The organism is Undibacterium sp. FT79W, from assembly GCF_014284215.1.
Lineage (GTDB): Bacteria > Pseudomonadota > Gammaproteobacteria > Burkholderiales > Burkholderiaceae_D > Undibacterium > Undibacterium aquatile.
The window spans coordinates 57,672-173,014 of the sequence record NZ_JACOGB010000008.1; the positions used below are offsets into that span (position 1 = coordinate 57,672).

The 115,343-nt window shown below is 51.1% G+C and carries 95 protein-coding genes and 2 tRNA genes (2 of these 97 cut by a window edge); 78 read left to right on the plus strand and 19 right to left on the minus strand.

Annotated elements, in window-relative coordinates:
- From H8K38_RS15135 to H8K38_RS15145, 3 genes are all read right to left on the minus strand, one after another.
- On the minus strand, window positions 1-108 hold the beginning of the coding sequence (locus H8K38_RS15135; RefSeq protein ID WP_186885685.1) for an OmpP1/FadL family transporter. Its footprint begins 1,149 nt before the window's first position; the window shows 108 of its 1,257 coding nt (coding positions 1-108); the start codon lies at window positions 106-108; its stop codon lies off the left edge, out of view.
- Window positions 109-375: 267 nt separating this feature from the next.
- Entirely contained in the window at window positions 376-1,674 is a 1,299-nt protein-coding gene (locus tag H8K38_RS15140) for an LLM class flavin-dependent oxidoreductase (protein ID WP_186885686.1), read from the minus strand.
- A gap of 4 nt (window positions 1,675-1,678) precedes the next feature.
- Complete coding sequence (locus H8K38_RS15145; RefSeq protein WP_186885687.1) at window positions 1,679-3,931, minus strand: TonB-dependent receptor; 2,253 nt, start codon at window positions 3,929-3,931, stop codon at window positions 1,679-1,681.
- A gap of 284 nt (window positions 3,932-4,215) precedes the next feature.
- Between H8K38_RS15145 and H8K38_RS15150 the strand changes: the two genes are divergently transcribed.
- The 3 genes from H8K38_RS15150 to H8K38_RS15160 all read left to right on the plus strand — a co-directional run bounded on the left by H8K38_RS15150 (window position 4,216) and on the right by H8K38_RS15160 (window position 7,276).
- Window positions 4,216-5,259, plus strand: a complete 1,044-nt coding sequence (locus H8K38_RS15150; RefSeq protein ID WP_186885688.1) for a LacI family DNA-binding transcriptional regulator — start codon at window positions 4,216-4,218, stop codon at window positions 5,257-5,259.
- Window positions 5,260-5,316: 57 nt separating this feature from the next.
- Complete coding sequence (locus tag H8K38_RS15155; RefSeq protein ID WP_186885689.1) at window positions 5,317-6,258, plus strand: aliphatic sulfonate ABC transporter substrate-binding protein; 942 nt, start codon at window positions 5,317-5,319, stop codon at window positions 6,256-6,258.
- Window positions 6,259-6,346: 88 nt separating this feature from the next.
- Window positions 6,347-7,276: a peptidylprolyl isomerase gene (locus H8K38_RS15160; RefSeq protein ID WP_186885690.1), complete on the plus strand. Its 930-nt coding sequence runs from the start codon at window positions 6,347-6,349 to the stop codon at window positions 7,274-7,276.
- Window positions 7,277-7,385: 109 nt separating this feature from the next.
- Here H8K38_RS15160 and H8K38_RS15165 read toward each other — a convergent pair whose 3' ends face one another.
- The 7 genes from H8K38_RS15165 to aat form a co-directional block, all read right to left on the minus strand.
- Window positions 7,386-7,706 (minus strand): hypothetical protein, encoded by a 321-nt coding sequence (locus tag H8K38_RS15165; RefSeq protein ID WP_186885691.1) that lies wholly within the window; start codon window positions 7,704-7,706, stop codon window positions 7,386-7,388.
- Between the two features lie 30 nt (window positions 7,707-7,736).
- Window positions 7,737-7,991, minus strand: a complete 255-nt coding sequence (locus H8K38_RS15170; RefSeq protein WP_186885692.1) for a hypothetical protein — start codon at window positions 7,989-7,991, stop codon at window positions 7,737-7,739.
- Window positions 7,992-8,054: 63 nt separating this feature from the next.
- Complete coding sequence (locus tag H8K38_RS15175) at window positions 8,055-8,840, minus strand: ABC transporter substrate-binding protein (protein WP_186885693.1); 786 nt, start codon at window positions 8,838-8,840, stop codon at window positions 8,055-8,057.
- A gap of 230 nt (window positions 8,841-9,070) precedes the next feature.
- Complete coding sequence (locus tag H8K38_RS15180) at window positions 9,071-10,114, minus strand: aldo/keto reductase (protein WP_186885694.1); 1,044 nt, start codon at window positions 10,112-10,114, stop codon at window positions 9,071-9,073.
- 48 nt (window positions 10,115-10,162) lie between these two features.
- Window positions 10,163-11,212 (minus strand): quinone-dependent dihydroorotate dehydrogenase, encoded by a 1,050-nt coding sequence (locus tag H8K38_RS15185; RefSeq protein WP_186885695.1) that lies wholly within the window; start codon window positions 11,210-11,212, stop codon window positions 10,163-10,165.
- Between the two features lie 140 nt (window positions 11,213-11,352).
- Window positions 11,353-12,081, minus strand: coding sequence for an arginyltransferase (locus H8K38_RS15190; RefSeq protein ID WP_186885696.1), 729 nt, complete (start codon window positions 12,079-12,081; stop codon window positions 11,353-11,355).
- A 17-nt stretch (window positions 12,082-12,098) separates the two neighbouring features.
- On the minus strand, window positions 12,099-12,815 hold the full coding sequence (gene aat / locus H8K38_RS15195; protein WP_186885697.1) for a leucyl/phenylalanyl-tRNA--protein transferase: 717 nt from the start codon (window positions 12,813-12,815) through the stop codon (window positions 12,099-12,101).
- A gap of 189 nt (window positions 12,816-13,004) precedes the next feature.
- Between aat and H8K38_RS15200 the strand changes: the two genes are divergently transcribed.
- On the plus strand, window positions 13,005-14,207 hold the full coding sequence (locus H8K38_RS15200) for an ammonium transporter (RefSeq protein WP_186885698.1): 1,203 nt from the start codon (window positions 13,005-13,007) through the stop codon (window positions 14,205-14,207).
- A gap of 123 nt (window positions 14,208-14,330) precedes the next feature.
- On the opposite strand, the gene H8K38_RS15205 is transcribed toward H8K38_RS15200, so the two are convergent.
- A complete protein-coding gene (locus tag H8K38_RS15205) occupies window positions 14,331-14,903 on the minus strand; it encodes an NUDIX hydrolase (RefSeq protein WP_186885699.1) in 573 nt (190 codons plus the stop codon).
- 139 nt (window positions 14,904-15,042) lie between these two features.
- On the opposite strand from H8K38_RS15205, the gene H8K38_RS15210 reads away from it, so the two are divergent.
- From H8K38_RS15210 to hemN, 42 genes are all read left to right on the plus strand, one after another.
- A tRNA-Met gene (locus tag H8K38_RS15210) sits at window positions 15,043-15,119 on the plus strand.
- 286 nt (window positions 15,120-15,405) lie between these two features.
- Complete coding sequence (gene scpB / locus H8K38_RS15215) at window positions 15,406-16,227, plus strand: SMC-Scp complex subunit ScpB (RefSeq protein WP_186885700.1); 822 nt, start codon at window positions 15,406-15,408, stop codon at window positions 16,225-16,227.
- Window positions 16,217-17,785 carry a pseudouridine synthase gene (locus H8K38_RS15220; RefSeq protein ID WP_370587109.1) on the plus strand — a complete coding sequence of 523 codons (1,569 nt, stop codon included), beginning with the start codon at window positions 16,217-16,219 and terminating at the stop codon, window positions 17,783-17,785. The genes scpB and H8K38_RS15220 overlap by 11 nt, the downstream gene beginning before the upstream one ends.
- A gap of 215 nt (window positions 17,786-18,000) precedes the next feature.
- Complete coding sequence (rimP, locus tag H8K38_RS15225; RefSeq protein WP_186885702.1) at window positions 18,001-18,486, plus strand: ribosome maturation factor RimP; 486 nt, start codon at window positions 18,001-18,003, stop codon at window positions 18,484-18,486.
- The gene (gene nusA / locus H8K38_RS15230) at window positions 18,483-20,042 is read left to right on the plus strand and encodes a transcription termination factor NusA (RefSeq protein WP_186885703.1); all 1,560 of its coding nucleotides are present in this window, start codon (window positions 18,483-18,485) and stop codon (window positions 20,040-20,042) included. The genes rimP and nusA overlap by 4 nt, the downstream gene beginning before the upstream one ends.
- 47 nt (window positions 20,043-20,089) lie before the next feature.
- Window positions 20,090-22,936: a translation initiation factor IF-2 gene (gene infB, locus H8K38_RS15235; RefSeq protein ID WP_186885704.1), complete on the plus strand. Its 2,847-nt coding sequence runs from the start codon at window positions 20,090-20,092 to the stop codon at window positions 22,934-22,936.
- A gap of 58 nt (window positions 22,937-22,994) precedes the next feature.
- On the plus strand, window positions 22,995-23,384 hold the full coding sequence (gene rbfA, locus H8K38_RS15240; RefSeq protein WP_186885705.1) for a 30S ribosome-binding factor RbfA: 390 nt from the start codon (window positions 22,995-22,997) through the stop codon (window positions 23,382-23,384).
- A gap of 35 nt (window positions 23,385-23,419) precedes the next feature.
- Window positions 23,420-24,352, plus strand: coding sequence for a tRNA pseudouridine(55) synthase TruB (gene truB, locus H8K38_RS15245; protein ID WP_186885706.1), 933 nt, complete (start codon window positions 23,420-23,422; stop codon window positions 24,350-24,352).
- Window positions 24,353-24,540: 188 nt separating this feature from the next.
- Entirely contained in the window at window positions 24,541-26,376 is a 1,836-nt protein-coding gene (gene typA, locus H8K38_RS15250; RefSeq protein WP_186885707.1) for a translational GTPase TypA, read from the plus strand.
- Between the two features lie 180 nt (window positions 26,377-26,556).
- On the plus strand, window positions 26,557-27,438 hold the full coding sequence (locus tag H8K38_RS15255; RefSeq protein WP_186885708.1) for a DMT family transporter: 882 nt from the start codon (window positions 26,557-26,559) through the stop codon (window positions 27,436-27,438).
- A 149-nt stretch (window positions 27,439-27,587) separates the two neighbouring features.
- A complete protein-coding gene (yegQ, locus tag H8K38_RS15260; RefSeq protein ID WP_186885709.1) occupies window positions 27,588-28,952 on the plus strand; it encodes a tRNA 5-hydroxyuridine modification protein YegQ in 1,365 nt (454 codons plus the stop codon).
- 180 nt (window positions 28,953-29,132) lie between these two features.
- A complete protein-coding gene (locus tag H8K38_RS15265; protein ID WP_186885710.1) occupies window positions 29,133-29,438 on the plus strand; it encodes a DUF1294 domain-containing protein in 306 nt (101 codons plus the stop codon).
- A gap of 74 nt (window positions 29,439-29,512) precedes the next feature.
- Window positions 29,513-33,640 (plus strand): DEAD/DEAH box helicase, encoded by a 4,128-nt coding sequence (locus H8K38_RS15270; protein ID WP_222610880.1) that lies wholly within the window; start codon window positions 29,513-29,515, stop codon window positions 33,638-33,640.
- A gap of 179 nt (window positions 33,641-33,819) precedes the next feature.
- A complete protein-coding gene (locus H8K38_RS15275; protein WP_186885711.1) occupies window positions 33,820-34,644 on the plus strand; it encodes an ABC transporter substrate-binding protein in 825 nt (274 codons plus the stop codon).
- Between the two features lie 20 nt (window positions 34,645-34,664).
- Entirely contained in the window at window positions 34,665-35,435 is a 771-nt protein-coding gene (locus H8K38_RS15280; RefSeq protein ID WP_186885712.1) for an amino acid ABC transporter ATP-binding protein, read from the plus strand.
- The gene (locus H8K38_RS15285) at window positions 35,432-36,223 is read left to right on the plus strand and encodes an amino acid ABC transporter permease (protein WP_186885713.1); all 792 of its coding nucleotides are present in this window, start codon (window positions 35,432-35,434) and stop codon (window positions 36,221-36,223) included. The genes H8K38_RS15280 and H8K38_RS15285 overlap by 4 nt, the downstream gene beginning before the upstream one ends.
- Window positions 36,223-36,921, plus strand: coding sequence for an amino acid ABC transporter permease (locus tag H8K38_RS15290; RefSeq protein WP_186885714.1), 699 nt, complete (start codon window positions 36,223-36,225; stop codon window positions 36,919-36,921). The genes H8K38_RS15285 and H8K38_RS15290 overlap by 1 nt, the downstream gene beginning before the upstream one ends.
- 123 nt (window positions 36,922-37,044) lie before the next feature.
- Entirely contained in the window at window positions 37,045-38,082 is a 1,038-nt protein-coding gene (dusA, locus tag H8K38_RS15295) for a tRNA dihydrouridine(20/20a) synthase DusA (RefSeq protein WP_370587104.1), read from the plus strand.
- 12 nt (window positions 38,083-38,094) lie between these two features.
- Entirely contained in the window at window positions 38,095-38,547 is a 453-nt protein-coding gene (locus H8K38_RS15300; protein ID WP_255423012.1) for a copper chaperone PCu(A)C, read from the plus strand.
- A 240-nt stretch (window positions 38,548-38,787) separates the two neighbouring features.
- Window positions 38,788-39,303, plus strand: coding sequence for a hypothetical protein (locus tag H8K38_RS15305; protein WP_222610881.1), 516 nt, complete (start codon window positions 38,788-38,790; stop codon window positions 39,301-39,303).
- Between the two features lie 84 nt (window positions 39,304-39,387).
- Window positions 39,388-39,463: transfer RNA gene (locus H8K38_RS15310), tRNA-His, on the plus strand.
- 340 nt (window positions 39,464-39,803) lie between these two features.
- Window positions 39,804-41,048: a nitrate/nitrite transporter gene (locus H8K38_RS15315; protein WP_186885716.1), complete on the plus strand. Its 1,245-nt coding sequence runs from the start codon at window positions 39,804-39,806 to the stop codon at window positions 41,046-41,048.
- Window positions 41,049-41,107: 59 nt separating this feature from the next.
- Window positions 41,108-42,490 carry a NarK family nitrate/nitrite MFS transporter gene (locus H8K38_RS15320; protein ID WP_186885717.1) on the plus strand — a complete coding sequence of 461 codons (1,383 nt, stop codon included), beginning with the start codon at window positions 41,108-41,110 and terminating at the stop codon, window positions 42,488-42,490.
- Window positions 42,491-42,771: 281 nt separating this feature from the next.
- The gene (locus H8K38_RS15325; protein ID WP_186885718.1) at window positions 42,772-46,500 is read left to right on the plus strand and encodes a nitrate reductase subunit alpha; all 3,729 of its coding nucleotides are present in this window, start codon (window positions 42,772-42,774) and stop codon (window positions 46,498-46,500) included.
- Window positions 46,497-48,050 carry a nitrate reductase subunit beta gene (narH, locus tag H8K38_RS15330; RefSeq protein WP_186885719.1) on the plus strand — a complete coding sequence of 518 codons (1,554 nt, stop codon included), beginning with the start codon at window positions 46,497-46,499 and terminating at the stop codon, window positions 48,048-48,050. Before H8K38_RS15325 ends, narH begins: the two co-directional genes overlap by 4 nt.
- Window positions 48,051-48,099: 49 nt before the next feature.
- A complete protein-coding gene (narJ, locus tag H8K38_RS15335; protein WP_186885720.1) occupies window positions 48,100-48,762 on the plus strand; it encodes a nitrate reductase molybdenum cofactor assembly chaperone in 663 nt (220 codons plus the stop codon).
- A gap of 12 nt (window positions 48,763-48,774) precedes the next feature.
- Entirely contained in the window at window positions 48,775-49,458 is a 684-nt protein-coding gene (gene narI / locus H8K38_RS15340) for a respiratory nitrate reductase subunit gamma (RefSeq protein WP_186885721.1), read from the plus strand.
- Between the two features lie 13 nt (window positions 49,459-49,471).
- Complete coding sequence (locus H8K38_RS15345; protein WP_186885722.1) at window positions 49,472-50,218, plus strand: peptidylprolyl isomerase; 747 nt, start codon at window positions 49,472-49,474, stop codon at window positions 50,216-50,218.
- An 89-nt stretch (window positions 50,219-50,307) separates the two neighbouring features.
- Window positions 50,308-50,760, plus strand: coding sequence for a hemerythrin domain-containing protein (locus H8K38_RS15350; RefSeq protein ID WP_186885723.1), 453 nt, complete (start codon window positions 50,308-50,310; stop codon window positions 50,758-50,760).
- Between the two features lie 76 nt (window positions 50,761-50,836).
- On the plus strand, window positions 50,837-52,165 hold the full coding sequence (locus H8K38_RS15355) for a hypothetical protein (protein WP_186885724.1): 1,329 nt from the start codon (window positions 50,837-50,839) through the stop codon (window positions 52,163-52,165).
- Window positions 52,166-52,222: 57 nt separating this feature from the next.
- Window positions 52,223-53,239 carry a GTP 3',8-cyclase MoaA gene (gene moaA, locus H8K38_RS15360; protein ID WP_186885725.1) on the plus strand — a complete coding sequence of 339 codons (1,017 nt, stop codon included), beginning with the start codon at window positions 52,223-52,225 and terminating at the stop codon, window positions 53,237-53,239.
- Window positions 53,240-53,256: 17 nt separating this feature from the next.
- Complete coding sequence (locus H8K38_RS15365; RefSeq protein ID WP_186885726.1) at window positions 53,257-53,943, plus strand: carbonic anhydrase; 687 nt, start codon at window positions 53,257-53,259, stop codon at window positions 53,941-53,943.
- Between the two features lie 63 nt (window positions 53,944-54,006).
- The gene (locus H8K38_RS15370; protein ID WP_255423013.1) at window positions 54,007-55,944 is read left to right on the plus strand and encodes a type IV pili methyl-accepting chemotaxis transducer N-terminal domain-containing protein; all 1,938 of its coding nucleotides are present in this window, start codon (window positions 54,007-54,009) and stop codon (window positions 55,942-55,944) included.
- 38 nt (window positions 55,945-55,982) lie between these two features.
- Window positions 55,983-56,630, plus strand: a complete 648-nt coding sequence (locus tag H8K38_RS15375; protein ID WP_186885728.1) for a response regulator transcription factor — start codon at window positions 55,983-55,985, stop codon at window positions 56,628-56,630.
- Window positions 56,631-56,930: 300 nt separating this feature from the next.
- Entirely contained in the window at window positions 56,931-57,623 is a 693-nt protein-coding gene (locus H8K38_RS15380) for a Crp/Fnr family transcriptional regulator (protein ID WP_186885729.1), read from the plus strand.
- 114 nt (window positions 57,624-57,737) lie between these two features.
- Complete coding sequence (locus tag H8K38_RS15385; protein ID WP_186885730.1) at window positions 57,738-58,742, plus strand: peptidase U32 family protein; 1,005 nt, start codon at window positions 57,738-57,740, stop codon at window positions 58,740-58,742.
- A 13-nt stretch (window positions 58,743-58,755) separates the two neighbouring features.
- Window positions 58,756-59,658 carry a U32 family peptidase gene (locus H8K38_RS15390; protein ID WP_186885731.1) on the plus strand — a complete coding sequence of 301 codons (903 nt, stop codon included), beginning with the start codon at window positions 58,756-58,758 and terminating at the stop codon, window positions 59,656-59,658.
- A 29-nt stretch (window positions 59,659-59,687) separates the two neighbouring features.
- On the plus strand, window positions 59,688-60,152 hold the full coding sequence (locus H8K38_RS15395; RefSeq protein WP_223827061.1) for an SCP2 domain-containing protein: 465 nt from the start codon (window positions 59,688-59,690) through the stop codon (window positions 60,150-60,152).
- A complete protein-coding gene (locus H8K38_RS15400; protein ID WP_186885732.1) occupies window positions 60,152-60,547 on the plus strand; it encodes a putative zinc-binding protein in 396 nt (131 codons plus the stop codon). The genes H8K38_RS15395 and H8K38_RS15400 overlap by 1 nt, the downstream gene beginning before the upstream one ends.
- A gap of 288 nt (window positions 60,548-60,835) precedes the next feature.
- Window positions 60,836-61,978, plus strand: a complete 1,143-nt coding sequence (locus tag H8K38_RS15405) for an NnrS family protein (protein WP_186885733.1) — start codon at window positions 60,836-60,838, stop codon at window positions 61,976-61,978.
- 214 nt (window positions 61,979-62,192) lie between these two features.
- Window positions 62,193-64,520 carry a TonB-dependent hemoglobin/transferrin/lactoferrin family receptor gene (locus H8K38_RS15410; RefSeq protein ID WP_186885734.1) on the plus strand — a complete coding sequence of 776 codons (2,328 nt, stop codon included), beginning with the start codon at window positions 62,193-62,195 and terminating at the stop codon, window positions 64,518-64,520.
- A 108-nt stretch (window positions 64,521-64,628) separates the two neighbouring features.
- Window positions 64,629-66,020, plus strand: a complete 1,392-nt coding sequence (gene hemN, locus H8K38_RS15415) for an oxygen-independent coproporphyrinogen III oxidase (RefSeq protein ID WP_186885735.1) — start codon at window positions 64,629-64,631, stop codon at window positions 66,018-66,020.
- Window positions 66,021-66,099: 79 nt separating this feature from the next.
- Here the strand turns inward: hemN and H8K38_RS15420 are convergent, their stop codons facing one another.
- The 4 genes from H8K38_RS15420 to H8K38_RS15435 form a co-directional block, all read right to left on the minus strand.
- Window positions 66,100-66,447, minus strand: a complete 348-nt coding sequence (locus H8K38_RS15420; protein ID WP_186885736.1) for a cupin domain-containing protein — start codon at window positions 66,445-66,447, stop codon at window positions 66,100-66,102.
- Between the two features lie 47 nt (window positions 66,448-66,494).
- Window positions 66,495-66,875, minus strand: a complete 381-nt coding sequence (locus tag H8K38_RS15425; RefSeq protein WP_186885737.1) for a SirB2 family protein — start codon at window positions 66,873-66,875, stop codon at window positions 66,495-66,497.
- Between the two features lie 10 nt (window positions 66,876-66,885).
- Entirely contained in the window at window positions 66,886-67,149 is a 264-nt protein-coding gene (locus H8K38_RS15430; protein WP_186885738.1) for a DUF2249 domain-containing protein, read from the minus strand.
- A 97-nt stretch (window positions 67,150-67,246) separates the two neighbouring features.
- Window positions 67,247-69,535 carry a nitric-oxide reductase large subunit gene (locus H8K38_RS15435; RefSeq protein WP_186885739.1) on the minus strand — a complete coding sequence of 763 codons (2,289 nt, stop codon included), beginning with the start codon at window positions 69,533-69,535 and terminating at the stop codon, window positions 67,247-67,249.
- A gap of 268 nt (window positions 69,536-69,803) precedes the next feature.
- Here H8K38_RS15435 and H8K38_RS15440 point away from each other — a divergent pair, with 268 nt between their 5' ends.
- Window positions 69,804-70,262, plus strand: a complete 459-nt coding sequence (locus tag H8K38_RS15440; RefSeq protein WP_186885740.1) for an Rrf2 family transcriptional regulator — start codon at window positions 69,804-69,806, stop codon at window positions 70,260-70,262.
- A gap of 62 nt (window positions 70,263-70,324) precedes the next feature.
- Here H8K38_RS15440 and H8K38_RS15445 read toward each other — a convergent pair whose 3' ends face one another.
- Entirely contained in the window at window positions 70,325-70,660 is a 336-nt protein-coding gene (locus tag H8K38_RS15445) for a c-type cytochrome (protein ID WP_186885741.1), read from the minus strand.
- A gap of 10 nt (window positions 70,661-70,670) precedes the next feature.
- Entirely contained in the window at window positions 70,671-72,242 is a 1,572-nt protein-coding gene (locus tag H8K38_RS15450; RefSeq protein WP_370527205.1) for a cytochrome D1 domain-containing protein, read from the minus strand.
- 443 nt (window positions 72,243-72,685) lie between these two features.
- Between H8K38_RS15450 and H8K38_RS15455 the strand changes: the two genes are divergently transcribed.
- Window positions 72,686-73,891, plus strand: a complete 1,206-nt coding sequence (locus H8K38_RS15455) for an MFS transporter (RefSeq protein WP_186885743.1) — start codon at window positions 72,686-72,688, stop codon at window positions 73,889-73,891.
- A 130-nt stretch (window positions 73,892-74,021) separates the two neighbouring features.
- Window positions 74,022-75,773, plus strand: coding sequence for a hypothetical protein (locus H8K38_RS15460; RefSeq protein WP_186885744.1), 1,752 nt, complete (start codon window positions 74,022-74,024; stop codon window positions 75,771-75,773).
- 119 nt (window positions 75,774-75,892) lie between these two features.
- Here the strand turns inward: H8K38_RS15460 and H8K38_RS15465 are convergent, their stop codons facing one another.
- Window positions 75,893-77,242 (minus strand): MFS transporter, encoded by a 1,350-nt coding sequence (locus H8K38_RS15465; RefSeq protein WP_186885745.1) that lies wholly within the window; start codon window positions 77,240-77,242, stop codon window positions 75,893-75,895.
- 149 nt (window positions 77,243-77,391) lie between these two features.
- Here H8K38_RS15465 and cyoA point away from each other — a divergent pair, with 149 nt between their 5' ends.
- From cyoA to H8K38_RS15590, 25 genes are all read left to right on the plus strand, one after another.
- A complete protein-coding gene (cyoA, locus tag H8K38_RS15470; protein WP_186885746.1) occupies window positions 77,392-78,414 on the plus strand; it encodes a ubiquinol oxidase subunit II in 1,023 nt (340 codons plus the stop codon).
- Window positions 78,415-78,416: 2 nt separating this feature from the next.
- Window positions 78,417-80,420 carry a cytochrome o ubiquinol oxidase subunit I gene (cyoB, locus tag H8K38_RS15475; protein ID WP_186885747.1) on the plus strand — a complete coding sequence of 668 codons (2,004 nt, stop codon included), beginning with the start codon at window positions 78,417-78,419 and terminating at the stop codon, window positions 80,418-80,420.
- Window positions 80,413-81,048, plus strand: coding sequence for a cytochrome o ubiquinol oxidase subunit III (gene cyoC / locus H8K38_RS15480; RefSeq protein ID WP_186885748.1), 636 nt, complete (start codon window positions 80,413-80,415; stop codon window positions 81,046-81,048). Before cyoB ends, cyoC begins: the two co-directional genes overlap by 8 nt.
- Window positions 81,045-81,503, plus strand: coding sequence for a cytochrome o ubiquinol oxidase subunit IV (gene cyoD, locus H8K38_RS15485; protein WP_186885749.1), 459 nt, complete (start codon window positions 81,045-81,047; stop codon window positions 81,501-81,503). Before cyoC ends, cyoD begins: the two co-directional genes overlap by 4 nt.
- Window positions 81,500-82,354, plus strand: coding sequence for an SURF1 family protein (locus H8K38_RS15490; RefSeq protein WP_186885750.1), 855 nt, complete (start codon window positions 81,500-81,502; stop codon window positions 82,352-82,354). Before cyoD ends, H8K38_RS15490 begins: the two co-directional genes overlap by 4 nt.
- Complete coding sequence (locus H8K38_RS15495) at window positions 82,338-83,648, plus strand: ATP-binding protein (RefSeq protein ID WP_186885751.1); 1,311 nt, start codon at window positions 82,338-82,340, stop codon at window positions 83,646-83,648. Before H8K38_RS15490 ends, H8K38_RS15495 begins: the two co-directional genes overlap by 17 nt.
- 13 nt (window positions 83,649-83,661) lie before the next feature.
- A complete protein-coding gene (locus H8K38_RS15500) occupies window positions 83,662-84,198 on the plus strand; it encodes a response regulator transcription factor (RefSeq protein ID WP_186885752.1) in 537 nt (178 codons plus the stop codon).
- Between the two features lie 274 nt (window positions 84,199-84,472).
- Entirely contained in the window at window positions 84,473-87,907 is a 3,435-nt protein-coding gene (gene recC / locus H8K38_RS15505) for an exodeoxyribonuclease V subunit gamma (protein ID WP_186885753.1), read from the plus strand.
- Window positions 87,904-91,605 carry an exodeoxyribonuclease V subunit beta gene (gene recB / locus H8K38_RS15510; protein ID WP_186885754.1) on the plus strand — a complete coding sequence of 1,234 codons (3,702 nt, stop codon included), beginning with the start codon at window positions 87,904-87,906 and terminating at the stop codon, window positions 91,603-91,605. The genes recC and recB overlap by 4 nt, the downstream gene beginning before the upstream one ends.
- Entirely contained in the window at window positions 91,602-93,557 is a 1,956-nt protein-coding gene (gene recD, locus H8K38_RS15515) for an exodeoxyribonuclease V subunit alpha (RefSeq protein WP_186885755.1), read from the plus strand. Before recB ends, recD begins: the two co-directional genes overlap by 4 nt.
- A gap of 203 nt (window positions 93,558-93,760) precedes the next feature.
- Window positions 93,761-94,513: an isoprenyl transferase gene (locus H8K38_RS15520; RefSeq protein ID WP_186885756.1), complete on the plus strand. Its 753-nt coding sequence runs from the start codon at window positions 93,761-93,763 to the stop codon at window positions 94,511-94,513.
- A gap of 48 nt (window positions 94,514-94,561) precedes the next feature.
- A complete protein-coding gene (locus H8K38_RS15525) occupies window positions 94,562-96,007 on the plus strand; it encodes a mannose-1-phosphate guanylyltransferase/mannose-6-phosphate isomerase (RefSeq protein WP_186885757.1) in 1,446 nt (481 codons plus the stop codon).
- A gap of 670 nt (window positions 96,008-96,677) precedes the next feature.
- Entirely contained in the window at window positions 96,678-97,931 is a 1,254-nt protein-coding gene (urtA, locus tag H8K38_RS15530) for an urea ABC transporter substrate-binding protein (RefSeq protein WP_186885758.1), read from the plus strand.
- Between the two features lie 236 nt (window positions 97,932-98,167).
- A complete protein-coding gene (urtB, locus tag H8K38_RS15535) occupies window positions 98,168-99,799 on the plus strand; it encodes an urea ABC transporter permease subunit UrtB (protein ID WP_186885883.1) in 1,632 nt (543 codons plus the stop codon).
- The gene (gene urtC, locus H8K38_RS15540) at window positions 99,799-100,881 is read left to right on the plus strand and encodes an urea ABC transporter permease subunit UrtC (protein WP_186885759.1); all 1,083 of its coding nucleotides are present in this window, start codon (window positions 99,799-99,801) and stop codon (window positions 100,879-100,881) included. Before urtB ends, urtC begins: the two co-directional genes overlap by 1 nt.
- Entirely contained in the window at window positions 100,878-101,732 is an 855-nt protein-coding gene (urtD, locus tag H8K38_RS15545; RefSeq protein WP_370587105.1) for an urea ABC transporter ATP-binding protein UrtD, read from the plus strand. Before urtC ends, urtD begins: the two co-directional genes overlap by 4 nt.
- A 51-nt stretch (window positions 101,733-101,783) precedes the next feature.
- Window positions 101,784-102,482 (plus strand): urea ABC transporter ATP-binding subunit UrtE, encoded by a 699-nt coding sequence (urtE, locus tag H8K38_RS15550; RefSeq protein ID WP_186885760.1) that lies wholly within the window; start codon window positions 101,784-101,786, stop codon window positions 102,480-102,482.
- A 30-nt stretch (window positions 102,483-102,512) separates the two neighbouring features.
- Entirely contained in the window at window positions 102,513-103,424 is a 912-nt protein-coding gene (locus H8K38_RS15555; RefSeq protein ID WP_186885761.1) for an urease accessory protein UreD, read from the plus strand.
- A 300-nt stretch (window positions 103,425-103,724) separates the two neighbouring features.
- Entirely contained in the window at window positions 103,725-104,027 is a 303-nt protein-coding gene (locus H8K38_RS15560) for an urease subunit gamma (RefSeq protein WP_186885762.1), read from the plus strand.
- A gap of 8 nt (window positions 104,028-104,035) precedes the next feature.
- Window positions 104,036-104,362 carry an urease subunit beta gene (locus H8K38_RS15565; RefSeq protein ID WP_186885763.1) on the plus strand — a complete coding sequence of 109 codons (327 nt, stop codon included), beginning with the start codon at window positions 104,036-104,038 and terminating at the stop codon, window positions 104,360-104,362.
- Window positions 104,359-106,056, plus strand: coding sequence for an urease subunit alpha (gene ureC, locus H8K38_RS15570; RefSeq protein WP_186885764.1), 1,698 nt, complete (start codon window positions 104,359-104,361; stop codon window positions 106,054-106,056). Before H8K38_RS15565 ends, ureC begins: the two co-directional genes overlap by 4 nt.
- 4 nt (window positions 106,057-106,060) lie before the next feature.
- The gene (gene ureE, locus H8K38_RS15575) at window positions 106,061-106,585 is read left to right on the plus strand and encodes an urease accessory protein UreE (protein ID WP_186885885.1); all 525 of its coding nucleotides are present in this window, start codon (window positions 106,061-106,063) and stop codon (window positions 106,583-106,585) included.
- A 21-nt stretch (window positions 106,586-106,606) separates the two neighbouring features.
- Window positions 106,607-107,287, plus strand: coding sequence for an urease accessory protein UreF (locus H8K38_RS15580; RefSeq protein ID WP_186885765.1), 681 nt, complete (start codon window positions 106,607-106,609; stop codon window positions 107,285-107,287).
- A gap of 65 nt (window positions 107,288-107,352) precedes the next feature.
- The gene (gene ureG, locus H8K38_RS15585; RefSeq protein WP_370587106.1) at window positions 107,353-108,060 is read left to right on the plus strand and encodes an urease accessory protein UreG; all 708 of its coding nucleotides are present in this window, start codon (window positions 107,353-107,355) and stop codon (window positions 108,058-108,060) included.
- A gap of 117 nt (window positions 108,061-108,177) precedes the next feature.
- Window positions 108,178-108,813 (plus strand): HupE/UreJ family protein, encoded by a 636-nt coding sequence (locus H8K38_RS15590; RefSeq protein WP_186885766.1) that lies wholly within the window; start codon window positions 108,178-108,180, stop codon window positions 108,811-108,813.
- Window positions 108,814-108,836: 23 nt separating this feature from the next.
- Here H8K38_RS15590 and H8K38_RS15595 read toward each other — a convergent pair whose 3' ends face one another.
- Window positions 108,837-109,472 (minus strand): TetR/AcrR family transcriptional regulator, encoded by a 636-nt coding sequence (locus H8K38_RS15595; protein ID WP_186885767.1) that lies wholly within the window; start codon window positions 109,470-109,472, stop codon window positions 108,837-108,839.
- Between the two features lie 252 nt (window positions 109,473-109,724).
- Here H8K38_RS15595 and H8K38_RS15600 point away from each other — a divergent pair, with 252 nt between their 5' ends.
- The 4 genes from H8K38_RS15600 to H8K38_RS15615 all read left to right on the plus strand — a co-directional run.
- Complete coding sequence (locus H8K38_RS15600) at window positions 109,725-110,909, plus strand: lipid-transfer protein (RefSeq protein WP_186885768.1); 1,185 nt, start codon at window positions 109,725-109,727, stop codon at window positions 110,907-110,909.
- 18 nt (window positions 110,910-110,927) lie between these two features.
- On the plus strand, window positions 110,928-112,070 hold the full coding sequence (locus H8K38_RS15605; protein ID WP_255423015.1) for an acyl-CoA dehydrogenase family protein: 1,143 nt from the start codon (window positions 110,928-110,930) through the stop codon (window positions 112,068-112,070).
- Between the two features lie 133 nt (window positions 112,071-112,203).
- Window positions 112,204-113,343 (plus strand): CaiB/BaiF CoA-transferase family protein, encoded by a 1,140-nt coding sequence (locus H8K38_RS15610; RefSeq protein ID WP_186885769.1) that lies wholly within the window; start codon window positions 112,204-112,206, stop codon window positions 113,341-113,343.
- 488 nt (window positions 113,344-113,831) lie between these two features.
- Window positions 113,832-115,343: the 5' portion of an amidohydrolase family protein gene (locus H8K38_RS15615; protein WP_186885770.1), read on the plus strand. Its footprint extends 1,806 nt past the window's final position; 1,512 of the gene's 3,318 nt are visible here — the first part of the coding sequence; its start codon is at window positions 113,832-113,834; its stop codon lies off the right edge, out of view.

The window sequence follows — 115,343 nt, forward strand, 5'->3', positions numbered from 1 at the left end:
TGTTTTGATACCGTAGCCATGAGAAAAATAGCCATCGGTAGCGAAGGCCGTGGACGCCGTCAGCAGGCTCAATGCCAATACGTTGAATTGTAATTTTGCGTGTTTCATAAAAATCTCGTTAATGTGGAGCCGACAGATTTCAGTCTGACCGCGCTCCTGGTTGCATGCGGTTTGATGTTCAAATGAGATTTAATCTTCGAAAGGAAAAGCGAGGAACGATTATTTTTAAATTTGTATATATGATTAAGCGTCAGTTGATTTCTACGACGACTTCGTCACAGGTAAAACTGAGCAGCGCAATTTTCAGAAGAAAAAATGCGACAAAAATATCTGGAATTTTTGTCGCATAAAAAATACAAGATGTGTTGAACTCAGTTATTTCGTATACCGGTTTTTCGGAAACGCCAGACCAAGGTGTTCGCGTAAAGTGGTTCCGGCATAACTGGTACGGAATAAGCCGCGTCTTTGCAATTCGGGAACAACCAACTCTGTGAAATCTTCCAGGCCGCCGGGCAGATATGGCGACATGATGTTGAATCCATCTGCTGCATCATTTTCAAACCAGAGCTGTATCTGGTCAGCGATGTGTTCCGGTGTGCCTATCAGTGTGAAGTGACCGCGCCCGCCAGCGATGCGCAAATACAGTTCACGTATCGTCAGATTTTCACCCTGAGCGAGCTGTGTCAGTAATTTCTGGCGGCTTTGCTGACCATTATCTGTGAGCGGTAATTCCGGCAATGGTTCATCGACAGGATAAGGTGTCAGGTCGAAATTACCTATCATTCTTCCCAGCAGGGTGATGCCATCTTTCGGCGTGACCAGATCTTGCAGCAGCTGAAATTTCCGTTGTGCTTCTTCCTGTGTTTTTGCAACGACAGGAAACAGACCTGGCATGATTTTCAAGTCATCACGATGACGTCCGGCTTTTTCCACTCGTGCTTTCAGATCCTGATAAAAGGCTTGCGCAGAGGCGAGTGTGGGATGCGCAGTGAAAACCACGTCGGCAGTTTCAGCGGCCAGATTCTTTCCGGTTTCCGAGCCGCCCGCTTGCACGGTAATCGGCTTTCCCTGCGGACTGCGGCTGACATTGAGCGGCCCTGCGACAGAAAAGTGTTTGCCGTGATGCTGCAAGGTATGTAGTTTTTGCGGATCAAACTGGATAGCATTTTGCTTATCGTTCAGAATCGCATCATCTTCCCAGCTATCCCATAAACCTTGTACTACCTGATGAAATTCCTTTGCCCGTTCATAGCGCTCTGCATGCCCTACATGTTCTGTGCGGCCAAAATTAGCTGCTTCGGCTGCATTATCCGAGGTCACCAGATTCCAGCCAGCGCGACCTCTGGAAATTCTGTCCAGTGAAGCGAATTTGCGCGCAACATGATAGGGCTCATTGTATGTTGTAGTGGCGGTGCCTATCAGTCCTATGCGATCGGTAACGGCGGCAATCGCAGAGAGCAAGGTCAATGGCTCCAGTCCGCCGACGCCGCTGGTCAGCGCAACGCTGTCGGCGAAAAAGACGGCGTCAAAGCAAGCACGTTCCGCAGTTTTTGCCAGATGCTGGTACAGTCTGAGCGGGTCTGCGCCGGTATCGGCCTGCGGATGCCGCCAGGCGGCAACATGATGTCCGTTATGAAGTAAAAAAGCGCCGAGTTTCAGTTCGCGTTTTGTCATGATCTCAGAAATCCTTTCTGGCCGTGATGCCGAAATAGCGTTGATCGTCGCGGGGGGCTGCACGGGTGACGTAGCCGCTGCTGTTGACCAGATTCGTCGCGTAACTCTTATCGCCCAGATTTTTTCCTATCAATGCAATTCGCCAGCCATTGTCGGAAGAGGATAAGGCGATGCTCGCATTAATCAAACCGACGCTACCCTGTATCGTGTTAACCGACTGGAATAAGTCATACTGCACTTTGCTTTGCCAGGCGTAGTCGGCAGACAGCTCCAGATGCAATCCATTGGCCAGTGGAATGCCATAGCTGGCACGGCTGAAGCTTTTCCATTTAGGTGAGAACGGTAAGGGCTGACCATTCAGCGTGCAGGAGGCCGCGGCTGCCGCAGGGCAGTTGAACTGATCAATTCTGGCGTCGATATAGGCCAGTGATGTGCTCAGATTTAGACGGGAAACAGGGCGCGCTTCAACGTCAATTTCCACACCACGCGTCGATACTTCGCCCGCATTGATCAGACGGGTGACAACTGCACCGGCGACGGTGTCATAAAAATTCGCCTGATAGTTTTTATAGTTGGTCTGGAATGCGGCCAGATTCACACTCAGCTTTTTATCGAAACCGATGGCCTTGATGCCGATTTCATAGGAGTCAGATGTTTCCGGTTTCAGCGCGAGCGTGTCGCGATTGAGCATGTTGAAGAATACATTGTAAGCAGGGCCTTTGTAGCCACGCGACACGGTTGCATACGTGCTGATGTCTTTGCTCAGATCATATTGCAAGCCTGCGCGCCCGGACCATGCACTTTCGGACGTTGATCCGGTATTGTTGGTGGCCGGTTGTACGCCGGAAAATGCGGTTGTCTGCGTTGATATGCGGGCATGGTTGTAAGAAAGTTCGTCACGTGTCCAGCGCGCGCCGGCTATCGCTTTCAATCCATCGCTGATCAGGTAGTTGCCTTCGCCGAACAGGGAATAGCTATCACTCGTAACACTATACGGTGCAAAGCCGGAATTGATCGACGTTGCTGACGTCGTGACGATGCGTTGATAAGTTTCCTCATCTTTGCCATGCAGATAATAAGCACCGAGAACGTAATCGACGACGCTGTCTTTAGGTGAGGCCAGCCGTAATTCCTGTGAAAACTGGCGATAGTGCAGCGTGCCGATATCACGGGTCGCCGGAAAAGCAGCGCTGATACGACTGAGATCCGCGCTATTGCCTATGGCCGATGTGGTCGTGTGTTGTTCATTATCCCACTGGCGTGCTGCTGTGATGGAGGTGAGTGTATAACCCTGGTTGCGCCAGTCAATCTGCGCGGAAATCCCTTTGTTGAAATCGCTGATATCACTTGGAATATCGGTGCGGATCTGGCGATTTTCAGTGCTTGCGATCACCGGTGCAATCGCTTGTGAAAATGGTGCGCTGGTGGATTTGTAAGCGACAAATGTCGGTGAACTGTTTGAACGCAGATAGTCGGCAACCAGCGTGATATCAAGGTCGCTGTTCGGCGTTACCAGTACTTTCGCACGTAAGCCCTGACGGTCGAATCCATTCACCTTATTACCGCTGGTGACGTTATCGACATTACCGTCATATTTCGTGTCCAGCGCAGTCAGCGAGGCGCGTACTGTTTCCGGTACCAGCGTGCCGGAAACACCTGCCCGTAAGCGCCTTTCATTACCTTCAAAATACGAGGCGTCAATGAAACCGGCAGTGTCTTTTCCAGGTTTTCGGCTGACGACATTGAGCACACCCGACGACGCATTTTTGCCAAACAAGGTGCCCTGCGGTCCACGCAATATTTCGATGCGGTCGATGTCGAGTAAGTCCAGCGTTGCCTGCCCAGGGCGAGCAAAGACGACACCATCCACGACGGTGGAAACAGTCGGTTCGACGCCGGGTGATGTGGAAATAGTGCCTATCCCACGGACGAAGATAGTGCTGTCTTTATTGCCGCCTTGCTGACGGAAATTCACACTCGGTAATTCTGCAGCAATACTGTCGATGCTGTTGCGATTCGCTTGTTCAAGCAGGTCGCCGTTGAGTACCGATACAGCGACAGGCACCGAACGTAAACTCGCTTCCCTGCGTGTGGCTGTCACTGTGACTGATGGCAGACCCGCCTGATCGTCACTTGCCGGAGGTGCCGCATTTTCAGCAGCAGCGGTACTGATGGAAATTGCGGCAACGCTCAGCAAGCTGCCTAGTTGCTGAGCACGGCGACGCTGCAATAATTTGTTTTTTGTATTGATCTTCATGGTAGTCCTTTAATCCCTCAATCTTGGTAAATGCCATTCTGCAAAGCGCTGCTGCGTTGATGGTCTGCGTGCTCATCCTTTTCGTGTGTGATAACAGCAGTCTTACTGTGCAACGGCCTCTTAGTTGAATCGGTAATAAGCAACGAAGGAAATGCGACTTCGCTGCTGCCATCGGTGCTGTTAGAATTTGCATGGTACCGATACCATTTTTAGTTTCTTTGATGGCGATATCCAAGTCAAAGAATTAAAACAAGCATCTAAATGTCTTTTGAGAATATGCAGAAATGACGCAGGAAAACGGAACCCGAAAACGACGTGGCTCAGGCCGCGCGACCATACACGATGTCGCTAAAGCTGCTGGCGTCGGCTCAATTACCGTGTCACGCTATTTCAAGCAACCCGACACGGTATCGGAGGCATTGCGAGAGCGCATCCGCAGTGCAGTCAGCGCTTTGAACTACGTGCCGAATCTGGTGGCGGGAGGTCTGGCTTCGACCCACGGGCGGATTATCGGCATGGTGATACCGAATATTTCCGGCCCGATTTTTGCCAATACCATACAGAGTTTCAGTGATGTGCTGACTGCGCATGGCTATCAGCTGTTGCTGGCATCGAGCTATTTTTCTGAAGCACAGGAAGAAAGCGCAGTACGTACTTTTCTGGGATGGTCGCCAGCGGCGCTGGCGGTCACCAGTCAGTATCACAGCAAGGCAACCGGGCAATTACTGGCATCAGCCAATATCCCCGTAGTTGAAACCTGGGATTACGCACCGCGGCGCAAACATATACAAGTCGGTTTTTCGCATACAGAAGTAGGGCGTCAGGCTGCCCGTTATTTGCTGGGCAAAGGATATCGCCGGATTGCGTTCGTACAAAACAGCGTGGCGAGCGATGAAAGTGCAATCGACCGGCGCGATGGATACGCTGAAGTGATGCGTGAACAGGGCTTGAAGCCATGGATGTTTATACCAACTGCCGCCACACCATTTGAGGCAGGAAAACAGGCAATGGAAGCGCTGGCTTTACGTCAGCGCGGGGCGGCAGAAGCGATTATTTTTGCTAACGACAATCTGGCGGCGTCAGCGATTCTTGCCGGGCAACGCGCTGGTATACGCATGCCGGAACAATGTGCGATCGTTGGTTTTGGTGACTATGCCATGTCCTCCATGTTGCTGCCGAGTCTGACGACGATACGGCCACCGGCGAAAGAAATTGGTGAGATTGCCGCCCTCAGAATTCTGGAAAGTCTGGGCGAACTTCCTTTATCCGGGCGTTTACAAAGATTGAATTTGCTGGCTTGTGAATTAGTGGAACGCGAAAGCGCCTGAGCGATAGGCTTACAACTGAGTGGCACAAGCAAGTGTCACAAATGAGAAAGAGACATCATGAAAAAATTAGTGAAGCTGAGTCTGTTTTTATACAGCCTGCTCCTCACCGTTACTGCTGTCGCGGACGATAAAGTGATAGGCATCGGCTTTCAGAAGGGCAGCGGTTTGCTGTCTGTGTTGAAAGCGCAGGGAACATTGGAAAAATCACTGAGTGCACAGCAGCTCAAGGTGAAATGGATAGAGTTTCCAGCCGGGCCGCAATTGCTGGAGGCTTTACACGCGGGGAATGTGGATTTTGGTCTGACTGGCGCCCCACCGCCGATTTTTGCACAAGCGGCCGGGGTCGATTTGCTCTATGTCGGTGCTGAACCCGAATCGCCATCTGCGGAAGCGATAGTGGTCGCTAAGGATTCTCCATTAAAAACGGTGGCTCAGCTAAGAGGAAAAAAAGTCGCCTTTCAAAAAGGCTCCAGTTCAAATTTGCTGGTGTTAGCGGCACTGCGCAAAGCGGGTCTGAGCATGCAGGATATTCAGCCCGTCTATCTTGCACCGGCAGATGCGAGAGCGGCGTTTGTGAGTGGCAGTATCGATGCGTGGGTCATCTGGGACCCTTATCTGGCAGCGGTTCAGCATAGTTTGCCAGTCCGGGTGCTGGCTGACCATCAAGGCTTGTTGCCGGCGAATAGTTTTTATGAAGCCTCCCGTCGCCTTGCGGAAAAATCGCCAGCCGCGCTGAATATCATTCTGAACCAGTTGGCGCAGACCGGTGCGTGGGCGCGAGCGAATCCACAATTATTGGCTGGTATCATCGCGTCGCAATTAGGGTTGCCGCCCGCCGTTATCGAAACCTGGCAGGCGCGCAGTCGCTATGGGGTTGTGCCTGTCAGTGCAGATATTGTTGCGCGTCAGCAGGAAATCGCTGATCTGTTTTATCAAAATAAGCTCGTCCCCAAACCTGTCAATATCCGCCAGCAGGTGTGGCTGTGGAATCCCAAATAATCAGGCGTGTTTTTGTATTTCTTTTATATTTTTTGTATTAACATCAGGCGGGTTTAGTCGTTTTTTTAATTTCTTCCGGAGCCTGTCTATGTCTTCACGTCGTACTGTTGTTGCCTCCTGCATTTTTATCGGAACCACGCTTGCCACGCTGAGCTTTGCGTTTCCGGCGCTGGCTAAAGATGCCGTGTTGAAATCGGCAAAGACCATGCCCGAGTTGATCAAGGCGTCATCGCCTGCAGACTGGCGTGCGCTGAATCCGGAAAACACCTTGTATCTGGAATTGGAAAAAGGCCGTGTCGTGATCGAGCTGGCACCGGATTTCGCTCCGCAACATGCGGCGAATATCAAGACGCTGATACGCGAAGGCTATTTCGATGGTTTAGCCATTGTGCGTTCACAGGAAAATTATGTCGTGCAATGGGCGGACCCGGATGAAAAGCGCGAACTGAAGACCGCGAAAAAAAATCTGGAGCCGGAATTTACAGTACCTTATTCCTCACGATTGCCATTCACCCGCTTGCCGGATGCAGATGGTTATGCGCCGCAGGTGGGACATGTGAATGGCTTTGCCGCAGGCAGAGATCCTAAGACGGGCAAAGCGTGGCTGGCACATTGTTATGCCAGCGTTGGTGTCGCACGCGGGAATGAATCGAATAGCGGCAGCGGCACATCTTTGTATGTGGTGACCGGTCATGCGCCACGTCAGTTAGACAGAAATATCACGGTAGTCGGGCGCGTCATGCAGGGCATGGAATTGCTGACCACGCTGCCACGCGGCACAGGTACTCTGGGCTTTTATGAAAAGCCGGAACAGCGCACACCGATCGTCGCGATGAAAGTGGCTGCTGATGTGCCGGAAGCAGAACGCAGCAAACTGGAAATCATTCGTACTGAATCTGCGACGTTTAAAGCGATTGTCGCAGCGCAGAGAAATCGCGGCGGTGAATGGTATAAAGTCCCTGCCGGATATATAGATTTATGCAATGTGCCTTTACCGGTAAGGCAGCAAAAAAACTGAAAAAGTACTGAAGTTTTTCTTGCTGTTGAACTGTTTCAGTCAGTATCCACAAATAAAAAAAGCACATTCAATGTGCTTTTTTTATTGAGAGGAAAAATTCACTCTGGCATTACTGAATTTTTTCTGTCTTATTTTCTGTCACCGCACCCGCCGGTTTTCTGAGTGCATCCAGACCTGGCGGGTTGGCATTGAACCACAGCCACCCAGTATCGATTGCACGATGTCTGAGGCTCCATTGATTGAAACTGGCACGTACAAGTATCACAGACAATAAGCAGATAGACAGCGCGCAGACAAGTCCGAAGGCGTATAACAGGACTTTCCAGTACGGCACACCAGGTACTGCACTTTGCACAAACATCAGAATAATGCCTGTGAGTGCGAACAGACAAATCAGGGACTTGCTCAGGGTAGATTGCAATCGCAGCACGTTGATACTCCTTACGTTAGTTGAACAAACTTAGTTCTCAATTCCCGGGAAAAATTTAACGATCAACAGAGGCATCAATTTACCCAAGATGAGAAAAAAACCTGAGCTTGCGCCCATCAATAAAATACTTAAAGCCATTTGCGCGCCGCCAGCCGAAGGGGGAATATACGAACGTATCACGAACCAGCATATTCCAGACATCGACAGACTAAGAATGCCGATTGTTAGTTGAAACCATTTGCGAAGTTCGATTGGCATTGATTTTTCCATGGTGGGAATTTTCATTTGAAATGCAGCTAAGTCAGCTTATATCAGTAGTATCAATAAAACAAGTGCAAAAAGTCCTGACTATTTCATATATTGATCATTCATCGCATCCAGAGTTTTATCCTTTTTCATTTCTTCCATAGCTTTGTTGAAGGCGACGATGATCCTGGAATAATCCTTTTTCTTATTGAATGCCAGATAGCTAGGGACAGATTCAACACTGGGACTCAGTTCTCTGACTTTGTCCGCTACGCCCGCTTTTTTGGCGGCGCTCAGAAATACATCCCGATAACTCGGTGCCAGGTCAAAGCGTTCTGCTGCCAGCATCTTGACTAAGGAATCTATGCTGATCGTTTTGCTGACCTTATTCCACGCACCTGTATTGATCATGCCATCAATTTTTTCGCCGTAACTGGTGCTCTGAATGACGCCGATTTTTACCGGTGCTAATTTTGATAAGTCGCCGTCAAACTGGATCGTGGAATTTGTGCGAACGAACAGCGCTTCAACCTGGGTCATGACGGGTATGGCGGTGAAACTTAGAAATGCTTCCCGCTCGGGGGATTTGAATGAAGAAAATACGCCATCAACGGTGCCATCGCGCGCTTCTGAAAGGCAACGCGCCCACGGCTTTAATTCTATTCTGATTGGATAGCCAGCACGGCGGAACGCCTCGGTCACGATATCAACCAATAGCCCCGCAGGTTTGCCATTTTCCATGTAGGCCGTTGGCCTGCTATCTGCCGCGGCCAGAACCAGCGTCTCGGCCTTTGCTGTGCGGATTGCGGAAACAGCGAGCAAGGAAATAAAAAAAATCGCCAGAAGCCGGTGCGTCCATTTTGCATTGGTATCAGTTTTCTGATGCATCTGACGGCGCTCCTCAGTGGCTAAGGATCTGGTTTGGTCTGACAAAAAAATGCGCAGGCATCTATCAAACCACAGAGACAGACAGCATTTGTCGACGGTTTTTAATATAACTTTTGAAACATCCTACCTCAAAAAAAAGCTTGATCGATTTTATTGATGGAACGGAACGGGCAGGCGTATCGGCGTCAGTACGTCTGCCCGCAAGAGCGTTTGCATTGATGTGTGTAGTATCACTGCGCCGGATTATGGCTCTCCGCGTGGATTTTTTCTATCGCGGCAATCAGCTCATCGCTGAGTTCGACTTCGTAAGCATCAATATTTTCTTTGAGTTGTTTCAGGCTGGTCGCACCGATAATGGTGCTGGCGACGAACCAACGTGAATAACACCAGGCGAGCGCGAGCTGGGTTGGCGTCAGGCCATTCGCGCGTGCCAGATCGGCGTAGCGTTTTGCCGTTTCTAATACCAACGGACGGGTGTAACGCGGGCTCCAGCTGGGCGGGAACAAGGTTAGCCGACCATGCGCATTCAGGTCATCGGCATATTTGCCAGTCAGTTGACCGAATGCCAGCGGGCTGTAGGCGAGCAGGCCGATATTTTCGCGGAAGCAGGTTTCATCCAGCCCCTGTTCATAGGCGCGGTTCATCAGGTGATAAGCATTCTGTATCGAAGCGATGCGTGGGGCATTTTGTTTTTCTGCCTGATGGATAAATTCGCTGACACCCCAGGAGGTTTCATTCGAGACGCCGATGGCGCGGATTTTTCCTGCTTTGACCAGTTCATCCAATACGCTCAGTGTCTCTGCAATCGCGGTATGCGGGCGTTCCAGCGCCGGGTCAAATTGTTTTTGTCCGAAGATAGGCGCGTTACGACTCGGCCAGTGCAATTGATATAAATCGATGTAATCGGTCTGCAGTCGCTTGAGGCTGGCATCAACTGCGGCGCGGATATTGGCTGCATTCAGATCATTGTGGCCGTTACGTATCCAAGGCATGCCACGGGCAGGCCCCGCGACTTTGGTGGCGAGAATAATATCGCGGCGTTTGCCGGATTTTTTGAGCCAGCTGCCGATGTATTGTTCAGTTTTTCCTTGCGTTTCGGCGCGCGGCATGACCGGATACATTTCTGCGGTATCGATAAAATTGATGCCACGTCCGATGGCGTAATCGAGCTGGCTGTGCGCCTCGGCTTCGGTGTTTTGTTCACCGAATGTCATGGTGCCGAGGCAGATTTTGGATACTTTTAAATCACTGTTGCCGAGGTGTGTTGTTTGCATTTTTTCTCTCAACGATCATTCATCAAACATTGTTCCTGCATTTTTAAATTAATACGAGCGTACGTTGTGCAACGCTGCGGCGCATTCCCTGATCAGCGACGGGCCTTGATAAATCAGGCCGGAATACAGTTGTACAAGTGACGCGCCTGCCTGTATTTTTGTCACTGCATCCTCGCCGGAGAAAATGCCGCCGACGCCGATGATGGGCAATTCTTCACCGAGTTCTGCTTTCAGTGCGCGGATTACGCGATTCGATAATTCAAACACGGGTTTGCCAGATAAACCGCCAGCTTCTTCTGCATGGGGCAGACCTTGCACCGCATCGCGGGTGATCGTGGTATTGGTGGCGATGACGCCATCCATCTTGTGACGCAACAGCGCATCGGCGATGGTTTTGATTTGCTCGGCATCGATATCCGGTGCAATTTTCAGCGCCACCGGCACATAGCGTTTGTGCAGATCGGCCAGGCGTTGCTGCGCATCCTTGAGTTGCGACAGCAGACTATCTAACTCACCGGCACCTTGCAACTGGCGTAGATTTTTGGTGTTTGGTGAAGAAATATTCACCGTCACATAACTCGCGTACGGATACACTTTTTGCAGGCAGTGCAGATAATCTTCGGCGGCACGTTCTATCGGCGTGTCGGCGTTTTTGCCGATGTTCAGGCCGAGCACGCCTTGCTTTTCCTGATAAAAGCGCGATGACTGCACATTGTTGACGAATGCATCAACGCCGCCGTTGTTGAATCCCATACGGTTGATGATCGCTTCTGCTTTTGGCAGGCGGAACATGCGTGGCTGCGGGTTACCCGGTTGCGCACGCGGCGTGACGGTGCCGATTTCTATCGAGCCAAAACCGAGCGCGGCGAGGCCGTCGATGTAGGCTCCGTCTTTATCCAACCCCGCCGCCAGCCCGACAGGATTCGGGAAATGCACCCCCATGACAGTACGCACATCGGCGGCGGGTTTGCTGATTAAGCCGCCAAGACCGAGATGGCAGAGTCCGCGCAGTGCAGGCAAGGCAAAGTGGTGGGCGGCTTCCGGTTCCATTGCGAACAGTAGCGGACGTGCCAGCGAGTAAAGTAAGTTATTTGCCATGATATTTATAAAAAATGGGGGGTATATAAGAAAAAAGCCGAATTGTCAGCGTAAATAGTGGGCTTTAAAAAATACTGGGGGGAGTATATTTGAGCTGTTTTTCCGCATTTTGATGTGTTTTCAGATGATTCTCAGACTGATTACGCCGCCAGCGTTTGCCATTGTCCATGCATCAGCGCGTCAAGCGGCCTGAAATTGGTTTTGTAAGCCATCTTGGCGCTGGCGGCAATCCAGTAGCCAAGGTAAACATAGGGCAGTTTTAATTCTTTGCTCTGCCGTATTTGCCACAAGACGTTGTAGGTGCCATACGAGGCGGCTGCTTCATCCGGCTCAAAAAACGTGTAGACAGATGACAAGCCGTCGCTCAGTACATCGATGATGCTGACCATTTTCAGTACATGGTGTTCATCGCGGAATTCAACCAGTCGTGTATTGACCCGGCTTTGCAACAAAAACTGCGCGTACTGTTCACGGCTGTCCGTATCCATGCCGCCGCCAGCATGACGCTGATTCTGGTAGCGCTGATACAGTTCATAGTGCTCGTGCGAATACGCGAGTGTCGTGACGCGCGGTACCAGGTTGGCGTGTTTTTTCCACGCCCGGCGCTGGCTGCGGTTTTCGTTGAACTCATCGACCCGCACTCTGACTGGGGTACAGGCATTGCAGGTATCGCAATACGGCCGGTAAATAAAAATACCGCTACGCCGGAAACCTTTTCTGACCAGTTCTGAATACGTGTCTGCATTGATCAGATGCGCCGGCGTTGCTACTTGCGAACGCGCCTCCAGTCCTTCCAGATAGCTGCAAGGGTAGGGCGCGGTTGCATAAAACTGTATGCTGGCAAAAGGAAGTTCGTTGAGTTGCGTCACGGTGATTTACTTTGCTGTCATTGATATAGCGCCCTCAGCGGTTGCCATTCCTCGATCATCGGTTGTGTGGTTGCCTGTGCTATCCATCGGATAAAGTCGGCACGGGCGATAGGTTTCGCGCCCAGTGAAGCCAGGTGCGCTGTCTCTTGCTGGCAGTCTATCATTTTCACCCCGTGTTCACGTAAGAAAAATACCAGATGACTCAGCGCAATTTTGGAGGCATTCGATACCCGCGCAAACATCGATTCACCATAAAACATGCGACCGATGCAAACGCCGTAAGCACCGCCGACTAGCTCGCCATCGAGCCAGACTTCGGATGAATGTGCATAGCCTAGCTGATGCAGGCCGCAGTAGCCCGCCACGATGTCTTCGGAAATCCAGGTGCCGTTGCCATCTTTGCGCGGTGCCGCACAGGCGCGCATGACTTGTTCAAAGGCTGAGTCAAAACGAATTTCCCAGCGGGTATCGGTACGGATTTTTTTTAAGCTCTTTTTCAGACTGTCTGAAATCCTGAAGTCAGACGTTTGCAGCACCATGCGCGGGTCGGTGGACCACCATAATATGGGCTGGCCTTCAGAAAACCACGGGAAAATACCTTGTTTGTATGCCAATAAAAGGCGTTGCGGCGACAGATCGGCACCTGCCGCGAGCAGACCCGCAGCACCATCGCGATCAGTGAGTGCCGTTGCAGCATCTGGAAAGGGCGATTCCGCTTCTAACCAGGGAATCATTGTGATCCTTTCTGGTGTTGCACTAAATCAGCGCTTTTTATGAGTGCAAAATGCCTGTGCATGGTGCGTGTTAAATTGATATTATCCATAAAATTCAATAACTTAATGTGTTTGCACCAAATTGGAATATTTATTGCTTTATCTGTGTGAAACTAATTAAGAAGTGCACACTTAAGGGGAGGTATCAGCATGAACGTACAAATAGATGGCGCCAATGCTTTGTTTATTTTGCTTGGTGCAATCATGATTCTAGCAATGCATGCGGGATTTGCGTTTCTGGAGTTAGGTACCGTGCGTAAAAAAAACCAGGTCAATGCGCTGGTGAAGATTATTGTCGATTTTGCGGTATCGACGATTGCTTATTTCTTTGTCGGTTACAGCATTGCTTATGGTATCCAGTTTTATTCTGGCGCCGAAGTGCTGGTGGCAAAAAATGGTTTTGAGTTGGTGAAATTTTTCTTTTTACTGACCTTTGCGGCGGCGATACCGGCGATTATTTCCGGTGGTATCGCTGAACGCGCCAAGTTTTATCCGCAATTGATTGCGACTGCGGTACTGGTTGGTGTTTTATATCCTCTGTTTGAAGGCATTGCCTGGAATCATCGCTTTGGCATCCAAGACTGGCTGAAAGCGGCTTTTTCTGAAGAGTTCCATGATTTTGCCGGTTCTGTGGTGGTGCATGCTTTTGGCGGATGGGTCGCGTTGCCTGCTGTGTTGCTGCTTGGCGCGCGTCGTGGCCGGTATATGAAAAATGGTGCGATTGCCGCGCATCCGCCTTCCAGTATTCCGTTTCTGGCGCTGGGCGCGTGGATATTAACGGTGGGCTGGTTCGGCTTCAACGTCATGAGCGCACAGACGCTGGATAAGATGAATGGCCTGGTGGCGATTAATTCCCTGATGGCGATGGTGGGCGGTACGCTGGTCGCTTTGCTGATGGGGAAAAATGATCCCGGCTTTGTGTATAACGGCCCACTGGCTGGGCTGGTCGCAGTTTGCGCAGGCTCTGATCTGATGCATCCTTTGGGGGCGTTGATCACTGGCGGTGTGGCCGGTGCGATTTTTGTCTGGATGTTTACCTGGACGCAAAATAAGTGGAAGGTGGATGATGTGCTCGGCGTCTGGCCTTTGCATGGCTTGTGCGGCGCGTGGGGCGGAATTGCTGCCGGAATTTTTGGTCAGAAAATGCTGGGTGGGCTGGGCGGCGTCAGTTTATTGTCGCAAGTCTTTGGTACCGTGCTCGGCATTGTGATTGCGTTTTCCGGTGGTTATGCGATTTACGGTTTGCTGAAAAAAACTATGGGCATACGTCTGGATCCTGAGCAGGAATTTGAAGGTGCCGATTTGTCGATCCATAAAATTTCATCGACGGCAGAGCGCGAATCCAGTTGGTGATTTCGGTTAAAACTCATTCAGAAAACTGCTGAACGTCGATAAGCATCATGGTGTGCAGTCAATAAAAAAGGGTGGAAATTCCACCCTTTTTTATTCCGTTTCATTTTTATCCCGGTTTATTGTTCAGCCTTCTTGCTGCATAGGTTTAAAGATGTCATGAGCGTAGAGTCGATAACATTCGCCCTTCTGCGTACGGCGATAGTTTTCAAAGAAAAATTTCAGGGTGTAACTGATGGTGGGGAAGGCAATATCATCCCAGGGAATTTCTTTTTCGGAAAACAGTTGCACGGCTAGACTTTCAACTCCAGCCGCATAATTCAGATCGAGTAAAGTGGCACGATAAAACAGGTGCACTTGATGCACGTGTGGCACATTCAGAATAGAAAATAAGTCATGCAACTGGATATTGGCACCGGCCTCTTCCTCGGTTTCTCTTTGTGCGGCCTGAGCAGTGGTTTCATTGTTTTCCATGAATCCGGCCGGTAAGGTCCAGTAGCCATAGCGCGGCGCAATCGCCCGTTTGCACAGCAGAATTTTTAATTCACCGTTCTCTTCCCATACCGGAATTGAGCCAACGACCATCTTGGGGTTTTGATAGTGAATAGCGCCGCAAGACGTGCAGACGAAACGTTCACGGGTATCGTCAGCGGGTATCTTCAGCTCGACGGGGGCCGCGCAGTCGGAACAGAATTTCATGGTGAATGGCGAAAAAATTAAGCAATCTCAGCAGTGTATCAATTCATCGTGCGTTTGGCGTGCTTTGGCCGGTAATTGAAATCGCATGGCGAAAGATTTGCGCAAAGCAGCAAAAACGTGTATAGTCTATCTCTTCAGACGCGGGGTGGAGCAGTCTGGCAGCTCGTCGGGCTCATAACCCGAAGGTCGTAGGTTCAAATCCTGCCCCCGCAACCAGAATTACAAAAAAGCCGCGTTATTACGTGGCTTTTTTTACTTTGAACGATGATTTATTTTTGATTGTCTTCCTGAATCTGGACTACAATCTAGCATCTACTAATTTGATGGGTTGGACGTGCAGATTTGCGTCCTGAAAATACACCCTGATCTGGCCCGCTTGATGGGCGTCGACACCTGAATGGGTTGCGACAAAATTAAATGCATAAAGGTGTGGGTTGAAGCTGGTTAGTTCATGCTTCGTCCTACTGTATGACATCTATTAAACCCGTGTAATTATATTTGCATGAATACTGCTGAGGCAAAGCGAGTCCTCGAAACAGCCTTGTTATGCGCGCTTGAGCCGCTGACGGTGAATTCTATGAAGAAGCTGTTTCAGGAAACTGACGATCAAGGTGATGTGGTTGGTGTTGATACCATCAAGTCGATGCTGGAAGATTTGCGTCTCGATTGGTCGGATAAAGGCATAGAGCTGGTCGGTCTGTCGAATGGCTGGCGTTTTCAGAGTCGTCCTGAAATGCGCGCCTATATCGATCGGCTGAATCCTGAGAAACCGCCCAAATACTCAAGAGCAACGATGGAAACCCTGGCCATTATCGCTTATCGCCAACCTGTGACGAGGGGGGATATCGAGGAAATTCGCGGTGTGACTGTTGCGTCGCAAATGATCAAGGCACTGGAAGATCGTTGTTGGATTGAGGTGATTGGTCATCGCGACGTTCCGGGGCGACCAGCATTGTTCGCAACGACCAAGCAGTTTTTAAGTGATCTTGGTCTGGCCTCGCTGGATCAGTTGCCACCTTTGCAGCAAATTACCAAGGATGCGTCGGAGGACTCTGTTGAGTTATCCGTGGCTGAGCCTGTATTGAGTGGTCTTGCGGAGCAGTTGAGCGCAGGTGTGCAAGAGAGTCTAAGTTTGATGCAGTCCTCTTCTGATGAGATTGCGTCTGAGTGGGAAGTTGGCGGCGACGTCGTTGATGTTGAGCTTTCTGCTGTTGGAAAATTAAGTGATCAGGCTGCCGAAGAGTCGGTGCCAGATATGGAACCGGGTGCTGATCAGCTTCAGCAGCCTCAAATAGAATTAAAGAATGAATCCAATGAATCCTGAAGATGTGAAAGCCGATCAGACGCAAAGCGATGCTGATAATGGGAAGCAAGTGAAGCGCGGCGTGCGCGGTCCTCGCAATATGCGCAGAACGCGTGCCAAGTCTGATGTTGCTGCGCCGGTCGATGCGACTGGATCTGGAGGTGCTGAGTTTGGCGCTGCTACGCCTGATGCTGGTGAACGTCCGGCTCGTACGCCAAACCAGAATCGTCAGCGCAAGCCGCGCGCCGATCGTCCTGATGGTGGGCAGTCGTCTTCGCGCGCTGAACGTCCTCCTCGTGAAGCTGGTGCAGGTGTGCGCGGTAATGGGCGTCGTCCACAGCAGGCGAAAGGTGGTCGTCGTGATGCCGCGACTCCGGATGATGTATTTTCATTTGTCACTTCTGAGGCGTTTGATGCGGATGTCACTGAGGATGATAAATCGAAGGGCAGGGGGCGCAACGCTAAGCCTGTGCGTCGCGACTTGACTGCTGATGATGATGCGCCGAAGTTGCACAAGGTGTTGGCGGAGGCGGGTCTTGGTTCGCGTCGCGATATGGAGGATCTGATTGTTGCCGGGCGTGTTTCAGTTAATGGCGAGCCCGCGCATATTGGTCAGCGAATTTTGCCAACAGATCAGGTGCGTATCAATGGTAAGCCGATTATGCGCAAAGTGAGTAAAAAGCCGCCGCGCGTCCTGATTTACCATAAGCCTGCCGGTGAAATTGTCAGTACGAATGACCCGGAGGGGCGCAATTCGGTATTTGAAAGTCTGCCGACGATGAAGGTTGGTAAGTGGTTGGCGGTCGGTCGCCTGGATTACAACACGGAAGGGTTGTTGTTATTTACAACCTCTGGTGATCTGGCGAACCGTCTGATGCATCCTCGTTATGGCATCGAGCGCGAATACGCCGTGCGTACCCTGGGTGAGTTGGAAGAGGGCATGCGTCAGCGTTTGCTGGCAGGTGTTGAGCTGGAAGATGGCTTGGCGCAATTCTCCAAAATCACTGATGGTGGTGGCGAAGGTGTGAATAAGTGGTATCGGGTGATTATTGGTGAGGGGCGTAATCGTGAGGTGCGCCGCATGTTTGAGGCGGTTGGCCTGACTGTTTCGCGTCTGATTCGTACTCGTTATGGTGCGATGACATTGCCTGCTAATCTGAAGCGTGGCCGTTGGGAAGAGTTAGGTGAGGATGCGGTGCGTAGTCTGCTGAAATTAAGCGGGCTCGAAAAAACGGCTTCTGATAAGCCTGCGGTAAAAAGTGGTAAAACCTATGGCAATAAAGTGCCGTTTGGTGTAACACCTTTTACGCAAAAACAACCGTCTTTCCCTATGTCTGGTGGGCGCGGTGAATATAGTGCAGGGCGTGGCGGCAACGCAAATGGCAATAAGTCTGGCGGTGCTGGCAACTACGGAAATGGTGCCGGAGGTGCTAATAAACGCAGCAGACAACCTGATCCACTGCAAACAGCGCTGGGATTTCCTGATGCTGGTCAGCAGCGACGCGGGCCGACAGCCAGAGGAAGTGGACAGGCGATAGGGCAAGGGATTGCGGCACGCAGACGTTCGCGTGGTGCTTGATTTTGTGGTACGAGTTGTCGTGGTTTTACCCTGTTTTCCATTGCGACGGGGTAAATAATCGTTTATAATCTGGCAGTTAGTAGATTATGCCTGATATGTTGTTTGACTCGGGTTCTACGAAAAAAGATGGGCAGTTGCCCATTTTTTTTTGGTCTTATCGTTTGATATGCCTGAGTTTTCGTATGTGTACAGGTTTGTGACTTTCGGAGAATAGTTTGGTTTTGTTGGATTTAATAGAGAAGACTGTCAACGGCACTGGATATGATCTGGTGGATTTTGAGCAGGCTGAACGTGGCTTGTTCAGAGTGTACATCGATTTTTTACCGGACGACATTGAGAAGGGCAATATCACAGTCGAAGATTGTGAGAAAGTCAGTCATCAATTGTCGCATGTGTTGACGGTTGAAAATGTTAATTACAATCGTCTGGAAGTGTCTTCGCCAGGCCTCGACAGGCCGCTGAAGAAACTTGCGGATTATGTGCGTTTTGCGGGTGAAAAAGCGACAGTAAAATTACGTATGCCTTTGCCCGGTACGCCAAACCGTAAAACTTTCGAAGGCATATTACATGAGCCTGAAGGTGATAATCTGAAGCTGGAATTTGAAGTAAAAGATGGGTCGGCTCTGCTGGAGTTTTCGCTCGCCGATGTGGATAAGGCACACCTGGTGCCACAAGTGGATTTTAGGAGTCGCAAAGCATGAGTCGTGATTTGTTGTTATTGGTTGATGTGCTGGCACGCGAAAAAAATGTCGATGAAGAAGTTGTTTTCGGCGCGCTCGAGCATGCTTTGGCGCAAGCGACAAAAAAGCGTTTTCCAGGTGAAGTAGATATTCGCGTTGAAATTGATCGCGACACTGGTGAGTTTCGCTCGTTCCGCCGCTGGCATGTGGTTCCTGATGAGGCTGGCTTGCAGCTGCCAGATCAGGAAATTCTGCATTTCGAAGCGGTCGAAGATGACGCTGAAATTCAGATTGGTGACTATATCGAAGAAGAAATCGAATCCGTTGATTTCGGGCGCCGTTTTGCACAAGATACTAAGCAAGTGGTATTGCAGCGCATCCGTGATGCTGAGCGTGAACAAATTCTGGCGGACTTCCTTGAACGCGGCGATTCTCTTGTTACCGGTACGATTAAACGTATGGAGCGTGGTGACGCGGTGGTTGAGTCTGGTAAAATTGAGGCTCGCCTGCCACGCGATCAGATGATTCCTAAGGAAAATCTGCGTGTTGGTGATCGTGTCCGTGCATATATTTTGCGTATTGATCGCAATGCTCGCGGACCACAGGTGATCTTATCCCGTACAGCACCCGAATTCATCATGAAATTGTTTGAGCTGGAAGTGCCCGAAATTGAACAGGGTTCTCTGGTAATCAAGTCTGCAGCTCGCGACCCAGGTGTTCGCGCGAAAATCGCTGTTTATACTGCCGATAAACGTATTGATCCTATTGGTACCTGCGTTGGTATGCGTGGTTCTCGCGTGCAGGCTGTGACTGGTGAGCTCGGCGGCGAGCGCGTTGATATCGTGTTGTGGTCCGAAGATCCAGCTCAATTTGTCATTGGTGCATTGGCGCCGGCGAATGTGTCGTCCATCATGGTAGACGAAGATAAGCATGGTATGGATGTGGTGGTTGACGAAGAAAATCTTGCGATTGCCATAGGCCGTAGCGGTCAGAATGTACGTCTCGCAGCTGAATTGACTGGCTGGCAAATTAATATCATGACAGCAGAAGAATCTGCCAACAAAGCAGAGCAGGAAACTGCCGGTATCCGTGCTTTGTTCATGGAAAAACTGGATGTTGATCAGGAAGTTGCTGAAATTCTGGTGGAAGAAGGATTCTCCAGTCTGGAAGAGATCGCTTATGTGCCTATCACTGAAATGCTGGAAATTGAAGCATTTGACGAAGATACGGTTACTGAATTGCGTAACCGTGCACGTGATGCGCTTTTGACGGAAGCGATCGCTTCTGAAGAAGGCCTGGAAGGCATGGATGATGAACTGATCAACCTCGAAGGCATGACACGTGTGACCGCTGGCAAGCTGGGACTGGCTGGCATCAAGACACTGGCAGCTTTTGCTGGTTTGGCATACGACGAATTTGGCGCGATTTTGGCATTGTCTGCCGACCGTTCACGCCATTTAATTAAAGAAGCATTTGAAGATGTGACCGATGATGAGATGAAACTCATCGACGCTAAATATGATGATCAGGCCAAGGCTTTGTTAGCCAATGCCTGGAAACTCGTAGAAGCAAAGTAATTCACGGGTTTCATATTCATAACGCGCACATAGAAAAAGAGGACTGAATGGCGAGTAACAACGTTGCCCAATTTGCCACCGAGCTGAAAATGTCAGCGGATTTGTTGCTCACGCAATTGCGTGGGGCAGGTGTCGAAAAAAATTCGACGTCAGATTCATTGACAAAAGAAGATAAAGACCGATTGCTGGAACATTTGCGTCGTTCGCATGGATCTTCGGTTGACATTGAAAAGAAAAAAATCACTGTGACTCGTAAAGAGACAACGGAGATTAAGCAGGCGGATGCTACAGGCAAATCTCGCACCATTCAGGTTGAAGTTCGTAAGAAGCGTACGTTCGTCAAACGCGATGAAGTGGTCGCGGATGACGCGGCGGCGCGGACTGTAGCAGAGCCTGAAGAGCCAGCGGTCAGCGAGGAAGATGCGCGTCGCGAGGCTGAGTTGATTGCACGACAAGAAGCTGAGCTGCGTGAAAAGCAGGAGCGACTTGCTAAGCTGGAAGCCGAAAAAGAAGCGCAGGCAAAAGCAATGCGTGAAGCGGCTGAAGCTGAAGCGGCAAAAGCGGCGGCAGATCAATTGAAGGCAGAACAAGCGGCGGCGGCAGCTGCAGCAGCAAAAACTGTGGAAGTGAAGCCTTCCCAGTCAGATGAAGAGAAAAAACGTTTGGACGCAGAAGAAGCAAAGAAAAAAACTGCCTTAGAAGCAAAAGAGGCGGCTGATCGTGCAGCAGCAACAGAAAAAGCAAGAAAAGCAGTGGCTGACGAAGTTGCGCAGATCAAAGAAATGATGAATGCAGCGCGTCGGCCTGTGAAGGCCGCACCGCCTGCGCCTGCAGTTGCCCCTAAGGCTGAAGGTACTTTGCATAAGCCTGCCGATAAAAAAGCCGGCGATAAAAAGCCAGTTGCGGCAAGTGCAGACAAAAAAGACGAGAAAAAACCGGCTGTTGGTGATAAGAAAGCGATTAAATCCGCGAATGTATCTTCAACCTGGCAGGAAGATTCTAAAAAACGTAGCGGCGGTCTGAAAACCCGCGGTGATACTTCCGGTGGTCGCGACGGCTGGAAAGGCGGTCCTAAAGGACGCCGTAACAGTCATCATGAAGAGCGTGAATCGAACTTCCAGGTACCTGTCGAAGCGATTGTGAAAGATGTGTTTGTACCTGAAACACTGACAGTGGCGGAGTTAGCGCACAAGATGTCTGTGAAGGCATCTGAAGTCATTAAACATTTGATGAAATTAGGTCAGATGTGCACGATTAACCAGGTGCTCGATCAGGAAACCGCAATGATTCTGGTTGAGGAAATGGGGCATAAAGCATTTGCTGCAAAACTCGATGATCCGGAAGCACTGCTGACGGATGTTGCTGAACACGCTGAGTACGAGTCCTTCCCGCGCGCGCCGGTAGTGACGGTAATGGGTCACGTCGATCACGGTAAAACATCGTTGCTGGATTATATTCGTCGCGCCAAAGTGGCGTCTGGCGAAGCCGGTGGTATTACACAGCACATTGGTGCCTACCACGTTGAAACTCCGCGTGGCATGATCACTTTCCTCGATACGCCGGGCCATGAAGCATTTACTGCGATGCGTGCACGTGGTGCACAAGCGACCGATATCGTGATTCTGGTGGTGGCGGCCGATGATGGCGTGATGCCGCAAACAAAAGAAGCGATTGCACATGCAAAAGCGGCTGGCGTGCCACTCGTTGTTGCTATCAATAAAATTGATAAACCGGGTGGCAATGCAGATCGCGTGACTCAAGAACTGATCGCTGAAAGCGTCGTTCCAGAAGAATACGGTGGCGATTCACCGTTCGTCCAGGTGTCTGCAAAAACCGGTCTGGGCATAGACTCACTGCTGGAAAACGTTTTGCTGCAAGCGGAAGTGTTGGAATTGAAAGCGCCGAAAGATGCGCCAGCCAAAGGTTTGGTTGTTGAAGCACGTCTGGATAAAGGTCGCGGTACGGTTGCAACTATTCTGGTGCAGTCCGGTACTCTGAAACGTGGTGATGTTGTGTTGGCAGGCTCTTCTTATGGTCGTGTCCGTGCGATGTTGGATGAGAATGGTGTCAATATCACTGAAGCCGGTCCATCGATTCCTGTAGAAATTCAGGGGCTGACAGAGGTACCAGCGGCTGGTGAAGAAGTCATGGTGATGGTGGATGAGCGCAAAGCACGTGAAATTGCTTTGTTCCGCCAAGGTAAATTCCGTGATGTTAAACTGGCTAAGCAACAGGCCGCTAAACTCGAAAACATGTTTGAAAACATGGGCGAGGGCGAAGTTAAAAACCTGCCTATCATCGTCAAAACCGACGTACAAGGTTCCCAGGAAGCTCTGGTTCAGTCTTTGCAGAAATTGTCTACCAGCGAAGTGCGTGTACAGGTTGTACACGCGGCAGTTGGCGGCATCTCTGAAAATGACGTCAATCTGGCGGTTGCTTCTAAGGCCGTTATTATTGGCTTTAACACACGCGCCGACGCGTCTGCACGTAAGCTGGCCGAGTCGAATGGTGTAGATATTCGCTACTACAACATCATTTACGATGCTGTCGATGAAGTGAAAGCGGCCTTGTCTGGCATGCTGGCTCCGGAAAAACGCGAGCAGATCATCGGTATGGTTGAAGTTAAACAGGTATTCCTGGTCAGCAAAGTCGGCGCTATCGCAGGCTGTCTGGTCACTGATGGCGTGGTCAAGCGTACGTCGTCAGTTCGTCTGTTGCGTAACAACGTCGTGACCTGGACTGGTGAGCTGGATTCCCTGAAGCGTTACAAAGATGACGCTAAAGAAGTTCGCGCTGGTATGGAGTGTGGTTTGTCGCTGAAAGGCTATAACGACATTCAGGTTGGCGATAACCTAGAAATATTTGAAGTACAGGAAATTGCACGTACTCTGTAATTCAAGCCAACCCCGGCCAAGGCCGGGGTTGTAGTTTATAGAGGCAAAAAAATAATTTATGGCAAAACATAGTAAAAATATACCGGGACGTGGTTTGCGCGTTGCTGATCAGATCCAGAAAGATCTGGCTGAAATTATCTGGTCTGAGTTAAAAGACCCGCGCGTCGGCATGATCACGCTGACGGAAGTGCAGCTCACGCCCGATTACGCACACGCAAAAATTTTCTTCACGACCTTGGCAGATGATGCTGTCGCAATCAAAGCAACCAATGATGCGCTGACACGTGCCGCTGGTTTCCTGCGAGCCCAATTGGGTTTGCGTTTGCATATCCACACTCTGCCGCAATTGCACTTCATCCACGACACCTCCACAATACGTGGCATGGCCATGTCTAAGCTGATTGATGAAGCGAATGCCACTCGCGCTAAAGACGACGGCGAAAACTGATCTCTGACCGGAGTTCGCTCCGGTTTTCCAGGCTTATGACAACTCAGATTAAAAAACGTCCCCGTGTTCCTGTGCACGGCGTCTTGCTATTGGATAAACCGGTTGGCTTTTCCAGTAATGACGCATTGATAAAAGCAAAGCGCTTTCTGAATGCGATGAAGGCAGGTCACACTGGCACGCTGGATCCATTTGCAACCGGCTTACTGCCTTTGTGTTTTGGTGAAGCGACCAAATTTTCGCAGGATTTGCTGGAAGCGGATAAAACGTATACGACAGTTGTGCATCTTGGCATTACTACCACGACCGGTGATACTGAAGGCGATGTGCTTGAGACGAAAAGCGTTGATGTCACTGAAGAGCAGATACGGCAGGTGTTGGCACAATTCACAGGCCCGATTGCGCAAGTTCCTCCTATGTATTCGGCACTGAAGCGTGATGGCAAGCCTTTGTATGAGTATGCGCGGGCGGGCGTCACACTGGAACGCGAAGCGCGCAATGTGGTGATTCATGAGTTGGAATTTCTTGGCTATGATGCTCCGTTGCTCAGCCTGAAAGTGAAGTGCAGCAAAGGGACGTATGTCCGCGTACTGGGTGAGGATATCGGTGCTGCGCTCGGATGCGGTGCGCATTTGAAAGAATTGCGCCGTATTCAGGTCGGCCATCTGGTATTAGAGAAATCGATTACGCTGGACTATCTCGAGTCTCTGCCTGAAGAACAGCGACTGGCTTTGCTTGATCCGGTGGATGCTTTGCTATCCAGTTTTCCTGCAGTGCATTTGAATGAAGAATTAGCCGTACGTTTTCTGCATGGACAACGGCTGGCGCTCGGCAAAGAAGCCGTTAAGCTGCCGCAAATGACTGGCAGAGTCCGTGTGTATCGGGACACTGACGGGAAATTACTGGGTTCTGCTCAGCTACAGGAATTCGGTATTCTTGCACCGGAGCGCCTGATTAATACGCAGGAATAATATTTATCCGCACAAAGGAATGATCTGATGATGTTGTGCGGCAGGCGTGATGGATGCCTGAAGTGCCTATCATCATTTCCGTTGTCATCGCTTTGTAGCAACTCCTTGAAATAATAGGCGTTTTATGCTTTTGCGTTGCAGCATGTTATAATCGTCGGTTATCCGATTTACCCCAAATGAACGTTACCATGTCCACTACAAAACGCGCTATTCGTAACATCGCCATTATCGCTCACGTCGATCACGGCAAAACCACACTGGTTGACCAATTATTGCGTCAATCCGGTACTTTCCGCGAAAACCAACAGGTCGATTCCCGCGTGATGGATTCGAATGATATCGAAAAAGAACGTGGTATCACGATTCTGTCCAAAAACTGCGCAGTGGAATACAAAGGCACGCACATCAACATCGTTGATACCCCGGGCCATGCTGACTTTGGTGGTGAAGTGGAACGTGTATTGTCCATGGTTGACAGCGTTTTGTTGCTGGTGGATGCGCAAGAAGGCCCAATGCCACAAACACGTTTTGTAACACGTAAAGCACTCGCGCTGGGTCTGAAACCTATCGTCGTTGTGAACAAGATCGACCGTGAAAATGCTGATCCGCAAAAAGCAGTTAACGCGACTTTCGAATTGTTCGACAAGCTCGGCGCAACTGACGAACAACTGGATTTCCCGATTGTCTATGCATCAGGTTTCAAAGGTTATGCAGGTCTGGAAGACACAGTGCGTGACGGTAACATGGAGCCATTGTTTGATGCGATCCTGAAACACGTTCCTGCGCGTGAAGATGATCCGAATGGCCCGTTGCAATTGCAAATCACGTCGCTGGAATACTCGTCTTATGTTGGTAAGATCGGCGTTGGCCGTATCCTGCGCGGCAAAGTTAAAGCCTTGCAAGATGTTGTCTGGATGAACGGTCCTGACGACAAGCCAACGAAGGCACGTATCAATCAAGTACTGACTTTCAAAGGTCTGGATCGCGTACAAGTGGATGAAGCACTGGCTGGCGATATCGTGCTGATCAATGGTATCGAAGAAATCGGTATCGGTTCGACTATCTGCGCGCCAGATGCGCCAGAAGGCTTGCCTATGCTGAAGATCGATGAGCCTACATTGACGATGAACTTCATGGTCAACAGCTCGCCGCTGGCTGGCCGCGAAGGTAAATTCGTGACAACACGTCAGATCCGCGATCGTCTGGAAAAGGAATTGAAATCGAACATGGCGTTGCGCGTTGTGCAGGCTGAAGGCGATGATTCCACATACGAAGTTTCTGGTCGTGGTGAGTTGCATCTGACGATTCTGATCGAAAACATGCGTCGTGAAGGTTTCGAGCTGGCCGTATCCCGTCCACGCGTCGTATTCAAAATGGTCGATGGCGTACGTCATGAGCCATACGAAAACCTGACCGTTGACGTTGAAGAAACGAACCAGGGTGGCGTGATGGAAGAATTGGGTCGTCGTCGTGGCGATCTACAAAACATGGAACCGGACGGTAAAGGTCGTGTGCGTCTGGAATACCGCATTCCAGCACGTGGTCTGATCGGCTTCCAGGGCGAATTCATGACATTGACACGTGGTACAGGTTTGATGAGCCACGTGTTTGATGACTACGCACCAGTGGATAACACCAAAGGCGAATTGGCTGGCCGTCGCAATGGCGTGTTGATTTCTCAGGATGACGGCGCTGCTGTTGCTTATGCGATCTGGAAACTGCAAGATCGCGGCCGTATGTTCGTCAGCCATAACGATCCAGTGTACGAAGGCATGATCATCGGTATCCATTCCCGTGACAATGACCTCGTGGTTAACCCGATCAAAGGCAAGCAATTGACCAACGTTCGTTCCTCCGGTACGGATGAAGCGGTACGTCTGGTACCACCAATTCAAATGTCTCTGGAATATGCGGTTGAGTTTATTGAAGATGACGAACTGGTGGAAGTAACACCGAAGAGCATCCGTTTGCGCAAGCGTTTCCTGAAAGAACACGAGCGTAAAAAAGCATCACGCGAAGCGTAATTGCTGAGGTATTCATGCGCTGAGGCGCATGAAGATCAACCCGTTTCGCTCTTGCCTCAGGTGGGAGTCAAACGGGTTTTTTGTTGAGCAGATAGTGCCGCCCAACGTTGATTCGCAGGGTGGCGAAAGTCATACATCATGACTGGTGCATGGCTGAATATATTGATAAGCAGGTAGGGAATGCCAAACAAGCTAAGCCACCGTGGCGCGGTGATTCTGATGATTGTGACCGCCACTTTGTGGAGCATTGCAGGTGTCTTTACGCGGCATCTGGATTCGGCAAAAGGATTTGAGGTCACCTTCTGGCGCAGTTTGTTTGCCGGCTTATTCGTGCTGGTGGCGATGTTGAAGCAATATGGCCGTGGATTTGTTCCCCGCCTGCGTTTACTTGGTAGGCTGGGATTTTTATCCGGTTGTATGTGGGCGACCATGTATTCCTGTTTCATGATCGCGATGACCATGACGACGGTGGCGAATACCTCGATTATGGAAAGCCTCGCGCCTTTATTTACCGCATTTCTGGCCTGGCTGATATTGCGCGAACGGATTCCGGCGCGCACATGGTGGGCGATTGCAGCGGCTTGCCTCGGCATGGGATGGATGTTTGCGGGCAGTTTGTCGGAGGTCGATTCGCGCGGTTTGCTTGGCATGCTGATTGCACTCGGCGTACCAGTGGCGGCCTCAGTGAATGTGGTCTTGCTGAAAAAAGGCGGCCATACCGTTGATCTGATTCCGGCAGTATTTCTTGGCGGTTCTATTTCCGCGCTGGTGATGCTGCCGTTTGCGTTGCCATTGCAGGCATCGTTGCATGATGTGGTGTTGCTGGCGATTCTGGGTTTCTTTCAGCTGGGTTTGCCGTGCATGCTGATGGTCAGAGCCTCTGCCAGCCTGACCGCGCCGGAAATTTCTTTGCTGTGTTTGCTGGAAGTATTGCTGGCGCCGATCTGGGCGTGGCTGGGTGCGGGCGAATTGCCTGCGCAGGCAACGATCACCGGTGGTGCGATTGTGTTGATAGCGCTGGTGTTGAATGAACTGGCATCGATGCGCGAGAGTTCATCCTGATCAGGCCTCTGGTTCCCGGTATTTGTGTCAGCTTATTGGTATATTTCTTAGTGTGATTATTTTAGTGCGATTGTTTTTGTACGAATATTTTGTAAGATCATTTTGTGCGATCATCAGTCGCGAACATTTTCTTTTCGGATGGCTCTGCTATGTTAAAAGCTCCTGAACTTCTCTTACCAGCTGGTTCGCTGGAAAAAATGCATGCCGCGTTCGACTTCGGTGCCGATGCGGTGTATGCCGGTCAGCCACGTTACAGTCTGCGTGCGCGGAATAATGAATTTTCTACGCTGGAAGTCTTGCAGCAAGGCATCAGCGATGCCCATGCGCGGGGCAAATTGTTTTTTGTTGCCAGCAATATTTTCCCGCATAACTCCAAGCTCAAAACCTATCTGCGCGACATGGAGCCGGTGATCGCCATGAAACCGGATGCGCTGATTATGGCCGATCCTGGTCTGATCATGATGGTGCGCGAAAAATGGCCGGAAGTGCCAGTGCATCTGTCGGTGCAGGCGAACGCGGTTAACTGGGCCGACGTGAAATTCTGGAAAAAAATGGGACTGACCCGCGTGATTCTGTCACGTGAATTATCGCTCGATGAAGTCGAGGAAATTCGTCAGGAATGCCCGGACATGGAGCTCGAAGTGTTCGTGCATGGCGCGCTGTGTATTGCGTATTCCGGTCGCTGCCTGTTGTCGGGTTATTTCAATCACCGCGATCCGAATCAGGGCACTTGTACCAATTCCTGCCGCTGGGATTACAAGGTCGAAAATGCCGCTGAAAACGAAACTGGTGATCTTGCGCGGATTCCGGTGGAAACGATTAAATTTGACTTCAACAAGGCATTGGAAGACGCAAATCAATCGTTTTCAGCGATGGGCGACATGCCGCGTCACCCGCTGGCCGACCGTCCTTACCTGATTGAAGAATCGACCAAACCAGGTCAGCTCATGCCAATTTTGGAAGATGAGCACGGCACTTACATTATGAATTCGAAAGACTTGCGCGCCGTTGAGCACGTTGAGCGTCTGGCGAAAATCGGTGTTGATTCTTTAAAAGTTGAAGGTCGTACCAAGTCGCTGTATTACGTCGCACGTACTGCACAGGTATATCGTCGTGCGATTGATGATGCGGTGGCTGGTCGTCCGTTTAACCCGCAATTGCTGGGTGAACTCAATGGTCTGGCGAATCGCGGTTATACCGACGGTTTCTATCAGCGTCATCACACGCAGGATCATCAGAACTATATGGAAGGCGTGTCGCAGGCACACCGTAGCCAGTATGTTGGTCAGGTGCTGAACGTCGCCGATGGCTGGGCGGAAGTGGAAGTGAAAAACCGTTTCGCGGTTGGTGATCAGATCGAAATCATTTCACCGAATGGTAACGAAATCGTGACGCTGTCAGAAATGCGTAACAAAGAAAATCAATCGCTGAACATCATTGGCGGTGCAGGTCATACTGTGCGCATTCCGCTCGATGCGAAATACGAAAAAGCCTTGCTGGCGAAAATGTTGTAAGCGAAAAATTGCGGCATTATTGACGCAGTATTAAAGCAGTATTGAGGAAAAATTCGGATACTCCCCCCTATTTTTCGTAAAAACCCCCTGATGTCCTTATAAACAAAGGGGGGTTTTAGATACTCCGGGGAGTATTTTTTTGCCGCTGGATGGCATGGTTTCTCTTTTCGCACATAGCCTGTGTCCTATCTACTCATACTTGCGCTGACGCTGACTTACTATCTGCTGCTCAGTCTGCTGTGTTTTCTGGTTTATTTTTACGACAAACAAGCAGCGATTCAGCGCAGATCACGCGTCCCGGAGAAAAATTTACTGTTGCTGAGCCTGATCGGTGGCTGGCCGGGGGCGCTGCTGGCGCACAAATTTTTACGCCACAAGTCGATGAAGCGACCGTTTCTGCGCTGGTTTTTTCTGATGCTGGTGTTGCATTGGCTGTTGTTGTTTGCATTGCTTGCCGCCTGCGTATTTTTCGCAAGCGCACATTAAAAAAGTGGCGGTCGTCACATTGATCTGTCTGCGTGATCTTCCATTGGAAACGTGATAAAACACAGATGCCGCGCATGTCTGCAAATTTTTCTTACCCTTCATTTCAGCTCATTGACTTCTCTATGGATTTGTTTGACCGCCTCACTGATGATGAACTGCCCATCGTATATGCCACGGCTTTATATACTGCGCCGCTGAGTCAGACCAAAGCGCTGGAGTTAATGCAGCTAGGCGGCGCGAAAACCATGATGGGTAATCCCTACGATGCAAAACTGCTCAAAGATCTGATGCTGGATTTGTGCAAGCGTCAGGTTTTGCGGCAGGAAATCGGCCTGGGTTATATCTTGCGTGATGACTGGCGCATGCCCGTATTGCTGCGTTTGCAGCAGACCGGTGGCATGAAATTGTGGATCAGCCAGATTCGGGATCTATTAAAAAAACACGGTGAATATCAGCACTGGAAATCCTACGATGCAGAATTTTACAGTCGTGAAATGCTGTTTTCCGTGTTACTCGGCAGAACCGATGAAGCCTTGTTATGGCGTGAAAAATTTCTCAGTGTGAAAAACGATCACGCGCTTATTCCTGGCGCTGAATTTTTCCAGCATGAAGATGGTATCCGCTTATTTTCTCAACTCCGGCCGATTGATCAGGGCATGGTGCTGACGGATATTTTTGTTAAAGCCAACTGGGAGTTACTCGATTGCCGGCTGGCGTATGACTACGCTTGTCAGCAGATGGATCAGGAATCGAATAGCTGGCCGCAATTGATGGGGCTCGTCGCGTGGCAAGCCTTATTGCGCGGAGACTTTGACCGTCTCGCACAGTTGCAGCGCCAGTTGCCGCCGCAATTTCAGGGTGAAATCCTGATCGCGATGGCGGTCTTGCAAAACAAAATGACTATCGCAGTAGGACTGGCGCAAACCCATGCGCAGATGCAAAAAGTCAGCAGCGGTAAGCGGAAAATTTTTATTCCCGATTTACTTGGTTTGCTGAGTACGATCGCGATGCTGGCAAAGAATGAGACCAGCAGTTTGCAACTGGCGAAAGCGCAGGTGGATGAGGGCGTGAAACAGCGGCATGCGTTCAGCTACTACGTTTTACAGCCGCTGACGAATCACATGGCGCAAGGCGTCGTGTTGCCAGTGTCGCATTTTAATGTCCGCAATGTGCATGACATCGACGCCTTGTTTGAGGCAATCTGCGCGTATTGGCAAGACGCACCACCGCATCCGCGCCTGCATGCAAAGTTGCTGGAAATGCGTGAGACCATGGTTCGCTATGGCTATCAGTGGGTAGCGGCGGAGCTCGATGTATTGCTGGCGCATCAGTTTAAAGAAGTGCCGCAATTCCCTGAATGGCATCATAAAAAAAATATCCAGCCCTTGTTACTCGCTTTACAGCGGGAAGAAGGGTGGAAGAGGGCATTGAATGCGTTGTCGCAACTCAAGCCTGCCAGCACTGCTGCTGTCGCCAAAAAAGAAGAAGAAATGCGTCTCGCATGGTTACTCGAATTTCATTTTCAGGAGCTGAAAATCGAGCCGCGTGAGCAAAAGCGCAGCGCCAAAGGTGTCTGGAGTAAAGGGCGACCGGTCGCATTGCGGCGGCTGGTGCAAGAGCTGGATAGTTTGTCTTATCTTTCTGAACAGGATAAACAGATTGCTGCCTGCATACGCCGCGCATCGGACAGCTATTACGGCGGCAGTGAATTTGAAATCAATATCGATAAAGCGCTGCCGTTTCTGGTTGCGCATCCTGCCGTGTACTGGTCTGATGCACCGGATGTACGCATTGATGTCGTCAAAGGCGATATCGCGTTGCAATTGAAAGAGAATGGCGACCAGATCAGCTTGCAACTGGAACCATTCATCAGCGCCGATGCGAGCGTGGTGTGGAAAAAAGAAACGCCGACCCGTCTGGCCGTGTACACCTCGAGCCCGGAAATTAAACAAATCACTGGCATCCTCGGTCGCGGCCTGACCGTGCCGGTCACTGCCAAAGCGCAGTTAGTCGATGTGATTGCCGCGATTGCGCCGCATCTGTCTATTCATTCCGATTTGCCTGAGCTGGCTGCGCATATCGCGACGCTGGCCGCGGATCAGACCATGTTTGCGCATTTGCTGCCCTTACAAGAAGGCTTGCGCGTGCAACTGCTGATGCGGCCTCTGGCTGACGGCGGTTGGTTTCAACCGGGCAAAGGCGCGGCCAACGTGCTTGGCGAGCAGGCGGGCGTGCCGGTGCAGGCGAGTCGCGATCTGCCAAAGGAAAAAGCTCTGATGCAATTCGTGTTGGATGCGTGCCCTGCACTGGCGAATGCTGAAGAAAGCGGGCAGGAATGGCAGTTGCAACATCCTGAACAATGTCTGGAATTGCTGGAGCAATTGCGCGCAGTTCCTGCTGATAGCCTGCAACTGGTCTGGCCTGAGGGCGAACGTTTCCGTCTGCGAGGTAGCCGTTCTTTACAGAATTTACGCCTGACGATCAAAAAGCAAGGAGAGTGGTTTGTCGCTGGCGGTGAGTTATCGCTGGATGATGGGCGGGTGCTGGCGCTGCGTGAATTGCTGCAAATGGCAGGATCAGCGCGCGGACGTTTCCTACAATTAGGTGAGAATGATTATCTGGCATTGACCGACAGCTTTCGCAAACGACTCGATGAATTGCGCGCATTAGGCGAAGCCGGTGCCGACGGCATACGCCTGAACGCGCTGGCGGCACCTGCGTTGGCGGAACTGGCTGCTGAAGCTGGCGAAATAGAAGTCGATGCGGCGTGGCGTGAGCAAGTGAGTAAGCTCGATGCGCTGGCCGATTTTTACCCGCAGCTTCCTTCTACGCTGCAGGCGGAATTACGTGATTATCAGCTGGCCGGTTATCAGTGGCTCGCGCGACTCGCGCACTGGGGTGTCGGTGCTTGTCTGGCGGACGATATGGGGTTGGGGAAAACGGTACAGACGCTGGCGCTGTTATTGGACAGAGCGCCGGGTGGGCCTGCGCTGGTGGTGGCACCGATTTCGGTGGCGATGAACTGGCAGTCAGAAGTCATGCGCTTTGCGCCGACGCTGAAGGTGCGTGCGTATCACAGTCATCGTTCACTGGCTGATCTCGGGCCTTTCGATCTGGTCATTGCCAGTTACGGCATGTTGCAGTCGGATGCCGAGGCATTCGCTGCGCAACACTGGCACAGCGTGGTGCTGGATGAAGCGCAAGTCATCAAAAATGCCGCAACCAAGCGCAGTCAGGCAGCGATGGCATTAACGGCAGATTTTAAAATGATCGCCAGCGGCACGCCGGTAGAAAATCATCTGGGTGAATTGTGGAATCTGTTCCGGTTTATTAATCCCGGCTTGCTCGGTTCCAAAGAGCGTTTTACCGATAAATTCAGTACGCCGATAGAGCGAGGTGATAAGCCTGCACGTCAGCATCTGAAAAAGCTGATACAGCCGTTCATTTTACGGCGTACCAAAACCCAGGTGCTGACAGAGTTGCCGCCACGCACTGAGATCACCTTACAAGTCGAGCTGAGTGATGAAGAGCGCCATTTGTACGAAGCTTTGCGTCAGGAAGCAATGGATAAAATTGCGTCCCTCAGTGCGGAAGAAGGGCAATCGCTGAAAGTGCTGGCAGAGATTACTAAATTGCGCCGTTTCTGCTGCCACCCGCAACTGGTATTAAAAAATTCCACGATCAGCGGCAGTAAGCTGGCGGTCTTTGAAGAAACCATCGATGAGTTGCTGGACAATCGCCACAAGGCGCTGGTGTTCAGCCAGTTTGTCGATCATCTGGCGATCGTGCGCGACAGTCTCGATAAAAAAGGCATACGTTATCAGTATCTTGATGGCAGCACGCCTGCAACCGAACGCAAAAAGCGCGTTGACGCATTTCAGGCTGGTGATGGCGATGTGTTCCTGATCAGCCTGAAGGCGGGTGGCACAGGGCTGAATCTGACCGCTGCCGATTATGTCATTCATCTCGACCCGTGGTGGAATCCGGCGGTCGAGGATCAGGCCTCTGATCGCGCGCATCGCATGGGACAACAAAGACCGGTCACGATTTATCGTCTGGTGACACAAAACACGATAGAAGAAAAAATCATCGCCTTGCATGCGGAAAAACGTGATCTGGCAGACAGTCTGCTGGATGAGGGCGATGTTGCTGCACGACTCGACACGGCGGCATTACTGCGACTGCTGAAAGAAAATATTTAATTAATTTATACGTGAGTGGTTATGTGTTGCCATGAATCTTTTTTTCTCATTTGCTCCTACTCTGATTGAAATCAGACAGCAGAATCTGCATTTAGATAAACGAAATGCTTCGTTGTCTGCATGTTGCCAGCTCCATATACTTGTTTCCATCAAATGTCACTTTAAGGATGGGGTAAGTTATGAAATTCCAATTGAAAAGTTTGTCTTCTTTGTTTGGTGTTGCGCTGGCAGTGCTGTCATTTTCTCAAAGTGCCTATGCGGATAAATTAGACGATATTAAAAAATCGGGAGTGTTGCGTGCAGCAGTATTTGACAGTAATCCACCATTTGGTTCTGTCGATGCCAAGTCGCATAAAATCGTCGGTTACGATATTGATTTTGCTGAAGCGCTGGCAAAAAAAATCGGCGTGAAACTTGAGTTGGTTGCGACCAATCCTGCTAATCGCATCCCACTTTTGCAATCAGGAAAAGTGGATCTGATTGTGGCCGATATCACGATCACAGCAGAACGTGCAAAAGTGATTGATTTTAGTTACCCCTACTTTGTCACCGGTCAGCAATTTCTGGTTGCAAGTTCAGCGGCGAATAAGCTTGATGCATTTGCAGAAGCGCGTATCGGCGCAGTCAAGGGCACGACAGGCGAACAAGAGTTGCACGTCCGTTTCCCGAAAGCGCAAGTCGTTGCTTATGACGACGTACCGCTGGCGCTGACTGCTTTGCGTAACGGCAGTGTGAAGGCGATCACGCAAGACAGTTCGATTTTGGTCGGCTTATTGTCAAATGCAGGTGATAAGAAAAATTTCAAAATTCTGCCTGAATACCTGAGCACTGAACATATCGGCGTCGGTGCGCCCAAAGGTGAGAAAGCATTATTAAATGTGGTGAACTCGTCGCTGCTGGAGCTCGAAAAAAACGGTGAAGCCGCAAAAATTCACGAACGTTGGTTTGGTAAGCATTCAGCCGCACCCGAACCAAGAAATTTTAAAATTGTTGCGCAGAATTAAGCCATTATTGATGTTGTTCAATGAGCTTGGTTAATACTATTCCAGCTGTCGAATTTCGCCATCTCTCTAAAAGTTATGGCGATTTTTCTGCTCTCAGTAATATCAATTTGCAGATTGCTGCCGGTGAAGTGATTGTCATCTGCGGCCCTTCCGGTTCCGGAAAATCAACCTTGATCCGTACCATCAATCGCCTTGAATCCTACGATCAAGGCGATATTCTGGTCGGCGGAAAATCTACCAAGGATTTGCATGGACGCCAATTGCAAGAGCTGCGTTCTGGTATTGGTTTCGTGTTTCAGCAATTTAATCTGTATGCACATTTAAATGCCCGGGAAAATATCATGATTGCCCTGGTGCGCGTGCTCGGAACTGGTAAGCAGGAAGCCCGGCGACGTGCGGATGCTCTGTTGGAAAAAGTGGGCTTGCCGGATAAGGGCGATCATTTTCCTGCGCAGCTCTCAGGCGGGCAGCAACAAAGAGTAGCGATTGCGCGCACCCTGGCAATGCAGCCAGCCATTATTTTGTTTGATGAGCCAACCTCTGCCTTGGATCCTGAAATGATAGGTGAGGTCTTAAATGTGATGCGGGAGTTGGCGCATACCGGAATCACGATGCTGGTTGTCACGCATGAGATGGGCTTCGCGCGCGAGTTGGCTGATCGTATCGTGTTCATGGATCAGGGCGAAGTGTTAGAAGTCGCTGCGCCAGATCAGTTTTTTTCGCAGGCAAAACATCCCAGGGCACAACGGTTTTTGCAGAAAATTTTACCCTCGCATGCCAGTTCTGTATGAATAGTTTTCAATTTGACTGGAGCGGTGTTCTCACCGGAGTGCCTGCCACCTGGCTCCTGTCCGGATTACTCAATACGCTACTGATCACGATAGTTGGCTCTGTTGTCGCCAGTGTGCTCGCTATCCTCTTGTTACTGATGCGCACCAGTGAATCGCGTTGCTTACGATATCCGGCACAGGCTGTCATCATGGCTTTTCGGAATACGCCATTACTGGTTCAACTGTTCTTCTGGTATTTTGCTGCCTATCCGGCGTTGCCGGAGGCGTTCCGTGACTGGGTGATCAGCGATCACTGGTTCTCACCTTTGCCTGATGGCTTTCGTTTTCTTTCTCCCGAGTTTATCTGTGCCTGGCTTGGTCTGAGCTGGTTTACTGCTGCATTTTTAGCAGAGGAATTGCGTGCCGGTTTGCAGGCAGTGTCTATCGGGCAGGGCGAAGCCGCGCTCAGTCAAGGTTTCAGTCGCTGGAAAAGCTTTCGCTATATTTTGTTGCCGCAAGCGATTCGTAATGCATGGCAACCTGTTGTCGGTCAATATCTGAATTTGATGAAACTATCTTCGCTGGCATCGGGAATAGGTTTTGCTGAAATTATTTATAGTACCCGGCAGATCGAAAGCTTCAACGCGCATGCGATAGAAGCCTATGCTATCGGCACGCTGTTGTACCTTGCATTGGGTGCGCTGATGGGACAGGTATTTTTACGTTTTGGCCCTGGCTCCACCATTCCAGCGGCTCAGGCCGGTCGTTCTGCGATGATTGCTTTCCTGCGCCGCCGGAGTTCTTCGTAATGAGTTTTGATCTTGCCGTCGTAGTCGATAACTGGTCATATTTATTCTTTGGGCGCGCTGCGGATGGTGAGATAGGCGGCTTGCTCCTCACTTTGCTGATGTCGCTGTCGGCTGGTGTTATCGCTTTGGCAGGCGGAGTCCTCACTGCTGTTATTGCATGGCGCTTTCAAGGAGTGGTAAGACGGGTGCTGTTTTATGGCGCTGAACTGATACGTAGCATTCCTTTGATTCTGGTCATTTTCTGGCTCTATTTTTTTCTGCCGCGCTGGCTGGGGCGCGATGTCTCTGGCGTCACTACTGTCATTTTGGCGATAGCATGGTTTAGTGCCGCATCCGTTATGCATTCGACCCTCGCCGGAATCGAGTCGCTACCGTTGGGACAGATTGAAGCCGGACTTGCCAGCGGAATGAGTTATTGGCAAGTGTTGTGGCATATCCTTTTGCCGCAAGCGATACCGAATCTGATTCCTTCATATATCGGTCTGTTTGTTGCGCTGATCAAAGATACGTCACTGGCAATGGTGGTCAATGTCCCGGAACTCACCACGGTTGCGAATCAGGTGAATAGCCGCACACAGATTTATCCGGCGGAAATTTTCCTGTTTATCGGCGTCATTTATTTCATTATCTGCTCTCTGTTGAGTGAATTACCCCGCTTTCTCTATCGTGGTAAAAGATTTCAATTGATCAAAAAATAAATAAGCCAGTCGATGATGCGGTATTTACTTCCTCCGGAGCATCAGCGATCCCTGCCGATATCGCTAAGGGTTAGAGCACTGAGGTTACAATAGCGATTTGCATAACGCTGTATTGTATTTATTGTGACTACTCAAGTTTTACCGCCCCGCCGCGTCTCCGTGGCTCCGATGCTCGATTGGAGTGACCGTCATTGCCGTCAGTTTCATCGCCATATCACCCGCCATACCTGGCTGTACACCGAGATGGTGACGACAGGATCGCTGTTTCATGGTGATCTGCAACGTCATCTGGAATTTAATCCCGGCGAACATCCGGTCGCATTACAGCTTGGCGGCAGCGAGCCTGCTGATCTCGCACATTGCGCCAAATTGGGCGAAGAGTGGGGATATGATGAAATCAATCTGAATTGCGGTTGCCCGTCTGAACGCGTGCAGAAAGGCGCTTTCGGCGCTTGTCTGATGGCAGAGCCATTATTGGTCGCAGATTGCGTGAAGGCGATGAAAGATGCGGTCTCCATTGATGTTACGGTCAAGCATCGCATCGGTATTAACGATGTCGATTCCTATGAATTCATGCGCGACTTTGTCGGGCAGGTGGCTGAGGCCGGTTGCAAGACCTTTATCGTCCATGCTCGAACCGCGATTCTGAAAGGTTTGTCGCCGCGCGAAAACCGTGAGATTCCACCACTGAAATATGATTATGCCTACCGCTTGAAGCGAGAGTTTCCTGAGTTGGAAATTATTCTGAATGGCGGGATTAAAACGACGGCGGAAATGCAGCAGCATTTGCAGCACGTCGACGGTGTGATGATAGGGCGCGAGGCGTATCACAATCCTTATTTTATGGCAGACTTTGATGCGCTCTTTTATGATGATATGACTCCGGTCAAAAACCGTGAAGAAATTCTGCATGCGATGATTCCTTATATTCATCGTCAGTTAGAATTGTATGGCAATGGTGGCAAGGGTTTGCGCCTCAACAGCGTGATACGCCACATGTTGGGATTGATGATGGGACTGGTTGGTGCCCGCGCTTTCCGGCAAACCTTATCCGATAGTAAAAAACTGGCTTCCGGTAATCCTGACATCTTGCTTGAAGCTTTTGAACGCATGCAAACAGTGACTGCGTATGATCGCAGTCTGGAAGTATCTTCTCAATAATCAGAGGGCCTTATGAACATGTTTATCAAATCCATCATCGCTGCTGCCGTCGCCTCAGTTACTTTGGCCGCACAAGCTGAAATTGTAGTGAAGGATGCGTGGGTCAGAGCTACCGTGCCGCAACAAAAAGCGACTGGTGCGTTTATGCAGATTCAAAGTACAAAAAATGTGCGTCTGATTGAAGTACAGTCGGCGGCAGCCGGTCTGGTGGAAGTGCATGAAATGAAGATGGACAATAACGTCATGAAAATGCGTGCGATTCCTCAACTGGATGTGCCGGCCGGAAAAAATGTCGAGCTCAAACCCGGTGGTTATCATGTCATGCTGATGGACTTGAAGGCGCAGGCAAAAGCCGGTGATACTGTGACACTGAAATTAATTTTCGAAGATGAAAATAAAAAACAGGAAACTGTGGATGTGAAGGCGACCGTCAAAAGTCTGACAACGATGGAACACAAAATGTAAGTTTCATGACCCAAATTGTGACGCTTTTCTATGGCGAGTAAAAATTTGTAATAGCTTCCGGTGATGCGAGGTGGTGCAGTTATATTGTCTACTGTTTCAACGCACGCTCCTCTTCTCACTGGATTGTGAGTTTATGCCTACGTAGGACTTACGTAGGCATTTTTTATTCAAACTCATTTTGACTAGACAGATTTTATGCGACGAATCTCATCCTCCAAAAGAAATGCTCTTGCCATTGATATGGCAGTCGCTATATCAGAACCTGCCATTCTGAGCCGTATTCCTTTCGATCAAATCCGTATAGAACATTTGCTATCGCGCGCAGACGATGTACATCACGTACTGGCGCTGACCCCGGAACAAAGTGCATTCTGGCGCGAAACCGCAAGCACCTTGCGCGGTATGCTGCGGCAACGTGCAGCGCGGCGTGAGCAATGGCAATCAGCACAACGGGAATCGTTACAGAAAAACGCATTTGCCTTACCTGAATTGTTTTCCCAGCTTGAACGGGAAGAGCAGTCCGGCGCGACCGAAAATATCCGCATGCGTGATTTGTGCCTGGTGTTTTATGAAACACTGAGCCAGCATCAACGTCAGTTGTTGCACGGTTTTTTATCGACGCAGGTAGTGAGTCGTCACCAGCCATCTGACCGACTGAGTAAAGAATCACAGGGGATGACATTGCTGAGCTGGCCTAAGGTCTCACGTCAATACGAACAACACCCGGTGACCGCGTTTCTCAGTTTAATGGCCTGATTGCTTGAGAAAGTATTGCTATGGGGGCGAAATCCTTATATAATGCGTAGCTCACTTGGGGCAGTATTCCAGTGAAATTCAGTGGTGGTCGTAGCTCAGTTGGTAGAGTCCAGGATTGTGATTCCTGTTGTCGTGGGTTCGAGCCCCATCGTCCACCCCACAGAATTTAATGAAATCAACGGCTTACAGAGTTTTCTTTGTAAGCCGTTTTTCTATTTTCCAACGGAAAAAATTTTCCAGTGTTTGTACCTCTATGCGGTTTTGTCTGCCGTTGACAAATGATTTGTCGTGGGAAATGACGTTCAAGCTTGAGTCAGTTTATTTACTTTTGTTGATGCCATCTCTTGCGCATAGAAACTGACGAAACGACCTAGGCCGGTCTAGTCCTTTCAGCCAGTGACCCCATCCTTTTGCAGTCAGATTGACTACCGTCAGGGGAGTTTCTAAATAACCCCACACTCCTTAAGCTTATATCACCTAAAAAAGCAAAAGGAGCTGTCATGGCGAATGAAGGCAAAGCCTATTCAGTACTGGCTTCCAGTACTTTGGCGTTTACTGTGTGTTTTACGATCTGGATGATGTTTGGTGTGATCGGTATTCCGATCAAAACTGCCTTGCATTTAAATGAGACCGAATTTGGCTTATTGACTGCCATGCCAGTTCTGACTGGCTCATTGATACGGGTGCCGTTGGGTATCTGGACTGATCGTTTCGGTGGTCGTATCGTGTTGTTCCTCCTGATGTTGTCGACGGTCATTCCGATTTACCTGATCAGTTACGCAACGGCTTACTGGCATTTTCTCGTGCTGGGCTTGTTTGTCGGTCTGGCTGGCGGTTCATTTTCAGTCGGCACACCGTATGTTGCGCGCTGGTTTAAAAAAGAACGCCAGGGTTTGGCAATGGGGATATTCGGTGCCGGCAATTCGGGTGCTGCCGTCAATAAATTTATTGCTCCTGTTCTGATTGCCGCAGCTGGCTGGACTCTGGTTCCAAAAGTCTACGCGGGCATGATGTTGGCTGCAGCACTGATTTTCTGGGTTTTTTCCGCGACAAATCCCAGCCATAACGTGAAATCCAGTGTCAACTTTATGGCGCAGCTCAAAATGTTGAAAGATCCCAAAGTCTGGCGTTATTGCCAGTATTACTCGGTGGTGTTTGGCGGCTACGTTGGTCTGAGTTTGTGGATGGTCAAATATTACGTCACCGAATATGGTTTTGACATCAAGAGTGCAGCCTTGCTGGCAGCCTGTTTTTCTTTGCCTGGCGGTGTGTTGCGCGCTTTCGGTGGCTGGCTTTCGGATAAATACGGCGCTTATAAAGTGACCTGGTGGGTGATGTGGGTTTGCTGGGTAGCGTTCTTTTTGTTGTCCTACCCACAGACTGATTTCACGATCAAAACAATCAATGGCATGCAGACATTTCATATTGGTCTGACTCCAGTGCTGTTCACGATGATTTTATTTGTAGTCGGCATCGCGATGGCGGTAGGTAAAGCATCGGTATTCAAGTTTATTTCGGATGATTACAGCAGCAACATCGGTGCGGTATCGGGTGTAGTTGGTCTGGCCGGTGGTCTGGGTGGATTTATTTTGCCAATCATGTTTGGCGCGATTGTTGATGTGACGGGTATCCGCAGCTCGTGTTTCATGCTGTTGTACGGCACCGTATGTGTTTCTCTGGTTTGGATGCACTTCCAGTTCCGCCGTGAAGGCATGCTGGCGGCACAGGCATCGTTACCTGCATAAATTCCGGTGTGAACACGCCTCAATGTAATGAATGTTTTTTGGAAAATCAGGAGCAGATAATGAGCCATGTTTTAAAACGCTGGGAACCGGAAAATCCGGAATTCTGGCAAAAAGAAGGTAGTGCAATTGCGAACCGGAACCTGTGGATTTCGATTCCGAGTCTGATGCTGGCGTTCTCGGTCTGGATGTTGTGGAGCGTGGTGGCGGCGAATCTGGATAAGGCAGGATTTAAATTCACGAAAGATCAGCTATTCTTTTTGACCGCGCTGCCAGCCTTATCCGGCGCGACTTTGCGGATATTCTATTCATTCCTGGTGCCGGTGTTTGGGGGCCGCAAATGGACTGCGATTTCGACCGCAAGTCTGCTGATTCCCGCGATCGGTATGGGTTTTGCGTTGCAAGATCCGACCACCAATTATTCAACGCTGCTGGTATTGGCTTTGTTGTGCGGATTGGGTGGTGGTAATTTCAGTTCCAGTATGGCGAATATCAGTTTCTTTTTCCCAAAATCACGCAAAGGTTATGCGACCGGCATGAATGCAGGTATCGGTAATCTGGGCGTGTCTGTGGTGCAGTTTCTGACACCGTTGGTGATTTCATCTGCGATGTTTGGAGTTGCGATTTCCGGTGATGGCTTTTTATTCCACAATGCCAAAACAGGCGTCGATAAAATGTATTGGCTGGGAAATGCAGGATTCGTCTGGGTTCCCCTGATTATCGCTGCGACTATCGCTGCCTGGTTTGGGATGAATGATATAGCCTCTGCGAAAGCCTCATTTGCAGATCAGGCGGTGATTTTCAAGCGAAAACATAACTGGCTGATGTGTTTTCTCTACATCGGTACGTTCGGTTCTTTTATCGGCTTCTCTGCAGGTTTTGCGATGCTGATCAAAGCGCAGTTCCCAGAAATTGATGTTGCCAAGTTCGCGTTCCTCGGGCCATTGGCTGGTGCGTTGGCACGTCCTGTCGGCGGCATGATTTCAGATAAAATCGGTGGTGCCCGTCTGACGTTCTGGGTGTTTGCTGCAATGGCACTGACGATTGCCACGGGTATTCTGCCAGCCTTGCATTCACATCAGTTCATGATGTTTCTTGGCTCGTTTATTCTGATGTTTATTCTCACCGGACTCGGTAATGGCTCGACGTTCTGCATGATTCCTATCATTTTCCAGACCGAGAGAGAGCGTGCGGTTGCTGGCAAAGGGGATGCCCTTCTGAAGCAGGCGCGTTTGGATGCGGCCAAAGAATCTGCCGCTGTGCTGGGTTTTTCCGGTGCGATCGGTGCGTATGGTGGCTTCTTTATTCCTCAGGGTTTTGGTACGTCCATCAAGATGACCGGTGCGCCTGATATGGCTCTGTATGTCTTCATCGGATTCTATGTCACATGTATGGCGGTAACCTGGTGGTACTACTCGCGCAAGGGCGCAGAGATGCCATGTTGATGCAGTAGTCGTCTTTTGTTCAGGCATTGTCCTGAAGATTAAGCCTCTGATCGCGATCAGAGGCTTTTTTATTGGCTGAATCTGATGTCTTTTTTGTGCTGTTGATACAAATCATTTTTCTTAAAAAGCGACTAGTTCTAAAGGAGTAGTTAGCCTAGTGCCAATGCTTGAGCTGACACACCGCACCGAAGAATGGGCGTGCTAACGCTGACTCTCTACACTCTCAGTATGCAAGTAAAGAAACTTGTGGGTACATCGCCCACCTGATATGGAGAGTTACGATGAGTCATTTTCTGGATAGATTGAAGTTCATGTCGCGGGTGAAGTCCACCTTCTCCGATGGTCATGGTGCTGTAGTTGAAGAGGATCGTAAGTGGGAAAACGCTTACCGCAGCCGCTGGCAGCACGACAAGATTGTGCGTTCCACCCATGGTGTGAACTGTACGGGTTCCTGTTCTTGGAAGGTGTATGTTAAGAATGGCTTGATTACCTGGGAAACACAGCAGACAGACTATCCGCGCACCCGTCCTGATTTGCCGAACCACGAGCCACGCGGTTGCCCTCGCGGCGCTTCGTATAGCTGGTATGTCTATTCCGCCCAGCGTGTTAAATATCCGATGATCCGCGGTCGTCTGATGGAAATGTGGCAAGAAGCACGTAAGACCATGGGCCCGATTGCTGCATGGGAATCCATCAGCCAAGATCCAGTCAAAGCCAAGCGTTATAAATCCGTACGCGGCCTCGGTGGCTTTGTGCGCGCTGATTGGGATACTGCACAAGAAATTATCGCAGCGGCGAATGCTTTCACGGTTAAAAAATTCGGCCCTGATCGCGTCGTCGGTTTTTCTCCGATACCAGCGATGTCCATGGTTTCTTACGCCGCTGGCGCGCGCTACCTGTCTTTGATTGGTGGCGCATGCTTGTCTTTCTACGACTGGTACTGCGATTTGCCGCCAGCAAGTCCGCAAATCTGGGGCGAACAAACCGACGTGCCAGAATCTGCTGATTGGTACAACTCTACTTATCTGATGGTCTGGGGTTCTAACGTACCGCAAACACGGACACCGGATGCCCACTTCTATACTGAAGTGCGTTACAAAGGTACGAAGACTGTTGCTGTATCTTCCGACTTCGGTGAGATGGTGAAATTTGGTGACATCTGGATGGCACCTAAACAGGGTACGGATGCAGCGCTGGCAATGGCGATGGGTCATGTGATCCTGAAAGAATTCCACCTTGGCGGCAAGTCTGATTATTTCCGCAGCTATGTCAAACAATATACCGACATGCCTATGTTGGTACGTCTGGTTGAGCGCAATGGCAGTTTCGTACCAGATCAGATGTTGCGTGCATCACAATTGCCTGGTGGTTTGAACGAAGAAAATAATGGCGATTGGAAGACACTTGCGATTGATGAGAAAACTGGCGATATCGTTTCACCAAACGGCTCTATCGGTTACCGCTGGGGTGAAGGTAAAGTCAATAATGGTGAAAAAGTCGGTCGCTGGAATCTGGAAACAAAAGATGGTGGTTCCGGTCGTGAGATCGATCCGCAACTGAGTCTGGTTGCCAAGCATGACGAAGTCGTCAGCGTAGGCTTTAACTACTTCGGTGGTGCCGATGCGAATGACATGGTGCTGCGTAATGTGCCTGCACGCAAAGTAAGCTTAGCTGACGGGACAGAAATCTTAGTCGCCACCGTGTATGACTTGTCGATGGCAAACTACGGTGTAGATCAAGGGCTGGGCGGCGCTGTCGCTCATTCTTACGATGACGACGTGCCTTACACACCGGCATGGCAGGAAAAACACACCAGCGTTAAACGTGAACTGGTCATTCAGGTCGCACGTGAATTTGCACAAAACGCCCACGAAACACATGGTAAGAGCATGGTCATCGTCGGCGCTGCTTTGAATCACTGGTACCACAACGATATGATTTATCGCGGCATCATCAATATGCTGATGATGTGTGGTTGCGTCGGTCAATCTGGCGGTGGTTGGGCGCATTATGTCGGGCAGGAAAAACTCCGTCCACAATTCGGTTGGGCACCGCTGGCCTTCGCATCCGATTGGACACGTCCTCCACGTCAGATGAACGGTACCAGCTTCTTCTATGCGCATACTAGCCAGTGGCGCCATGAGAAATTGCATATCGATGAAATTCTTGCGCCAACGGCAGACAAATCCAAAGTCAGCCACATGAGCATGATCGATTTGAATGCGAAATCTGAGCGTCTCGGTTGGTTGCCATCTTGCCCGCAATTAGAAACCAATCCACTTGATGTGTGCGATGCAGCGGCAGCAGCGGGTGTAGAACCAGCAGAATATTTGAAGCAAAGTTTGAAATCTGGTCACGTGAACATGAGTTGCGATGATCCGGATAATCCTAAAAACTTCCCGCGCAATATGTTTGTCTGGCGCTCGAATATTCTCGGTAGTTCAGGCAAAGGCCATGAGTATTTCCTGAAGTATTTACTTGGTACACAGAATGCGCTGTTTGATGATCCTGATGAAGCGGTCAAGCCATCTGAGGTTAAGTATCGTGAAAAAGCCGCCGAAGGCAAGCTGGATTTGCTGACTGTGCTGGATTTCCGCATGAGTACGACCTGTCTGTACGGCGATATCGTATTGCCGACAGCAACATGGTATGAAAAAGACGATCTGAATACCTCTGATATGCATCCTTTCATTCATCCATTGAGTGAAGCTGTGCAGCCATTGTGGGAAAGCAAAACCGACTGGGAAATTTACAAAGGTATCGCTAAGAAATTCACTGAAATCGGTGGTGACTATCTGGGGACACGCAAAGACATCGTCTTGCAACCTTTGATGCACGATACACCGGGTGAACTTGGTCAGGCGTTTGAGCCAAAAGACTGGAAAAAAGGCGAGTGCGACCTGATTCCTGGCAAGACTGCGCCTAGCTTTGTGGTCGTTGAACGTAACTACAAAGAGATCTACAAAAAGTTCACGTCGATAGGACCTTTGTTAGACAAACTTGGTAATGGCGGTAAAGGGATCAACTGGAACACCGAACACGAAGTACATGAGATCGGTGGCATCACCAAAGTGGTGACAGAAGAAGGCGTATCGAAAGGTCGTCCACGTCTGGATACAGCGATTGATGCTTGCGAAATGATTTTGACATTCGCACCGGAAACCAATGGTCATGTCTCAGTCAAAGCGTGGGAAGCTTTATCGAAAATCACTGGTCGCAATCATACGCATCTGGCGGTTGGCCGTGAGCATGACAAGATCCGTTTCCGCGATGTACAGGCACAGCCACGTAAGATTATTTCGGCACCGACTTGGTCTGGTCTGGAATCGGAAGAAGTCAGCTACAACGCCGGTTATACCAACGTGCATGAACTGATCCCATGGCGCACACTGACCGGTCGCCAGCAGTTCTACCAGGATCACCGCTGGATGCTGGACTTCGGTGAAGGTCTCTGTGTGTACAAACCAGCGATCGATACCAAGACGGTTGCGCCGATGTTGAATAAACATCCGAACGGCGAGAAAGAGATTGTTCTGAACTGGATTACACCGCATCAGAAATGGGGCATCCACTCTACGTATTCTGACAACTTGCGCATGTTGACCTTGAGTCGCGGCGGCCCGCACGTGTGGGTTTCTGAGATCGAGGCAAAAGAAGCAGGTCTGGTGGATAACGACTGGGTTGAGGTATTCAACAGTAACGGTACGCTGACGGCGCGTGTGGTGGTCAGTCAGCGTGTGCCAAAAGGCATGTGTCTGATGTATCACGCTCAGGAAAAAATCGTGAACACACCGGGTGCTGAATTGTCCGGTATGCGCGGCGGTATTCATAACTCAGTGACACGTGCGGTCTTGAAACCTACCCACATGATTGGTGGCTATGCTCAACTGGCATACGGCTTCAACTATTACGGCACGGTCGGCAGTAACCGCGATGAATTTGTGGTTCTGCGTAAGATGAGAAAAGTAGATTGGTTAGAGGGTAAATTGGAAGAGGAGTCTGCATCATGAAAATTCGCGCACAAGTTGGCATGGTGCTGAACCTGGATAAATGTATCGGCTGCCACACCTGTTCCGTGACCTGTAAAAATGTCTGGACCAGTCGCGACGGCGTTGAGTATGCCTGGTTTAATAACGTCGAAACCAAGCCTGGTATTGGCTATCCTAAAGAGTGGGAAAACCAGTCCAAATGGAAAGGCGGCTGGCATAGGAATGACGCGGGCAAATTAGAGCCTAAACAAGGCGGCAAGCTGCGCATCCTGGCGAACATTTTTGCGAATCCCAATCTGCCGCAGATTGACGATTACTACGAGCCATTCACCTTTGACTATGAGCGCCTGCAAAACGCGCCATTGTCGCAGACGCCACCGACTGCACGTCCTGTCTCTGTCATTACTGGCAAAAAGATGGACAAGATTGTCTGGGGCCCAAACTGGGAAGACGACTTAGGCGGCGAATTCAGCTCACGTAGTCGTGATCAGTTATTCGAAGGCGTACAAAAAGAAATGTACAGCACCTTCGAATCGACTTTCATGATGTACCTGCCACGTCTGTGCGAACACTGCCTGAATCCAGCTTGCGTAGCATCTTGCCCATCTGGCTCTATCTACAAACGTGAAGATGACGGTATCGTCCTGGTCGATCAGGACAAGTGCCGCGGCTGGCGTATGTGTATCTCCGGTTGCCCTTACAAAAAGATTTATTACAACTGGAGTTCCGGTAAAGCAGAGAAGTGCACATTCTGCTACCCACGGATTGAAGCCGGTCAGCCAACTGTCTGTTCCGAAACTTGCGTAGGTCGTATCCGTTATCTCGGCGTCTTGCTGTATGACGCTGACAAGATAGAAGCAGCCGCTTCAGTACCGGATGAGAAAGATCTGTATGAGGCGCAACTCGGTTGCTTCCTGGATCCGCATGATCCGGAAGTGATTGCCGAAGCGCGTAAGCATGGCATTCCAGAAAGCTGGATTCAATCTGCACAGAAATCGCCGGTTTACAAAATGGCGATGGAATGGAAAATTGCTTTCCCGCTGCATCCAGAATACCGCACGCTGCCTATGGTCTGGTATGTACCGCCTCTGTCACCGATTCAAAAGGCAGCAGAAGCAGGTCACATGGGTATGAACGGCATTATTCCTGATGTGAAATCGCTGCGTATTCCTGTGCGTTATCTGGCGAATTTGCTGACAGCCGGTAAAGAAGAACCGGTCTTGAGAGCCTTGGATCGTATGCTGGCGATGCGCGCTTTTAAACGTTCTGAAGTAGTGCACGGTCAGAAAGATACAGCAGTGTTGGCGCAGGTCGGTTTAACAGAAGCGCAGGTTGAAGATATGTATCAGACCATGGCGATTGCGAACTACGAAGATCGTTTCGTGATTCCTTCATCGCACAAGGAAATGGTGGAAGACAGCTTCAATGAAAAAGGCAGTTGCGGATTTACGTTCGGTAACGGTTGCTCGGGTGGTGTTTCCGATGGTGCTTTGTTCGGCAAGAAGCCGCAGGGTAGTGTGATTTTTGTCGAAATGCCGAAATCACGCAAAAAAATGTCCAGCGTTGAATAAAAGCCATCAGGTGCGCATGACGCACCTGATCTGCCCTAAAGGAAATTGTATGCAAATTTATCGTATTTTATCTGCACTCCTGAGCTATCCCCAGGCTGAATTGCAGGCGGCGCTTCCTGAGATACGGCAGGCGCTGGCTGATGAACCGGACAGCCTGGAATCGCTGGAACCATTGCTGGATTATCTGAGCACGACGGCATTGATTCCCTTGCAGGAAAACTATGTCGGCACGTTTGATCGCACACCTTCAGTGGCGTTGCACCTGTTTGAACATATTCACGGCGAGAGCCGTGATCGTGGTCAGGCCATGGTGGATCTGATTGAAGAATATCGTCGCCATGGATTTGAACCGGAAGCGAGCGAGTTACCGGATTATGTTCCTTTGTTCCTGGAATTTTTGAGTCTGGTCAGTGACGAAGAGGCTGAAAAACTTCTGGGTGAAGCAATTCACGTGATTGCGGCCATTGGTGTTCGTCTGCAGCGTCGTGAAAGTCCTTATGCGAACGCATTTTTGATGCTGACGTCGTTTACGGATGTCGTGCCGCAAGAGCAGGGTGAACCGCCAGTACGTGATATGGATGACGCAATGGAAACTTTCGGCCCTGGCGCTGATGGTGTTGAACCTTTGCTGAAACCGAATCTGTCAGGCACGCATCCGGTCAATTTTTATCCTAAGCAGCCCAAAGCGAACGGCGCTACTTCTTGTCAATGAGGAGATACCATCATGACTTATCTACATCAATTTATTTACGGGATTTATCCCTACATCGCGTTGGCTATTTTTCTGTTCGGCAGTCTGGCACGTTTTGAACGGGAACAATACACCTGGAAAAGCGACTCTTCGCAAATGCTGCATACCGGCAACCTGAGAACCGGCAATATTCTGTTTCACCTCGGAATTCTCGGATTGTTTTTCGGCCATCTGGTCGGCTTGCTGACACCGGTCGTTGTCTGGGACACGCTGGGAATCACGCACAGCTTTAAACAGATGATTGCGATGGTGGCTGGTGGTATTTTCGGTACCTTATGCATGGTCGGCCTGCTGATTTTGTTGCATCGTCGTTTCTCTGATGCGCGGATTTCTGCTGTGACGAAAACTGGTGACAAGGTATTGTTGCTGTGGATTTTCATTACGCTGGGCTTGGGCTTATCGACGATTTTTGAATCAGCGAATCACAGCGACGGCCACATGATGGTGCTGCTGATGACATGGGCACAGCACATCGTGACTTTCAAGGGTGACGCTGCTGAATTTATCGTTGCCGCGCCATTACTGTTCAAGCTGCATTTGTTCATGGGACTGAGCTTGTTTGTGATTTTCCCTTTCACCCGTCTGGTGCACGTCTGGAGCGGCTTTGCTTCTGTGACCTATATCAGCCGCGCATGGCAGCTGGTTCGCCCACGCTGATTTGGAGATTAACATGCCTGTCGTAGTCAATGGTTATGAGTTCACCGATGCGGATATGGAGCGGGAGTTACCTGAACATCAGGATGCTGCCGACCCGGTAAAAAGTGCGATGACGGCACTGGTTCTGCGCCGCATCCTGCTGCAAGAGGCGCAGCAGTCAGGTTTGCAGGATGATGATGAAGAAGCGCTGATTGACGCCTTGTTGCAACAGGAAGTCAGCGTACCCACACCCGGACGAGATGAGTGTATGCGCCAGTATCAGGCACACCCGGATCACTTCCGGGTTGGTGAGCTGGCAGAAGCCAGTCATATCCTGTTTCAGGTGACACCAGGTGTGGATCTGGATGCTCTGCGTAAGCACGCCACGGTGGTACTGGAGGATGTGTTGGAAAATCCGGCCCAGTTTGGCGAATGTGCAAAGGCCAATTCCAATTGTCCATCAGGCGAAGTCGGCGGTAGTCTGGGGCAGATCGGCCGTGGTGCAACCGTGCCAGAGTTTGAGCAGGCATTGTTTGCGGCCGAAGCGGGTCGGATTATTCCTAAGCTGGTCGAGACCCGCTTTGGCCTGCATATCATACAGGTGGGGCGTAAGGTCGAAGGGCAGATGTTGCCGTTTGATAAGGTCGAAAAAGATATTGCGAACGCGATGCATCAGGCCAGTCATGATCATGCGTTACGCCAGTATCTGCAATTACTGGTAGGGCGCGCACAGATTTCCGGTATCGATATACAAGGTGCCGACAGCCCTCTGGTGCAGTAAAGCAGGCCGGCATGCGGCCGGCCGCGATTGCAAAAAAAAAATACTAAGGAATGTGTTTGCACATTCCGGGTCACAACTAAGGTGAGAACATGTCTAAAGCAATGAAAGAACTGGTGCGTCAGCATCAGGAGTGTGATGATCAACTGAACCGCTGCGAGGCCGCTTTGCATAAAGGTGATATGGCTTCGGCCGGACGCAATTTCCGTTTGTTCAACGAACAGCTGGACGGGCATTTTACGCTGGAAGAAAACAAACTTTTCCCTGCGCTGGAGCAGGCAACCGGCATGGTGAATGGCCCGACCAGCGTCATGCGTAGTGAGCATGCCGAGATACGCAATCTGCGCGACGAGGCGTATGCGGCGATAGCGGCAAATCAACCCGAAGCCGCGTTGGCAGCAATCGATACGCTGAATGTACTGATTCAGCAGCACAATGTAAAAGAAGAGAATATTTTGTACCCTATGTGTGGCGGCAGTATTCCGGATCTGGAAGATAAACTGGGTATGGGTAGCCCTTGTTGCGGCGCATGTTCTTGCGGCTGATGTGTCGCTGATATATGGCTGACCTTTCTTTGCTGACTGCTGTTTCTCTTTAAAGACAGGATCAGTTTTGTCAGGTGTGAATATTCTCAATTACGAGCTGGCGCCATCGCCAGCGACGATCTTCGGTTGTCTGTTACCGGCACCTTGGCTGGGCTTGGTCGCCGGCTTATTGCTGGCATTCGGCTCCGCTTCAGGTTTGCCGGATCGGTTTGCGCCACTAACGCTGGCCGTTACTCATAGTCTGGTGCTGGGAATGCTGATGCCAGTCATGATCGGCGCCTTGTTTCAACTGATGCCTGTGGTGGCCGGGCAAACCGTGGCTGCCGCGCGTTATATTTCTCCTTTCGTTGCGATAGGTTCGGCCTTGATCGCGGCCGGTCTGGCCAGCGGATTTTTATCTGGCTATGTTTACGGATTCATGTTGGCAGCGGGTTGTGCCTTTGTCTTATATGGCGCGGTGGTTTGCGCCTTGCTGCATACCGCGTGGCGTATCAGCGTGGTAGATGCAACTACCCGTACTTTGCGCTGGACCGGAGTCGCCATCGCCATGGTGGTTGGTATCGGAATTGCGCTGGCAGGCAATTTCGCGGGCTGGTGGAGTATTGATGTTCTCCATTGGCTGAATTTGCATGTCGCTTGGGGTCTGGTTGGTCTGATCGCGACACTGGTGCTTGGCGTTGGTTCGACGACAGTACCCATGTTTTGGCAAAGTGCGCGACCTTCTGCTCGCTGGCAACGGGTTGTCCCCGCTGCTTTGTGGATACCTTTAGTGTTGGCGACGCCGGTATTTTTCTGGCAGTGGGCATTGCTTGCTGGCTGCGCGTTCATGCTGATTTTTGCCAGTATTGCATTGCGTGCCATCTGGCGGGCGCGGCGAAGATTTGATCCGGCCTGGCAGTTATGGCTGGTGTCAGCCGCCAGTTGGGCGACTGCAGCTTTACTGACCGGGTTGTACAACGCTGGTGACTCTGCTCACAGTCTTCTTGCAGTCTTGCCAGTGTGGGTTGTACAGGCATTTCCCTGGTGGATAGGTGTGCTGGTGCTGGTCGGTGGTGCCGTGTTGCCGGTGAATGCGATGATGGGAAAAATTATTCCGTTTCTGGTCTTTCTGCACCTGCGACGACAAACGCCTGCCGGGCAGCGTGTGCCCGCCATGCAGGTGATATTGCCGCCACAGCGCTTGTTATGGCAAGCACGTCTGGTCTTGCTGGCTCTGCTGCTGTTATTGCTGTTGCCGTTGGCACCGATGGCGTTGACAACTTTTGCTGGCCTTGTGTTTGCCGCTTCGCAAGGTTTGCTGGGCGCGCTGATGCTGATGACCTTGTTTCGCTATCGTCGAGAATTGCATACTGTCCTTATGCGCCCGGAAGCCAATAATATTCCGCATATCCCCCAAAAGAACTAGCGTATTCTGGTCTGGCGGCGAATTGTGCCTGCAGGCGCCTGCATCCACAATGCAGACATGGAAACTCCTGCCCCCGCCACTCCTGCTAATGCCGCCAATACGCTGACCGATCGTTTCGGACGCCAAGTCAATTATTTGCGCCTGTCGGTCACTGATCGTTGCGATTTACGCTGCAGCTATTGCATGCCCAAAGGCTTTTCCGGATTTGAAGAGCCGGAAAACTGGCTGCGTTTTGATGAAATAAGTCGTGTAGTTGCGGCCTTTGCCCGTATGGGTGTTGGCCGGGTCAGGCTGACTGGTGGCGAACCTTTGTTGCGCCGTGGATTGCCGCGACTGGTGTCACAATTATCCGAAATTCCCGGTCTTGACGATATTTCTCTTTCTACGAATGCGACACAGCTGCATAAACATGCGCAGACGTTGCGCGAAGCCGGTGTACATCGTATTAATGTCAGTCTGGACAGTCTCGACAAAGCCTGTATGGAGAAAATTACCGGTCGTGACAGCTTTGCCAGCATCATGGCGGGTTTGCAGGCCGGAAAACAGGCAGGATTTGATCCGATTAAACTCAATATGGTCGTCATGCAGGGTGTGAATGACCATGAAATATTGCGAATGGCACAGTTTTGCTTTGACGAAGGTTTTATTCTTCGGCTGATAGAAGCAATGCCCATGGGCGCGACCGGGCGCAATAGTCAGTATCTCGACATTGGCCCGATACGGGATCAGTTGGTTCAGCACTTTAATTTATTGCCAGCGGCAACCGAGCTGGGTGGTGGCCCTGCACGTTACTGGAGCAGTGCCGATAGCAAGGGAACCATAGGCTTCATTTCTCCTATCAGCCAGCATTTTTGCGCTACGTGCAACCGGGTGCGTTTATCTGTTGATGGCACGCTTTACATGTGCCTTGGGCAGGAAGAGCGATTTGAGCTGCGCCCCTTGCTGCGCGCAGGGATCAGTGACAGCGACCTGGATGCTGCGATCCGTACTGCGATAGAATTGAAGCCTGAACGACATGAATTTATCGAGCAACCGCATAAAATCATTCGTTTCATGTCGCAAACCGGCGGCTAAGATAGATGGAGTAAGGAATGGAAGTACGTAATATTCACCAGTTCATTGAAGGCTTTCAGCGATTCCAAAGTAAATACTTTAACGGCGACGATCCTTTATATGCAAAACTGAATCATGGTCAGAATCCGACAACATTACTGATCGGTTGCTGTGATTCCAGAGTTGATCCCGCTCTATTGCTGGATTGTGATCCCGGTGATATTTTTGTCGTGAGAAATGTGGCGAATCTGGTGCCGCCTTGCAACGAATCCGAGCATCAGCATGGTGTCAGTGCCGCCATACAATTTGCGGTCGAATCACTGAATGTCAAACGTATCATCGTCATGGGTCATGAAAAATGTGGCGGTATCCGTGCGCTGATGCAGGGCTATCAGCCTAGCCGTAAAATTGATTTCATCGGGCAGTGGATGAGAATTGTTGAACCAGTGAAACAACAGGTGTTGCAACAATTAAATTTGTCGTCCGAGTCTGAACAAAACCGTGCCTGTGAATTAGGTGCGATTATCATGTCGTTGAATAATTTACGTAGTTTTCCGTGGATATCCGAGCGGGAAGCGAGTGGTGAAATTGCTTTGCATGGCTGGTATTTCGATATGAGTAATGGTGCTTTGCTCGCCTATTCGCCACGCTCTGATACTTTTTTACCTATGGTGTGCCCGTTGGGTATCCCTCATCCCGACACACAGCAGAATATCAGCGGATAATACCGGCTGGTTTTGTGTGAAAGGCCTTGCTTTGTACGATATTTCTACCCACAGGTACCAATGATGAATGCATCGCAAAGTCTGCCGATAGGCAAACGCCTGACATTCCGGATATTACTGACGACGCTGATCGGGCTGGCGCTGACGCTGGCCGCGATTGCTTATACCTTGCTGTTGTCCTGGCAGCTGGAAGGCGGTGGGGCCGCAATTAATGAGGCTGGCAGCCTGCGCATGCGTTCTTACCGTCTGGCGATCGAGCTGGAGCAGAGCATAGGGAAGCCACAAGCTGTAAGTAGAGTCGCGCAGTCGCTGGCCGAATATGACCGTACGCTTGCTGATTTGCAGGCGGGCGACGCAAAACGTCCCTTATTCCTGCCGGTCACGGCCAGTATCCGTAAGCAGATGCGGGAGGTGCAGAAAGATTGGCAGCAGCATATCCGAGTCGGCGCACAGAACGTTATGCAGGAAACAGATCCAGTACGACAACAGGCCGTGCTGGCAGAGTATGTACAGAAACTGCCGGATTTTGTGGAAAGCATTAACCAGTTGGTGTCGCTGGTAGAAGTTGAGCTGGCAGAGAAAACAACCTGGTTGCGCTTATGTCAGACAGCCCTGATTTTCATGTCGCTGGCGGCCAGCGTTGCCTTGCTTTATCTCTTATATCTGTGGATAGTCGGGCCGGTGACCCGCATGCAGGCGGGTATTGCGCGTATGTCCAAAGATGATCTGAGTGTGCGCTTGCCGATAGAAACTGAAGATGAATTTGGCGTACTGGCGCAGGCGTTTAACCAGATGGCTGATCGCGTGCAAACAGTGCATCGCACGCTGGAAGACAGAGTTTCTGAAAAGACGGCGAAATTGCAGGCGCAAAATCACGAGATCAGCACGCTGTACGAAACGGCTGGATTTTTGGCGCGGCCAAATGCCATTGAAGAGTTGTGTCGTGGCTTCCTGCAAAGGATCATGCAAAGAATTCACGCCGATGGTGGTACCGTGCGTATCCTTGACAATAAGAGCGATCATTTGCATATCACTGTGCACGAAGGTATTTCGGAGCAGATGATAGAAGAAGAGCACTGCATCAAAACCAATGATTGTTTATGTGGTGCTGCTACTCACAGCGGCATTGTGCTGGTCAGGGATTTCCGTCAGCTGAATCAGCAGCGGCGTTATCGTTGCCAGGAAGAGGGCTTTTTCTCCCTGGCGGTCTTTCAGATTCTGGCGCGGGAACAAGTGATCGGTAGTTTTTCTTTGCACTTTGCGAACGAACGCGTCATTTCAGGTGAAGAGCGTCGCTTGTTGGAAACATTGGGTAAAAATTTGGGATCAGCGATAGAAAACCAGCGTCTGATTGCCAAAGAAAAAGAATTTGCAGTATCGCAGGAACGTAATCTGCTGGCGCAAGGTTTGCATGACAGTATTGCGCAAGGGCTGAACTTTTTAAATCTGCAGGTGCAGATGCTGGAAGACTCGTTGCGACGCAATGACGTGGAAGAAATTAAAGATATTGCGCCGCTGTTACGCGCCGGGGTTGAGGAAAGTTACGAAGATGTGCGTGAGTTGTTGCTGAATTTCCGTACTCGCTTGCAAGACAGTAATCTTGAGTCGGAAATGCGCAATGTCGTCAATAAATTTCAGCGCCAGACTGGCGTACACGGCGAGATACAATTAGCTGGTAGCGGGGCACCGCTGGCACCCGAGCAGCAATTGCAGGTATTGTTTATCTTGCAGGAGGCACTGTCGAACGTGCGTAAGCATGCGCACGCCAGCAACGTGAAAGTGGTGGTGGCGAATGAGCGCGACTTTTCCCTGACGGTCACCGATGATGGCGCCGGGTTTAATCTCGATCGCGTACATGAAAAAGGTGATGCCCATGTCGGCTTGCGTATCATGCAGGAACGTGCGGAACGCTTATCTGCCAGCTTCGGTATTCATAGCCAGCCCGGTGCAGGAACGACGATTACCTTGCAATTACCGCGTCAGGAACGGCTCGTTGCCTGAGCCCTGCATTGATCACTTTAAATGAAAGTCTGAAAAATATGCCTATTAAGATTTTGCTGGTGGATGATCACACTCTTTTTCGCAGTGGCATTCGTTTGCTGTTGCAACGCAATCCTGAGTTTGAGATCGTCGGCGAAGCATCAGATGGTCTGGAAGGGGTAAAGCGCGCAAAGCAGTTGCGGCCAGACGTGGTGTTGATGGATCTGAATATGGCCGGTCTTTCCGGGCTGGAAGCGATGCAATTGATCGTTGAGGATTTGCCCGATACTGCTGTGCTGATGCTGACGGTGTCTGAGGAAGCGGAAGATCTGACGAAAGCGTTGAAAAATGGCGCACGTGGCTATCTGCTGAAAAATATTGAAGCAGATTACCTGATGCAGGCAATCCGGCGTGCAGCCGCTGGTGAACCGGTGATCGCCGAATCCATGACGGCTAAACTGGTGATGCAATTCCGCACCGGAAATAATCTCAACACGACACCGGAACGCGAGAAGCTCACGCCGCGCGAACGTGAAACCATGATCTGCCTGGCACGTGGCGAGAGTAACAAAGAAATCGCCCGTAACCTGAACGTGGCGGAAAGCACCGTCAAAATCCATGTGCAGAATATTCTGAAAAAACTCAGCCTCAGCAGCCGTGTGCAAATTGCCGTATATGCGGTTGAGCACGGTCTGGATAAGTCGTAATGCCGCCTGAAATCCCCCGGCGTTGTTGTTGCTCTGCCACATTATTATGCAGCCTTTGGTCGTGTTCCTGGCGGCAATAACGACGACTATTGCCACCTGAATTTCCTGTCACTCTCCCTCTATGTTTCATCAATGGCATTGTCGGATTCGGTAACCCCGACGGAGCTTCTCCGTCATTCGTCCATGTGCTCTCTCCATTTGCTTTTCGTCTCTAGTTCTCTCGGCGGATAGTCAGTATTTTTCTCTGCTTCTACACTTGATTTCTGTCAAAGAAGCTGGAGAAATAACATGAGAGATAACATGACGAAAATTAATTTGCTTGGTTTGCTGGAAAATCATGCCCTGTTTCGGAATATTTCCGCAGTGGATTTGCATACATTGCAAAGAGAAGTGGTGAAGACTGAATTAGAAAAAAACACGATGCTGTTCCGCAAGGGGGATCAGGCGGATGCTTGTTTCATCGTCGTGTACGGGCTGGTGAAGCTCAGTATCCCATCTTCGCAAGGCAACGATAAAGTGTTGGAATTAATTCGCCCCGGTCAGAGTCTGGGTGAGGCGATGATGTTTCTGGATGAGCCGTATCCGTTTTATGCGGAAGCACTGGAAAATACCTTGCTGCTGAAAATCCCACGACAGGCATTGATGCGTCTGTTAGATCGCTCACCCCTGATTTCACGTCAGATGATGGCAGGCCTGTCTTACCGTTTGCTTGGTTTTATCCGCAATGTTGAGCGCTACTCATTGCAAAATGCGACTCAACGTGTGATTGACTATCTGTTGCAAACGTCTGCGATGCAAAGTACCAACGAAGTCCGGCTGGAATTAAAGAAGCATTTGCTGGCGTCATTGCTGAATCTGTCGCCGGAAACTTTATCGCGGGTATTGCATCAGCTAATGGATGAACAATTGATACGCGTGTGCGGCTCGACCATCCATATCGGTTCGCCAGACGCACTGAAAACCTATCAGCACAGCGTTGTTACCCTGCATTGAACATCCGGCTGTAAGGTGATTGGCGGCGTGGGTTTGACGTCGATGGTTGTCTATTGAAATTTTATTGACCCAGGACAATGACCTTGGAAATAATTTTCATTACCATCTTGGGTCATGAATCCTATCGATCTGGTGGCTCCTGCCGGTAGTCTGGTTGCTTTGAAAGCAGCGATAGACAAAGGGGCAAATGCAGTTTATCTCGGCTTACGCAATGCCACGAACGCCCGCAATTTCGGCGGACTCAATTTCGGCGATAGCGATATCCGACAGGGTGTCGCTTATGCCCATAGCCGTGGCCGACAAATTCTGTTTGCTATCAACACGTATCCGCAGGCACGCGCAGTCGGCGAATGGCGCGCCGCGATTGATACGGCGGTGCAGATGGGGGCCGATGCCGTGATTCTGGCGGACCCCGGTCTGATGGCGTATGCGCGCGATCGTCACCCCGATCTGCGATTACATTTATCGGTGCAAGGTTCGGCAACGACGCTCGATGCGATTGAACTGATGCGCGAACAGTTTGCGATCAAGCGTGCGGTGTTGCCGCGTGTGCTGACGTTGACCGAGATTGAGAAAATCATTCGCCAGACTACGGTCGAAATTGAAGTCTTTGGCTTTGGCAGCCTGTGCGTCATGGCCGAAGGACGTTGCCTCTTATCCAGTTATGTGACTGGCGACTCGCCGAATAACAAAGGTGTATGTTCGCCTGCCCATGCGGTCAGTTGGGAAGAGAAAGATCGCACGATGTATGCTCGCCTGAGCGGCACGCTGATCGATCGCTATGCGCCTGATGAGGCGGCTGGTTATCCGACTTTGTGTAAAGGCAGATTCGAAGTCGAAGGTGAAATTGATTATGCGCTGGAAGAACCGACCAGTCTGAATGCGATCGGCTTATTGCCGCAACTGATCAATATGGGCGTGGCCGCGATCAAGATTGAAGGCCGTCAGCGTAGCCCCAGCTATGTGACGCAAGTGGTCGGTACTTTGCGCGCAGCACTCGATGCAGCGCAACGCGATCCTGAACGTTATTCCGCCCGGCCTGAATGGCAGGCGATGCTGGCGCGTCACGCCGAAGGCGCACAGGTGACGCAAGGTGCGTTTGAGCGTCCCTGGAAATAAGGCACAACATACCATGACAGCATTAAAAATCTCACTGGCACCGCTTGCCTATTACTGGTCAAAAGAAGAGACTCTGCGTTTTTATGTCGATGCGATGCAATGGCCGGTCGATATTGTGTATCTCGGTGAAGTCACTTGCTCACGCCGGCATTTGATGAAGTTCGATGATTGGCTGGCGGTCGCTACAGAATTACGCAACGCAGGCAAAGAAGTTGTACTCTCCAGTCTGACCTTGATTGATAGCGAAGCAGATCGCCGTAATATGCACCGGCTGGTGGATAAAGCTTCTGAGCAGGGCTTGCTGATTGAGGCGAATGATTTCAGTGCCGTGCGTGCAATGCAGGGCAGGCCATTTGTCGCCGGGCCGCATCTGAATGTCTATCACGCTGATACCCTGCGCTGGCTGGCCGGGCTCGGCGCCCGTCGCTTCACGCCGCCGATAGAGCTGGGACAAGAGGATCTGGCAGCGATACAAACGCAACGTCCGGTTGGCATGGAAACGGAAGTGCAGGTCTGGGGACGGTTGGCGCTGGCGTTTTCATCGCGCTGTTTCACCGCCCGTCATCATCGCTTACGTAAAGACAGTTGCGAATTCCGTTGCGAACAATATCCCGACGGATTGCCGCTGGCGACGCGGGACGGTAAGGATTTTCTGACGATTAACGGTATTCAGACGCAAAGTTCGACTTGCCTTGATCTGGGCGCACAGGTACCTGAATTAGCGGGCATGCAGGTTGATATTTTGCGTTTGCAACCGCAGTCGCAAGGCATGGCGGAAGTGGTCGCGGCGTTTGATCGCGCGCGCCAGTCTCTCAGTGCGGCACAAGTCGGCAGTCAGTATCTGCCACCACATGCCCAACGCAGCAATGGCTACTGGCAGGCAAAGCCAGGTATGCAATGGCTGACGGTGGAATAAGTTGCGCTTCGTTATTTCTGAAAGTATGCATGATGGACTTATCACAATTTCGTTTTCCCGCACCGTTTCAGCAATTAGGTAAGTGGATGCCGACGCCGCTGGCAACGGCACCGCTGATGCTGGCGCTGGAAATTGCGCGCCGCAAGGAACTACTGGTGGCGCCCGATACCCTTTACGGCAAAACCTTTCGGATTCAGGTTGAAGATCTGGGTTTGTCGCTGTGTTTTTACTGTGATCAGGGGAAGTTCCGTCCGGTCTATAAAAACGCCAGAGAAACCGAAGCGGATGTCAGTCTGTCAGCCAGTTCGGCAGATTTTTTTCAGATGGCGTCCGGCATGGAAGATGCCGACACCCTGTTTTTTCGCCGCCGCCTGCGCATCGAAGGCAATACGGAATTAGGCGTCGCAGTGAAATACTGGATTGATGCCAGCGAGCGCCCAGCGTGGCTGAGCCGGTTTGCGGAGCGATTTTTACGACAGCCGGAAAGCGTCTGATGTCTGCTGAGCCTGTGCCACTGCCTTTGGTCTATGCCTGTTCCGGCTGTTCCAGCGTGGCGCAGCTCGCAAACACCTGCGCCGTCCGGCTTGACAGGGAAGGGCGGGCGCAGATGTCGTGCATCGCCGGTGTTGGTGGCGGTGTCGCTTCGTTGGTGCGGCTCGCACAATCGGGGCGTCCGGTGCTGGCGTTGGATGGTTGTGCGCTGGCGTGCGTGAAGGCCTGTTTGCAGCAGGCAGGCGTGTGCGCCGACCGCCATCTGATCCTGAATCAGGAAGGCGTACGCAAGCGTTTTCATGCGGATGCCTCAGAGGATGAAACGCAGCTGGCCTGGCAAATTGTGGAGCAGGAATTAGCTCAGCTCACACCAGCGATAGCGCAGCCCTCTTGCTAACCGTCGTTGATGCATTGCTGGTAAGTCGCTTATTAATTCGCTTATTAAGTCGTTTAGTTAGTGGTGTATATGCATACTCCCCCACATTTTAGAGAAAAACACCTTAATCTCTTTATGAAATAAGGGCTTCAAAACATACTGGGGGGGAGTATATTTTCCCGCTTATTTGCCTCAGATCAGTTTATTGTTGCAGTGTTGGCTGCATTGCTGATTTTTCGTTTTACATCCGCAGGATCGCCACTTGCCTGTGATTATTGTTGATGTCTTTTTCACTCATGGTGAACCCTCATGAAACGTCTTGCGATTGCTCCTCACCGTTTGTATTTTTTCCTTGGCGCCCTGGCAGCGCTGATTCTGTTTGTCTGGTGGTGGCGGCAAGTGGTGTCGCAGACGATGGCGGTTCCTTTGCACGCACTGGTGATGCCGCTCGGTATATTTCCCTTGTTTATTCTTGGCTTCACTTTTACCGCCGGGCCGCGCTGGTTGTCGGTTGAATCGGCGGATCATTATTTTCTTTTACACGGCGGTACCTATTTTTGCGGCTTGCTGCTCGTTTTAGTTGCGGCGGGCTTAGGCTGGTATCCCTTACGTACTGCGGGGTTTGTGCTGATGCTGGCGGCATGGCTGGCTGTGACCTGGCGCTGGGGTGATTTGATCCGGCGCAGCAAGGCGCTGGATAAAAAGCATCCCGTATCTATCCTGATCGCGATGCTGGGCGGCATGTCGGCATTGCTGGCAGCCGTCTTCTGGAGCGCAGGCGACAACGATGCGTGGCAGGTTGCCCGCGAATTTTCTTTTTTCGGTTTTTTGCTGCCGGTTTTTCTGACGGTGAGTCACAGGATGCTGCCCTTTTTCAGCAGCAATGTGCTGAAGCCTTATGTGGCATGGCGGCCATACTGGTTGCTGGGTGTCTGGCTGGGCGGATGCTGGTTGCTGGTACTGGCAGGGATTACCGGTTGGCGTTATCTGGAGGCCTTCAGCGCAAGCGTGCTTAGCCTGAGTTTTGTCGTGACGTCGTGGCGTTGGGGAATTTTCCGTAGCCTGCAAAACCGCATGCTGGCAATGCTGCATTTGTCATTTGCCTGGCTGGCGGTGGTGTTTGGATTGCAGGCGGCGGGCGCGCTCGGTGTGGCAGTTGGCTCCGCTTCCATACACGCACTCGGGCTGGGGTTCATGGGAACCATGCTGGTCGCTTTTGTCAGCCGTGTTTCTTATGGACATAGCGGCAGACCATTGCAGGTGTCGAACAGCTTGTGGATGGTGTATCTCGGGCTGCATCTGGCTGCCATGCTGCGCATCGTTGCCAGCTTGCTGGTGATACCTTCCTTGCTCACTGTCTCGGCCACGGTTTGGTTGTTACTGATTACGATCTGGATCGCCATGATGCTGCCGGTCTATCTGAAAGCGCGTGCAGATGGACAGCCGGGCTGATACTGGCTCTGGCGCTGGTTTCGCCGGTGATGATTCAGTGATGATTTGTTGGTGATTCGTTGACGATTCGTTGTTGATTATTTAGTGACCTTGTTCTGTCGCAGTATGTCGCGGCGGTCTAGTTCGGAATACCTAGTCGCCTGACCGGAATGCGTATTGACCCGTGTTGATGGAAGTTTAGACTGCTAGCTATTCTCCTTTGCTGGTATTCACCATGAAAAAATCAGACGCAACGCGCTTGTCCGGAAATGGCTTCCGGATCAAAAAACACACCCTCAGATTGCTGCTGGCCGGTCTTTTTTCTACGGGTCTGACAGCGTACGTGCAGGCACAGACCGCGCCGCAGGCACCCACCACTTTATTGGCGAATGCGACGGTGCCGGTGCAGATCGTTGTCATCAGTGGCGCCCGTTACGAGCAATTCGTCGAAGATTTGCCCTTGTCGATGGATATTATCGGTTGGCAGGAAATGGAAAGCGGGCATGTTGCCGATATTCATGATTTAGTTAAAAACTTACCCAATATTTCCGTCAAACGTGCGCCCGCCAGATTTACTGTGACTGGCGTCGGCAATGCAACCGGGCGGGATACGAATGCCGGTTTCAATATCCGTGGGCAGGATGGTAATCGTGTGCTGATGCTAGTGGATGGCGTGCGTCTGCCACGCAGCTACATCAATGGCAGCAACGCATTTGGCAGGGATTCCTTATCGCTGGATCTGATCCGTCAGGTGGAAATTGTGCGCGGCCCGGCATCGGTATTGTATGGCTCTGATGGCCTTGCCGGACTGGTGAATTTCATTACGCTGGAACCGGCTGATTTCCTGCAGCGGCGTGGCGATCAGCAGAAAGATTTTGGCGGCAAAGTATCGCTGTCGTATAACGGTGACGATCATTCGCGGACGCTGTCAGCCAGTCTGGCCGGGCGCATCAACCCTGAGCTGACGTGGTTAGTGAGTGCTGCGGTGAATCATGCCGGTGGTATGCAAAATATGGGCAGCAAAGATGTTGCCAATGTGGATCGCACTACCCCGAATCCGCAGAAGAATGAAGGGCAGTCGGTATTGGTGAAGCTGGTGTATCAGCCTACGGCTGATCAGAAACACACCGTGAGCGCCGAGCATGTGAATAAAGATGCTGACTACGAATTGCTATCGAGTCGCGCCAAGCTGCCGTTGACGACAGCCTCTGCGGTCGCTGGTGAAAATGCAACGAGCAATATGACACGCGACCGTCTGAGCTTGCAAAGCCGGTATACGCTCAATAACGCGTATGTCGATCATGTGCAGACGGCTTTCAGTTTTCAGGATGCCAGTTCCCGCGAATTCGGTGTAACGCACCGCAATACGCTGGCCGACCGCGTGCGCGATGTCAGCTACAGTGAGCGCAGCGCGCAATTCCATATTCAGGCCGATAAATTATTCAGAATGGCCGCGGGCTGGTCGCAGCGCCTTAGTTACGGCTTCGACTACAGTCGTGCCGATATCAAAAACATGTTTGATGGCGTCGATCCGGGAAATGCGGATTTTGTACCGCGCAAATATTTCCCTGATACCCGTGATTCCAGCCGCGCTGTCTTTGTGCAGGATGAAATATCTGCTGGAAAATGGATCATCACGCCCGGTGTGCGCTTTGATCATTTTGATCTGGATGTGACCAGCCAGGCTGGTTTTGCGCCACCGGCAAAAACGCCTGCCAAATCACTTTCTGGTTCAGCAGTCTCGCCTAAGCTGGGTTTTCTGTACCGTTTGACGCCGGAATGGAGTGCCTTTGGTAACTATGCGAGTGGTTTCCGTGCGCCGAATGCACAACAAATCAATGGCGTGTTCGATAGTGCGACAATCCCTGCAGTGTTATTGTCGAATCCCGATCTGAAACCGGAAAAAAGCCATAATATAGAAATCGGCTTACGTGCAATGCTCGACAGACTGAGCCTTGATATCGCAGTGTTCAGAGGAAAATACGATAACCTCATCGTCGATAAAAAACCGCTGGGCGGTAAAGGTGTGATCGGTGATCCGGCGATTTTCCAGACAGTCAATGTCGATAAAGCGACGATCAGCGGTTTTGAAATTAAAGGGCAGGTGCAGTGGGGTGAAATCGCCGGTGGTAAGCTGGCGATGCCATTTGCTTATGGCGTCACGCATGGCAGCGATGATACGACCGGCTTACCGTTGAATGCGATCGATCCGGCGAAAATCAGTATTGGCGTCAGCTATAGCAAACCTGCCTGGGAAGTCCGGCTACAAGCCTTGCATCAGGATGCAAAAATGGCGGCAGATCTGGATAGCCCGTATTTACCCAAACCAGCGACTCCGCCACGGGTGGCGCAGCTGACCATTCCTTCAGCAATGACCTTAGATTTATCGGGACAATGGCGTTTGCAGAAAAATCTGCGGCTCAATGCGGCAGTACGTAATCTGACAAATAAGAAATACTGGAACTGGTCTGATGTGCAGGGTGTTGCGGCAAACTCAGCCGTGATCGATGCCTACACCCAGCCGGGACGCCATTATGATATGTCTGTTACCTACGATTTTTAAATGTTGAACCCGGCAGATTCTGCTAAATAAATTGATGTAAATCGACATAGACTGGCTTTGCTTGCATACAATAGCGATCTTGTATGCAAGACGCACCGAAAGAACATAATGACCACACCAATCGACGATATTGAGCTGTCTGAAGAGCTGATACGGAAATTCGACAAGTCCGGGCCACGTTATACCTCGTATCCGACGGCCGATCGCTTCAATACCGGGTTCACCGAACAAAGTTACATTACTTATCTCGAACAAAGAGCGGGACGAACGAATAATCCGCCTTTGTCCTTGTATCTGCATTTGCCGTTTTGTGAGTCGCTGTGTTATTTCTGTGCGTGCAATAAGATCATTACCAAAGACCACAGCCGCACGACAGAATATTTACGTTATCTCGAAAAAGAAATGGCGATGGTCGCAGCTCGGATCGGCCCTGATCGCCTGACCGCACAGTTGCATCTGGGTGGCGGAACACCGACGTTTTTCAGTTCGGACGAGCTGCGTCAGTTAATGGCGATGATACGTCAGCATTTCACCTTTACGGATGACGCTGAACTGGGCGTGGAAATTGACCCGCGCACAGTGAAACCGGAAACGCTGGCGGTGTTGGCCGAGCTGGGGTTCAACCGCAATAGTTTTGGTGTGCAGGATTTTGACCCGGCTGTACAACAGGCAGTGAACCGGATACAGCCGTTCAGTATGGTCGAAGCCGCAGTCAAGGAAAGCCGTAAAGCGCATTTTCAGTCGGTGAATGCCGATCTGATTTATGGCTTACCTAAACAGAATATTGAAAGCTTTGGCCGCACGCTCGATAGCCTGATCGCATTAGCACCAGACCGCATCGCGCTGTACAACTATGCGCATTTACCTAGCCGTTTCAAAGCACAGCGCCAGATTATCGAGGCAGATCTGCCATCGGCTGAAGAGCGCTTGCAGATTTTCCTGATGTCCACCCGCCGCTTGCTGGATGCCGGTTATATCTACATCGGTCTGGATCACTTTTCCCGCCCTGACGATGAATTGAATAAGGCGCGTCAGGATCAGTCTTTGCACAGGAATTTTCAGGGTTACACAACCCGTGCGGAATGCGATCTGATTGGCTTTGGTGTTTCTGCGATTGGTAAAGTCGGTGATTCGTACAGCCAGTCGGTACGTACGATCAAAGAGTATTATCAGTTGCTCGATGAAGGAAAATTGCCGGTAGAGAAGGGAATCGCCTTAGATAAGGATGATTTATTACGACGTGATGTCATCATGACTTTAATGTGCAGTATGCCTTTGTCGGTTGCAGACATCAACGCCGCTTACGGTATTGATTTCATGACTTACTTCGCTGAAGAAATTACGCAATTACGTCAATACGAGGACGTTGGCTTTATCACGATTGATGCGGATGCGCTTCGTGTCACACCCAAAGGCCGTTTGTTTGTCCGCGCGGTGGCGATGACGTTCGATAAGTATCTGAAGAAAGTGACGACGGCGACGTATTCTAAGCTGATCTGATTTTTTCTGACAAAAAAAGCCCGGATGATTCCAGGCTTTTTTATTTCCTTTTTTCTTGCTTCCGGAGATTGCCCTTATGTCAGGCGTCCGCCTGATGCGCTGAACCTTGCAGTGCGATAGTGACCAATAACGAGGAATCATCAATCGCCGTCAACGCATGTGATGCGGATGCTGCCAGATACATTAAGTCGCCGGTATGTAAGATTTTGCTGGCATGGTCGGTCTGTATTTCAACCTGACCTTCTATGCAAAAAATAGTGATAGTGCCATCGACCCGATGTGCGGCGATATGCTTTGCTGCCGGTAAATATAAGCGCATGACTTCCAGTTGCGCATCTTTAAATAAGGCTTGTGCAGGGATGTTGCTGGGGTTGTTAGCTGACAGAATGTTAATGCTGTCACCGGAGGATAAGTGTTTTTGTGCCATTGTCGGTCTCCCAGAAACTGAGTGGTGGATGCGCACACGGCGAACAATTACCAGTGTGGCAAAGCTTGTTTCGTCAGTGCGACTGCAACGATATAAGAGAATACCGCTAAGGCGGCGATCCAGGTGCGGATTCTGACAGATTTTGTTTTGCCGCGCTTCAGTGCAACGGTTCCTAAGCCTATATACAGTAACAGTGCCAGAACTTTGGCAGTCAGCCAGGCTTCAACGAACGGGTATTGTCTGCTCCAGAACACCATCGTCAGTGCACTCGCCAGCAGTAAGGTATCTATCAGATGTGGGGCGATTCTGATCCATTTTTTTTGCAGCATGGCCGAGTCCTGCCACATCCAGATACCGCGCAAAAAAAACAGACTACCGCTCAGGGTTGCACAGGTGATATGAATGTGCTTGACTGTGAGGTAGTCCATTATTTATTCCTTAATCACAGATAAGAAAATCAATCACAATTGCGCCCGGTTCCTGCGACACATAGCTGATTTTGACGCTGGAGCCGAAATGATGCTCTATCTGCGATAGTAAAGGCAAGGGATTATGGTCGTTGCAGAAGCGCATGGTTTCTCCACGTTCTAAAGCAGACAGCGCACCGAAGATCGCTGCATGACGAAAACGCTTGGCAATGCCACGCGCATCAAATGAGTAAATACCTTCAGCAATAACGGGCATAGAGCAATCGTGGGACATTGTAAAACTCCTTAATAGATGATGTTGATACTAGTGATGCTATTGAATAGTGAAGCAGAGGCCGTCAGAAAATATTTCTCGACGGCCTCTGATGTGATTAAGCTTGTTTAGTTTTTTTCGCAGGGATTGCGCTGTTCAGGCTGACGTTCGCTGCCTTTTTTGCTATCAGCAAACGGAAGGCAAACAAGGCCAGACAGACGGTGCCGATCGCGAACACGACGTCGCCAGGTACGCGCAGCCAGACCAGTGTTTCCATCAGGTGCGAGTGTATGACTTCAGGTGAACGGGCAAACCACATCCCTTTCGTGATGCTGGCGACTGCTTGATAAATACCGGCAGGAACCAATGAGATGAACACCATCATCGCGAGACCGATATTGAGCATCCAGAACATTGCTTGCAGCAATTTGTCAGACCATGCAGCGCGTGCAGACAAACCACGCAGGCAGAACAGTAGCAAGCCTATGCCCAACATGCCGTACACACCGAACAAAGCAGCATGCCCATGTGCAGCAGTCATGTTCAGACCTTGCATGTAATACAGAGCAATCGGAGTATTGATGGAGAAACCTAACAAACCCGCACCTACAGTATTCCAGAAACCGACAGCGATGAAGCACAGGATGGACCATTTGTAAGACTGCACCCACGCTGCTGCTTTCGAGCGTTGATAATTGCGATACGCTTCCACGCCTATCATCGCCAGAGGAACCACTTCCAGTGCTGAGAACATGGCGCCGATGGCGATCACAAAAGTCGGTGTGCCAGTGAAATACAGATGATGCAAGGTGCCCAGAATGCCGCCGAACAGGAAGACGATCGTTTCGAGGATAATCGCGCTGTTTGCTGTCGCTGCATGGATCAGACCCAGGCGAGTGAAGAGCAGGGCGATGACAGCTGTTGCGAACACTTCAAAGAAGCCTTCTACCCACAAATGGACCAACCACCAGCGCCAGTATTCGATCATGGAGTAATGTGTATGCGGACCCCAGGTCAGCGATGTCGCGTAGAAACCGCCAATACACATCGCAGCCAGGAATACCATGGCAATCAGACCGCGGCTTTCAGATGGTTTTTTGAGTGCAGGCAATAATCCGCGACCCAATAAAGTCACCCAGAACAGTAAGCCGATAAATAACAGAATTTGCCAGACGCGCCCCATGCTGGTGAATTCCAGACCCTGATTACCGATCCAGAATGCGAATTCATTGCCTTTATGTTGCAGGCTGCCCAGCCATCCCATCGCGGTCGAACCGACCACAATGAACAGCAATGCATAAAACAGGACATTCACACCGAGTTTCTGGAATTTAGGTTCATAGCCAGAGATTGCAGGGGCGATGTACAGACCGGTGGCCAGCCACGCAGTGGCGATCCACAACACCGCAAATTGCGTATGTATCGTGCGGCTGACCGTGAACGGCAGAATCTCAGCTAATGGGAAACCAAAGAAGCTATGTCCCTCAACGGCGTAGTGAGCGGTGATCACACCCATACCTACTTGCGCCAGAATCAAACCGATGACAACAAAAAAGTATTTTTTTGTCGCCAGCATCGAAGGTGTTGGCTTCATGTCGAATAAGGGATCTGTTTTCGGTGGAACAGGATCACTTTCTTCTTTACTTGCAGAATGGTAGAAAATCATTCCGGCAATCGCAGCGATCATCAGAATCACGCTGGCAATAGACCAGATACCTGCACCGGCAGTCGGTGTATTTTCAACCAGTGGTTCATGCGGCCAGTTGCTGGTGTAGCTCAGACCTTCTTCACCAGGACGATCTGCTGCTGCAGCCCATGAAGACCAGAAAAAGAACGCTGGCAAGGCTTGTAAATCAGCAGGATCAGGCAGTGAGCCTTTATTCATCGCATACTGTTCGCGCAGTTTTTCCAGAGATGGATCGTTACCAAACAAAGCGACGTAATGTTGCGTGACCAGTTGCACTGCAGCTGCACGTTCAGGGGACAAGGTGATAACACCATTTTTCTGATCGTAGGTATTGCCGCGCATTTCCTCTTTCAGGCGAGCTTTGAGTTCGCCCTGACGCGGTGTGCTTAACTGTTCAAAGGACAGTTTGTTTTCTTTCTGTGCCCAGATTTCCAGTAAGGCGAGAGACTCGCGGTGCAGCCAGTCGGCTGACCAGTCTGGTGCGACATAACTGCCGTGGCCCCACACCGTACCTAATTGCTGACCACCGGCGGCGAGCCATGCTTCCTGCCCTCGCTGGACTTGTCCTTCAGAAAATAAAACCTTGCCTTGAGTGCTGACAACCTGATTAGGGATAGGTGGAGCTGTGAGATAGATTTCTGTACCTACCCAACCGAGAACGGTAAAAGATAAGACGCAGATCACAGCTAGCCAGGTCCAGAGTTTACGCGTGGAGTGCATGGCGTGATTCCTTATTGGTAGAGTTAAAAGAGTGCATTGCTTAAAGAAGTGGGAAAAATAAAACTGATTTACCGCTTCAATAAGATGCATTCTATATGCATGTATAATAAGATGCAAATTAAATGTATGTTTTGTGTTTTTATTTTTATGCCCGTGCCTGAACTGCGATCTGAATCTGCTTTGTGGGCGAAGGGGATATACTGTGCAGGGAAGATGTCAGTTGCAATGCGGTGACAGCTTCACGCATATTTTCCGGAATACATAAGTCATGAGATTAACTGCTTACACTGATTACACTTTACGCACCCTGATTTATCTGGCGATACACAGAGATCGGCTTGTTACGATTCAGGAGGTTGCCGAGTTGCACTCAATTTCAAAGAATCATCTGACCAAGGTGGTGCACCAACTGGGAATGTCCAATATGGTGGAAACTGTGCGTGGGCGCAATGGCGGACTGAAACTGAATATGGAACCGGCAGAGATCAATATCGGAGAGGTCGTGCGGGCGACGGAAACCGATTTTTTTATGGCTGAATGTTTTGATGGCGCCAGTAATACCTGTGTGTATTCGCTGGGCTGTCATCTCAAAGGAGTTCTGAATCGAGCCACCAGCGCTTATCTTGCGGTACTTGATGATGTCAGTCTGGAAGATTTGATTTCAAAAAAAGAGACGGTAGGAAAAATCCATTTTATGAAGCCGGTGCCCGGGAAAAAAACAAAATAAGTCATTTTCAAAAATAAAAAAAGCCGGTTAAAACCGGCTTTTTGGTGTTGACAGCATCCTGTTTAATGTGTGCTCAGCACATACTCAGCCAGGGTTTTGATGTCGGCATCGTTGACTTTAGGGCCGTTCGGCGGCATCGGAATTGCTCCCCATACACCGCTGCCACCGTCTTTGATCTTCTTGGACAAGCTGGCGACGGCATCGGCATTTCCTTTGTACTTTTGCGCGATATCTTTAAAAGCCGGGCCGAGGATCTTCTTGTCGACGCCATGACATGCCATGCAACCATTTTTCTGTGCAAGCTCAGCGCCGGTGGCGGCGTAAGAGCTGGTCGCAGAGAAGGCGAGAGCAGCAATTCCCAGTGCGCTGAGAAGTGATAAGGTGACTTGATGTTTCATCTTGTTTTCCTTAATAAATGTCGTGCTGAGTATTGTTGATGTTGAATTTACCGGTTGGTGTGATCAGTTTCGGATCTTTAATCACGGCTTTCAGTTTGCGTGTTTTATCGTCAACGACCACGATTGCTGATTCTTTGTCTTTTGCACTCCAGACCGAGAACCAGACTTCATCGCCAGCTTTGTTATATTCGGGCTGTACGATACGTTTAGCGCCTTCACCCAGACCAGCCCATTCTGCGATCGGTAAAGTGACATAGCCTTTTTCGAAGTGATCAATATCAAACACGGCGATAGACTGACTTAATTTAGTGTCAGGGTTCAGTGGCGTGTCTACCCACAGGTTTCTGGATTTCGGATGGGTTTTGATAAACAGCGAACCGCCGCCCTGACCTTTGATGCTATCGACCACTTTCCATGCCTGTGCTTTATGTTTGACAGGGTCGGTACCGATCATGGAAATCGTTTCATCACCAAGATGGCTGGTTGCCCATACAGGGCCGAATTTAGGATGTATGAAGTTTGCGCCACGACCTGGATGCGGTGTTTTTCCAACGTTGACGATCGCGGCCATTTTGTCTTCTTTGGTATCGACCACGGCAATCTTATTCGATGCGTTGGCAGCCACGAGGAAATAACGACCCGTGGAATCCAGTCCGCCGTCATGCAGGAATTTGGCTGCGTCCAGCGTGGTGGTTTTCAGGTTGTTGATGTCTTTGTAGTCCACCAGCATGATTTTGCCGGTTTCTTTTGCGCTGACAACGAATTCAGGACGATAGTGGGAAGCGACAATCGACGCAACTCGCGGTTCTGGATGGTACTCATTGTCAACCGTCATGCCGCGGGTAGAAACAATTTTCAGCGGTTTCAGTGTGTCGCCTTCCATAATCACGAACTGAGGCGGCCAGTAATCACCAGCAATCGCGTATTTGTCTTCGTAACCTTTAAATTTGGAAGTTTCCACCGAGCGGGCTTCCAGACCTACCTTCATTTCAGCGACGGTATCTGGTTTTTCCATCCACAAGTCGATCAGATTGATGCGTGCGTCACGGCCGATTACGAACAGGTAGCGACCCGATGCAGACGTGCGTGAGATGTGCACGGCATAACCAGTTTTCACGATATTAATGATTTTTTTTGTGTCGCCATCAATCAGTGCTACTTCACCGGAATCGCGCAATGTAGTGGAGAAAATATTGGCGATATTGTAGTTGTTCATTTTCTTCGTCGGACGTTTGGCGACGGGAATCACTTCTTTCCAGGTAGCCTCCATGTCCTTTATACTGAACTCAGGAGGAACCGGTGGCTCCTGCTGAATATAGCGCGCCATCAGATCGACTTCTTTATCCGACAGATCACCAGAAGTGCCCCAGTTAGGCATCCCAGCTGGCGAGCCATAATTGATGAAGACTTTCAGATAATCCGTCCCCTTATCCAGAGTGATATCCGGCGTCAATGCTTTACCCGTCGCGCCCTTGCGCAGCACACCGTGGCAACCGGCGCAACGTTGGAAATAAATTTGCTTACCCGATTCGAACTCCGCCTTTGTCATTGGTGGCGCTTTTGGGTTGATATTCTGATGCATAGGCTCGCTTGCCAGAGGAGAGCCGCCAGCCTGATATTTTAATTCTGCAGCACTGTGGGTTTTATCATCTTGTGCGAATGCGAGGGAGATGCTCAATGGAAGGATCGCCAGTAACGCAAGAACTGGCCGTATCGTGGTGTTGCGACGGGATGATTTCATTTTTATTTCCTTTTATTAAGTGAGGAATACTGATGAAGAATCTGAGCTGAATTGTTGTATCAGAGGCTACGCCACCACCCATCTGAAATCCTTGACCGCTGTCAAGAAGCTGCGGAAGCCCATCGGGGTTTGTGTTACATCAAAAGGCGGTGGCTTTATTGCTGATTTTGTGGTGTCTGCACCAGTTGTTTTGCACGTGAGAACAGAATTTGTGTTATCGATTTTTTTAGACGAAAAGCTTATTTCAAATGTTGCTGATAATTTTTACCGGAAGATGAATTTTCATGACTCAACCAGACGCAAATAAAAAGCGGCGACTGCACCCCGATATACTCAAGCTTGGTTTAGTGAGTTTTCTTACGGACCTCAGTTCGGAAATGATTTTTTCCGTATTTGCGATTTTCTTCACCACCGTGGCTGGTGCTTCGAGTGCCCTGCTAGGTTTAATCGAGGGCTTGGCCGATTTCTCCGCGTCCTCGCTGAATTATCTGGCGGGATGGTTATCGGATCGCAGCGGAAGGCGAAAGTGGTTTGCCACCGCTGGCTATGCTTTTTCGACCATCGCGAAACTGATATTGCTGATCTCGACCTCTGTTGCGGGTTTAAGTATTTTTCGTGTGATTGAGCGCCTGGGTAAGGGATTTCGCGGTCCGCCCAGAGATGCGTGGCTGTCGTCAATTGCAGTTAGCGAGTCTCGCGGTTATGCGTTTGGCGTACATAAGGCGCTGGATAAGGCTGGTGCAGTACTGGGGCCTTTGGTTGCTTATGGCTTACTCTCGTGGCTGGGTGAGTCCCGCAGCACGTACACAACGCTGTTTCTGCTTGCATTTATACCGGCAGTCGTCAGTGTGCTGGTGCTGACCCGTATTCCAGAGCACAAGGGCGTCGCTCATGAACGTGAAAATTTACAGCAAAACTGGCAACAACTAAGCCAGGAATTTAAGCGATTTCTGATTCCGGCAGGCGTATTTGCACTGGCGTATTTCAGTCTCGGTTTTATATTGTTGAAGGCGCATTTGCTAGGCTTCAGCGTGACCAATGCAGTTTTGCTGTATGCCTTATTCAACGCGACTTGCGTATTCGCGGCACCCCTGATTGGCAAGCTTGGCGATAAGGTAGGGCGTGCGCGCATCATCGTGCTTGGCTACGCTGTCTATGCCTTGATTAATTTCTGGTTGATTTTCGCTGCCAGCCAATGGGAAGTCGTGGCGATATTTGCTATCTATGGTCTTTTTTACGCAATAGACGAATCGCAGAGCAAGGCCTTCATCGCCGATCTTGAGCCTGAGCGCAGGGCAACAGCAGTCGGTTTGTATAATTTCGTCACTGGCGTGTTGTATCTGCCGGCCTCGTTGGTCGCGGGAGCTTTATGGATTATCGCGCCAGAGATGGTTTTCTCGCTTGCAGTAGCGCTATCCTTGCTTGCTATTGTCGTTTTTGTGTCGCTGGGTCCGTGTGGCAGCGTTGAAGGTTCGCGGCACGGTCAATAAAATATACTTGTGGGCTTTTCCCTTAAATCGGGTCAGAAGTTCAATCTGTTTTTGTAAAAATACTGACGGTATTTTTCATTCGTCCTACACTGAAACCGTTGTCGGTATTTATCAGGAAAGTGAACTGATCATGGTGCTTTCAACGGATGCAATTGCTGCTGTAACCCCCGTCAGACTTTCTGCCCTGTCTGCAGTCAGTGCTGTGCCAGTCGCAACGGCGGTCGAAGGCAATGTCAGTGGTACGGCAAGTGTGGTCGATGTTTCTTCACTGAGTCAGACATTGGCTACGACAATCGCTTTACTTGGACAGCAAATGAAAGCGATTGCGACAAGTGGCAGCGCTGCTCCAATTGGTGATGCTGCAACAAATTTTGCGACAACGGCATCTCTGGCGAATATGTTCGTTAAGGCATTCAATATCTTTCAAAGCGGTAACGTCAACAGTATTCAGAATCCTCTGACATCTTTTCTGGATAGCAGTCTGCTGGACGCAATGGGCGGCGTGCTGGCTGATAGTGGCAACAATTTACTGGAAAGCCTGTCGCAGATAGGCATTACGCTCGACACATCCCTTAGTGCAGATAACACTCAGTTCAGTCTGGATACTGTTGTTTTGCAAAAGGCATACGCCAGTGCTCCGCTTGCCACAGCGACCCTGCTGACCCAGGCTTTACAGGCATTGGCACAGATCGAGACCACGCTGATTGCGCAGAACCAAAGTTTGACAAGTGCAGAGACCAACAACGCTGTCGTGGATAACTCCGTTAGCAGCACTTCGTTTGCAAATGCATCAGCAACGGCGGCTGGTGTGGTCACTTCAGTTGTGGAAGCCGTTGCCTCTACTCATTTGCTCGTACAGGAAACAGTGGCCGCCAAGATGGCGGATACAACTGCCGGGCAGTCGAGTGAGGTGGGGAAAAACAGCGCAAGCAACATTTCGGCAGATCAAGCTATGTCTGCGCCAACTGCGGCTGTCAATGTTCCGCCTTCAGAATTTAATCCGGCTGCATTTAATCCAGTAAATACTGCCGCGGCTCAGCTCAATCCAGCACTTGAAAATCCAGTTATTGATTCGTTGGCGATGAACTCAGTGAATGCTTCTGATAATGCATCCATGATAGCAGCGCAAGCGCAGACTTTATTATCGGATGAGGTTCTGGGGGCTTTGCTTGCGAGCGATACCAATTTTATCCAAACCGGGTTGGTGAATATTGCAGAAATTGACAGCTATGGTGTGATGGCAAATTCTTTATCGTCAGCGTCAGTTGACAATGTATTGAGCTCAGTGAGCTCCTCGCAAGAGCTTGCAGGTGTTGTTTCAGATCGGATCAATGCGGGAGCTGTCAATACTGCTGCCAGTAGCGAAGCGGCGATTGCTAATCCTGCATCAGTGAAAGTGACTGATTTGACAGGTTCGACCTATGGTCTGAACAATGTCAGTGTTGAAAATACTCTGATCAATAATGCAAATGCGGCAGCATCTGAACTTGCCGCATCCACAGGATTGAGCGGAACTGCAACGGCCACAGCAGCCACAACGGCTGTAACGGTGGACGCAATAAACAATGCAAGTGGCGCTGCCGCGACATTATTACCTTTACCCGGTGGCGTGAATCCCGCGATCTCGGCGGCCGTCGCTGCGTATAAGATGGGTGACGCAATTGAACATCAGCGATCCGGCGATGATCAGGGTGAAACGGATGAAATTGTTTTCGGTAATGAAATTCCACCTGTGGCTATGGATTTAAAGCAGCATGCCAGTCAGCAAGGTGCTAATGAAGCTGCGGGAAACAAAAAACACGCACAAGCAAAAAATATTGAAAATCCAGCGGATGTATCTATGAATCTTCAGACTGCTGGCAATATTGACGTCAACGTCTGATTTATCTGGAGTTAGGCTGCGCGGCTACTTGCGTTAAAAAATAGGTGGTAAATGTAAAAAAGCTCTGCAGCAAGCGATTTCTTATCTTGCCGCAGAGCTTCTTTTATGTTGGATAGGTGCTAGTCTTTGATTTCCAGCGCCCGGTTCAGGCTTAATGCAGCGATTGAGCAAGCTGCGCCTGAGAGCAGATAGAGACTGACATAGGCGAGGCCGAAATGAGCCGACAGCCCTAGTGCGACCAACGGTGCGAAACCGGCACCGACCAGCCAGGAAAGATCGGACGTCAAGGCTGCGCCGGTATAACGGTATTTCGCTGAAAAATTGGCAGTCACTGCTCCTGCAGCCTGACCGTAAGATAAGCCCAGTAAGGCAAACCCCACCAGAATAAATGTATTCTGAGCAGACTCGCCGCCGCCAAGCAAACTTGGTACAAATACACTCAGAATCGCAATGAATAGCGCGAAGGTTCCCAACGTATTGCGGCGACCGTAGCGATCAGCGATTAAACCAGACACGATCACACCTAAGGTCATTAGTCCTGCACCAGTCACTTGTATATAAAGTACGTCCGTTAGCGAACGTGTGGAGTACAGCGTTAGCCAGGAAAGGGGAAATACGGTGACCAGATGGAATAAGGCGTAGCTGGCTAACGCAGCCAATGCGCCGATCAAGACATTTCGCCCTTGTGAACCGCTCATCTCAACAATCTTGGTCGGTTCCAGTTCGCGTTCGTCCAGTAGATGCGCATATTCGTTGGTGGAAACCAGGCGCAGACGGGCAAACAAGGCAACAACATTAATCGCGAAGGCGACATAGAAAGGGTAGCGCCAGCCCCAATCCAGAAAATCTTCCGGAGACAGGTTGGAGAGTAAATAAGCAAACAGACTGCCAGCGATCATGAAGCCGACCGGGGCGCCGAGCTGCCCCAGCATGGCATACCAGCCGCGCTTATGTTGTGGCGCATTCAGTGCCAGTAAAGATGGTAATCCATCCCACGAGCCGCCCATTGCCAGCCCCTGGCCTATACGCAACGACGCAAGAATGACGATTGACGCGTAGCCCAGATGTGAAAACGTAGGCAGAAATGCGATGCCTGCGGTAGAGATGCCGAGCAGAACCAGCGCAATCGTGAGTTTTGCTTCCCGCCCCAGATGACGTTGAATCGCCATAAACGCTACTGTGCCTATCGGCCTCGCGATGAAGGCAAACGAAAAAATGACAAATGAATAAAGTGTGGCTTCCAGTCTTTGTTCGAATGGAAAGAAAACTGCAGGAAACACTAATACTGATGCAATGGCGTAGACAAAAAAATCAAAATATTCAGAAGCACGACCGATGACGACACCAATGGCGATTTCTCCGGGGGAAATCGAGGTATGGTCAGCGTGACTGTTTCTGGGGGCTGGGAGGAGGTCAGGACGTACAGGAATAGTGGTGAGTTGCTCACCATTGTGGCTGATACTTGGCATAGTCGTCTCTCGTAGTAGTGTTTTTATCGACGGACGCCTGAAGCCCTGCCCGATATAGCTATGGCAGGGTGGGACAAAACGTCCAATCGCTAATGCTAGTCAGTCCGTGTACATTACCACGATTTATCCTTTACCTTGGACTTTCCTGCATGATTTCCCTACTAGCTCGGCGCGGACTAATACTCCTATGCGTTGCACTGTTGGCTGGATGTGACACTATTGTGTTAAATCCTTCAGGCGATATCGCCGCTCAGCAGAGCAAGCTGATTGTCATTTCTACTCTCCTGATGTTAATCATCATTATTCCTGTCATTTTCCTGACCTTGTTTTTTGCATGGCGCTACAGACAGAGTAATACCAGTGCAAAGTACGATCCTGAGTGGGATCATTCAACCAAACTCGAATTAATTATCTGGGGAGCCCCTCTGTTAATTATCATCGTTTTAGGAATGTTGACATGGATTTCTACACATACTCTTGATCCATATCGAAAGTTGTCACGATTAGATGAAAATCGCCCGCTTGCTGCCAACGTCAAACCGCTGGTCGTGGAAGTCGTTGCTCTGGACTGGAAATGGTTGTTCATTTATCCAGAACAAGGTGTGGCAACTGTGAATGAATTAATTGCGCCAGTCGATGTGCCGGTTCATTTCAGAATCACTGCATCCACTGTAATGAATTCGTTTTATGTTCCAGCGCTGGCTGGTCAGATCTATGCGATGCCGGGTATGGAAACGCAATTGAATGCCGTGATCAACAAGGCAGGCACATATGATGGCTTTTCTGCCAACTATAGCGGTGCAGGCTTTTCTGACATGCGCTTCAAATTTCATGGGATGACGCAGGAAAATTTCAATCAGTGGGTACAGACCACCAAAGCTGAAAAACTGAATCTGAATCGTGCTGCTTATCTGGAGGTTGAAAAACCAAGTATCAAAGATCCTGTGCGTCGTTATGGTTCCGTCGACGCCGATCTGTTTCATGCCATTCTCAATCGCTGTGTAGGGGCTGATCAGATTTGCATGGATAAATTGATGTCTATGGATGTGAATGTGAAGCCAGTATCAAAAGCGAACGAAAAAGTTGTTTCTATGCTCGCTCAGAATCAGCAGGCTGCACGCGGGTCGGATGCTGAAGTGTGTACCACACCACCAGTTACTATTGGAAAATAAAGATGTTAGACCAAATTGATTTAACTAAGCTGATATTCGGCCGTCTCAGCTGGGAAGCGATTCCTTTGCATGAGCCGATTCTTCTTGCTACCTTCGCTGGTGTCGCTTTCGGTGGCCTGGCATTGCTGGGAGCATTGACTTACTTCCGCGTCTGGGGAACCTTGTGGCGTGAATGGCTGACAAGTATTGATCACAAGCGTATCGGTATCATGTACATGATCCTCGGTCTGGTCATGCTGTTGCGTGGTTTTGCTGATGCGCTGATGATGCGTGCGCAGCAGGCGATGGCATTCGGTGACTCGGCCGGCTTTTTGCCACCGCATCACTATGATCAGGTGTTCACAGCGCATGGCGTGATCATGATTTTCTTCGTGGCGATGCCTTTCGTTACCGGGTTGATGAACTACGTTGTACCGCTGCAAATCGGTGCCCGTGACGTTGCTTTTCCTTTCCTGAATAATTTCAGCTTCTGGATGACAACTTTCGGTGCATTGCTGGTGATGGCATCCTTATTCGTCGGTGAGTTTGCGCGTACCGGCTGGCTTGCATATCCGCCGCTGTCGGGTATTTTAGGCAGTCCGGATGTCGGGGTGGATTACTACATCTGGTCGTTACAGATTGCCGGTGTCGGTACCTTGCTCTCCGGTGTGAACCTGATTGTGACTATCGTCAAGATGCGTGCGCCTGGCATGACTATGATGAAGATGCCTGTGTTCACCTGGACTGCGTTGTGTACTAACGTGCTGATCGTTGCTGCTTTCCCAGTGTTGACCGCGGTGCTGGCAATGTTGTCGCTGGATCGTGTTTTCGGTACCAACTTCTTCACGAACGACATGGGCGGCAATTCCATGATGTACGTGAATCTGATCTGGATTTGGGGGCATCCTGAAGTTTACATCCTGATTCTGCCTTGCTTCGGTGTGTATTCCGAAATCGTCTCAACTTTCTGTTCCAAGCGTCTGTTTGGCTACACATCGATGGTGTATGCAACGGTCGTGATCACGATCTTGTCTTATCTGGTCTGGTTGCACCACTTCTTCACGATGGGGTCCGGTGCGAGTGTCAACTCGTTCTTCGGTATCACCACGATGATTATCTCGATTCCAACCGGTGCGAAGATGTTTAACTGGTTGTTTACGATGTATCGCGGACGTATCCGTTTTGAAGTTCCGATGTTATGGACCATGGGTTTCATGGTGACATTTGTGATCGGTGGTATGACCGGTGTATTGCTGGCAGTTCCACCAGCTGACTTTGTTTTGCACAACAGTCTGTTTCTGATTGCTCACTTCCATAATGTGATTATCGGTGGCGTCGTGTTCGGCGTGTTTGCGGCGATTAACTACTGGTTCCCTAAAGCATTCGGCTATAAGCTCGACAGTTTCTGGGGTAAATGCTCATTCTGGTTCTGGACTATCGGTTTCTACTTCGCGTTCATGCCATTGTATGTATTAGGTCTGATGGGTGTGACACGTCGTCTGAGCCATTTTGAAGATCCATCGCTGCAAATCTGGTTCCAGATCGCTGCTGCGGGCGCGGTTTTGATCGCGATCGGTATCGCCTGTTTCGTTATTCAACTGGTGGTCAGTTATCTGCGTCGCGAACAGTTGCGCGATGTGACTGGTGATCCATGGGGTGGCCGTACTCTGGAGTGGGCAACATCGTCTCCGCCACCTGCATACAATTTCGCATTCACACCACGCATACATGACAACGATGCCTGGGTTGATATGAAAGCGAATGGTTACACTCGCCCGACTTCCGGATTCCTGGCAATTCATATGCCGAAAAATACGGCAGCCGGCATCATCATCGCTGGTCTCAGCGCGGCTTGTGGCTTTGCACTGATCTGGCAAATGTGGCTGCTGGCAGGTCTGGGTTTTATCGTCATGATGGCCGCCATCATCATCCATACTTTTAATTACAACCGCGATTACTACATTCCTGCGGACGAAGTTGTCCGTACCGAAAATGAACGCACACGTTTGTTAGCTAGCCATGTCTGATAAATCTATTTCTACTCATGATGCGATGAGCCAGGCTTCTGGTTCGCGCTATTTCGTTCTCGAACATCATCCGGAAAACGGCACGCTGCTTGGCTTCTGGCTGTATCTGATGAGCGATTGCCTGATTTTTGCGTGTCTGTTTGCCGCGTATGCCGTACTCGGTCGTAACTACGCAGGCGGCCCGACCGGTGCCGAATTGTTTGATCTGCCCTTGGTGGCAATTAACACGTCTTTACTGTTGCTGTCATCGATTACCTATGGTTTTGCGATGCTGGAAGCGCAGAAAAAACGTCTGAACAACACGCTGATCTGGCTGGTGGTTACTGGCTTGCTGGGTGCTTGTTTTATCGGCCTGGAATTATATGAATTCATCCATCTGATTCATGAAGGTGCGGGCCCTCAACGCAGTGGCTTTTTGACTTCGTTCTTTGCTCTGGTGGCAACGCACGGTCTGCACGTGACTTTTGGTATCGTCTGGCTGGTCACTTTGCTGTTCCAATTAAAACGTCATGGTTTGACGACTGAAAACAATCGTCGCCTGATGTGCCTGTCCATGTTCTGGCATTTCCTGGATGTGATCTGGATCGGTGTATTTACCTTTGTTTACCTGATGGGAGTTTTGCCATGAGTGCACATCACGAACATACAACACATGATGCGGGTCACGGTCATCATGGACATCACGCTCATGACGATCACGCGGATCATGGCAGCCTGAAAACCTATGTCATCGGTTTTGTGCTGGCAGTCATTCTGACTGCCATTCCCTTCTGGTTGGTAATGGGCAAAGTCTTTAGCAATTCCGGCACGACAGGTTTTGTCTTGCTGGCACTGGCCGCGGTGCAAGTGGTGGTGCACATGGTGTATTTCCTGCACATGAATGCACGTTCGGAAGGTGGCTGGAACATGCTGGCATTGGTGTTTACCGGTATGGTGGTGGTGATTCTGATGAGCGGCTCACTGTGGGTCATGTATCATCTGAATAACAATATGATGCCAGGCATGCAGCATGAAACAACACCTGAATCACTGAAACATACTGAAAATCCAAATGAAATGCACAACATGCGCAATATGCCATGAGTGATCTGAATGCCGGGGCGCAGCCCCCGGTTGCAGCAACAGACATCCCCCGTTCATTATTCGTAAGACGTGCTCTTGCAATGTGCGCGGGGGTATTTTTTTTGTGCTTTGCTTTTCTCGGTACATGGCAGATCTATCGCTTGCAATGGAAGCTCGATCTGATCGCCCGCGTTGGGCAACGGGTGCATGCAACTGCAATAGCCGCTCCTGATCAACAGCTTTGGTCGGGAGTAAATGCCGCGAACGACGAATACCGACATGTGCAGGTCAGTGGGCTGTTATTGTCTGAGCAGACCAGTTATGTGCAGGCATCCACCGTGCTCGGTAGCGGCTACTGGGTGCTGACGCCGTTGCGTCAGACAGATGGCAGTGTTGTGCTGCTGAATCGGGGATTTGTTCCCGCAATGAATAAAACGAAAGCCACAACACATCAGGAGCAGCGGCAGACCGTGAGTATCACAGGATTATTGCGTATGAGTGAGCCCGACGGCGGATTCTTACGTAAAAACGATGCGGCGGCTGACCGCTGGTATTCGCGTGACGTTGTTGCTATCGGTAAAAAACATAACTTGTCGCCGATTGCTCCTTATTTTATCGACGCCGATGCTACCGGCAGTCAGCCGGATGCAGGCTACAAATCCTTGCTGGCAAGCGAATATCAGGCACCGGTTGCCGGTTTAACCGTTATCTCATTTCATAACAATCACTTGGTCTATGCACTTACTTGGTATGCTCTCGCTTTGATGGTGGCGGGCGGATATTATCTGGTTATCCGCGAAGACCGCCGGCGTCTGAATAAGATGCAGCGTCATAGTGAAAATGGGAGACATCAGGATGTTCGGCAAGACTGAAAATCACCGGGATATCGTAGCCAGCATCGCCGAAGAATACGAGAGTTCGGCAGGTCATAAAAATATGTTGCAACTGATTCATCTGCGGTGGCTTGCCGTGTTTGGTCAGATTGCGACGATCGCGCTGGTTGTCGGCGGATTCGGCATACATTTGCCGGTATTGTCGATGGCGTTTGTGCTGGCGGTGTTAATTGCTTTCAATATTGCCAGTCATCTGCGTTGGCACGAGGAAACGAAAGTATCCAACCGGGCATTATTTTTTGCACTGCTGGTCGATGTCGCTATTCTGACGGCGCAGCTGTATCTGAGCGGTGGTACCTCCAATCCTTTCATTTTTTTATATCTGTTGCAGGTCATACTCAGCGCCGTTTTGCTGGAAGTATGGTCAACCTGGCTGATCGTGGCGATCAGTGGTCTTTGCCTGCTCGGATTATCGAAATTTTCTCACCCCTTACTTTTGCCCTCAGATAACAACGGTGGCATGCCAGAGTTATATATCGATGGCATGATCATTTGTTTTTTACTGAACGCTGGCTTGCTGGTGTTTTTTCTGACGCGCATCAGCGGCAATTTAAAAGTGCGTGATGTCCAGTTGGCAGATGCCCGCCAAAGATCCACCGAAGAAGAACACATAGTGAAAATGGGCTTGCTGGCATCTGGCGCGGCGCATGAACTGGGTACACCTTTAGCAACGATGTCCGTCATTCTGGGCGACTGGAGGAGGATGCCGGAATTCAGCAATAATCCTGATTTAATCGAAGACCTGTGTGAAATGCAAAGGCAGTTGCAACGCTGTAAAACGACACTCAGCAGTATTTTATTGTCCGCCGGAGAAGCGCGTGGCGAATCTTCTGTCAAAACGACGATCAATACCTTTCTCAAACAACTGGTTGAAGACTTCCGGGCGACGCGTCCGGTACAGACATTCATCTTTGAAAATCAGATTCAGCAGGATGTTCCTGTCGTGTTTGATTCTGCTCTCAAGCAGATGATATGCAATGTGTTAGATAATGCGCTTGAAGCTTCACCTGCATGGCTTGCCCTGACAGTATCGAGAGACGCAGATGTGCTGGTCATCGTCGTGAGCGATACCGGTCCGGGTTTTTTACCCTCGATACTGGAAAATCTGGGGCAAGCTTATCAATCAACCAAAGGGCGTCCGGGCAGTGGTCTGGGTATTTACTTTGTGGTGAATGTTGTTCGTAAATTAGGCGGCTCTGTGATTGCCCGTAACCGGCAGGATGGTGGTGCCGTTGTCAAAATAGAGCTGCCACTGTCAGCGTTAATGCTATAAAAAAGGTTTGAATATGTCAGAAAGTCGTCTGTTGCTGATTGTCGAGGACGATACTGCATTCGCGCGTACCCTGTGTCGTTCGTTTGAGCGACGTGCTTATACCGTATTGCATGCAGAAAGTCTGGAAGCGGCAGAAGAAATACTCAAGTCACACTCTCCGCAGTTTGCGGTCGTTGACCTGAAATTAAACGGCAATGCTTCCGGGCTTGCCTGTGTGCAGATGTTGCATCAGCAAGTAGCGTCCATGCAGATTGTGGTGCTGACCGGCTTTGCCAGCATTGCGACTGCGGTGGAAGCCGTGAAACTGGGTGCTTGCCAGTATTTAGCGAAGCCATCGAATACCGATGATATTGAAGCCGCTTTCGGCCATGTCGCCGGTGTCACCGATCTGGAGCTGACGAATCGTCCGACCTCAATTAAAACGCTGGAGTGGGAACGCATACACGAAGTGCTGGTGGAATCCGAGTTCAATATCTCCGAAGCAGCGCGACGTCTGGGTATGCACAGACGCACTTTGGCACGTAAGCTAAGTAAGCAGCGCGTGAAATGATATGCGGATTATCCGTCAGGGTATTTGTGAATCAGCATTAACCCGGTCCGATTGATGTCTTTGTTCTGTCCCATCTGCGGGATGGTATTGCTGAGTGTTCATACGCTGCGGAACATACGCACCAGCGGTAAAATTTTAATATCTCCCTGAGTGACTTATGTAAAAATACCGGGCAGCTTAGCTTGCTCCGGAGCGTTGGCATCTGCTCAGCCGCGGGCAGGTGAGCAGGACTTTCCTGTTTCTGCTATCCCATAACAGTTTTTAGCCTATTTTTATGCCTTCAGTGATCAAGCCAGGGCTGATTATTTTGCACAGTAATCAGTTGGAGCAGTTGAGTGCGGCCGTATTTGAGTGGATACGACGCAACCCCTTGTCGCCGCTGGAAAAAGACATTTTCCTGGTGCAGTCGAATGGTGTGGCTGAGTGGCTCAAAATTTCGCTGGCAGAGAATTTCGACATCAGCGCGGCGAATCGTATCGAACTGCCCGGTCGTTTCTTGTGGACGATCTATCGTTCCATGCTCGGTAAAGCAGAGATACCCTCAACGTCATCACTCGATAAAATGCCCCTGACCTGGCGGCTGATGCGTTTGATTCCGACGCTGTTGCAGGACAGTGATTTTTCTCCGTTAAAACATTTTCTGGCCGATGGCGATGCCGAACGGCGCTATCAACTGGTGTCCAGATTGGCAGATCTGATCGATTTATATCAGGTGTACCGGACTGACTGGTTACAGGACTGGAGTCTGGGGCTGGATCAACTGCGTCGCGCGAACGGCGAGCTCGTACCATTGCCGGCAGATCAGCGCTGGCAGGCCAAATTATGGCGAGCGATTCTGGCTGATTTACCTGAGGCCGAGCGTTTGCTGGGGCGCGTGAATGTGCATCGTCGCTTTGTGGGCGCGGCCTCCGGCGGTGTTGCGCCAGCCACACCATTGCCACGCCGGGTGGTTTTATTCGGCGTCTCTGCGTTGCCGCGGCAGACACTGGAAGCATTATCTGCGTTGGCCCATCATACGCAAGTCATACTCGCCGTGCCCAATCCCTGTCAGTATTTCTGGGGAGATATTATCGAGGGGCGCGAGTTGTTCAAGGCACAGTTCAAGCGGCAAAGTTTGCGTAATCAAACCGATTTATCCCTGATCCCGATTGAAGAATTGCATGCACACGCACATCCTTTACTGGCCGGGTGGGGGCGTCTGGGGCGCGACTTCGTCCGCATGCTCGATGAGTTTGATCAGGCTGAATTGGCGCGCACAGGTTTTGCCGGTTTAAAAATTGATTTATTTTCAGAAGATGCAGGACACTCTTTGCTGACGCAAGTGCAGGCGGCGATACGCGATTTGTTGCCGTTAGCGGAACATCCCCGTTCGCCAGTTGCCGCGACAGATACGTCGATAGAGTTTCATCTGGCGCATAGTATCCAGAGGGAAGTTGAGATTCTGCATGATCGTCTGTTGCGGATTTTTGCGGAAGAAGACGACACGATCCGTCCGCGTGATGTGGTGGTTATGGTGCCGGATATTGCACAGTTCACACCGTCAATACGCGCCGTGTTCGGCCAATATAAACGGACGGATCAACGTTATATTCCGTATGAGATCGGCGACGTCTCTGACCGTAAAACGAATCCGGTGATGGTGGCACTCGACTGGTTATTACGCCTGCCGCAGCAGCGCTGTCAGCAGAATGAAGTTGTGGATTTGCTGGAAGTTCCCGCGATTGCAGCTCGCTTTGGTTTGGATGAAGAAGATTTACCGGTACTGAAGACCTGGATTAATGGTGCCGGAATCCGTTGGGGCTTAAATCAACAGCATAGGGACGGCTTGGGGCTGGGCGCGACTGGTGAGCAAAATTCCTGGATATTTGGCATTCGCCGTATGTTGCTTGGTTATGCCAATGGCGCTCAGCTACACTATCTAGACATAGAGCCGTATGCTGAAGTTGGCGGGCTGTCATCTGCACTGGCGGGCTGTCTTGCCGAATTTGTCGAAGCGCTGATTGCATGGCAAAACAGACTTGCATTACCGCAGACACCGCTGGTCTGGGCCGAGCAGGCGCGGCAATTACTGACTGATTTTTTTGCCGTATCCGGCGAGAACGACAGGGTGTTGCTGGCTCGACTGCATGAGTCACTCGACAAGTATCTGAATGCATGTGAGCAGGCGCATTTTGACGAAGCGATTCCGCTGGCGGTTTTTCGCGAACCATGGCTGGCATCGATAGATGAGGCAACGCTGAATCATCGCTTTATTTCTGGTGGTGTGACTTTCTGTACCTTCATGCCTATGCGCTCGATGCCGTTCCAACTGGTCTGTCTGTTAGGCATGAATGAAGGTGATTTTCCACGCAGGACGAGTCAGGTGGATTTTGATTTGCTGGCCCTGCAAGGCATGGCGCGACCCGGTGATCGTTCGCGGCGTGACGATGACAGGTATCTGATGTTGGAAGCGATTCTGGCAGCGCGATCCAGGCTATATATCAGCTGGGTGGGGAAAAATATCCGTGATAATTCCGAGCAGCCGCCGTCGGTGTTGGTATCTCAGTTGCGTGATTATCTGAATGCGGGCTGGGATATTGATTTGCAAGATCACACTCATGAATATCCTATGCAGGCATTCAGCCGCGCGTATTTTTTTGCAGGGCCGGACCGGCCGCTGACGTATGCGCGGGAATGGGGTGCCGCGTATTTGCAAACGCAGCTACAAACACAACAGCAAGCGCAACAGTTTGCGGCTGATCATAGTGTTCCTGTCATGGGAGATGATGCCGATCTGAGTCTGAAACTCAGAGAATTGAGTCGCTTCGTCCGTCAGCCCGTTGCCCATTTTTTTCAACAGCGCTTAGGGGTGCAATTTGCTGATGAAGAGCAAATGACGGGTACTGAGGAGCCTTTTAATCTCGATGCTTTACAAGAATATTTTTTGAATGACAGGCTGATCAATAGCGGTGATGTACCGGGGAATATCGCTGAGCTTGAAACAAAACTGACTGAAAAAGCGGCGCAGCTTTCACGTGAGGGGTTGTTGCCGGTAGGCTTTATGGGGCAGAAATGGCAGCGTCTGCTGGTGGCTGAAATGATGCCGGTGCAAACGGCGTGGCTGACATTATGTGAATTATTCCCCGATCCTGCAGCGAAGTTGCCGGTGCAGTTTCGCTATCAGAATATCAGTATCTCGGATTGGCTGGAAAACCTGCGTACTGATGATCAGCAAACCGTTTCCATCATGCAGATCGCCAGCAAAGTATGCAATACCAAGGGCGAATTACGTGCAGATAAAGTGATTGATATCTGGATCAGGCAATTAGTCGCCGCCAGCCTGAATTATCCTGTGACTTTTTATCTGGTCGCACGCGATGCCAGCCTGTGCATGCCGCCTTTGGCGCAGGCTGCCGCGACAGCAACACTGGAAACGCTGATTGCATTTTGGCGCGCGGGTCTTGATGGTATTTTACCAGTCGCCTGTAAGACCGCGCTGGCGCTGATTGCAGGTGATAACCCACAACAAACCTATGATGGTGGCTATAACATGAGCGGCGAAGTTGAGAGTCCGTATCTGGCCAGAATGTGGCCTGATTTTTCTGCGTTAAGTACCGAGCCTGATTGGGAAAACGTCGCCAGAACATTGTATGAGCCCTTATTCCAATGGGCGCGTGAGATTCAGGTAACGCCTCTGAGTGCGACGACAGAGACGGGAGAATCAGAATGAGCCATCTACTGCATCCATTAAGCTTTCCTTTACATGGCAGTCGCCTGATAGAGGCGAGTGCCGGAACTGGGAAAACCTGGACCATCGCTGCATTGTATTTGCGTCTGGTGCTGGGGCACCGTGGCGAGCATGCGTTTCAACGCGCTTTGCATCCCTCAGAAATTCTGGTGATGACGTTCACGCGCGCCGCAACCAGAGAATTGTCGGATCGCATACGGCAGCGACTGACGGAAGCTGCTGGCTACTTCAGGTCTGGTGAGGTGCCCGCGAATGATCATTTCATCAGCGAATTGATACAGGCTTATCCTACGCAGGAATTGCAACAACAGGCGGCGTATCGACTCAGTATGGCGGCGCAGGCTATGGATGAAGCGGCGATTTTTACGATCGATGCATGGTGTCAGCGTATGCTCAAAGAGCATGCGTTTGATAGTGCTTGTCTGTTCGATGAAGAGCTGATCGCCAGCGAGTCTTCCTTACTCGAAAATGCCGCGCTGGATTACTGGCGGCAGCAGGTGTATCCGCTTGATAGCAATGGATTTTCGCTGGTGACCTCGTTCTGGAATGATGCACCTGCACTTTCGGCAGCGGTGCTGAAGCTGGTGCCGTTTGCCGGTTTGCTCGGTGCGCGTATCACGCAGCCTTTATCCGTTTTTATTGCGCAGACATTGGCGGAACAGGAAAAAATTCTGGTTAATTTGAAGGCTGGTTGGGCAGAGAAAGCCGATCAGATGATGCAATGGTTTGCCGCGCAAAGAGAGGCGTCACCGAAACAATTCAGTGCGACCAAATTAAAACCCGCCTCGTTGGATAAGTGGCTGGCAGGTCTCAAAGTCTGGGCACAGACACCCTCGCAGCTATGGCCGGACGGCTTTGAAACTGCAGCAGAAAAGCTGACACCGGATGCCTTACTGAGCGCATGCAATAAAGGATATGAGCCGGATATTCCCGCCGTATTTAACGACATAGCACCGCTCGCTGCAAAGCTGCGGGAGATCGAACCGATGAAGCATGCGCTGTATCGGCATGCCGTTTCTGTCATCGTTGCCCGTGCGGATTTGCTCAAGCGTAGCAGTCGCCAGTTTGGTTTTAACGATATGTTGCAACGCTTGCGTGCAGCAGTCAGCGGACCGAATGCGGCTGCACTGAATCTGCGTATCCGTCAGCAATATCCGGTGGCGATGGTCGATGAATTTCAGGATACATCGCCAGATCAGTATGCGATTTTTGACGCGATTTATCGCATTAACGAGAACGCGGCGACGCAGGGCTTGTTTCTGATTGGCGATCCTAAACAATCGATTTATGGTTTTCGCGGTGCTGATATACAAAGTTATCTGGCAGCCCGCGTAGCGACCACGGGCCGGCATTATTTACTAGGCACTAACTTCCGTTCCACCCATGCGCTGGTGCATGCCGTGAATCATGTGTTTCTGCACGCGGAAACGAATGAAGACGCCGCGTTTGCCGCGGGTGCTTTCCGGTTCCGGCGTGCCGCAGCTGATCCTATGCCGTTTGAAGCGGTCGCTGCACATGGCCGGGCAGAAAAATTTGTCAATGCCGATGGCGACGTCAAAGCGCTGAATCTATGGGCATCGGCGAATCCGGATATGAAAAAAGACGAGTACCTTTATTTTTTTGCGGAACACTGTGCCGAGCATATTGTGACGCAATTGAATAGCTCGCAAACCGGTTTTCAGAACGCGCAGGGATCGCAGCGATTTCAGCGATTGCAGGCGGCGGATATCGCGATTCTGGTGCGGGATAAATTTGAAGCCGAAGCGATCCGCAGCGCGCTGCAAAAGAGAAATGTCGCCAGCGTGTATTTGTCAGATAAAGACTCGGTACTCAATAGCGACGAGGCCAGAGATGTCTTGCGCTGGCTGCATGCATTCGCCAATCCGCTGGATGATACTATCGGTCGCGCTGCGTTTGCCACCAAAACAGCGAAACTCAGTATCGCGCAACTGGTCACGCTGGCGTCTGACGATGAAGCGTGGGAGACCTGTACTGGGCAATTAAAAGAACTACACTCTGTCTGGCAACGTCAGGGCGTACTCGCGGCGATCCGGCATTTTATTCACATGCTGGAATTACCGGCAAAATTACTCAGCGAAGTCGGCGGCGAACGTAGTTTAACCAATATTCTGCATCTGGCTGAATTACTCGAAACGGCCAGCATGCAACTCGATGGCGAACAATCGCTGGTGCGCTGGCTGGCGGAGCAAATGGCGGACGACAGTCAGCACAGCGACGAACACATCTTGCGACTGGAAAGCGATGCAAAACTGGTCAAGGTGATTACGATACATAAATCCAAAGGCTTGCAATATCCGTTGGTCTATCTGCCATTTGCCGTGTCGACCCGGGTGACGACACGGATGAACCGCAGTTTCTTTGATTACGTCGATGAATCCGGTGAGCGGAAAATTGATTTTACTTTGTCGCAGGCAGCGCTGGATGCGGTGAACCGCGCCAGAAAAGAAGAAGACATCCGCCTGTTTTATGTGGCGGTCACCCGCGCCGTGCATGCGCTGTGGCTGGGTATCTCCTCGAATCAGGACAAAATACACGAGTCTGCGTTTGGCTATCTGCTGGCGGGGGAAGCGACACTCAAGGCGGCTGCACTGAACGATGCTCTGCATGATATGAGCGATAGTTGCGATGACATCGCTGTACTGAATGTAAAAGATTTACCCGGTGTGAGTTTCTACACGCGTCATGAGGCACAGCAAAGTCTGGTGGATATTCCTGAATACACGCAGGAATTTGAACGCGACTGGGCGGTTGGTAGTTTTACCTCGCTGACACGCGGTATGACGGCCACCGGCAATATGACCCGGGTGCAGGACAGCAAGCTGCTGGAAGACGATGACACCGCACCTGTATCGGCATCGGGCAACAGCGCCTGGCATCGTTTTCCGCGTGGTGCGATGCCGGGACAATTTTTACATGAGCAGCTCGAATGGATGGCGGGCGAGGGTTTTGATTTCATAGAGTCCGACAGCTTTGATACCAGACTGACTTCCCGTTGTCAGCGCGCGGGCTGGGATAATCATCTGGACGATATCATCGTCTGGCTAAGGCGTATCGTCACGACTCCCTTATTGCCAGCGAATGTCAGCCTGATCGGGCTGCCGACTTTTCTGCCCGAGATGGAATTCTGGTTTCCGTGTGAGCGGGTGAATGCGCAGAAAATTGATCGCTTATGTCAGGAATTTTTTCTGGACGGCATACCACGCGATGCCCTGAGTGAACGCGAGTTGCATGGTTTGCTGATGGGCTTTGCCGATCTGGTGTTTGAATATGAAGGAAAGTACTGGGTGCTGGATTACAAGTCGAATGTTGTTGGTGTTGACGATCTGAGTTATCACAAAGCGGGTCTCGCCTCTGCCATGGCGGCGCATCGATATGATGTGCAGGGTGCGATCTATATGCTGGCCTTACACCGCTTGTTGCAGTTGCGTATCGGTGAGGCTTACGACCCTAACATCCATCTTGGTGGTGCGATTTTTTTCTTTATGCGCGGCGTTGCCAACGAAGAGACGCATGGTTGTTACCATCTTGAGGCAGACCCGGAATTTCTCGCCAGACTCGATCAGATGATGCGCGACGATGATTCGGCGGCAGGCGATATGTCTGCTGCTGGTAAATCTGACGGTGGTAAATTTGCTGATACAAAGGAAATCCCATCATGATGGTAGCGACACCGCCAGTGCTGGAACGGCTCAAACAATATGCAGAGCGTGGTCATGTCCGCCTTTTGTCCGTCGCGTTTGTGCGCTTCATGCACAGCCTTGGCATGCAGGATCAGCGGCAGATGCTGATCGTCGGCTTGTTATGCGAACTCGAAGCGCTTGGTCATAGTTGTATCAAACTCGAAGCCTTGGTGACTGATCCTTGTGCTTTGTTGGGATGGGATGTGTCGCTGTGGGAAACGCTGATCGCTGATATGGATTTGCCTGCTGACGCTGATAGCTGGCGGCATGTGCTCAGCAGTTCGGCGCAAATTTATGCGCCTGATGTGGCGGGCCGGGACGATCAGCAGCAACCGCTGGTGTTACACAGAGACAGCCTGTATCTGCGTCGCTACTGGCGGCATGAAATGGCGATTGCCTCTGCCGTCAGACAACGCGCATCTGCTTTGATGCCTGTCGATGTGGCAGCAGTGTCGCGCTGGCTGGATATCTTATTCAACGCTTCCGACGAGATAGATTGGCAAAAGACCGCTTGTGCGATTGCTGTCCGCAGCCATTTTTCTGTCATTACTGGCGGGCCGGGTACGGGGAAAACCTACACCGTGGCACGGCTGCTGGCCTTGTTGTTTGCCTTGTCCGCGCATCCTGAACGTTTGCGTATTGCATTGGCTGCCCCGACCGGTAAAGCCGCAGCGCGCCTGAAGCAGGCGATTGATCACGCTTTGTCTGAACTCGCGGAGAAAATTGGTCCGGCGCTACCGCTGGCGGAGCTGACCAACAGAATCGGTGCTGCGCGTACGCTGCATAGTTTGCTGGGCGCTCGCCCCGATACGCGGGCATTCCGGCATCATGCCGGGAATTTGCTCGATATTGACGTGCTGATCGTGGATGAGGCATCGATGGTGCATCTGGAAATGATGGCTTCACTGTTAGCGGCGCTGCCAGATTCCACCATGCTGATTTTGCTGGGCGACAAAGACCAGTTGGCATCGGTAGAGGCGGGGGCGGTGTTGGGCGATTTGTGCGATCGCGCCGAATCCGGAAATTACTCGCCTGCCACAGCGCGCTATATTGCAAGTGCCTGCGGCAAAGAGATTCCGGCAGAGTTCATTGCCGATGGCAGCGTGATAGCACAGCAGACCGTGATGCTCAGAAAGAGCCGTAGGTTCAGCGGTGCCATCGGCGCGCTGGCATTGGCTGTGAACAGCGGGCAGACGGAGCTTGCGATTGATTGTTTGCGCAGGGCAGATGCGCAAGTCCTGTTCTGGGCCGAATCTGCCCAGCAAAAAGCGATGCTGCAAATGGCTTTGCATGGCAGGGTTGGCGCGGAGGGCGGTTATTCCACTTATCTGCAATTGCTGGCACAAAGGCCGCAGGGCGGCGACGAAGCGCAGTTTCATCTATGGGTGATCGCCGTTCTCAGAGCATTCGAATCATTCCGTATTCTGTGCGCAGTCAGAGAAGGGGATTGGGGCGTCAGCGGTTTGAATCAGTCTATCGAGCGACACCTGCATCAACTGGGACACATCAACAGCCGTAGCGAATGGTATAGCGGGCGTCCGGTGATGATTACGCGTAACGATTACGGCACCGGTGTTTTTAACGGCGACATCGGTATGACCTTGCCTGACTTCAGTAAAGATAAGGTGCAACGGGTTTATTTTCTGGATGGCGACAAATTGCGCCACGTGCTGACCTCACGTTTGCGCCATGTTGAAACCGCGTTCGCGATGACCGTGCATAAATCGCAAGGATCTGAATTTCAGCATACGGTCATGGTATTGCCAGCCGAAGCGTCACCGGTGATTACCCGCGAGCTGATTTATACCGGTATTACGCGGGCAAAGCAGAATTTCAGCCTGCTGACGCCGGTATCCGGTGTGCTAGGCCATGCAATCGGGCGTCTGACGCTGCGGGCGAGTGGCTTGCAAGAAGAGTTAAATATTGTTTAATTGAAAATAAATTCAGAGTTGAATTGCAGATTAATCCTTTGGTTTCCGGTGAAGTCTTTTATAATCCCCCGCGTACCAGATAAGTCGCCCGGAGCGTGGACTGATGACTGATACCTTCGAAATTGATGTGCTCGTATCAACGTTGTGACATTCTTGGAGGTTGTTATCTTGGATAGACGTGTTAAATAAAGAATGTAAATTGTATGAGTAAAGACTTAAGTAAGCCCGCCAAGGCTGAATCAGGAAACATCCCCGAACATATCGCAATCATTATGGATGGTAACGGCAGATGGGCGAAGCAACGATTGTTGCCCCGTTTTGCCGGTCATACCAAAGGGGTGAATGCCGTCAATAAAGTGGTGGAAGCGTGTTGTAATCGCGGCGTGCGCTATCTGACTTTGTTTGCGTTCAGCTCAGAAAACTGGCGTCGTCCACCGGAGGAAGTCTCTCTGCTCATGAAGTTGTTCCGGAAAGTGCTGGTACTTGAGATTAACAATATGTGCCAGAACAATATCCGTCTGAAAATCATTGGTGATCTGAGCAAGTTTGACACCGAACTCAAAGAGCTGATCCGCAATGCGGAAGAAAAAACCGCCGCCAATACCGGGCTGACGCTGACGATCTGCGCCAATTACGGTGGTCGCTGGGATATCGTCAATGCCTGTAATGCCTTGATTCGTGAAGGGCTGGATCAGGACAGCATTACCGAAGAAATGCTGTCATCAAAATTGGCTATGGCCTACGCGCCGCCGCCAGATATGCTGATACGCACCGGTGGCGAGGCGCGCATATCGAATTTCCTGCTTTGGCAAATGGCTTATTCCGAATTTTTCTTTACCGATACCTACTGGCCGGATTTCGATGGAAAATCGCTGGACGAAGCGATTGCCTCGTTCCAGAAGCGCGAGCGTCGCTTCGGCAGAACCAGCGAACAGTTGCTGGAATCTGCTGATTAAAACAGCATAGCAACGCTATTTTTTATGTAATGCAGGCGGGAATTATCAATGACTAAAATTGTTCCGGTAATTTTATGTGGAGGCTCAGGCACCCGCCTGTGGCCCTTGTCACGCGCTGGTTTTCCTAAACAGTTTCTGGTGTTATCCGGCACCACCAGCCTGTTTCAACAAGCGGTGCAACGCGTGAATGCGATTGCCGATGCCGATATTCAGGTCAGTCCTACACTGATCGTGACCAATGAAGAGCACCGTTTTCTGGCGCTCGATCAATTGCGTGAAATGAAGTCAGTTCAGGCCAGTCTGTTACTGGAACCCACCGGAAAAAATACCGCACCGGCATTGACGCTGGCGGCGCTTGAAGCCACGGCCAACGGCGATGATCCCGTCTTGGTGGTGACGCCGGCAGATCAGACCATACAGGATGATGCCGCGTTCACCAACGCATTACAGCAGAGCGTGCGTGCCGCCAGCGATGGCGCGATCATTATTTTAGGCATTACGCCTGATCGCCCTGAAACTGGCTACGGCTATATCCGCAGAACCGGGCAGGCAGCATCGTTTGGCGAATCTGCAGTCGCGCAGTTTGCTGAAAAGCCGGATGCCGCGACGGCGCAGCAATATCTGGACAGCGGCGAGTACCTTTGGAACAGCGGCATGTTTGTGCTCAGAGCCAGCACCTGGCTCAAAGCGCTGGCGCAATTCCGGCCTGATATTGCTGAGTCATCCAGATTATCCTGGTCGGAAAAAAACAGTGATGCTCAATTCATCCGCCCCGACGCGGCCGCTTTTGTCAAGATTCCTGCAGACTCTATCGATTATGCCGTGATGGAAAAATGCCCGGGGTCAGCTTTTGACATACGCATGATTCCGCTGGCCGCCGGTTGGAACGATCTCGGCGCGTGGGACGCGGTCTGGCAGGTCGGCAAACAGGATGCGCAAGCCAATGTGACCTATGGCGACGTGATGCAGACCAATTCCAGTAATAGCCTGATTTATTCGTCCAGCCGCCTGGTCAGCACCGTCGGCATTGATCATCTGGTGGTCGTCGAAACGCCGGATGCCGTGCTGGTGGCCGATCGTCGTCAGAGTCAGGATGTGAAGGCGATCGTGGCGCAATTAACGCAGCAGGGGCGGCAGGAACATACTTTACATCGCAAGGTGTATCGCCCATGGGGCTGGTATGACAGCATTGATGAAGAGGAACGCTTCAAGGTCAAACGCATACAGGTCAAGCCCGGTGCCAGCCTGAGTCTGCAAAAGCATCATCACCGCGCGGAACACTGGGTCGTGGTCAGAGGAACCGCGGAAGTTACTTGCGGCGATAAAGTCATGCTGCTGACGGAAAATCAATCGACTTATATTCCGCTCGGTGAGGTGCACCGGCTGGCGAATCCGGGCGCGATACCGCTGGAAATCATCGAAGTGCAGTCCGGCAGTTATCTGGGTGAGGACGATATCGTCCGTTTTGAAGACACCTATGGCCGTACGAAGTAAATGCGGCGCCAGGCAAGCACAATTCTTTTGATGTATGTCATGGCAATGACACAATTTCTTGGTATGATTCATCTCAGTTACTGTACATACAACTGATATGTATGACGGTAACAAGGTGTGCCGGATCAGCAGATAGCGGGTTGGCCACCGTCCAGAACAAGGGTACGGAGACTGAACAGACAGTCTCCGTATTTTTTTTTGCGCGCTGCTTTTATTCATTGCGCACAATGCGAATGCAGGGCTGCACCGAAAAAGACAGAAAGCGCATCGCGTTTCAGATTCAGATGCTTTTCGCCCCGTTCTGGTTCAGGCAGATGCCTGTCTGCCCGAATCACGCACAGATCTGAAATCACAACTGCGTCCGCACTGAGACCTTATGGGGCATTCGCGCCGCAAATTATCTCAAGCTGGCGCACCCCGCACAGCGACAGAGCCTCGCCAGGCCGAAAAAACGCCTCCGCAAGCGCTAAATATACTCCCCCCCAGTATGTAAAGCAGCCCAATATTCATAAGGAGATAAGGCTGTTTTCTGCATATACTCCCCCAAATTCTCTCTATTTCAGGATGCGCTGGCAGATTTTTCAGGCTTTTTGCGAACGTGGCACGCTATCTGCTCATAGGCTGGTGAAGCTTGCAGTTTCTTTGTTACCCACCACCTTCAGGAGAAATCATGACACGTCGTACGGTTTTGAAAGCAACAGCAATTGGCGCAATGGCGCTCGCTACATCGGGCTGGATGGCTCAGGCATTCGCAGCAGATACGATCAAGGTTGGCATTTTGCATTCCCTCTCAGGAACGATGGCGATTTCCGAAACGTCGCTGAAAGACGTGGCGCTGATGACGATTGATGAAATCAATGCCAAAGGCGGCGTCATGGGTAAAAAACTGGAAGCCGTCGTTGTTGATCCTGCATCCAACTGGCCTTTGTTTGCTGAGAAAGCGCGACAGTTAGTGTCGCAGGATAAAGTGTCGGTGGTGTTTGGTTGCTGGACATCGGTATCACGCAAATCGGTGTTGCCAGTCTTTAAAGAATTGAACAGCCTGCTGTTTTACCCTGTGCAATATGAAGGCGAAGAGCTGGAGAAAAACGTGTTTTACACCGGCGCTGCACCGAATCAGCAAGCGATACCGGCGACAGAATATCTGATGTCGAAAGAGGGCGGCGCGGCAAAACGTTTCGTGTTGCTGGGCACGGATTATGTCTATCCACGCACGACCAACAAAATCCTGCGCGCTTTCCTGCATAGCAAAGGCGTGAAAGACAGCGATATCGATGAAGTCTACACACCGTTTGGTCATTCTGACTACCAGACCATCGTTGCGAATATCAAGAAATTTTCTGCCGGTGGCAAGACAGCCGTGATCTCGACGATTAATGGCGATTCGAATGTGCCGTTTTACAAAGAGCTTGGTAATGCCGGTCTGAAAGCGACCGATGTGCCTGTCGTTGCGTTCTCGGTTGGTGAAGAAGAATTGCGCGGCGTCGATACCAAACCACTGGTCGGTCATCTGGCCGCATGGAATTACTTTGAGTCTGTGAAAAATCCGGTGAATGCCGAGTTCATCAAAAAATGGAAGGCGTATGCGGTCGCGAAAAAATTGCCGAATGCTGCCACCGTGGTGACGAATGACCCGATGGAAGCAACCTACGTTGGCATTTATATGTGGAAGCAAGCGGTGGAAAAAGCCAAATCCACGGATACCGATAAAGTGATCGCAGCGATGGGCGGGCAGACTTTCAAAGCGCCATCCGGCTTTGAACTGACCATGGACGCTACGAATCATCATCTGCATAAACCCGTCATGATCGGTGAGATTAAAGCAGACGGCCAGTTCAGCGTCGTCTACAAAACCAAAGCGCCTATCCGTGCGCAACCATGGAGCCCGTATATCAAGGGCAATGAAGGTAAGCAAAAGCTGTAAGCAGCGCTGCAGTTTTCTCCTTGCGTGAGCCTTCCTGGTGTTTTCCCGACTGACCAGGTCGTTGCTCGCGCGTATGGGGAATGTTGCCTGGCTTTGATCTGCCAATTTTGGTCTGCCAATGCGGAAGCGGCATGTTCCCGTTTCCGCCTACAACAGAATTTCAAGAAATTTCCACGAATGAATGCGTCTGCAGAACTATGACATTCCAGAAAACGTTGGCACGCCTGCTTGTCACTATGCCCGGCATCTTGCGTGACATATCACGTGGCAGATTACGTGGCATCTTGTTCAGCGTCTTGTTCGCTGTGTTGCTACCGGCAACAGCGCACGCAGCGATCGACGCGAGTCAGCTTAAAGCGCTGGCGGGTGATGATCCTGATGCGCGTATCGCTGCCGTCAATACGATAGCCGCACTGGCGAATGATGAAGCCGCGAAAGTGTTGACTGCACTTAAAAATGAAGAATTGTATTTCAAAGACGATCAGGTTTTTCTGCCTGATGGCGAGCAGTTCATCGCCTTAGCCGATGGCAAAAAAGTCGCTTTGCCTGACGGCGCTGACGTCATTGCGATTAACAATCGCTTGCGTGCTGTGCTCGACAGCGCCTTATCTGGTCTGAAGCTGTTTGCGCCGGAGCGCGCAGTTCGTCTGGCGGCGGCGCATGCGTTGCAAAAAGAAGCGACGCCGGAACAACTGCCTTTACTGAATAAGGCGTATGTCAAAGAAAAAGATCCTGAAATTGGCGCATTGCTGCAAATGCTGATCGCGACCGTGAATCTGCATGCAGAAGATCCCGCCATTCGTAAAGCGGCGGTTAAAACACTCGTCACCAGTGCGAATGCAAATCTGAAACCTGCATTGCAGGAAATGATTACCCAACGTCCTGATGGTAGTTATGCCGAGCCGGATGAAAGCATACGCGTCGCAGCGGTGGCCACCCTCAATGCCATCAACAACCGCATTGCCCGCACTGAATTTGTCGGCAATCTGTTTTACGGCATTTCACTCGGCAGCGTGTTGTTGCTGGCAGCACTGGGGCTGGCGATCACGTTCGGGCTGATGGGCATCATCAATATGGCGCATGGCGAATTACTGATGATAGGTGCCTACACGACTTATGTTTGTCAGTCACTGTTCCGGCATTTTTTTCCGGACGCGATTGACGCTTATTTATTGCTGGCTGTGCCAGCGGCTTTTCTGGTGTCGGGCATGGTCGGTATCGTGCTCGAGCGCACGGTGATTCGCTGGCTCTATGGCCGTCCTCTGGAAACCCTGCTTTGTACCTGGGGTATCAGCCTGATGCTGATGCAGGGCGTACGTTCGGTGTTCGGCGCGCAAAACGTCGAGGTCGCTAATCCTGCCTGGATGTCTGGCGGCGTCACGGTGATGGGCTCGCTGGTGCTGTCTTACAACCGCATCATCATTATTTTCTTTTCTCTGGCCGTGGTGTTTGCGGTTTGGCTGATCCTGAATAAAACCCGCATGGGTTTATTTGTGCGTGCTGTGACGCAAAACCGCCGCATGGCCGATTGCGTTGGCGTAGCGACCGGCAAGATCGATATGCTGACCTTTGGTCTGGGTTCCGGCATCGCGGGGCTGGGCGGCGTTGCCTTGTCTCAGTTAGGGAATGTCGGCCCTGATCTGGGACAGAGCTATATCGTTGATTCATTTATGGTGGTGGTGCTGGGCGGTGTCGGCCAGCTGGCGGGTACCGTGATTGCGGCATTTGGCCTCGGTGAAGTGAATAAATTTCTGGAACCAGTGGCAGGTGCGGTGATGGCCAAAATTGTGATTCTGGTGTTCATCATTATCTTTATTCAACGCAGACCGCAGGGCTTGTTTGCACTCAAGGGAAGGAGTGTCGACTGATGCGCCATTTATTTTCACGTCCGGCATGGACGGGCATTGTCATACTGGCGCTGATCGCCGCCTTGCTGCCGGTGTTGCATCTGCTGTTCCCGGCAGGCCATACCTTGCATGTGTCGGCGTATGTGATCGGTATCGTTGCGAAGTTCATGTGTTATGCGCTGGCGGCGATGGCGCTGGATCTGGTGTGGGGCTACACCGGTATTTTATCTTTGGGACACGGCGTCTTTTTTGCGCTCGGCGCTTATGCGCATGGCATGTATCTGATGCGTGCGATTGGTCGTGATGGTGTGTATCAAAGCGACTTACCCGATTTCATGGTGTTCCTCGACTGGAAAACCTACCCGTGGTACTGGTCGCTGACGGATCATTTCTGGTATTGCATGGCGCTGGTGGTGCTGGTGCCCGGCGTGCTGGCGTTCATCTTTGGCTATTTCGCTTTCCGTTCCAGAATCAAAGGCGTGTATTTTTCCATCATTACGCAAGCGATGACCTTTGCTTTCATGCTGCTGTTTTTCCGTAATAACACAGGCTTCGGTGGCAATAACGGCTTTACTGACTTTAAGCGCATCCTCGGTTTCAGCATTACCGCGCCTGGCACGAAAGCGGTGCTGTATCTGACCACCTTAGTGATTCTGCTGGCCGCCTTATTTTTGTGTCGCTGGATCGTGCAGTCCAAACTCGGGCGGGTGTTGCAGGCGGTCAGGGATTCCGAATCCCGCCTGATGTTCATCGGCTACGATCCTTTATGGTTCAAGTTGTTTATCTGGACCTTGTCTGCGGTCTTGTGCGGCATTGCCGGGGCTTTGTATGTGCCGCAGGTTGGCATTATTAATCCGTCTGAAATGTCGCCGGGAAATTCAATCGAGATGGTGATCTGGGCCGCCGTTGGCGGACGCGGCACTTTGCTCGGCCCGATTATCGGGGCGTTCACTGTGAATGGGCTCAAGAGCTGGTTTACAGCGGCGTTTCCCGATCTCTGGTTATACGCCCTGGGCTTATTGTTTATTCTGGTGACGCTATTCATGCAACAAGGCATATTGGGTTTAGCCGGTAAATTGCGCAAACGTGGGGAGTCAGCATGAGCTACGTGATGAGTGGTGTATTGCGCCCCGGCCAGCAATACCGATCGGCGACCGGCGATCAGGGTGTTTCTTATGGCAGAGTCCGGCAGGCAGGTGTCGATACCACGCATGGTGCGATTCTGTATCTGGAAGATATTGTTGTTTCCTTTGACGGATTTAAAGCGATCAATCATCTGACGCTGGATATTTCTGTCGGTGAATTACGCTGCATCATCGGTCCGAACGGTGCCGGTAAAACCACCATGATGGATGTGATTACCGGCAAAACCCGGCCTGCATCGGGCACCGCATTTTTTGGCCAGACCATGGATCTGAGTAAGATGAATGAAGTCGAAATTGCGCATGCAGGTATCGGTCGCAAATTTCAGCGCCCCACGGTGTTTGAGCAACACACCGTATTCGACAATCTGGAACTCGCCATGAAAATGGATAAGCGGGTCAAGACCACTTTATTTGCCAGATTGAATAGCGAACAGCGCGACAAGATCGCGGCAATTTTGCAACTGATACGTTTGCAGGGCGAAGAAAAACGCCTCGCCGGTTTGTTGTCGCACGGGCAGAAACAATGGCTGGAAATCGGCATGTTGCTGATACAGGAGCCGCAACTGATTCTGCTGGATGAGCCGGTGGCAGGCATGTCCGATGCCGAGACCGCACGCACCGCCGAATTACTGAATGAATTGCGCGGCAAACATTCGATCATGGTGGTGGAACATGACATGGGATTCGTGACCGAGATTGCGCAGCAGGGCAAGGTCACGGTATTGCACGAAGGTGCCGTGCTGGCAGAGGGAACGATGCAGCAGGTGCAGGCGGATGAACGTGTGATCGAAGTCTATCTGGGGCGCTGAAAATAAGATGATGTCAGGCAGTCTGCAGCCGTCGTTTAAATCGGGAAAATCATGCTAGAAGTTAATCAACTGCATCAATATTACGGCTCCAGCCATACGCTGCGCGGCATTTCCCTTTCCTTGAAAAAAGGTGAATGCCTGACCTTGCTGGGGCGTAACGGCGTCGGTAAAACCACCTTACTCAAATGCCTGATGGGCGTGCTGCCAGCGTCGCAGGGCGAAGTTGTGTTTGAAGGGCGCAATATCAATAAGCTGGCGCCGCACGAGCGGGCGAAAGCCGGTATCGCCTATGTGCCGCAAGGGCGCGAGATCTTTGCCCGTCTGACAGTGGAAGATAATTTGCTGATGGGCATGGCCACGCTGCCAGCGAAACGCGCCAAAACGATCAAAGGCGAAGTGTATGAGTTATTCCCTGTGCTAAAGGAAATGCTGCACCGGCGTGGCGGTGATTTGTCTGGCGGTCAGCAACAGCAACTCGCGATTGCCCGCGCTTTGCTGGCGGAACCGAGGCTGATTATTTTGGATGAACCCACCGAAGGCATACAGCCATCGATTATCAAAGACATAGGCCGCGTGATCCGGCTCTTGCGTGAACGCGGCGATATGGGCATTCTGCTGTGCGAGCAGTATTTTGATTTCGCACGTGAACTGGCCGATCAGTTTGTGGTCTTGTCACGCGGCGAAGTCGTGGCGTCCGGTACACAGGATTTAATGGATGGCGATGATATCAAACGTCATCTGGCGGTATAGTGTGGTTCTTGTTTTTTCTTGTGAGTCTGCATGAGTTTGCCCGTCACTGTTACTGCGCCTGACCCTGAATCTGTATCATCAGCATCACCATCCGCGCCAGAGAAAAAACACTGGCAGGCGCGTTTGCAACTGGGGTTCGCCAGAGATGCAGCAACCACACGCCTGACTGAGCGTCAGCACAGCGGCCCGCTGCGGGTGCAAAAGCCTTTGTATCCCGAAGGTACAGAGATTTGCCACGCGATCATTATTCATCCTCCCGGTGGCGTGGTCGGCGGCGACGAATTGCAGATCAGCGCAACGCTGGGCGCAGGAACCCACGCACTGATCACGACGCCCGGTGCCGCCAAATGGTATCGCGGCAATGGCTACACATCCAAGCAAGCTGTGGTGCTACATGTCGCTGACGGCGCGGTCATGGAATGGCTGCCGCAAGAAACCATATTTTTTGATGATGCCTGCGTATCCTTGCATCAGGATATCCACCTCAGCGGCAATGCCGCCGTCATCGCGTCCGACATTCTGTGTTTTGGCCGCACCGCTGCCGGTGAAACCTATACCAGCGGCAGCATCTGGCAACACAGCCGCATTTATCGTGATGGCAAACTGATCTGGTTTGAGCAAGGTTGTCTGGAGGGCGAAGGCGAGTCCATGCAAAGTCCGCTGGGGCTTGCTGGTCGTTCCGTCAGCGGCATGGTGCTGGCGGCTGGCGCCATGCTCAGCAGCGCACAGCTTTTGCAATTACGTGAAGAAAGCCGCGCCTTACTGGATGCGCGCGAACCCCAGGCTTTATGTGGCGTCACGCAAATGAAGTCAGTGCTGGTCGCGCGTTATCTCGGCAATTCCAGCGAAGTCGCCCGCGCATGGATGCAACTGGTCTGGCAACACCTGCGTCCCGTCATCGCCAGAGAACCTGCACGCATACCGCGCATCTGGAATACCTGAGTGTTGGTTTTTCCAGAGATTCGCATTGTTTTGCCGACGACTGCTATTTACTAAAGTCATCGTACCAGTATCAATGCGATATCTGCAGCGCGAGCGAATACAAACGCTAATCCCTTTCGGCAGCTAAGAGAATTTCCGTCGCATCCCCAGTCGCACTAAAATCAATCAGTCCGCACTCATTTGATGCGCCAGCCATTTCTCGGCGGTGCGTAGCCGTTAGCGCCTGGTGCATTCTGGCTGGTTTGATTCTTGCTGTTTCTGTCAACAACACATTGTGTATGCAGATGAGGAAAGAGAACGATGGATCTGAGCCCGAGAGAGAAAGACAAACTACTCATTTTTACGGCGGCGCTGCTGGCGGAAAGACGCAAGGCGCGTGGCCTGAAACTGAATTATCCCGAAGCGGTGGCGCTGATTACTGCGGCGATCATGGAAGGTGCACGCGATGGTAAAAGCGTCGCAGAGCTAATGTCCGATGGCACGCAGATATTGAGCCGTGCCGATGTGATGGAAGGGGTTCCTGAAATGATTCCTGATATTCAGGTTGAGGCGACTTTTCCTGATGGCACCAAGCTGGTGACCGTTCATCATCCGATTCCATAGGAGGCCACATGATTCCGGGAGAAATGCTGATCGCTGACGGCGATATCGAGCTGAACGCGGGGCGGCAGACGACGTCGCTGACGGTCGCTAATAGCGGTGACCGGCCGATTCAGGTGGGCTCGCATTTTCATTTTTTTGAAACCAATCCGGCGCTGCAATTTGAGCGTCAGGCGGCGTATGGCATGCGTTTGAATATAGCTGCTGGCACCGCAGTGCGCTTTGAGCCGGGGCAGCAACGCACGGTTGAGCTGGTGGCGCTGGCAGGTGAACGGCGGGTGTTTGGTTTCAGCGGCAAAGTCATGGGCGCACTGGATGCGAAGGAGAACAACGCATGAAAATTTCGCGTCAGGCGTATGCCGAAATGTTTGGCCCGACCACCGGCGACCGTATTCGTCTTGCAGATACTGGTTTATTTATTGAGATCGAAAAAGACTTCGCAATCTATGGCGAAGAAGTCAAATTCGGCGGCGGCAAAGTGATACGCGATGGCATGGGGCAATCTCAGCGCCCGCATGCGGGTGTGATGGATACCGTGATCACGAATGCGGTGATTCTCGATCACTGGGGCGTCGTCAAGGCGGATATCGGTTTGAAAAACGGCCTGATCGCCTGCATAGGCAAGGCGGGCAATCCTGATATCCAGCCCGGTGTGGATATGGCGATTGGCGGTGCGACTGAAATCATTGCGGGCGAGGGTATGATCGTGACTGCCGGTGGCATTGATTCGCATATTCATTTCATTTGTCCGCAACAGATAGAAGAAGCACTGATGAGCGGCGTAACCACCATGCTTGGTGGCGGCACCGGGCCTGCGGTCGGCACTGCGGCGACGACCTGCACACCGGGGCCGTGGCATCTGCATTCCATGATCATGGCCGCAGATGCGTTTCCTATGAATTTAGGTTTTTTAGGTAAAGGCAATGTCAGCCTGCCGTTGCCGCTGGAAGAGCAGATCCGCGCCGGTGCGATAGGCCTGAAACTGCATGAAGACTGGGGAACAACGCCGCAGGCCATTGATAATTGTCTGAGTGTGGCCGACAACATGGATGTGCAGGTCGCCATTCATAGCGACACCTTGAATGAAGGCGGTTTTTTAGAGCACACGCTGGCCGCATTCAAAGACCGCACGATACATACTTTCCACACCGAGGGCGCGGGCGGCGGCCATGCGCCGGACATCATCGCCGCAGTCGGCGAGGGCAATGTGCTGCCGTCGTCAACCAATCCGACCCGGCCCTACACCGTCAATACGCTCGATGAACATCTGGATATGCTGATGGTCTGTCATCACCTTGATCCTGCGATTGCAGAAGACATCGCGTTTGCCGAATCGCGCATACGCCGTGAGACGATTGCTGCCGAAGATATTCTGCATGACATCGGGGCGATCTCGATGATGTCGTCGGATTCGCAGGCGATGGGGCGCGTTGGAGAGGTGATTATGCGCACCTGGCAAACCGCCGATAAGATGAAACAACAGCGCGGTGCGTTACCGGAAGACAGTCGCCATAACGATAATTTCCGTGCCCGGCGTTACATCGCTAAATACACGATTAATCCGGCGATCACGCATGGCATTTCGCATGCGGTGGGTTCGCTGGAAGTTGGAAAAATTGCCGATATCGTGTTGTGGAAACCCGCGTTCTTCGGCGTGAAACCATCGATGATACTGAAAGGCGGCATGATCGCCGCGGCGCAGATGGGCGATCCGAATGCGTCGATTCCTACACCGCAGCCTGTGCATTACCGCATGATGTTCGGCGCGTTTGGCGGCGGCCTGAAAAAGTCGTTCACCTTTGTTTCGCAGGCGGCATTGGATGCCGGATTAGCGGAACAACTGAAACTGACTAAAACCCTGATTCCGGTAAAGAACACGCGCACGATACGCAAACAAGACATGATCCTCAACGGGCTCACGCCTAAGATGGAAGTAGACCCCGAAACCTATGAAGTACGTGCGAATGGTGAATTGCTGGTGTGCGAACCGGCCAAGATTTTACCGATGGCACAGCGCTATTTTTTATTCTGACATGATGCTGACACTCCAAACCAAAATTGAACGCAGTGAGAATGCGCCTCAGATCGACGGCCAACTTATTCTGCCGTATGAATTGCGCGAAAAATCACGTTTGCGTGCGACGCTGCAAAGCGGTGAAGACGTGGCCGTATTCACCGTGCGCGGCACCGTGATGCGTGATGGCGATCTGATGCTGGCAAACGATGGCCGCATTATTCAGGTGCTGGCGGCGGCTGAGCCTACTTACAAAGTCGAATGTGCGAATGCGTTTGCATTGCTGCGCTGCGCCTTCCATCTGGGAAACCGGCACACGCAGGCGCAACTCGGCGATGGCTTTTTACGTATCCGCAAAGACCCGGTGCTGAAAGAAATGCTGGAAGGCCTGAACGCGGTCGTAACTGAAGAGATGGCGAGTTTTGAGCCCGAGGCTGGCGCTTACGGCGGTGGTCATCATCATGGTGGCGATGACATGCATCCGCATAATCCGCTGGCGCCGATACCCTTGCGACAGCGCATACATCGCCCTTCGGATAAGCAGTAAACAACAAAAGACAATGAGCACATGCAATCCGCCGCCTTACTTCATCTGTTGCAGCTCGCCAGCCCGTCGTTGCCGATAGGGGCTTACAGCTATTCGCAGGGTTTGGAAGCAGCGATAGAGAATGGCACGGTAAAAAATGAAGCGACAGCGCGGACATGGATAGCCACGTATTTGCGCGAAGTCGTTGCCCGCTTTGAAGCGCCGGTTTTATGGCGACTGATACGCGCGTTTCAGCAAAAAGATCTGACTGCCGTGACGTACTGGAATGAATTATTTATCGCCGCCCGCGATACCGCAGAGTTTCGCGCAGAAACCATACAAATGGGGTATTCGCTGGGCAAGCTGGTCGGTGATTTGCAGATTGCTGATCCTGCATTGCTGACGATCTTGCAGGCGCAAAGCGAGTTGCCATTACCGACTGCACTGGCTTGTGCCGCCGTCGCGCTGGAGGTGCCGGCGAAAGCAGCCTTGCTGGGCATGTTATTTACCTGGGCAGAAAATCAGGCGCTGGTGTGTGTGAAATCAATACCGCTGGGGCAGGTCGCAGGGCAGCGTTTATTGCTGTCTTTGCGTGCAGATCTGGAAGCTGCAGCGACGCTGGCTGAGCATCTGGAAGACCATCAGTTATCGAACTGGTCGCCGGGTTTGTCGCTTTTGTCTATGCAGCATGAAGTGCAGTACAGCCGTCTTTACCGTTCCTGACGTGTTTTACAGACGGAAGTTAAAGATGATGTTTGTCGCCTCAACATGAGAACAACAGGAACAGAATGAATATGAATACAGAAAATTTAAATGCGGAAAATTTAAACGCAGCAAATTTAAACGCAGCCGATACGAGCACAGCGACTGGGAAGAGCGAACCGAATCCCTTGCGTGTCGGCATCGGTGGCCCGGTGGGTTCCGGCAAAACAGCCCTGTGCGAAATGCTGTGCAAACGCATGCGCGATGACTACGAAATGGCGGTTATCACGAATGATATTTACACCAAAGAAGACATGGAAATTCTGCTGCGTGCTGATGCGTTGCCAGCGGAAAGACTGATGGGCGTGGAAACCGGCGGTTGTCCGCATACCGCGATTCGCGAAGATGCCTCGATTAATCTGGAAGCGATTGCGCGTATGAGCGCCGATTTTCCTGATCTCGATCTGATTCTGGTGGAATCTGGCGGTGACAATCTGGCAGCGACCTTCAGCCCTGAATTATCCGATCTGACGATTTATGTGATCGACGTGGCGGGCGGTGAAAAAATCCCGCGCAAAGGCGGCCCCGGCATTACCCGTTCTGATCTGCTGATCATCAATAAAACCGATCTGGCACCGCATGTCGGCGCGAACCTCGACATCATGGCGCAGGATGCTAAACGCATGCGCGGCACACGCCCGTTTGTGTTCACGAATCTGCGCACTGGTGACGGGCTGGAAACGGTGGTGAGTTTCATTCGTGAGCAGGGCATGCTGGATGAAGTCAGACCATAAGTACGTACGAGGAATGACGCAAAATTGCCCCGGCGGTGAGATGCAGTGTTGTGGAAATCCCTCGATATTTTTCTGAAAATTATTTATTCGTATTCATCCAAGCTGAAGGAAAAAATCATGAAATCAGTCACCGTTCAATCCCGCCATTTACTGAGCTTGTTGAGCTTGCTGAGCGCAACGCTGCTCGCCACAACGCCAGCGTTTGCCCACGTCAGCGTGATGCATTCCATCGCCGGAGGCAGTGGCTTTCTTGCTGGCTTCTTGCATCCACTAATGGGCGCAGATCATTTACTGGCGATGCTGGCGGTGGGCATCTGGGCTGCGCAACATCAGCGCCCGGCATACTGGCTTTTGCCACTGGCATTTCCGCTGATGATGACGGCGGGCGCTGCGCTGGGCATGAGTGGCGTCATCGTTCCGGGAGTGGAAGCGGGCATTGCCGCCTCTGTCTTGATACTCGGCTTGCTGATCGCGGGCGCGGTGAAATTGCCGCTGGCAGCCAGCACGGCATTGATCGCGGTATTCGCCGTCGCGCATGGTTATGCGCATGGAGTTGAAATGCCTGCCGATAGTAAGGTATGGTCGTTCGGTGCCGGTTTTGTTGTCGCGACTGCCTTGTTACATCTGAGCGGCTTATTCGCGACGATCACCGCAAACCGTTTACTCAGTACAAAATTCAGCGCAAAACTCAGCCGCATCGCCGGTGCCGGCATTGCGCTGAGCGGGCTGTTCTTTGTGTCCGCGATGGCCTGATTTTTATTGTAAGGATGCAGGCTTCATGCGGTGGTGGCAAGTTGTATGATGTTTTTCTTCAACGCCGCATGCACTGCCTGCATTTCTGTTTTTTGTCTGTGCTTGTGATAGCGGAACAGCATCAGACCTTCCACCTGAGCGACGATCAGAACTGTGCGTAACATGTACTCGGCGTCGCTGACATCCGGGTGCATGCCGCGTATCAATTTATAGATGGCCTTGCGTTCGCGCAAAATCATCGTATCCATCAGCGCCGAAGCAAACGCATTGCGCGCCGCCAGTGCCCATAATTCAAAAAACAAACCGTGCGTCAGCGGGTCATTCAATTCTTCCAGAAACATATCAATCGCGCTGTTGAGCTGCTCTATGCGTGACAGTTTGCCCTTCGCTGCGGTGATGTGATCGAGTTTTTCCTGAAACGTATTCATGGTCATCAGCAGCACGGCTTCGATCAGCAAATCTTTGCTTTGATAATAGTGCTGCACGTTGCTGAGGCTGATGCCCGCCTGCGAAGCGACTTTGCGCATCGATAAACCAGCGTAACCCTCGGTCGTAAAAATCGCCCGCGCAACACTTAGAATCGCATGCACCCGCTCCATGCCTTTTTCTGTGGTTCCGGAAGGTTTGCTTTTCAACGAGGTGTGCAGTGCGTCAGGCATGGATAATGTGTGGAGATGACCGCTTGGGTGAATACGTGCGAGGCAAAATTATCCCATAACGATTGACAAATAGTACGACTGACCTATAATTTTTGTTTAATTGGTCGTTTGACCTATTTTATTGTCCGCTTCAGCCCGGCTGTTCTGCGGACGATGCGGCAAAGCTGCAAAGTTGTTACCGGAGATGGCGCTGCTTTGCTTAAGCGCAGTTTTACATCATCTATCAATCATAAAAATAATCAGGAGACACACATGAATCAGCGGGTATATGTATCAGGCGTAGGGATGATCCCTTTCGTCAAGCCAGGCACCAGCGCGAGTTACGATCAGATGGGGATGACGGCTGGCCGTCTGGCACTAGCTGATGCGGGCATCAGCTACGATGATATCGAGCAGGCGTATGTTGGTTATGTCTATGGCGATTCAACGGCAGGGCAAAAGGCTTTGTATCAGATCGGCATGTCCGGGATACCGATTGTGAATGTGAATAATAATTGCTCGACCGGTTCCAGTGCCTTGTTTCTGGCGCGTCAGGCGATTGCCAGCGGTGCCGTTGATTGCGTGCTGGTGCTGGGGTTTGAGCAGATGAGCCCGGGCGCGTTGGGCTCTGTATTTCAGGACAGACCTAGCCCGTTTGATGCGTTTGATGCCGTGACCGATCAGTTGGTCGGCATGCCGCAGATTCCGCTGGCGCTGCGTTATTTTGGCGGTGCCGGGTTGGCACACATGCAGAAATACGGCACACCGCTGGCGTCGTTCGCAAAAATCCGCGCCAAAGCCAGCCGCCATGCGGTGAATAATCCGCTGGCCTTGTTCCGTCAGGAAGTGACACCGGAAGATGTGCTGAATTCCACCATGATCTGGCCCGGTGTGATGACGAAACTGATGGCATGTCCGCCGACCTGTGGCGCTGCTGCAGCAGTCCTGGTCTCTGAAAAATTTGCCAAGGCGCGTGGCTTGAATACGCAGGTCTACATTGCCGCACAAGCCATGACCACCGATACGCTGAGCACCTTTAATTCCGGTGACATGATGCGCGTAGTGGGTTACGACATGAGCCAGAGTGCAGCGGCAAAAGTCTATGCCCAGGCTGGCATAGGGCCGGAAGATCTGGATGTCGTTGAATTGCACGACTGCTTTGCGCACAACGAACTGATCACTTACGAAGCACTGGGTTTATGCCCCGAAGGCGGCGCGGAAAAATTCATTGACGATGGCGACAATACGTACGGCGGTAAAGTCGTGACCAATCCGTCTGGCGGCTTGCTATCGAAAGGGCACCCGCTGGGCGCCACCGGGCTCGCGCAGTGTTTCGAGCTGACTCAGCAATTACGTGGTAATGCCGGTGCCAGACAGGTTGCCAATGCGCGCACAGCGCTGCAACATAATCTGGGGCTGGGCGGCGCATGTGTGGTGACGATGTATCGCCAGTCCTGATACCGCGAGGAGAATTTTATGCACTATACATCCCCTTGGATGACAGCTGAGCTGGACGGTTTCCGCGACGCGATTCGCCGTTTTGTCGATGCCGAAGTGGTACCGCATCAGGAACGTTGGGCCAAGCAGCAGCACGTTGATCGCGAGTTGTGGCGCAAGGGCGGCGAGATGGGCATGTTGCTGGCCGATATCCCTGAAGAATACGGCGGTTCCGGCGGCACTTTCGCGCATCAGGCGGTTGTGTTTGAAGAGCTGACTGATGCCGGTGACATGGCGTTCGGCATCCATGTGCATGCGATTGTGGCGCACTATATTCTGAATCAGGGTACGGAAGCGCAAAAGAAAAAATATCTGCCCTTGCTGGCGAGCGGTGAAATGGTCGCCGCGATTGCGATGTCCGAACCCGGCGCCGGTTCTGATCTGAAAGGCATACGCACCACCGCATTGCGTGACAACGATGGTTACCGCATTAATGGCTCTAAAATTTTTATCTCGAATGGCTATCTGGCTGATCTGATTGTCGTGGTCGCCAAGACCAATCCGGATGCTGGCGCCAAAGGCGTTTCGCTGATGTTGCTGGAAACCAGAGATTGCCCCGGTTTTAAAGTCGGTCGTATTCTAGAAAAAATCGGTCAAAAAGGGCAGGATACCTGCGAGCTGTTTTTCGATGATGTGCGCGTGCCCGCCGATGCGGTGCTTGGTGGCGTGGAGGGTCGGGGCTTCGCACAACTAATGACAGAGTTACCGTATGAACGCACGATACTCGGTGTCTCGGGTGTTGCCGCGATTGAACGCGCTTTGCGTTTGACGGTGGAGCATACGAAACAGCGCAAGGCTTTCGGACAGGCTTTAATAGAAATGCAGAACACCCGTTTTGTACTGGCTGAAATCAAAACCGAGGCCACGATTGCCCGCACCTTCATCGATCGTTGCATCGTCGATATGCTCGAAGGGCGCATGGATACTGAGCTGGCGTCGATGGCGAAATACTGGATATCTGATCTGCAATGCAAAGTGATCGATCAATGTCTGCAACTGTTCGGCGGTTATGGCTATATGCTTGAATATCCAATTGCGCAGATGTATGTCGATGCACGGGTGCAGCGCATTTATGGCGGCGCGAATGAGATCATGAAAGAAATCATCGCCCGCGGCCTGTAAGCGGTTGCACTACAAAGCGATCAGAGTGTCGTCGTTCTGACAGAATCGCGTGTGCTGCTTGGTACGACGATGCGGAGCGTATGGCTGAAAACGCGACGCACCTTGCATCAGATAATCATTCTCCGGAGGCAGTATGAGTGGTCCATTAACTGGTTTGCGCATCATAGAAATGGTCGGGCTGGGGCCTTGCCCGTTTGCGGCGATGATGTTTGCCGACATGGGGGCGGAGGTGATACGCATAGATCGCCCACCGGTGCCCGGTGCGGCCAATCCATTTCCCATGCTGGGCACGAAATACGATGTGATGGCGCGCGGCAGGCGTTCGCTGGCGCTCGATCTGAAGCAGCCGCAAGACCGCGCAACTTTGCTGGAACTGGTCGGCAAAGCCGATGCGCTGATAGAAGGATTTCGTCCCGGCGTGATGGAAAGGCTGGGGCTGGGGCCGGACGTCTGCCTGCAGAAAAATCCGCGTCTGGTGTTTGGTCGCATGACAGGTTGGGGGCAACATGGTCCCTTAGCGCAAGTGGCGGGGCATGATCTGAATTACATCGCCTTGAGCGGCATGCTGTACGCGATGGGCCGCCCCGATACGCCGCCAGCACCGCCGCTGAATCTGGTGGGTGATTTTGGCGGCGGCGCGATGATGCTGGCGTTCGGCGTGGTGTGTGCGTTGCTGGAAGCAAAAACATCCGCGCGCGGCCAGGTCGTTGATGCGGCGATGGTCGATGGTGCATCTTTGCTCGGCGCGATGCTGTATGGCTTCCGTGCTTACGGCGTATGGAACGATCAGCGCGGTAGCAATATGCTGGATGGCGGCGCGCATTTTTACGATACCTACGCCTGCGCTGACGATAAATTCGTTTCGGTCGGTGCGATAGAACCGCAGTTTTATCAGTTATTGCTGCAACACGCAGGCATCACCGATCCCGCGTTTCAGCAGCAAATGCACACACCTGCCTGGCCGGAGCTGAAACAAAAATTAGCGGCGATTTTTGGCAGCAAAACCCGGGCTGAATGGTGCGCGATCATGGAAGGCACCGACATCTGTTTTGCGCCTGTGCTCGACATGGCCGAGGCACCGCAGCATCCGCATAATCTGGCGCGGCAGAATTTTATTGAGGTCGATGGCGTGACGCAGCCAGCACCAGCGCCGCGCTTCAGCCGCAGCGTGCCGGATGTGCCGCAGCCACCTGCGCAGCCCGGGCAGCACAGCCAGGACATTCTGCGTGATTGGGGTGTTGCGCCAAACAACTCGGTAACTAGCGCGAGCTGATTTGAATGCTGCTCCGGCTGTCGTCTGACCTCCAAAGATACCCGGAAAATGAAGAAAAACAGGGAGTATCTGCCGTTTTCGCTTTCATCTCCTTATAAATAAAGGGCTTTGAAATATACTGGGGGGAGTATATTTAAGCCATTTTTGACGTTTTACAGATGGTATGCGGGCAAATTCTGCCCTTGTTGCTGGCTGGCGCTACCGGTGTCCCCGGAGTTGATGCGTCTCTCTATGGCTGATTTTGGACGACAGAATCTGCGGTCTCTTCAGCCGGTTCCAGAATATTCTTCGTCACCGCGCAAGACGCGACGCCCGCCATCGTGAAACTGCAACTAAACAGTAACTAAATGCGTGTTCAACGGGAACTATTTGCCTGTTTTTCGTATCCGATAGACGCCAAATATCATCTGCGCTCAGCCGGTTTCTGCATTTGTGCGAAACAACGGTGGACGAAGGTGAACTGAAAAAAATCAACAGGGAGAAAATTGATGCGTGTTTCCAGACTTTTGCCGGGTGCACTGGCAGTCATGATGTGTTTTCCGGCGGTATCTTTCGCAGCCGATGCTGAAAAAACAGCCGTTGCTGACGCTAAAGCTGAAAAAAAAGCGGATGCCGACAAGAAAAAATGGGATGTGAATAATCCACCCGGTGAAAAACAAACGGTGAATATCGATACCCGCAGCGGCACCTGGATGAGTGTCGATGTCAGCCCCGACGGCAAGCAAGTGGTGTTTGATTTACTCGGCGATATTTACAGCCTGCCGGTCGGTGGTGGCGAGGCGAAAGCACTCACGCATTCGGTTGCTTGGGAAATGCAGCCGCGTTTTTCGCCTGATGGCAAACACATTGCGTTTATGTCGGATGCCGGTGGCGGCGATAATGTCTGGGTCATGGATGCCGATGGCAGCAACCCGCGTGCCGTTTCCAAAGAAGATTTCCGCCTGTTGAATAATCCGGTCTGGCATCCGGATGGCAACTACATCGCCGCCCGCAAACATTACAGCGGCACGCGTTCGCTGGGTTCGGGTGAAATCTGGATGTATCACACCAGCGGTGGTGCAGGCATACAACTGAATGAAAAACCGAACTGGCAAAAAGATCTGGGCGAACCGGCATTTTCGCCAGACGGTCGTTACGTCTATTATTCGCAAGACACGACAGGCGGCACGTCGTTTGAATATAACAAAGATTCCAACGGGCAGATTTATCAGATTTTCCGTAAAGATTTGCAGGATGGTAAAGTCAAAGCCATCGTCAGCGGCCCCGGTGGTGCGGTGCGCCCTGTGCCTTCGCCGGATGGCAAATACCTCGCCTTCGTGCGCCGTGTGCGCAATCAATCCACCTTATTCCTGAAAAATCTGGACACTGGCGCGGAAACTGCCGCCTGGCCAGAGCTGGAACGCGATATGCAGGAAGCCTGGGCGATCCACGGCGTGTATCCTGCGTTTGCGTGGATGCCGGGCAGTAAAGAAATTGTGGTCTGGGCGAAGGGTAAATTGTGGCGTCTCGATCCGTTTGCAGGTAAGGCAAATGAGATCGCTTTCCATGTCAAAGATACGCGTGAAATTCGTCCGGCATTACGTTTCGCGCATGAGGTCGCACCGGATCAGTTCGATGTGCATCAGCTGCGCTGGGTGAATGTTGCACCTGCGGGCGACAAAGTGATTTACTCGGCGCTGGGTCATTTATATGTCCGCGATTTACCGAATGGCACACCACGTCGCCTGACGAAACAAACCGAGAATTTTGAATATTTCCCCAGCTTTTCCCGCGATGGCAAAAGCGTGGTTTACACCACCTGGAATGATCAGAAGCTTGGCACGGTGAAGGTGCTGGATATCGCATCAGGTAAAGAAACCCTGATCACGAAAGCACCGGGTAAATATGTGCAGGCACGTTTTTCACCGGATGGTAAGCAAGTCGTTTTTGTGAAGGCCAGAGGCGGTTACCTGACCACGCCGTGGTATGCGGTTGAAACGGGCGTGTATATCGCGAATGCC

Coding starts and splice junctions, on each gene's coding strand:
- H8K38_RS15140 (WP_186885686.1), bottom strand. CDS start 1,674: ATGACAAAACGCGAACTGAAACTCGGCGCTTTTTTACTTCATAACGGA.
- H8K38_RS15145 (WP_186885687.1), bottom strand. CDS start 3,931: ATGAAGATCAATACAAAAAACAAATTATTGCAGCGTCGCCGTGCTCAG.
- H8K38_RS15150 (WP_186885688.1), top strand. CDS start 4,216: ATGACGCAGGAAAACGGAACCCGAAAACGACGTGGCTCAGGCCGCGCG.
- H8K38_RS15155 (WP_186885689.1), top strand. CDS start 5,317: ATGAAAAAATTAGTGAAGCTGAGTCTGTTTTTATACAGCCTGCTCCTC.
- H8K38_RS15160 (WP_186885690.1), top strand. CDS start 6,347: ATGTCTTCACGTCGTACTGTTGTTGCCTCCTGCATTTTTATCGGAACC.
- H8K38_RS15170 (WP_186885692.1), bottom strand. CDS start 7,991: ATGAAAATTCCCACCATGGAAAAATCAATGCCAATCGAACTTCGCAAA.
- H8K38_RS15175 (WP_186885693.1), bottom strand. CDS start 8,840: ATGCATCAGAAAACTGATACCAATGCAAAATGGACGCACCGGCTTCTG.
- H8K38_RS15180 (WP_186885694.1), bottom strand. CDS start 10,114: ATGCAAACAACACACCTCGGCAACAGTGATTTAAAAGTATCCAAAATC.
- H8K38_RS15185 (WP_186885695.1), bottom strand. CDS start 11,212: ATGGCAAATAACTTACTTTACTCGCTGGCACGTCCGCTACTGTTCGCA.
- aat (WP_186885697.1), bottom strand. CDS start 12,815: ATGATTCCCTGGTTAGAAGCGGAATCGCCCTTTCCAGATGCTGCAACG.
- H8K38_RS15200 (WP_186885698.1), top strand. CDS start 13,005: ATGAACGTACAAATAGATGGCGCCAATGCTTTGTTTATTTTGCTTGGT.
- H8K38_RS15205 (WP_186885699.1), bottom strand. CDS start 14,903: ATGAAATTCTGTTCCGACTGCGCGGCCCCCGTCGAGCTGAAGATACCC.
- scpB (WP_186885700.1), top strand. CDS start 15,406: ATGAATACTGCTGAGGCAAAGCGAGTCCTCGAAACAGCCTTGTTATGC.
- H8K38_RS15220 (WP_370587109.1), top strand. CDS start 16,217: ATGAATCCTGAAGATGTGAAAGCCGATCAGACGCAAAGCGATGCTGAT.
- nusA (WP_186885703.1), top strand. CDS start 18,483: ATGAGTCGTGATTTGTTGTTATTGGTTGATGTGCTGGCACGCGAAAAA.
- infB (WP_186885704.1), top strand. CDS start 20,090: ATGGCGAGTAACAACGTTGCCCAATTTGCCACCGAGCTGAAAATGTCA.
- rbfA (WP_186885705.1), top strand. CDS start 22,995: ATGGCAAAACATAGTAAAAATATACCGGGACGTGGTTTGCGCGTTGCT.
- truB (WP_186885706.1), top strand. CDS start 23,420: ATGACAACTCAGATTAAAAAACGTCCCCGTGTTCCTGTGCACGGCGTC.
- typA (WP_186885707.1), top strand. CDS start 24,541: ATGTCCACTACAAAACGCGCTATTCGTAACATCGCCATTATCGCTCAC.
- H8K38_RS15255 (WP_186885708.1), top strand. CDS start 26,557: ATGCCAAACAAGCTAAGCCACCGTGGCGCGGTGATTCTGATGATTGTG.
- yegQ (WP_186885709.1), top strand. CDS start 27,588: ATGTTAAAAGCTCCTGAACTTCTCTTACCAGCTGGTTCGCTGGAAAAA.
- H8K38_RS15270 (WP_222610880.1), top strand. CDS start 29,513: ATGTCTGCAAATTTTTCTTACCCTTCATTTCAGCTCATTGACTTCTCT.
- H8K38_RS15275 (WP_186885711.1), top strand. CDS start 33,820: ATGAAATTCCAATTGAAAAGTTTGTCTTCTTTGTTTGGTGTTGCGCTG.
- H8K38_RS15280 (WP_186885712.1), top strand. CDS start 34,665: ATGAGCTTGGTTAATACTATTCCAGCTGTCGAATTTCGCCATCTCTCT.
- H8K38_RS15285 (WP_186885713.1), top strand. CDS start 35,432: ATGAATAGTTTTCAATTTGACTGGAGCGGTGTTCTCACCGGAGTGCCT.
- H8K38_RS15290 (WP_186885714.1), top strand. CDS start 36,223: ATGAGTTTTGATCTTGCCGTCGTAGTCGATAACTGGTCATATTTATTC.
- H8K38_RS15300 (WP_255423012.1), top strand. CDS start 38,095: ATGAACATGTTTATCAAATCCATCATCGCTGCTGCCGTCGCCTCAGTT.
- H8K38_RS15305 (WP_222610881.1), top strand. CDS start 38,788: ATGGCAGTCGCTATATCAGAACCTGCCATTCTGAGCCGTATTCCTTTC.
- H8K38_RS15315 (WP_186885716.1), top strand. CDS start 39,804: ATGGCGAATGAAGGCAAAGCCTATTCAGTACTGGCTTCCAGTACTTTG.
- H8K38_RS15320 (WP_186885717.1), top strand. CDS start 41,108: ATGAGCCATGTTTTAAAACGCTGGGAACCGGAAAATCCGGAATTCTGG.
- H8K38_RS15325 (WP_186885718.1), top strand. CDS start 42,772: ATGAGTCATTTTCTGGATAGATTGAAGTTCATGTCGCGGGTGAAGTCC.
- narH (WP_186885719.1), top strand. CDS start 46,497: ATGAAAATTCGCGCACAAGTTGGCATGGTGCTGAACCTGGATAAATGT.
- narJ (WP_186885720.1), top strand. CDS start 48,100: ATGCAAATTTATCGTATTTTATCTGCACTCCTGAGCTATCCCCAGGCT.
- narI (WP_186885721.1), top strand. CDS start 48,775: ATGACTTATCTACATCAATTTATTTACGGGATTTATCCCTACATCGCG.
- H8K38_RS15345 (WP_186885722.1), top strand. CDS start 49,472: ATGCCTGTCGTAGTCAATGGTTATGAGTTCACCGATGCGGATATGGAG.
- H8K38_RS15350 (WP_186885723.1), top strand. CDS start 50,308: ATGTCTAAAGCAATGAAAGAACTGGTGCGTCAGCATCAGGAGTGTGAT.
- moaA (WP_186885725.1), top strand. CDS start 52,223: ATGGAAACTCCTGCCCCCGCCACTCCTGCTAATGCCGCCAATACGCTG.
- H8K38_RS15365 (WP_186885726.1), top strand. CDS start 53,257: ATGGAAGTACGTAATATTCACCAGTTCATTGAAGGCTTTCAGCGATTC.
- H8K38_RS15370 (WP_255423013.1), top strand. CDS start 54,007: ATGAATGCATCGCAAAGTCTGCCGATAGGCAAACGCCTGACATTCCGG.
- H8K38_RS15375 (WP_186885728.1), top strand. CDS start 55,983: ATGCCTATTAAGATTTTGCTGGTGGATGATCACACTCTTTTTCGCAGT.
- H8K38_RS15380 (WP_186885729.1), top strand. CDS start 56,931: ATGACGAAAATTAATTTGCTTGGTTTGCTGGAAAATCATGCCCTGTTT.
- H8K38_RS15385 (WP_186885730.1), top strand. CDS start 57,738: ATGAATCCTATCGATCTGGTGGCTCCTGCCGGTAGTCTGGTTGCTTTG.
- H8K38_RS15390 (WP_186885731.1), top strand. CDS start 58,756: ATGACAGCATTAAAAATCTCACTGGCACCGCTTGCCTATTACTGGTCA.
- H8K38_RS15395 (WP_223827061.1), top strand. CDS start 59,688: ATGATGGACTTATCACAATTTCGTTTTCCCGCACCGTTTCAGCAATTA.
- H8K38_RS15400 (WP_186885732.1), top strand. CDS start 60,152: ATGTCTGCTGAGCCTGTGCCACTGCCTTTGGTCTATGCCTGTTCCGGC.
- H8K38_RS15405 (WP_186885733.1), top strand. CDS start 60,836: ATGAAACGTCTTGCGATTGCTCCTCACCGTTTGTATTTTTTCCTTGGC.
- H8K38_RS15410 (WP_186885734.1), top strand. CDS start 62,193: ATGAAAAAATCAGACGCAACGCGCTTGTCCGGAAATGGCTTCCGGATC.
- hemN (WP_186885735.1), top strand. CDS start 64,629: ATGACCACACCAATCGACGATATTGAGCTGTCTGAAGAGCTGATACGG.
- H8K38_RS15420 (WP_186885736.1), bottom strand. CDS start 66,447: ATGGCACAAAAACACTTATCCTCCGGTGACAGCATTAACATTCTGTCA.
- H8K38_RS15425 (WP_186885737.1), bottom strand. CDS start 66,875: ATGGACTACCTCACAGTCAAGCACATTCATATCACCTGTGCAACCCTG.
- H8K38_RS15430 (WP_186885738.1), bottom strand. CDS start 67,149: ATGTCCCACGATTGCTCTATGCCCGTTATTGCTGAAGGTATTTACTCA.
- H8K38_RS15435 (WP_186885739.1), bottom strand. CDS start 69,535: ATGCACTCCACGCGTAAACTCTGGACCTGGCTAGCTGTGATCTGCGTC.
- H8K38_RS15440 (WP_186885740.1), top strand. CDS start 69,804: ATGAGATTAACTGCTTACACTGATTACACTTTACGCACCCTGATTTAT.
- H8K38_RS15445 (WP_186885741.1), bottom strand. CDS start 70,660: ATGAAACATCAAGTCACCTTATCACTTCTCAGCGCACTGGGAATTGCT.
- H8K38_RS15450 (WP_370527205.1), bottom strand. CDS start 72,242: ATGCATCAGAATATCAACCCAAAAGCGCCACCAATGACAAAGGCGGAG.
- H8K38_RS15455 (WP_186885743.1), top strand. CDS start 72,686: ATGACTCAACCAGACGCAAATAAAAAGCGGCGACTGCACCCCGATATA.
- H8K38_RS15460 (WP_186885744.1), top strand. CDS start 74,022: ATGGTGCTTTCAACGGATGCAATTGCTGCTGTAACCCCCGTCAGACTT.
- H8K38_RS15465 (WP_186885745.1), bottom strand. CDS start 77,242: ATGCCAAGTATCAGCCACAATGGTGAGCAACTCACCACTATTCCTGTA.
- cyoA (WP_186885746.1), top strand. CDS start 77,392: ATGATTTCCCTACTAGCTCGGCGCGGACTAATACTCCTATGCGTTGCA.
- cyoB (WP_186885747.1), top strand. CDS start 78,417: ATGTTAGACCAAATTGATTTAACTAAGCTGATATTCGGCCGTCTCAGC.
- cyoC (WP_186885748.1), top strand. CDS start 80,413: ATGTCTGATAAATCTATTTCTACTCATGATGCGATGAGCCAGGCTTCT.
- cyoD (WP_186885749.1), top strand. CDS start 81,045: ATGAGTGCACATCACGAACATACAACACATGATGCGGGTCACGGTCAT.
- H8K38_RS15490 (WP_186885750.1), top strand. CDS start 81,500: ATGAGTGATCTGAATGCCGGGGCGCAGCCCCCGGTTGCAGCAACAGAC.
- H8K38_RS15495 (WP_186885751.1), top strand. CDS start 82,338: ATGTTCGGCAAGACTGAAAATCACCGGGATATCGTAGCCAGCATCGCC.
- H8K38_RS15500 (WP_186885752.1), top strand. CDS start 83,662: ATGTCAGAAAGTCGTCTGTTGCTGATTGTCGAGGACGATACTGCATTC.
- recC (WP_186885753.1), top strand. CDS start 84,473: ATGCCTTCAGTGATCAAGCCAGGGCTGATTATTTTGCACAGTAATCAG.
- recB (WP_186885754.1), top strand. CDS start 87,904: ATGAGCCATCTACTGCATCCATTAAGCTTTCCTTTACATGGCAGTCGC.
- recD (WP_186885755.1), top strand. CDS start 91,602: ATGATGGTAGCGACACCGCCAGTGCTGGAACGGCTCAAACAATATGCA.
- H8K38_RS15520 (WP_186885756.1), top strand. CDS start 93,761: ATGAGTAAAGACTTAAGTAAGCCCGCCAAGGCTGAATCAGGAAACATC.
- H8K38_RS15525 (WP_186885757.1), top strand. CDS start 94,562: ATGACTAAAATTGTTCCGGTAATTTTATGTGGAGGCTCAGGCACCCGC.
- urtA (WP_186885758.1), top strand. CDS start 96,678: ATGACACGTCGTACGGTTTTGAAAGCAACAGCAATTGGCGCAATGGCG.
- urtB (WP_186885883.1), top strand. CDS start 98,168: ATGCCCGGCATCTTGCGTGACATATCACGTGGCAGATTACGTGGCATC.
- urtC (WP_186885759.1), top strand. CDS start 99,799: ATGCGCCATTTATTTTCACGTCCGGCATGGACGGGCATTGTCATACTG.
- urtD (WP_370587105.1), top strand. CDS start 100,878: ATGAGCTACGTGATGAGTGGTGTATTGCGCCCCGGCCAGCAATACCGA.
- urtE (WP_186885760.1), top strand. CDS start 101,784: ATGCTAGAAGTTAATCAACTGCATCAATATTACGGCTCCAGCCATACG.
- H8K38_RS15555 (WP_186885761.1), top strand. CDS start 102,513: ATGAGTTTGCCCGTCACTGTTACTGCGCCTGACCCTGAATCTGTATCA.
- H8K38_RS15560 (WP_186885762.1), top strand. CDS start 103,725: ATGGATCTGAGCCCGAGAGAGAAAGACAAACTACTCATTTTTACGGCG.
- H8K38_RS15565 (WP_186885763.1), top strand. CDS start 104,036: ATGATTCCGGGAGAAATGCTGATCGCTGACGGCGATATCGAGCTGAAC.
- ureC (WP_186885764.1), top strand. CDS start 104,359: ATGAAAATTTCGCGTCAGGCGTATGCCGAAATGTTTGGCCCGACCACC.
- ureE (WP_186885885.1), top strand. CDS start 106,061: ATGCTGACACTCCAAACCAAAATTGAACGCAGTGAGAATGCGCCTCAG.
- H8K38_RS15580 (WP_186885765.1), top strand. CDS start 106,607: ATGCAATCCGCCGCCTTACTTCATCTGTTGCAGCTCGCCAGCCCGTCG.
- ureG (WP_370587106.1), top strand. CDS start 107,353: ATGAATATGAATACAGAAAATTTAAATGCGGAAAATTTAAACGCAGCA.
- H8K38_RS15590 (WP_186885766.1), top strand. CDS start 108,178: ATGAAATCAGTCACCGTTCAATCCCGCCATTTACTGAGCTTGTTGAGC.
- H8K38_RS15595 (WP_186885767.1), bottom strand. CDS start 109,472: ATGCCTGACGCACTGCACACCTCGTTGAAAAGCAAACCTTCCGGAACC.
- H8K38_RS15600 (WP_186885768.1), top strand. CDS start 109,725: ATGAATCAGCGGGTATATGTATCAGGCGTAGGGATGATCCCTTTCGTC.
- H8K38_RS15605 (WP_255423015.1), top strand. CDS start 110,928: ATGCACTATACATCCCCTTGGATGACAGCTGAGCTGGACGGTTTCCGC.
- H8K38_RS15610 (WP_186885769.1), top strand. CDS start 112,204: ATGAGTGGTCCATTAACTGGTTTGCGCATCATAGAAATGGTCGGGCTG.